94 protein-coding genes, 1 tRNA gene and 2 pseudogenes are annotated in these 109,344 nt (G+C 65.0%); 51 read left to right on the top strand and 46 right to left on the bottom strand.

All coding sequences use genetic code 11. The features are described from left to right. Positions 1 to 312: 312 nt before the first annotated feature. The 6 genes from OOZ48_RS17405 (at position 313) to OOZ48_RS17380 (ending at position 8,616) form a co-directional block, all read left to right on the top strand. Positions 313 to 1,605: a hypothetical protein gene (locus OOZ48_RS17405; protein ID WP_269500090.1), complete on the top strand. Its 1,293-nt coding sequence runs from the start codon at positions 313 to 315 to the stop codon at positions 1,603 to 1,605. Beyond that, complete coding sequence (locus OOZ48_RS17400) at positions 1,605 to 2,870, top strand: oligosaccharide flippase family protein (protein ID WP_269500089.1); 1,266 nt, start codon at positions 1,605 to 1,607, stop codon at positions 2,868 to 2,870. Before OOZ48_RS17405 ends, OOZ48_RS17400 begins: the two co-directional genes overlap by 1 nt. Next, positions 2,867 to 3,970 (top strand): glycosyltransferase, encoded by a 1,104-nt coding sequence (locus tag OOZ48_RS17395; RefSeq protein WP_269500088.1) that lies wholly within the window; start codon positions 2,867 to 2,869, stop codon positions 3,968 to 3,970. Before OOZ48_RS17400 ends, OOZ48_RS17395 begins: the two co-directional genes overlap by 4 nt. Further along, positions 3,970 to 4,794, top strand: coding sequence for a glycosyltransferase family 2 protein (locus tag OOZ48_RS17390; protein WP_269500087.1), 825 nt, complete (start codon positions 3,970 to 3,972; stop codon positions 4,792 to 4,794). Before OOZ48_RS17395 ends, OOZ48_RS17390 begins: the two co-directional genes overlap by 1 nt. Further along, a complete protein-coding gene (locus OOZ48_RS17385; protein ID WP_269500086.1) occupies positions 4,791 to 5,915 on the top strand; it encodes a glycosyltransferase family 4 protein in 1,125 nt (374 codons plus the stop codon). Before OOZ48_RS17390 ends, OOZ48_RS17385 begins: the two co-directional genes overlap by 4 nt. A 106-nt stretch (positions 5,916 to 6,021) precedes the next feature. Continuing rightward, entirely contained in the window at positions 6,022 to 8,616 is a 2,595-nt protein-coding gene (locus OOZ48_RS17380; RefSeq protein WP_269500085.1) for an exopolysaccharide biosynthesis polyprenyl glycosylphosphotransferase, read from the top strand. A gap of 19 nt (positions 8,617 to 8,635) precedes the next feature. Here the strand turns inward: OOZ48_RS17380 and OOZ48_RS17375 are convergent, their stop codons facing one another. The 3 genes from OOZ48_RS17375 to OOZ48_RS17365 form a co-directional block, all read right to left on the bottom strand. Further along, complete coding sequence (locus OOZ48_RS17375; RefSeq protein WP_269500084.1) at positions 8,636 to 8,959, bottom strand: helix-turn-helix domain-containing protein; 324 nt, start codon at positions 8,957 to 8,959, stop codon at positions 8,636 to 8,638. Next, complete coding sequence (locus tag OOZ48_RS17370) at positions 8,910 to 9,320, bottom strand: type II toxin-antitoxin system RelE/ParE family toxin (protein WP_269500083.1); 411 nt, start codon at positions 9,318 to 9,320, stop codon at positions 8,910 to 8,912. Before OOZ48_RS17370 ends, OOZ48_RS17375 begins: the two co-directional genes overlap by 50 nt. A gap of 221 nt (positions 9,321 to 9,541) precedes the next feature. Next, positions 9,542 to 9,685: a hypothetical protein gene (locus OOZ48_RS17365; protein WP_269500082.1), complete on the bottom strand. Its 144-nt coding sequence runs from the start codon at positions 9,683 to 9,685 to the stop codon at positions 9,542 to 9,544. Between the two features lie 32 nt (positions 9,686 to 9,717). Between OOZ48_RS17365 and OOZ48_RS17360 the strand changes: the two genes are divergently transcribed. Continuing rightward, entirely contained in the window at positions 9,718 to 10,173 is a 456-nt protein-coding gene (locus tag OOZ48_RS17360; protein ID WP_269500081.1) for an Hsp20/alpha crystallin family protein, read from the top strand. Positions 10,174 to 10,370: 197 nt separating this feature from the next. Here the strand turns inward: OOZ48_RS17360 and OOZ48_RS17355 are convergent, their stop codons facing one another. The 3 genes from OOZ48_RS17355 to OOZ48_RS17345 all read right to left on the bottom strand — a co-directional run bounded on the left by OOZ48_RS17355 (position 10,371) and on the right by OOZ48_RS17345 (position 13,256). Further along, complete coding sequence (locus OOZ48_RS17355) at positions 10,371 to 10,628, bottom strand: helix-turn-helix transcriptional regulator (protein WP_269500080.1); 258 nt, start codon at positions 10,626 to 10,628, stop codon at positions 10,371 to 10,373. Positions 10,629 to 10,767: 139 nt separating this feature from the next. After that, complete coding sequence (araD, locus tag OOZ48_RS17350) at positions 10,768 to 12,495, bottom strand: L-arabinonate dehydratase (protein WP_269500079.1); 1,728 nt, start codon at positions 12,493 to 12,495, stop codon at positions 10,768 to 10,770. Continuing rightward, the gene (locus tag OOZ48_RS17345; RefSeq protein ID WP_269500078.1) at positions 12,492 to 13,256 is read right to left on the bottom strand and encodes an HpcH/HpaI aldolase family protein; all 765 of its coding nucleotides are present in this window, start codon (positions 13,254 to 13,256) and stop codon (positions 12,492 to 12,494) included. The genes araD and OOZ48_RS17345 overlap by 4 nt, the downstream gene beginning before the upstream one ends. A gap of 271 nt (positions 13,257 to 13,527) precedes the next feature. Here OOZ48_RS17345 and OOZ48_RS17340 point away from each other — a divergent pair, with 271 nt between their 5' ends. Beyond that, positions 13,528 to 14,175 carry a GntR family transcriptional regulator gene (locus tag OOZ48_RS17340; protein WP_269500077.1) on the top strand — a complete coding sequence of 216 codons (648 nt, stop codon included), beginning with the start codon at positions 13,528 to 13,530 and terminating at the stop codon, positions 14,173 to 14,175. Between the two features lie 36 nt (positions 14,176 to 14,211). On the opposite strand, the gene OOZ48_RS17335 is transcribed toward OOZ48_RS17340, so the two are convergent. The 3 genes from OOZ48_RS17335 to OOZ48_RS17325 are packed head-to-tail and all read right to left on the bottom strand — an operon-like array spanning position 14,212 to position 16,809. Further along, a complete protein-coding gene (locus OOZ48_RS17335; RefSeq protein ID WP_269500076.1) occupies positions 14,212 to 14,901 on the bottom strand; it encodes an SDR family NAD(P)-dependent oxidoreductase in 690 nt (229 codons plus the stop codon). A gap of 23 nt (positions 14,902 to 14,924) precedes the next feature. Further along, positions 14,925 to 15,911 carry a transketolase family protein gene (locus tag OOZ48_RS17330; protein ID WP_269500075.1) on the bottom strand — a complete coding sequence of 329 codons (987 nt, stop codon included), beginning with the start codon at positions 15,909 to 15,911 and terminating at the stop codon, positions 14,925 to 14,927. A gap of 1 nt (position 15,912) precedes the next feature. Then, positions 15,913 to 16,809, bottom strand: coding sequence for a transketolase (locus OOZ48_RS17325; RefSeq protein WP_269500074.1), 897 nt, complete (start codon positions 16,807 to 16,809; stop codon positions 15,913 to 15,915). 235 nt (positions 16,810 to 17,044) lie between these two features. On the opposite strand from OOZ48_RS17325, the gene OOZ48_RS17320 reads away from it, so the two are divergent. The 12 genes and pseudogenes from OOZ48_RS17320 (at position 17,045) to OOZ48_RS17270 (ending at position 27,637) form a co-directional block, all read left to right on the top strand. Beyond that, a complete protein-coding gene (locus OOZ48_RS17320; RefSeq protein WP_269500073.1) occupies positions 17,045 to 18,118 on the top strand; it encodes a glycerol dehydrogenase in 1,074 nt (357 codons plus the stop codon). Further along, on the top strand, positions 18,115 to 19,098 hold the full coding sequence (locus tag OOZ48_RS17315) for a MaoC/PaaZ C-terminal domain-containing protein (protein ID WP_269500072.1): 984 nt from the start codon (positions 18,115 to 18,117) through the stop codon (positions 19,096 to 19,098). Before OOZ48_RS17320 ends, OOZ48_RS17315 begins: the two co-directional genes overlap by 4 nt. Continuing rightward, entirely contained in the window at positions 19,095 to 19,886 is a 792-nt protein-coding gene (locus tag OOZ48_RS17310) for an ATP-binding cassette domain-containing protein (RefSeq protein ID WP_269500071.1), read from the top strand. Before OOZ48_RS17315 ends, OOZ48_RS17310 begins: the two co-directional genes overlap by 4 nt. A 50-nt stretch (positions 19,887 to 19,936) precedes the next feature. Continuing rightward, a complete protein-coding gene (locus OOZ48_RS17305; protein WP_269500070.1) occupies positions 19,937 to 20,917 on the top strand; it encodes an ABC transporter permease in 981 nt (326 codons plus the stop codon). Between the two features lie 56 nt (positions 20,918 to 20,973). Next, positions 20,974 to 21,072, top strand: a pseudogene (locus OOZ48_RS18600) (ubiquinol-cytochrome c reductase iron-sulfur subunit N-terminal domain-containing protein); the annotation flags it as partial. A 48-nt stretch (positions 21,073 to 21,120) separates the two neighbouring features. Beyond that, positions 21,121 to 21,984 carry a substrate-binding domain-containing protein gene (locus OOZ48_RS17300; RefSeq protein WP_269500069.1) on the top strand — a complete coding sequence of 288 codons (864 nt, stop codon included), beginning with the start codon at positions 21,121 to 21,123 and terminating at the stop codon, positions 21,982 to 21,984. 88 nt (positions 21,985 to 22,072) lie between these two features. Next, positions 22,073 to 22,999, top strand: a complete 927-nt coding sequence (locus tag OOZ48_RS17295) for a CoA transferase subunit A (RefSeq protein WP_269500068.1) — start codon at positions 22,073 to 22,075, stop codon at positions 22,997 to 22,999. Continuing rightward, positions 22,996 to 23,829 carry a hypothetical protein gene (locus OOZ48_RS17290; RefSeq protein WP_269500067.1) on the top strand — a complete coding sequence of 278 codons (834 nt, stop codon included), beginning with the start codon at positions 22,996 to 22,998 and terminating at the stop codon, positions 23,827 to 23,829. Before OOZ48_RS17295 ends, OOZ48_RS17290 begins: the two co-directional genes overlap by 4 nt. An 8-nt stretch (positions 23,830 to 23,837) precedes the next feature. Continuing rightward, the gene (locus OOZ48_RS17285) at positions 23,838 to 24,674 is read left to right on the top strand and encodes a shikimate dehydrogenase family protein (RefSeq protein ID WP_269500066.1); all 837 of its coding nucleotides are present in this window, start codon (positions 23,838 to 23,840) and stop codon (positions 24,672 to 24,674) included. 11 nt (positions 24,675 to 24,685) lie between these two features. Further along, on the top strand, positions 24,686 to 25,879 hold the full coding sequence (locus OOZ48_RS17280; RefSeq protein WP_269500065.1) for a CaiB/BaiF CoA transferase family protein: 1,194 nt from the start codon (positions 24,686 to 24,688) through the stop codon (positions 25,877 to 25,879). A gap of 51 nt (positions 25,880 to 25,930) precedes the next feature. Beyond that, entirely contained in the window at positions 25,931 to 26,698 is a 768-nt protein-coding gene (locus tag OOZ48_RS17275) for an SDR family NAD(P)-dependent oxidoreductase (protein WP_269500064.1), read from the top strand. Positions 26,699 to 26,863: 165 nt separating this feature from the next. Continuing rightward, complete coding sequence (locus OOZ48_RS17270; protein WP_269500063.1) at positions 26,864 to 27,637, top strand: hypothetical protein; 774 nt, start codon at positions 26,864 to 26,866, stop codon at positions 27,635 to 27,637. 306 nt (positions 27,638 to 27,943) lie between these two features. Here OOZ48_RS17270 and OOZ48_RS17265 read toward each other — a convergent pair whose 3' ends face one another. Beyond that, the gene (locus OOZ48_RS17265) at positions 27,944 to 28,618 is read right to left on the bottom strand and encodes a GntR family transcriptional regulator (protein WP_269500062.1); all 675 of its coding nucleotides are present in this window, start codon (positions 28,616 to 28,618) and stop codon (positions 27,944 to 27,946) included. 227 nt (positions 28,619 to 28,845) lie between these two features. Between OOZ48_RS17265 and OOZ48_RS17260 the strand changes: the two genes are divergently transcribed. From OOZ48_RS17260 to OOZ48_RS17235, 6 genes are read left to right on the top strand one after another with little or no spacing between them, the layout of a single operon-like run. Next, positions 28,846 to 30,069, top strand: coding sequence for an ABC transporter substrate-binding protein (locus OOZ48_RS17260; protein ID WP_269500061.1), 1,224 nt, complete (start codon positions 28,846 to 28,848; stop codon positions 30,067 to 30,069). A gap of 56 nt (positions 30,070 to 30,125) precedes the next feature. Then, positions 30,126 to 31,028, top strand: a complete 903-nt coding sequence (locus OOZ48_RS17255) for a branched-chain amino acid ABC transporter permease (RefSeq protein WP_269500060.1) — start codon at positions 30,126 to 30,128, stop codon at positions 31,026 to 31,028. Then, the gene (locus tag OOZ48_RS17250) at positions 31,025 to 31,993 is read left to right on the top strand and encodes a branched-chain amino acid ABC transporter permease (protein ID WP_269500059.1); all 969 of its coding nucleotides are present in this window, start codon (positions 31,025 to 31,027) and stop codon (positions 31,991 to 31,993) included. The genes OOZ48_RS17255 and OOZ48_RS17250 overlap by 4 nt, the downstream gene beginning before the upstream one ends. Next, complete coding sequence (locus tag OOZ48_RS17245; protein WP_269500058.1) at positions 31,990 to 32,760, top strand: ABC transporter ATP-binding protein; 771 nt, start codon at positions 31,990 to 31,992, stop codon at positions 32,758 to 32,760. Before OOZ48_RS17250 ends, OOZ48_RS17245 begins: the two co-directional genes overlap by 4 nt. Beyond that, entirely contained in the window at positions 32,753 to 33,472 is a 720-nt protein-coding gene (locus OOZ48_RS17240) for an ABC transporter ATP-binding protein (protein ID WP_269500057.1), read from the top strand. The genes OOZ48_RS17245 and OOZ48_RS17240 overlap by 8 nt, the downstream gene beginning before the upstream one ends. Positions 33,473 to 33,498: 26 nt before the next feature. Continuing rightward, positions 33,499 to 34,224: an SDR family NAD(P)-dependent oxidoreductase gene (locus OOZ48_RS17235; protein ID WP_269500056.1), complete on the top strand. Its 726-nt coding sequence runs from the start codon at positions 33,499 to 33,501 to the stop codon at positions 34,222 to 34,224. Between the two features lie 54 nt (positions 34,225 to 34,278). On the opposite strand, the gene OOZ48_RS17230 is transcribed toward OOZ48_RS17235, so the two are convergent. From OOZ48_RS17230 to OOZ48_RS17210, 5 genes are all read right to left on the bottom strand, one after another. Continuing rightward, on the bottom strand, positions 34,279 to 35,628 hold the full coding sequence (locus OOZ48_RS17230) for a M48 family metalloprotease (RefSeq protein WP_269500055.1): 1,350 nt from the start codon (positions 35,626 to 35,628) through the stop codon (positions 34,279 to 34,281). Further along, positions 35,625 to 35,999, bottom strand: a complete 375-nt coding sequence (locus tag OOZ48_RS17225) for a hypothetical protein (RefSeq protein ID WP_269500054.1) — start codon at positions 35,997 to 35,999, stop codon at positions 35,625 to 35,627. Before OOZ48_RS17225 ends, OOZ48_RS17230 begins: the two co-directional genes overlap by 4 nt. A 17-nt stretch (positions 36,000 to 36,016) precedes the next feature. Then, positions 36,017 to 37,429: a CHASE2 domain-containing protein gene (locus tag OOZ48_RS17220; protein WP_269500053.1), complete on the bottom strand. Its 1,413-nt coding sequence runs from the start codon at positions 37,427 to 37,429 to the stop codon at positions 36,017 to 36,019. Positions 37,430 to 37,585: 156 nt separating this feature from the next. Beyond that, positions 37,586 to 38,677, bottom strand: a complete 1,092-nt coding sequence (locus OOZ48_RS17215) for a DegT/DnrJ/EryC1/StrS family aminotransferase (RefSeq protein ID WP_269500052.1) — start codon at positions 38,675 to 38,677, stop codon at positions 37,586 to 37,588. Continuing rightward, complete coding sequence (locus OOZ48_RS17210; RefSeq protein WP_269500051.1) at positions 38,674 to 39,744, bottom strand: LacI family DNA-binding transcriptional regulator; 1,071 nt, start codon at positions 39,742 to 39,744, stop codon at positions 38,674 to 38,676. Before OOZ48_RS17210 ends, OOZ48_RS17215 begins: the two co-directional genes overlap by 4 nt. Before the next feature lie 265 nt (positions 39,745 to 40,009). Between OOZ48_RS17210 and OOZ48_RS17205 the strand changes: the two genes are divergently transcribed. The 8 genes from OOZ48_RS17205 (at position 40,010) to OOZ48_RS17170 (ending at position 47,134) form a co-directional block, all read left to right on the top strand. Next, positions 40,010 to 40,837 (top strand): ABC transporter substrate-binding protein, encoded by an 828-nt coding sequence (locus OOZ48_RS17205; protein ID WP_269500050.1) that lies wholly within the window; start codon positions 40,010 to 40,012, stop codon positions 40,835 to 40,837. Positions 40,838 to 40,899: 62 nt separating this feature from the next. Beyond that, positions 40,900 to 41,562, top strand: coding sequence for an amino acid ABC transporter permease (locus OOZ48_RS17200; protein WP_269500049.1), 663 nt, complete (start codon positions 40,900 to 40,902; stop codon positions 41,560 to 41,562). A 4-nt stretch (positions 41,563 to 41,566) separates the two neighbouring features. Continuing rightward, a complete protein-coding gene (locus tag OOZ48_RS17195) occupies positions 41,567 to 42,220 on the top strand; it encodes an amino acid ABC transporter permease (protein WP_269500048.1) in 654 nt (217 codons plus the stop codon). A 2-nt stretch (positions 42,221 to 42,222) separates the two neighbouring features. Then, the gene (locus OOZ48_RS17190) at positions 42,223 to 42,948 is read left to right on the top strand and encodes an amino acid ABC transporter ATP-binding protein (RefSeq protein WP_269500047.1); all 726 of its coding nucleotides are present in this window, start codon (positions 42,223 to 42,225) and stop codon (positions 42,946 to 42,948) included. Positions 42,949 to 43,011: 63 nt separating this feature from the next. Next, on the top strand, positions 43,012 to 44,013 hold the full coding sequence (locus tag OOZ48_RS17185; RefSeq protein ID WP_269500046.1) for a 4-hydroxyproline epimerase: 1,002 nt from the start codon (positions 43,012 to 43,014) through the stop codon (positions 44,011 to 44,013). A 13-nt stretch (positions 44,014 to 44,026) separates the two neighbouring features. Further along, positions 44,027 to 45,301, top strand: coding sequence for an NAD(P)/FAD-dependent oxidoreductase (locus OOZ48_RS17180; RefSeq protein WP_269500045.1), 1,275 nt, complete (start codon positions 44,027 to 44,029; stop codon positions 45,299 to 45,301). A 10-nt stretch (positions 45,302 to 45,311) separates the two neighbouring features. After that, positions 45,312 to 46,349: a proline racemase family protein gene (locus tag OOZ48_RS17175; protein WP_269500044.1), complete on the top strand. Its 1,038-nt coding sequence runs from the start codon at positions 45,312 to 45,314 to the stop codon at positions 46,347 to 46,349. Between the two features lie 26 nt (positions 46,350 to 46,375). Further along, entirely contained in the window at positions 46,376 to 47,134 is a 759-nt protein-coding gene (locus tag OOZ48_RS17170) for an SDR family NAD(P)-dependent oxidoreductase (RefSeq protein WP_269500043.1), read from the top strand. A gap of 67 nt (positions 47,135 to 47,201) precedes the next feature. Here OOZ48_RS17170 and OOZ48_RS17165 read toward each other — a convergent pair whose 3' ends face one another. The 6 genes from OOZ48_RS17165 to OOZ48_RS17140 form a co-directional block, all read right to left on the bottom strand. Further along, positions 47,202 to 47,981, bottom strand: coding sequence for a 3-ketoacyl-ACP reductase (locus OOZ48_RS17165; RefSeq protein WP_269500042.1), 780 nt, complete (start codon positions 47,979 to 47,981; stop codon positions 47,202 to 47,204). Positions 47,982 to 48,084: 103 nt separating this feature from the next. Further along, the gene (locus OOZ48_RS17160; protein ID WP_269500041.1) at positions 48,085 to 49,245 is read right to left on the bottom strand and encodes an acyl-CoA dehydrogenase family protein; all 1,161 of its coding nucleotides are present in this window, start codon (positions 49,243 to 49,245) and stop codon (positions 48,085 to 48,087) included. Between the two features lie 85 nt (positions 49,246 to 49,330). Then, positions 49,331 to 50,320, bottom strand: coding sequence for a TRAP transporter substrate-binding protein (locus tag OOZ48_RS17155; protein WP_269500040.1), 990 nt, complete (start codon positions 50,318 to 50,320; stop codon positions 49,331 to 49,333). A gap of 17 nt (positions 50,321 to 50,337) precedes the next feature. Further along, positions 50,338 to 51,609: a TRAP transporter large permease gene (locus OOZ48_RS17150; protein WP_442867608.1), complete on the bottom strand. Its 1,272-nt coding sequence runs from the start codon at positions 51,607 to 51,609 to the stop codon at positions 50,338 to 50,340. Further along, the gene (locus OOZ48_RS17145; RefSeq protein WP_269500038.1) at positions 51,609 to 52,208 is read right to left on the bottom strand and encodes a TRAP transporter small permease; all 600 of its coding nucleotides are present in this window, start codon (positions 52,206 to 52,208) and stop codon (positions 51,609 to 51,611) included. Before OOZ48_RS17145 ends, OOZ48_RS17150 begins: the two co-directional genes overlap by 1 nt. Positions 52,209 to 52,222: 14 nt before the next feature. Continuing rightward, complete coding sequence (locus OOZ48_RS17140) at positions 52,223 to 53,461, bottom strand: CaiB/BaiF CoA transferase family protein (RefSeq protein WP_269500037.1); 1,239 nt, start codon at positions 53,459 to 53,461, stop codon at positions 52,223 to 52,225. Positions 53,462 to 53,763: 302 nt separating this feature from the next. Here OOZ48_RS17140 and OOZ48_RS17135 point away from each other — a divergent pair, with 302 nt between their 5' ends. Then, the gene (locus OOZ48_RS17135; RefSeq protein ID WP_269500036.1) at positions 53,764 to 54,852 is read left to right on the top strand and encodes a LacI family DNA-binding transcriptional regulator; all 1,089 of its coding nucleotides are present in this window, start codon (positions 53,764 to 53,766) and stop codon (positions 54,850 to 54,852) included. On the opposite strand, the gene OOZ48_RS17130 is transcribed toward OOZ48_RS17135, so the two are convergent. Further along, positions 54,853 to 55,659, bottom strand: coding sequence for an enoyl-CoA hydratase-related protein (locus OOZ48_RS17130; RefSeq protein ID WP_269500035.1), 807 nt, complete (start codon positions 55,657 to 55,659; stop codon positions 54,853 to 54,855). A 1-nt stretch (position 55,660) separates the two neighbouring features. Then, on the bottom strand, positions 55,661 to 56,623 hold the full coding sequence (locus tag OOZ48_RS17125) for a dihydrodipicolinate synthase family protein (RefSeq protein ID WP_269500034.1): 963 nt from the start codon (positions 56,621 to 56,623) through the stop codon (positions 55,661 to 55,663). A gap of 299 nt (positions 56,624 to 56,922) precedes the next feature. On the opposite strand from OOZ48_RS17125, the gene OOZ48_RS17120 reads away from it, so the two are divergent. The 3 genes from OOZ48_RS17120 to OOZ48_RS17110 all read left to right on the top strand — a co-directional run bounded on the left by OOZ48_RS17120 (position 56,923) and on the right by OOZ48_RS17110 (position 58,413). Beyond that, positions 56,923 to 57,375, top strand: a complete 453-nt coding sequence (locus tag OOZ48_RS17120) for a MaoC family dehydratase (protein ID WP_269500033.1) — start codon at positions 56,923 to 56,925, stop codon at positions 57,373 to 57,375. Between the two features lie 91 nt (positions 57,376 to 57,466). Continuing rightward, positions 57,467 to 57,913 carry a two pore domain potassium channel family protein gene (locus OOZ48_RS17115; protein WP_269500032.1) on the top strand — a complete coding sequence of 149 codons (447 nt, stop codon included), beginning with the start codon at positions 57,467 to 57,469 and terminating at the stop codon, positions 57,911 to 57,913. Then, the gene (locus tag OOZ48_RS17110) at positions 57,910 to 58,413 is read left to right on the top strand and encodes a cupin domain-containing protein (RefSeq protein ID WP_269500031.1); all 504 of its coding nucleotides are present in this window, start codon (positions 57,910 to 57,912) and stop codon (positions 58,411 to 58,413) included. Before OOZ48_RS17115 ends, OOZ48_RS17110 begins: the two co-directional genes overlap by 4 nt. 30 nt (positions 58,414 to 58,443) lie before the next feature. Here OOZ48_RS17110 and OOZ48_RS17105 read toward each other — a convergent pair whose 3' ends face one another. Genes OOZ48_RS17105 through OOZ48_RS17090 form a run of 4 tightly spaced genes read right to left on the bottom strand, consistent with a single transcriptional unit; the run spans position 58,444 to position 63,035 of the window. Further along, positions 58,444 to 59,247, bottom strand: a complete 804-nt coding sequence (locus OOZ48_RS17105; protein ID WP_269500030.1) for an EcsC family protein — start codon at positions 59,245 to 59,247, stop codon at positions 58,444 to 58,446. Positions 59,248 to 59,304: 57 nt separating this feature from the next. After that, entirely contained in the window at positions 59,305 to 60,633 is a 1,329-nt protein-coding gene (locus OOZ48_RS17100; RefSeq protein ID WP_269500029.1) for a D-serine ammonia-lyase, read from the bottom strand. A 23-nt stretch (positions 60,634 to 60,656) separates the two neighbouring features. Next, a complete protein-coding gene (locus tag OOZ48_RS17095) occupies positions 60,657 to 62,138 on the bottom strand; it encodes an aldehyde dehydrogenase (protein ID WP_269500028.1) in 1,482 nt (493 codons plus the stop codon). A 27-nt stretch (positions 62,139 to 62,165) separates the two neighbouring features. Beyond that, positions 62,166 to 63,035, bottom strand: coding sequence for a dihydrodipicolinate synthase family protein (locus tag OOZ48_RS17090; protein WP_269500027.1), 870 nt, complete (start codon positions 63,033 to 63,035; stop codon positions 62,166 to 62,168). A 225-nt stretch (positions 63,036 to 63,260) separates the two neighbouring features. Here OOZ48_RS17090 and OOZ48_RS17085 point away from each other — a divergent pair, with 225 nt between their 5' ends. From OOZ48_RS17085 to OOZ48_RS17075, 3 genes and pseudogenes are all read left to right on the top strand, one after another. Next, positions 63,261 to 63,680 carry a TRAP transporter small permease gene (locus tag OOZ48_RS17085; protein WP_269500026.1) on the top strand — a complete coding sequence of 140 codons (420 nt, stop codon included), beginning with the start codon at positions 63,261 to 63,263 and terminating at the stop codon, positions 63,678 to 63,680. Positions 63,681 to 63,741: 61 nt separating this feature from the next. Continuing rightward, a pseudogene (locus OOZ48_RS18500) lies at positions 63,742 to 64,002 on the top strand (TRAP transporter large permease subunit); the annotation flags it as partial. A 58-nt stretch (positions 64,003 to 64,060) separates the two neighbouring features. Beyond that, positions 64,061 to 64,870 carry a TRAP transporter substrate-binding protein gene (locus OOZ48_RS17075; protein ID WP_269500025.1) on the top strand — a complete coding sequence of 270 codons (810 nt, stop codon included), beginning with the start codon at positions 64,061 to 64,063 and terminating at the stop codon, positions 64,868 to 64,870. A 72-nt stretch (positions 64,871 to 64,942) separates the two neighbouring features. On the opposite strand, the gene OOZ48_RS17070 is transcribed toward OOZ48_RS17075, so the two are convergent. From OOZ48_RS17070 to OOZ48_RS17060, 3 genes are all read right to left on the bottom strand, one after another. Then, positions 64,943 to 65,626: a GntR family transcriptional regulator gene (locus tag OOZ48_RS17070; RefSeq protein WP_269500024.1), complete on the bottom strand. Its 684-nt coding sequence runs from the start codon at positions 65,624 to 65,626 to the stop codon at positions 64,943 to 64,945. Between the two features lie 106 nt (positions 65,627 to 65,732). Further along, positions 65,733 to 66,932 carry a CynX/NimT family MFS transporter gene (locus OOZ48_RS17065; protein WP_269500023.1) on the bottom strand — a complete coding sequence of 400 codons (1,200 nt, stop codon included), beginning with the start codon at positions 66,930 to 66,932 and terminating at the stop codon, positions 65,733 to 65,735. After that, a complete protein-coding gene (locus OOZ48_RS17060; RefSeq protein WP_269500022.1) occupies positions 66,925 to 67,740 on the bottom strand; it encodes an IclR family transcriptional regulator in 816 nt (271 codons plus the stop codon). Before OOZ48_RS17060 ends, OOZ48_RS17065 begins: the two co-directional genes overlap by 8 nt. Before the next feature lie 149 nt (positions 67,741 to 67,889). On the opposite strand from OOZ48_RS17060, the gene OOZ48_RS17055 reads away from it, so the two are divergent. The 6 genes from OOZ48_RS17055 (at position 67,890) to OOZ48_RS17030 (ending at position 77,998) form a co-directional block, all read left to right on the top strand. Further along, positions 67,890 to 70,244 carry a cytochrome P450/oxidoreductase gene (locus OOZ48_RS17055; RefSeq protein ID WP_269500021.1) on the top strand — a complete coding sequence of 785 codons (2,355 nt, stop codon included), beginning with the start codon at positions 67,890 to 67,892 and terminating at the stop codon, positions 70,242 to 70,244. A gap of 83 nt (positions 70,245 to 70,327) precedes the next feature. Then, the gene (locus OOZ48_RS17050) at positions 70,328 to 71,473 is read left to right on the top strand and encodes an ABC transporter substrate-binding protein (protein WP_269500020.1); all 1,146 of its coding nucleotides are present in this window, start codon (positions 70,328 to 70,330) and stop codon (positions 71,471 to 71,473) included. Positions 71,474 to 71,591: 118 nt separating this feature from the next. After that, a complete protein-coding gene (locus OOZ48_RS17045) occupies positions 71,592 to 72,368 on the top strand; it encodes a hypothetical protein (RefSeq protein ID WP_269500019.1) in 777 nt (258 codons plus the stop codon). 31 nt (positions 72,369 to 72,399) lie between these two features. Next, on the top strand, positions 72,400 to 73,470 hold the full coding sequence (hemE, locus tag OOZ48_RS17040; protein ID WP_442867606.1) for a uroporphyrinogen decarboxylase: 1,071 nt from the start codon (positions 72,400 to 72,402) through the stop codon (positions 73,468 to 73,470). 326 nt (positions 73,471 to 73,796) lie between these two features. Continuing rightward, positions 73,797 to 75,932: a primosomal protein N' gene (locus OOZ48_RS17035; protein ID WP_442867607.1), complete on the top strand. Its 2,136-nt coding sequence runs from the start codon at positions 73,797 to 73,799 to the stop codon at positions 75,930 to 75,932. Then, positions 75,932 to 77,998: a UvrD-helicase domain-containing protein gene (locus OOZ48_RS17030; protein ID WP_269500017.1), complete on the top strand. Its 2,067-nt coding sequence runs from the start codon at positions 75,932 to 75,934 to the stop codon at positions 77,996 to 77,998. The genes OOZ48_RS17035 and OOZ48_RS17030 overlap by 1 nt, the downstream gene beginning before the upstream one ends. Positions 77,999 to 78,083: 85 nt before the next feature. On the opposite strand, the gene OOZ48_RS17025 is transcribed toward OOZ48_RS17030, so the two are convergent. The 6 genes from OOZ48_RS17025 to OOZ48_RS17000 form a co-directional block, all read right to left on the bottom strand. Further along, entirely contained in the window at positions 78,084 to 78,311 is a 228-nt protein-coding gene (locus tag OOZ48_RS17025; protein ID WP_269500016.1) for a hypothetical protein, read from the bottom strand. A 154-nt stretch (positions 78,312 to 78,465) separates the two neighbouring features. Beyond that, positions 78,466 to 79,110: a maleylacetoacetate isomerase gene (maiA, locus tag OOZ48_RS17020; RefSeq protein ID WP_269500091.1), complete on the bottom strand. Its 645-nt coding sequence runs from the start codon at positions 79,108 to 79,110 to the stop codon at positions 78,466 to 78,468. An 8-nt stretch (positions 79,111 to 79,118) separates the two neighbouring features. Then, complete coding sequence (locus OOZ48_RS17015; protein WP_269500015.1) at positions 79,119 to 80,138, bottom strand: fumarylacetoacetate hydrolase family protein; 1,020 nt, start codon at positions 80,136 to 80,138, stop codon at positions 79,119 to 79,121. Between the two features lie 79 nt (positions 80,139 to 80,217). Then, positions 80,218 to 81,198 carry a TRAP transporter substrate-binding protein gene (locus OOZ48_RS17010; protein WP_269500014.1) on the bottom strand — a complete coding sequence of 327 codons (981 nt, stop codon included), beginning with the start codon at positions 81,196 to 81,198 and terminating at the stop codon, positions 80,218 to 80,220. 34 nt (positions 81,199 to 81,232) lie between these two features. Then, the gene (locus tag OOZ48_RS17005) at positions 81,233 to 82,510 is read right to left on the bottom strand and encodes a TRAP transporter large permease (protein WP_269500013.1); all 1,278 of its coding nucleotides are present in this window, start codon (positions 82,508 to 82,510) and stop codon (positions 81,233 to 81,235) included. Further along, positions 82,507 to 83,052 carry a TRAP transporter small permease gene (locus OOZ48_RS17000; RefSeq protein WP_269500012.1) on the bottom strand — a complete coding sequence of 182 codons (546 nt, stop codon included), beginning with the start codon at positions 83,050 to 83,052 and terminating at the stop codon, positions 82,507 to 82,509. The genes OOZ48_RS17005 and OOZ48_RS17000 overlap by 4 nt, the downstream gene beginning before the upstream one ends. Before the next feature lie 152 nt (positions 83,053 to 83,204). Between OOZ48_RS17000 and OOZ48_RS16995 the strand changes: the two genes are divergently transcribed. Both OOZ48_RS16995 and OOZ48_RS16990 read left to right on the top strand, forming a co-directional pair. Continuing rightward, positions 83,205 to 84,122: a LysR family transcriptional regulator gene (locus OOZ48_RS16995; protein WP_269500011.1), complete on the top strand. Its 918-nt coding sequence runs from the start codon at positions 83,205 to 83,207 to the stop codon at positions 84,120 to 84,122. Positions 84,123 to 84,162: 40 nt separating this feature from the next. Beyond that, complete coding sequence (locus tag OOZ48_RS16990; RefSeq protein WP_269500010.1) at positions 84,163 to 85,398, top strand: CaiB/BaiF CoA transferase family protein; 1,236 nt, start codon at positions 84,163 to 84,165, stop codon at positions 85,396 to 85,398. 1 nt (position 85,399) lies between these two features. On the opposite strand, the gene OOZ48_RS16985 is transcribed toward OOZ48_RS16990, so the two are convergent. Then, the gene (locus OOZ48_RS16985; RefSeq protein WP_269500009.1) at positions 85,400 to 86,320 is read right to left on the bottom strand and encodes a c-type cytochrome; all 921 of its coding nucleotides are present in this window, start codon (positions 86,318 to 86,320) and stop codon (positions 85,400 to 85,402) included. 178 nt (positions 86,321 to 86,498) lie between these two features. On the opposite strand from OOZ48_RS16985, the gene OOZ48_RS16980 reads away from it, so the two are divergent. Next, positions 86,499 to 86,573: transfer RNA gene (locus OOZ48_RS16980), tRNA-Arg, on the top strand. Between the two features lie 37 nt (positions 86,574 to 86,610). Here OOZ48_RS16980 and OOZ48_RS16975 read toward each other — a convergent pair. The 9 genes from OOZ48_RS16975 to OOZ48_RS16935 all read right to left on the bottom strand — a co-directional run bounded on the left by OOZ48_RS16975 (position 86,611) and on the right by OOZ48_RS16935 (position 94,349). Next, complete coding sequence (locus tag OOZ48_RS16975; RefSeq protein ID WP_269500008.1) at positions 86,611 to 87,066, bottom strand: oxidoreductase; 456 nt, start codon at positions 87,064 to 87,066, stop codon at positions 86,611 to 86,613. A 70-nt stretch (positions 87,067 to 87,136) separates the two neighbouring features. Continuing rightward, positions 87,137 to 87,688 carry a nuclear transport factor 2 family protein gene (locus OOZ48_RS16970; protein WP_269500007.1) on the bottom strand — a complete coding sequence of 184 codons (552 nt, stop codon included), beginning with the start codon at positions 87,686 to 87,688 and terminating at the stop codon, positions 87,137 to 87,139. 62 nt (positions 87,689 to 87,750) lie between these two features. Continuing rightward, positions 87,751 to 89,172: an FAD-dependent oxidoreductase gene (locus OOZ48_RS16965; protein WP_269500006.1), complete on the bottom strand. Its 1,422-nt coding sequence runs from the start codon at positions 89,170 to 89,172 to the stop codon at positions 87,751 to 87,753. Then, positions 89,169 to 89,957 carry an SDR family NAD(P)-dependent oxidoreductase gene (locus OOZ48_RS16960; RefSeq protein ID WP_269500005.1) on the bottom strand — a complete coding sequence of 263 codons (789 nt, stop codon included), beginning with the start codon at positions 89,955 to 89,957 and terminating at the stop codon, positions 89,169 to 89,171. The genes OOZ48_RS16965 and OOZ48_RS16960 overlap by 4 nt, the downstream gene beginning before the upstream one ends. Further along, complete coding sequence (locus OOZ48_RS16955) at positions 89,950 to 90,771, bottom strand: SDR family NAD(P)-dependent oxidoreductase (RefSeq protein ID WP_269500004.1); 822 nt, start codon at positions 90,769 to 90,771, stop codon at positions 89,950 to 89,952. The genes OOZ48_RS16960 and OOZ48_RS16955 overlap by 8 nt, the downstream gene beginning before the upstream one ends. A 74-nt stretch (positions 90,772 to 90,845) precedes the next feature. Further along, on the bottom strand, positions 90,846 to 91,259 hold the full coding sequence (locus OOZ48_RS16950) for a nuclear transport factor 2 family protein (RefSeq protein ID WP_269500003.1): 414 nt from the start codon (positions 91,257 to 91,259) through the stop codon (positions 90,846 to 90,848). A gap of 60 nt (positions 91,260 to 91,319) precedes the next feature. Continuing rightward, entirely contained in the window at positions 91,320 to 92,435 is a 1,116-nt protein-coding gene (locus tag OOZ48_RS16945) for a C4-dicarboxylate TRAP transporter substrate-binding protein (RefSeq protein WP_269500002.1), read from the bottom strand. A 71-nt stretch (positions 92,436 to 92,506) separates the two neighbouring features. Next, entirely contained in the window at positions 92,507 to 93,808 is a 1,302-nt protein-coding gene (locus OOZ48_RS16940) for a TRAP transporter large permease (protein ID WP_269500001.1), read from the bottom strand. A gap of 10 nt (positions 93,809 to 93,818) precedes the next feature. Then, positions 93,819 to 94,349 carry a TRAP transporter small permease gene (locus OOZ48_RS16935; RefSeq protein ID WP_269500000.1) on the bottom strand — a complete coding sequence of 177 codons (531 nt, stop codon included), beginning with the start codon at positions 94,347 to 94,349 and terminating at the stop codon, positions 93,819 to 93,821. A gap of 411 nt (positions 94,350 to 94,760) precedes the next feature. Between OOZ48_RS16935 and OOZ48_RS16930 the strand changes: the two genes are divergently transcribed. Then, positions 94,761 to 109,344: Ig-like domain-containing protein (locus OOZ48_RS16930; RefSeq protein WP_269499999.1), on the top strand; the 14,584-nt coding region annotated here is incomplete at its 3' end.

Below are 109,344 nucleotides of genomic sequence, written 5' to 3'. Positions count from 1 at the left end.
CCCAGTTGACGGATTGTGGCTTTGACCCGACGGCCAAGCTTCAGGTACAGCCTCACGGCGCGCAATCGGTCTTCGTACGAATACATGAACCACTCCTAGAGTAGTCCAAGATTTTGTCCGCACCCCCAACCTGGGCGATGGTGGTGGCCTTTTGGCCACTGACAATGGTCAAGTGGCAGGCCACGTACGGTGGCATATACCTAAATTAATAGATGCTAACGATTGGTACAGGCCGGAACTGTTAACCTGACGACGGCCGATCGGCGCAGCCCCGCAGGGGGCGGCCGCGACGGCCGGCAAGGGTTGATTGACATGCAAGTGACGATGAATGACAGGGCGCCCGCCGCATTGCTGGTGGTCTCCCTGGTCCTGATGGCGTCCGGCAGCCTCCGGGACCTCCTCTCTCCCTGGGGGTACTGGTCGGCCTGGGCCGTGTGGGCCGGGGCGGCGCTGGCGGTGTCTTTTCGGGATGCCGCCGGGGTGCAGCCCTGGGCCTCCGGGCGTCCCCCGGCCTGGGCCATGGGCTCGTACGCCCTGCTGTGCCTGGGCATGGTGGTGTCCGCCGCCGTCAATCGCGATGGGACCACGGCCTACCAGGCGCTCAAGGTCGCAGTGATCGCCGGCATGTTCGTGGCCATGTGGCGGCTGGCGCTGCGCGTGGGCTGGCGCGACCTCGTCCGGGCGGCGGCCTGGACGATCGGCGTGGTGCTGGTCAGTCTGGCCATGTCCAAAGTCTGGAATCCCGCCGGACAGGTCCTGGTCAGCGGGCCGCGCCAAGGGACCTTTCTTGCGGTCTACGGCGTGTTGTGGAAAGTGGGCGCCTTTTTCCTGCCGATATTCCTCGCCGACTTGCTGGTGCGTCCGGCGGCCAAGGCTTGGGTGCTGGATGGCCTGATGATCGCGGCTTGTGTGTTCCTGGTATTGATCGACGGCAGTCGGACGGGGCTGTTGCTGCTGGGCGCGATTGCCATCGGCTTTCTGGCCTGTGTGACCCTGCGCGGCGACTGGGGCCGCCTGTGGCGGCGGCTGCGCTGGCTGTGGCTGGTGCCGGTCCTGCTGGTGGCCCTGCAACTGCTGAACATGGGGGTGCGCGCGGGCATGGCCCCCGCCGCGGCCGAGGTGTCCATGGACTGGCGCGCCGAGGCGGCGGAAATCCGGCGCGCCGTGCAAGAGGCGGTGGCTCGCACGCTCGACACCCGCATCGGGCAAGGGGATTCCGCGCGCACCCAGCTTTTGCGCGAGGGCGTGCCGCATGCGATCGAGTGCCAGCCGCTGGGCTGCGGGTTTGGTACGACGGGCGCGGATGTCCTTGGGGCGGGCTCGCTGATGGCGGTCCATAATGCCTATATCGCGGCACTGGGGGATTTTGGCGTCCTGGGCCTGGCGGGCCTGCTGGGCTTTCTGGCCGCATCCGGGCTGCCGGCCTGGCGTGTATTGCGGCATGGCAAGGGCCCGCCCGAGGATTATTTTGTCCTCGCGACCGCTGGCGCGGCGCTCGCCTACGGCATGTCGCTGATGCTCAATACGTTCACCACCGAGATGTCCGAGTGGGGCTACCTCATTCTCATGCTGGCGTTCGCCTGGACGCCGCCGAGGGCGGCCTGATGGCGGAAACCACGACCGGCGTCAGGGTGGCCCGCAATGCGGGCGCCCTGTATGGCGTCCAGCTCGTGTCCTTTCTGGTACCGGTGTTCGAGATCCCCATCCTGGCCCGGGCGCTGGGGGCCGAGTCCTACGGCCAGATTCTGTTCTGCCAGGCCCTGGCGCTGACGGCGTCGCTGCTGGTGGAATACGGCTTCAACATCAATGCGGCGCAGCAGGCGGCGCTGGCCCGCGGGCGGCTGCCCGACCTGAATCGCCTGTTTTCCCAGGTGCTGCTGGCCAAGGTCCTGCTGGCGGCGCCGCTGGTGGGGTTCATGCTGGTTGCCTGGGGCGTGGGCCTGTTTGACCAGTATCTGGATGCAGCCCTGCTGGCGTTCGTGCTGGCCTATTTCCTGGCCTTCGGCTTCAGCCCCATGTGGTATTTCCAGGGACGCGAGCGCATGGCCGGGCCTGCGCTGCTGGACGTGGGCCTGCGCGTGTGCGGCCTTGGGCTGCTGGCCCTCATGGTGCGCACGCCCGGTGATTTCATTCTGGCCTTGCCGATCCTGGCCATCCCCCCCTTGCTCAATACGGGTCTGACGACCTGGTGGTGCCGGCGCGAGGTCGGCCCCGTCGGCTGGGACCTGGGCGGCGCATGCCGCCAGATCCGCGAGGGCTTTCATTTCTTTGTCTATCGCAGCGCCAGCAATCTGGCGATGTCGGCGATCCCGGTCTTCCTGGGACTGACCTCGGGCAAGCGCGCGGTGGGCGAGTTTGCGCCGCCGGAAAAGCTGATCAAGGGCATGGCCAGCCTGGCCATGCCGTTTCTGTCGGCGGTGTTTCCAGTGTTCTCCAGGCACCTGTCGGCGGGCGGGGGGGCGGCGGCATTTCGCGCGCCGGTCCGCGTCCTGGCCGCGATCGGCGTCCTGGCCGTGGTGGGGGCGGGCGTCGGCGCCTGGCTGGGCCCCTGGGTGCTGGATCTGCTGTTGGGACAGGGTTTCGCAGGATCTCTGGCGATCTATTATGTGCTGCTGGCCGTCGCGCCGCTGCGCATCCTCAATCAGAGCATCGCCATGGTGCTGCTGATCCCGGCCGGTCGGGCCAAGGCCGCCAGCTATGCGATCTCGGTGTTTTCGGCGCTGGCCGTGGCCTGCGGCACGGCGTTGTCCCTGCCGTATGGCGGCCTGGGCATGGCCGCCGGGCTGGTGGCGGCCGAGGCGGCCCTGCTGGCGGTCCTGATCGGCATGGCGCTGCGTCTGCTGCGCCAGGGTGAGGGGCACGGAGCATGAGCGCGCCGCTGAGCATCCTGCTGATCGCGACCGGTCTGGAACTGGGCGGCGCGGAGCGCCAGGTGGTGGACTTGGCCGATCGCCTGGCGGCGCGCGGCCACCGGGTCGGCCTCGCCTACCTGGTGGGCGAGGCCGAGTTGCGGCCGGGTGCCGATGTCGAATTGCATGCCCTGGATTTCAGCAAGACGCCGGTCGGGATGCTGCGGGGCTGCTTGCGTCTGCGGCGGCTGTTGCGGCAATGGCGGCCCGACGTGGTGCATAGTCATATGGTCCACGCGAACCTGATCGCCCGGGCCGTCCGCTTGATCGCCCCCATGCGCCGCCTGGTGTGCACGGCGCACAGCACCGTCGAGGGCGGTCGGGCCGTCGCGCTGGCCTATCGGCTGACCGACCGGCTGGCGGATGTGTCGACCCACGTCAGCCGCGAGGCGGTCGAGGCCTACGAGCGCGCCGGGGCGGTGCCGCGGGGCCGGATGCGCGCGGTGCTGAATGGCATCGACCTGCGGCTGTTTTCGGACGCGCGGGAGTGTCGGGCGCAGGCCCGCCGGCGCCTGCTCCCCGGCTCGGACGTCCGCCTGTTGTTGTCCGTGGGGCGCCTGGCCGATGAAAAAAACCACGCGGGCCTGTTGCGCGCGTTCGCGCACGTGGCGGGCCGATATCCGGACGTCCAGCTGTGGCTGGCCGGGGACGGCCCCCGGCGCAAGGACCTGTTGCGGCAACGCGAGGCCCTGGGCCTGGAGGACCGGGTGGTGTTCCTGGGCGCCCGGCATGACGTGCCCGAGCTGATGCGTGCCGCGGATGTGTTCGTGCTGCCCTCCCGCTACGAGGGCTTCGGGCTGGTCGTGGCCGAGGCCATGGCCTCGGGGACCCCGGTGGTGGCGACCGATGCGGGCGGGGTGGCCGAGGTGCTGAACGGCGCCGGCATCCTGGTGCCGGTCGGCGACGATGACGCCCTGGCGCAAGGTCTGGTCGAGGCCTTGTCGATGGATGCCGGTCGGGTGGCGGCGATGACCGCGGCGGCGCGGCGGCAGGTCGAGGATCGCCTGGACATCGAGCGCAGTGTCGACACCTGGCTGGATATCTATCGGGAGGACGACTGATGGAACAACCGATGCTGACCATCCTGACGCCGACCTTTGATCGCCGACATACCTTGCCCAGGCTCTACGACAGCCTGTGCGCGCAGGCGCGGCATGATTTCGAGTGGCTGGTCGTCGACGACGGCAGCACGGACGATACGGCGCAGTGGGTGCGTGCCTGCAGGCCGCGGACTGGCTTTCAGGTTCGTGTCCTGCGGCAGGACAACAGCGGCAAGCACGTGGCCCTCAATACCGGGGTCCGGGCGGCGCGCGGCGAGTGGGTTTTCATCGTCGACAGCGACGATTGGCTGACGCCGGACGCCGTGGAATGCGTGGCGGCCGCGTTGGCCCAGGCTGCGGATAGGCCGCAGCAGGTGGCCGGCGTGTGTTTCCGCAAGGCGGGACCGGACGGCGGCCTGCGCGGCCGGCCGTACGCAGGGCCGGTACCCTTCATCGGTACACCCAGCCAGGTGGGGCGCATGGTGCAGGGCGACCTGGCCTATGTGTTCCGGCGCGACCTCATGGCGGCCCTGCCGTTTCCGGTCATCCCGGGCGAGAAATTCGTGCCTGAACTCTACATCTGGAACCGGATCGCGGATCGAGGCGGGATCCAATTCCATCTGGACCGGGCCGTCTACCATGGCGAGTATCTGGCGGACGGCTACACGCGGAATTTCCGGGCGCAATTGCGGCGCAGCCCCGGTGGGTTCCTGTTGTTCTATGCCGAGCAGATCGGCCGCGAGCCCCATTGGACAGGCCGGATCAAGGCCGCGGTCCGCAGCCTGCAGTGCCTGGCCTATTGCGTGGCCAAGGCCCGGGCGCACCGGCGGGATCCCCGCGCATGAGGCGCATCGCCATCGTGTCGCATCATGCGGTGTCCCTGCTGAACTTCAGGGGGCACCTGATCGGCGAGCTGTGCGCCAACGGTGTACAGGTGCATTGCCTGGCGCCGGACTACGATGCAGGGACGCGCGCCGGGGTGCGCGCCCTGGGGGCGGTCCCCGTCGACTACCGCCTGCAGCGCACCGGCATGAATCCCCTGCGCGACCTGGTGGACGTGGCGCGGCTGGTGCGCATCCTGCGGCGCTTGGCGCCGGACGTCTCGTTCGCGTTTTCCACCAAGCCCATGGTCTACGGGACGTTGGCCGCCTGGGTGGCCCGGGTGCCGCGGCGGGTGGCCCTGGTCGAAGGGGCGGGCTACGTATTCACGGCCACCGGCGATCGTCCCGGCTGGCGCCGCCGTCTCCTGCGGCGCGGGGTCGAGGCACTGTATCGCCGCGCACTGGGCCGGGCCCATCGGCTTGTCTTTCTGAATCCTGATGACCGGCGCGAGTTCATCGAGCGCGGCCTGGCGGCGCCTGCGCGGTCCGTGCTGCTGGGGGGCATCGGTGTCGATCTGCAGGCCTGGCAGCCGGCGCCGCCGGTGACCGAGCCGATGTGCTTTCTGCTGGTCGCCCGCCTGTTGCGCGAGAAAGGCATCGTGGAATACGCGCTGGCGGCACGGCGCCTCAGGGCCGATTATCCGCAAGCACGCTTCGTCCTGCTGGGCGGCCTGGACAGCAATCCGGGCGGCCTGGACCGGGGACAGATTCAAGCCTGGGTGGATGAGGGCTTGTTGGAATGGCCGGGGCACGTGCCGGTGCGGCCCTGGATGGCACAGGCCAGTGTGTTCGTCCTGCCCTCCTACCGCGAGGGTGTGCCGCTGAGCACCCAGGAGGCCATGGCCATGGGCCGGCCGGTGATCACCACCGACGTGCCGGGCTGCCGCGAAACCGTCCGCGACGGCGTCAATGGTGATCTCGTGCCGCCGCGGGACGTGGACGCCCTGGCCGATGCGATGCGCCGTTTCCTGGATCATCCCGACCGGGTGGCCGCGATGGGCGCCGCCAGCCGGCGGATTGCCGAGGATTGTTTCGATGTGAAAGAAATCGACAGGAAATTGATCGGCTGGCTGCTCGATTGGTAGGGGAAATCGGCAGGTTGCGAGGCAATCTGAATCGTTCTAAACCAATCATTACATCCCTTGTTCGGCGACTCACTAGGATGTGGGTGGTCGCAAGCTTGGTGTATGAATGGTTGATCGAGAAACTTTCGCCGCGTGGGTCCTGGCGTGCGGCCTGCTGCTGGCCGCTCTCGGGAGCCTGCGCGATGTCGTGACGCCCCTGGGCTATTGGGTCCTGTGGGCGGCCTGGGCGCTGGCGGCGATCGGCGTCACGCAGCGCTCGGCCGCGCCGGTGGCCGAACGGCCGCTGTTGCCAGCATCGGTCCGGGCGTCGTATGCGGCATTGATCCTGGGCATGCTGCTCTCGGCCTGGGCCAATCACAGTGCCGTCACGCTCTACCAGGCCGTCAAGATCGGCGTCATCGGCTTGTGTTGCTGGGTTGCATGGCGGTTGGCGGCCGCCGTCGGCTGGCGTTTGCGGATTTTGGCGCTGCAGGGCGTCGTGGCCATCGTGGTGCTGGTGTTCCTCGCCTCCAAAGCCGGGCCGGCCGGCTATTACCTCGACCTGGGATCGGCCGGCCGCGAGGGCAGCTTCCTGGCTTGGCCAGGCGTGATCTGGAAAGCGGGGGCGTTCTTCATGCCGTTGTGCCTGGCCGCCACGGTGACGCATCCCGGCCGCTGGATCGCCAATGGCCTGGCGGTGGCGGGCTGCGTATTCCTGGTGGTGGTCGACGGCTCGCGCACAGGGCTGCTGGTGGTGGGCCTGACGGTCCTGGCTTTTGGGGTGTTGCTGGTCTGGCGCCGCGAGTGGCGCCTGTTGTCGGCGGCGCGGCGCGCGCTGATCCTGTGCGTGCCGGCGCTGTTCGGCTTGCTGGTGCTCAGCACCGCCATCGGCTATCTGAGTCACGGGTCCGCGGCGGGCCTGGCGGGCGCGTCGTCGACGGCCGGCGGCACCGCAGAGGCCCTGGTCGAGGCGGCGGTCGATCCTGTTGCCTCGACCAGGCTGGGCCAGGGCGACCCCCAGCGGGTGCGATTGCTGCGCAATGGAATCGCGCAATCGGTGGACTGCCTGCCGCTGGGCTGCGGCTTTGGCTCGACCGCCATGGACCCGGGCTACGGCATTGCCATGCATGTCCATAATGCCTTCCTGGGCGCCCTGGCGGATTTCGGCGTGCTCGGCCTGGCCGGCATGCTGGGTTTCATCGTCGCGGCGGCCCTGCCGTTGCGGGGGGTGCTGCGCGATACGGGGCATCGCGACGCCGGCGAGGTTTATGCCATTGCCGCGTCCGCGGGCGCAGCCCTCGCCTATATGGGCAGCTTGATGCTGCACACCTTTTCGACGGAGATGTCGGAATGGGGCTACCTGATATTGGCGCTGGCCTTTGCCTGGCTGCCCTCGGCGCGGATCGGGCGGACCGCCGGAGCCGGCGCGCACGAGCATCCGGAAACGCTCGGTTGCTACGAGCGGCGCCATTCCCGCTGGTACGAAGTCGTGTTGCTGGGTTGGCCGTTTCAGCTCGTCGCCGGCCTGTTGATGATCGCGGTCCTCCCGGCAATGCTGGGCTGGGGAGCGACGTTCTGGCGCCATATGGACCCGGTCCGCATCAACACCTTGATCGCCGTCGGCCTGTCGTTCGTGGTCATCGTCCTGACCCTGCGCCGTTTGGCGCGCTTTTCGGGCGGCGCCATCATCGCCCACATCGCGCCCGTCGTCACTGCGGTGTTCCTCGTCGCCTTTGCGGCCCTGTTCTTCAGCCGCAGCCCCTACTCCAGGCCGATCCTGCTATTGGCCTATGCCCTGGCCCTCGCCTGGTGCTATGCGGGCTATTTCATCGGCCGGCGATATCGGCGCCTGAAGCTGGCCGTCGTGCCGCTGGGCGAGGCCTGCGCCGTAGTCTCGCAATCCAATCTGGAAGTCCGCCGGCTGGCGGTGCCCGATCTGGAGGGTGTCCGCTACGATGCGGTCGTCGCGGACCTCGATTCCAAAGACCTGGGGCCGGAATGGGAGCGCTTCCTGGCCCAGTGCATCCTGTCCCACATCCCCGTATTCCACGTGCGCCAGATGATGGAAACCTTGACGGGCCGGGTCGAGATCGACCATCTGTCCGAGAACGACGTCGGATCCTTGCTGCCTTCCCCCCTGTATTCCGTATGCAAGCGGGTCATCGACATTGCCGGCGTCCTGGTCGTCGCGCCCATCGCCCTGCCGTTGATGCTGGTCACCGCCATCGCGGTCCGCCTGGACAGCCCCGGTCCGGCCCTGTTCGTCCAGAGCCGGGTAGGCTTGGGAGGCCAGGATTTCCGCATCTATAAGTTCCGCAGCATGCGGACCGACGCCGAGTGCGACGGCGCCCAATTGGCCGCCACGGACGACGACCGCATTACCCGCGTCGGCGCCTTCATCCGCCAGACGCGTCTCGATGAATTGCCGCAGCTATGGAACGTCCTCAAGGGGGACATGAGCCTGATCGGCCCGCGCCCCGAGCAGCGCGCCTTCGTGGACCGGTTCGACCGCGAGATTCCGTTCTACATCTACAGGCACGTCGTGCGTCCCGGCATCACCGGCTGGGCCCAGGTCATGCAGGGATACGCCGGCGACACCGACGAAACCAGCATCAAGATCCAGCACGACTTCTATTACATCAAGCATTTCTCGCTGTGGCTGGACATCCTGGTCGTGTTCAAGACCGTGCGGATCATCCTGACGGGGTGGGGGGCGCGATGAGCGATAATGGCCCCTTGCCTCAAGTCAGCACATCGAGACCATGTTTCTGAACGACTTGTAGCAGGCGCGCAGCGATGCCGCTGGGCTGTTTCGCACCGCTTTCCCACTTTTGCACGGTGGAGGTGCTCGTATTCAGGTACCTGGCAAAGACGGGCTGACTGACTTTGGCGTCCGTGCGAATTTTCACGATGGCCTGGGCATCGAAGTGAGGCGCCGCCGTAAGGCACATCTCGTCGAACTCTCGCATAGTCTGCTTGTTCATCGCGCCTGATCGGTGCAGGCTTGAGGCCGCCCTATGAATTGCCTCGAATGCATCGCTCTTGAATTGAGGTTGCGTCGCCATGATTGCCAATCTCCAGAACTTCCTTTGTCGCGAGTAGATCATCAAGCTGCCTTTCATTCATTGCAGCATACTGGGTAGCCAACAGCTTGAAGGCGGCCTCCTCGGCTCGAGTGATATTTTCGCGGTCGTTCTTTGCGTACAGATAAATGAAGAACCACCAATCCGCGGCCTTCTCGATAACGATGCTGCGATGCATGTTCTTGTTGAGCCGCTTCTTCCATACGCCATCACCCAGGCTGATCCCCTTTCCCTGTGTCAGATCAGAGCCAGATCGGAGCAACTCCACATCCTCAATCCGAGACTTGGCAGCTAGTTTGGTGAATGCTTTGGTTTTGAAGAAACGGGGGCATTGCTTGCTCATTGCATCCACCCACCTTGTTAAATTATAGCACTGGGTGCTAGGTTTTCTATTTTCGTGTGTTGCTCAGTGACAGCAGCAAGGGTCTGCACGCGAGAAATGTCAGGGCCAGACGCAGCGGGGATCGAGGACTGTCGATGGGAAAGCGCGGCTGTGCTGCCACTGTAGACAGGTTCCCCTGATGTTTGCGCAGTGAGTGAATGGTTTTGTCGAATGTGGATTCATCACGCCCCGATGACGCGCACTATTTGACCGCAGTCAAGCTTCCTGCGGATCAGGGCGCCGTAAGCCTTGATTTTCCATCCGGGTAAACCCATATTGATCAACACGGCCGGTAGGGTCAACAAAGCCTGATTGCCGGCTTCCATCTTGCATTCTTATTGGATTCAGGAGGTTCGATATGGCAAGCAATCTCACACGATTCAACCCGTTCGGCGATCTGGCCGGTTTCGAAGGCCTGCGCGGCTTCGATGACCTGTTCGGCAGGTTTCCGCTGGGCGCCGCCCTGTCCTCGCGCGGCGGCGACGAGCCGCGCATCAACGTCGACGTGACCGAAACCGACCAGGCTTACGCGGTCAAGGCCGAGGTGCCCGGCGCCCGCAAGGAGGACATCAAGGTCTCGATCGAGGGCAACGTCGTGTCCTTGCGCGTGGAAAAGAGCAGCGAAAACGTGGAAAAGGAAGGCGAAACCGTGCTGCGCCGCGAGCGCTATCACGGCGTGCAGATGCGCCGCTTCAGCCTTGGCCACGAAATCGATGCCGCCCGCGCCAGCGCGCGCTGCGCCGATGGCGTGCTGGAGCTATCCCTGCCCAAGAAAACCGGCGAGCGGGGGGCGAGGATGCTGGATATCCAGTAAGGGCCGTCCGTCAGCCGGCTGGGGCCGCCCTTTGGGGCGGCCCTTTCTTTATCTGGAGCCAGCCATGGGTTTGGCGGCTTGCTGATTTCAGTTCAGACACAACGTTGTCCAATGCGGCTGGAAGGGCGTGCAGGATTTCCTGCGCCAGTTTCATTGGATTCGTAGATGACCGTCCCGGAAAACGCGCGGTCTGGGGGTCATCGAGGCGCCCCGCGTTTGCGGCGGATGACGACTTCGAGGCCCAGCAGATCCACCATGTCCAAGACCTTTTGCAGTTGTACGGTGGGCTTTCCGCGCTCCAGGTCGACGATGAACCGGTTGCCGGTGCCGGACAGGCCCGCCAGATCGCTTTGCCGCAGGGATTGCGCTTGCCGGGCCGCGCGAACCACGGCGCCCAGATCCTCGGCCGAGCGGATGGGGGTGAGGTCGGTTGGATGCGATGTGTTTGTCGTCATGCCAGGGTGGCCGCTGGGCGCTAAGTTACCGGTCGGTAATATATGGATGGCGGGCACGAGCGACGGCAAATTTGCTGGACATCTAGCAAGGAACGCCCGTCAGCCGCGAGGGGGGGCCTCTCGAGGGCGGCCCGCCGCGCTAGAAAATATCAGGCTCTCCGACAGGCGCCCCGAACTCGGTGCGCAGAAAGTCGAAATCGCATCCTTCGTTGGCCTGTTGGATGTGCCGGCTGAACATCCATCCATAGCCTCTTTCAAAACGGGGCGCCGGCGGTGTCCATGCCGCGCGTCGCCGTGCCAATTCCGCATCGTCCAGCTCGATCTGGATCGAGCGCTGGTCGACGTCGATCGAAATCCAGTCGCCGTCCCGTATCAGCGCCAAGGGGCCGCCGATATAGGATTCCGGCGCGACATGCAGCACGCAGGCACCATAGCTGGTGCCGCTCATGCGCGCGTCTGAAATGCGCAGCATGTCGCGCACGCCCGCTTTCAACAATTTCCGGGGGATGGGGATCATTCCCCATTCGGGCATGCCGGGCCCGCCTAGGGGGCCTGCGTTGCGCAGGATCAGCACATGGTCGGGCGTCACGTCCAGGTCCGGATCGTCGATGCGCGCTTTCATGTCGGGGTAGCTGTCGAAGACGATGGCCGGCCCTCGGTGTTTCAGCAGGCGTTTGTCGGCCGCGGCCGGCTTGATGACGCAGCCGTCCGGGGCCAGGTTGCCCTTGAGGACCGCCAGCGAGCCTTCGCGGTAGATGGGGTTGTCCAGGCGGCGGATGACGTCCTCGTCGAATATCCGGGCCGACTCCAGGTTTTCGCCCAGCGTCTTGCCGGTCACGGTCAGCGTGTCCAGGGATAGAAAGGGCTTGAGCTCCGCCAACAGGGCGCGCATGCCGCCGGCGTAGTAGAAATCCTCCATCAGGTATCGGTCGCCGCTGGGCCGGATGTTTGCCAGGACCGGTATCCGGCGGCTGGCGCTTTCGAAGTCCTCCAGGCCGATTGCGCAGCCGGCCCGGCGTGCCTGTGCGATCAGGTGGATGATGGCGTTCGTGGAACAGCCCATGGCCATTGCCGCGACGATGGCGTTCTGGAACGCGGGCGCCGTCTGGATCCGGGATAGTCGCAGATCCTCGTGGACCATGTCCACGATCCGTCGGCCGGCCGCCGCGCACATGCGCGGATGATGGGCATCCGGCGCGGGGATGGACGAGGCCCCCGGCAAGGTCACGCCCAGCGCATCGGCGATGCCGGTCATCGTGCTGGCGGTGCCCATCGTCATGCAGGTGCCGTGGCTGCGCGCAATGCCCCCTTCGATCCCCAGCCACTGCTCGTGGCTGATGCGGCCGGCGCGCCGTTCGTCCCAGAATCGCCAGGTGTCCGACCCCGACCCCAGGACGTGGCCTTCCCAGTTGCCGCGCAGCATGGGGCCGGCGGGGATATAGAGGCTGGGCAAGTCGACGCTGGTGGCGCCCATCAGCAGGGCGGGGGTGGTCTTGTCGCAGCCGCCCATCAGCACCACGCCGTCTATCGGGTGGCAGCGGATGAGCTCCTCGGTATCCATGGCCAGCAGGTTGCGGTACAGCATGGTGCTGGGCTTGACGTATGTTTCGGCCAGGGACAGCGCGGGCAGTTCCACCGGAAAGCCGCCGGCCTGGAAGACCCCGCGCTTGACATCCTGCACACGCTCGCGAAAGTGCGCATGACAGGGCTGGATGTCGGACCAGGTGGAGATGATGCCGATGATGGGCTTGCCTGCCCAGTCTTCGGGGCTGTAGCCCATCTGCATGAATCTGGAGCGGTGGCCGAAGCTGCGTAGATCGTCGACGGCGAACCAGCGGGCGCTGCGCAAAGGCTGGGGACGTTTCATAGCGGCAGGGCCTTGAAATGGGCGGCAAGCGCGTCGCTGGCTTTGATCAATAACGATTGATCCGAGCCCACGGCGACCATCGTCATGCCTGCGGCCAGGTATCCTTCGGCGTCTTGCCTCGACATGGCGAGTATCCCCGCCGCCTTGCCGTGTCGCTTCGCGGCGTCCAGCACCCGGGTGATTGCCGCCTGCACCGCCGGGCTGTGGGGCTGGCCCATGTGACCCAGATTGGCGGATAGGTCCGCCGGTCCGATGAACAGGGCGTCCACCCCGTCGACCTGCGCGATCAGGTCGGCATTGTCGACCCCTTCCGCCGATTCGATCTGCACCGCGATGCATATGCCGCGGCCGGCGTTGCGGTGGTAGTCGGGCACCCGGCCATACCGGTTGGCCCGCGTCGCCATCGAGATGCTGCGGATGCCTTCGGGGGGATACCGGGTCGCGCTGACGACGGTGGCGGCGGTTTGTGCATCGCGCACGTCGGGTATCATCAACGACCTCGCGCCGATATCCAGGTATTGCTGGAGGCGTACCGGGTCGCTCGAGGGCATGCGCACCATGGCTTCGGTCGGGTAGGGTGCCGCCGCCTGCAGCAGAGAGAGCACCGATCGCAGGTCGTTGGGCGCGTGCTCGACATCGATCAATAACCAATCAAAACCCGAACCCGCAATGATTTCCGCGCTAATGGGATTGGCCAGCGAACACCATAATCCTATTTGTCGATTGCCGCCTGCCAGTTCCTGCTTGAATAAGTTTTCCATGGTTTTGTCTCCGGGTTTTGTATATATGTGTTCTTATATTAAAGTGCTTATCGGGAACTCCCCCGGAAAATGTATATGAGGGGGTTCCGTGTATCTGGGGCGGGTTCGAAAATGGATGTATTGTTATTCTTGTTGCCGGTTGACGGACCTTCCCGTATGCTATGTGGTGCGTAAGAAACCATCGTATTGAAGTTCCAACTTTGTAGCTTTTTTCATCATGATATCGACAAAGCAAGCTTCCTCGAATCCGGGCCGGGTAATCAAGACCAGTATGTCCGAGCAGATTTACGATCATTTGCGCACCAGTCTGATGGACGGTGAGTTTCGTCCGGGCGAGCGACTGACGATAGCTGCATTATCCGAGCGATACGGCACCTCGATTACCCCGGTCCGCGAGGCGATTTCCAGGCTCGCCAGCGAACAGGCGCTGCAAATCAAGGCGGCGACCTCGGTCATCGTGCCCGACCCGTCCGCGCGCAACCTGCGCGAGATCGTGGCCATACGCAGGGAACTCGAAGGCATGGCCGCGCAGCGGTTCGCGGAAACCGGAACGCCTGAAATGCTGGCGCGCCTGGAGGAAGCCAATGCGGAGTTCATCCACGCCGCGGCGACCGACCCGCGCGAGGCGGCTCGAAAGAATCGTGATTTTCATTTCCTGATCCTCAGATTTGCCGATATGCCTTATGTCGAGGCAATATGTGAAAACATGTGGGCGGTCATGGGGCCGTTCCTGCGTACCTTTCACGAGGAAATTCCTGTCAGGCGTTTATCGGCGGATAATCATCTCCATTTTAAATTTCTCGCGAGCGTCAAGGCCGGCGACCCGATTGGCGCCAAGCAAGCCATGCAGGCGGATATTTCCTGGAGCGACGAACTCATTACTCGCGTCGAGGAACGTCGCAACCGATCCGGCAAATAAATCAAACAAAAAACTGCTGGCTTGCCTGGCGCCGGATCACGCCACTGAATATCCGCCGTCCGCAACGAGGACGGAGCCATTCACATAACTCGCCTGGTCCGATGTCAAAAAGAAAATCACATTGGCGATTTCCTCGGGGCGGGCCCAGCGGCCCAGCGGGATGCGCGCGATAATGCCCGGGCCGCGTTGCGGGTCGTTTTTGGCGCCCGCGCCCAGGCGCGTGTCCACCCAGCCGGGTGCAACCGCGTTCGCCCGGATCCCGAGCGGTCCCCAAGCGGTTGCCATCGAGCGCGTGAGGGCAATCAGCCCGGCTTTCGAGGCGCCGTAGGCCGGTGCATTGCTGGCGCCGAAGAAGCTCCACATCGAGGCGATATTGACGATCGAGCCCTGCGCCTGTCGCAGCGGCTCGATCGCGGCCGTGGCCATGGCCATGGCTGCCGTCAGGTTGACGTTCAGGACTTGGTTGAAGTCCGTCGGCTGCCACTCCCGCGCCTGGCGGATGATGCCGGCGCAGTTGACCACGGCATCGATCCGGTCGGCGCGCCCGACCAGGGCCGAGAGCTGGGCGGGGTCGGTGACGTCGGTTTCATGGAATTCCAGCCCGTCCACCCCGTCCTCGCAGTCCATTCCGGCGGCGATTACGCGATAGCCGGCTTCGAGGTAGCGCCGCGCGGTCGCCAGTCCGATGCCCGTCCCGCCACCCGTCACAATGGTTGTTTTTTTCATGTTGAATCCTGGTGAGGGGGCTGTTATTGGTTCATGAAGTCTTCGGCGACCGAGGCGATGCCGGGGCCGTCGAGCTTGTAGTGCGCATACAGCGAGGTGGGCGGCGCGATCAGGCTGTACTCGTCATAGATGCCATGGCGCTTCAGGCGGATGCCCCGGCCCTCGTCGGCGATGACCTCGGCGACGGCGGCGCCCAGGCCGCCCAGGACGTTGTGCTCTTCCACGGTCATCAGCTTGCCGCTCTTTGAGGCGTCGGCCGCCGCGAGGATGGCGTCGCGGTCCAGCGGCTTGATGGAGGCCATGTTGATCACGCCGACGGAGCGCCCCTTTTTGCCCAGGGCCTCCGCGGCCTCGAGCGCCGCGTGGACGGTGATGCCGCACGCGATGATCGTCAGGTCCTCGCCGAGTCCGTGGATGCGGGCCTTGCCGAATTCAAAGTGCGTGCCGTCGGCGTACACGACGGGATCCCGGCCGCGGCCGATGCGGATGTAGAGGGGCCGGTCGCGTGTGGCCGATGCGCGGATGACGGCCTCGAGTTCGGCCCCGTCGCAAGGCGACACCAGGTCCAGGTCGGCGATGGAGCGCAGGGTGCCGATGTCTTCGGTGGCATGGTGCGACGTGCCGTAGAACCCCAGCGAGATGCCGGTGTGGTGGCCCACCATGCGCACGGGCTGTGCGCAATAGGCGATGTCCATGCGGATCTGTTCGCAGGCCAGCAGCGCCAGGAACGAGGAAAAGGTGGCGATGAACGGCGTGACACCGGTGGTGGCGATGCCGGCGGCCACCGACACCATGTTTTGCTCGGAGATGCCGAACGAGATGTAGCGGTCGGGATAGGCGTCGGCGAAGCGGTTCAGCCCGTTCGAGTATTTCAGGTCGGCCGAGCCCGCCATGACGTCGTGGCCGTCCTTGACCAGTGCGATCAGGCCGTTCGAGAGGTGATCAAGTCCCGGGTTCTTTGCGTTGAGCGCGCGGTATTGCCAGGAATTGTCGGATGTCGGTCCCATCATGTCAGATCACCTTCGAGTTGATTTCTTGGATGGCGGCTTGTTCGTCGGGCGTGTCCAGCCAGCCCAGGTGCCAGCCGGGTTCGGTCTCCATATAGGAGACGCCCTTGCCCTTGACCGTGCGCGCGATCACGCATACCGGTGCCTCGCGCGCGTCGTCGGCGCGCAGCCGACGCAGCAATGCGGTGACGGCAGCCACGTCGTGGCCGTCCACCGTGTGGACCTCCCATCCGAAGGAGCGCCACTTGTCGGTGAGGGGCTCGATCCCCATCACGTCGTCGACCCGGCCGTCAAGCTGGTAGCCGTTGCGGTCGACGATGGCGATCAGCTTGCCCAGGCGGTACTGCGCGGCGAACAAGGCCGCCTCCCAGACCTGGCCTTCCTGCATTTCGCCGTCGCCCATCATGCAGAACACGCGATAGTCCTTGCCGGTCCAGCGTTGCGCCAGCGTGATTCCGGCCGCGTTCGACAGCGCATGACCGATGGAACCCGATGAAAAATCGACGCCGGGCACCTTGCGCATGTCGGGGTGGTCGCCCAGGGGGCTGCCCAGACGTGTGTAGTCGTCCAGCCAGGCTTTGGGAAAGAAGCCCAGGTCGGCATAGATGGGAAACAGGCCGACGGCGGCGTGGCCTTTGCCGATGGTGAACCGGTCGCGTTCAGCCCAGCCGGGGTTGCCGCGCTGCAGCGTCATGACGTCGTAGTACAGCGCCGCGAATATTTCGGCGGCCGAGAAAACCGAGCTGTAGTGTCCCGTCTTGGCGATGCCGATGAGGCGGATCGCCTCGAGCCGTATCGCCCGCGCGCGTTCCTGCAGGCGGACCACTGTGTCTTGGTCGGGCGTGTAGCGGTCTACCGCGGGCGCCGGCGTGCGGGTTGCGCTGGCTGGTGCTTCGTCCATGAATGTCTCCGTGATGTGTCTAGCGGGCTCGTCCTGGAAAGGGACGGCATGCGCGTTTATATGATGATCCAAAATCCACTTCATATCAAGCATGATGCATCATGCGTGATGCTTGACACATGTTGAAGGGATCCCCTATCATGCGGAAAAACGCCGGCAGAGTCCTCGGCTACTACCGGAAATAAAACAATGCCCTTTGTTTTTCATTGGGTTAAGAGCACAGGAGACACACCGAATGATCGTGTTCGGATCACCGTCACGGTATATCCAGGGGGCAGGCGTCCTGTCCCGCTTGGGCCAGGAGGTCGCGACGTACGGGGACGCGGCGGCGCTGGTCGTCGACCCGATCGTGCTCGAGCGCTACGGCGCCCAGATGGCGGACAGTTGCGCGCAGGCCGGCGTGCGGCTGGCCGCCTTCCCTTTTGCCGGGGAATGCACGGATGCCGAGGTCCAGCGGCTGGCAGGGCAGGTGGGCCACCCCCGCATGATCATTGCGGCTGGCGGCGGCAAGTGCCTGGATATCGGCAAGGCCCTTTCCCATCGGCTTGGCCTGCCCATGATTTCGATACCGACCGCGGCCTCCACCGACGCGCCCGTCAGCCATAACTATGTGATGTACGACAGCAGCCACAAGCTGCTCGAGGTCCGTCACCTGCCGCGCAATCCGGCCCAGGTCATTGTCGACACGCAGGTCATCGCCGAGGCGCCTCGCCATCTGTTCGTGGCCGGGGTCGGCGATGCGATCGGCAAGATCTACGAGGTCGAGGCCTGCGTCAATGCCAGGGGCCGCAATATTTTTTCGGCCAATCCGGCGCTGTCGGCGCTGGCCCTGGCGCGCGCATGCCACGCCATACTGCTGGACAATGCGGACCAGGCGCTGGCCGCGGTCGATCAGCATCGACCCGACGATGCGTTCGAAGCCGTAGTCGAGGCCACGATCCTCATGAGCGGTCTGGCTTTCGAAAGCGGCGGCTTATCCATTTCGCACTCGATGACGCGAGGCCTGTCCAGTGTCCCGCAGTACGCGCGCACGCTGCATGGATTGCAGGTCGCCTACGCCAACCTGGTCCAGCTGCGGCTGGAGCATCGTCCGGACGCCGAGATCCAGGCCCTCATCGATTTCTATGGCCGCTGCGGGTTGCCCCGCAATCTGGTGGAACTCGGCGGGCAGCCCGGGCCCGGCGACATCCGGGCGATCGCCGCCGGCACGATGACATCACCCCATATCAACCACTTTCCGCATGGCTTGAGCATCGAGGATATTTCCGATGCGATGCACTGGCTGGAGTCCACGAGGTTAGCCGCATGAAAAAACATCTTTTCGAGAACATAGAAAAAGGCGAGCAATTCGGGCCGGTCCCGCTCAAGCTCGACGCGCACCTGGTTCGCGGCTTTTCGTTTGCCGTCGAGGATTTCAGCGCACGCTATTTCCATAGCGCGGCCGAGCCGGGTCCTTTCGTGGCCCCTGCCTTGCTGGCGAAAAAGCTCCTGCATATCTTCATGGAGAAATACGATCCGCAGGGGGTCAGCGCCGTTCACCTGAAAGACGATATCGAGTTCGTCGCACCGCCTCGCTTTGGCGACGAGGTCGTCCTGTCGGCCACGTACTCCGACACCTTCGTGCGCAAGGGCCGCACGTGCGTCGTGCTGGACGGCGAGGCCAGGGATTCCAGCGGTGCCCTGCTGGTGCGTCACCGGTCCATTGAGATCGTGCCGACTCAGCAGCAATACCCGGACCGTCCCCAGGCCGATCCTGTCGGCTTGTCCCAGCGCAGGGTGGCCACGGATTGGCCACAGGATCCCGTGGTCGCGGAGGGCGCCGAGGCGGCCCGGCCCGGCATGGTGCTGCCGCCGCGCAGCCGCACCATCCAACAGGACCAGATGTCCATGTTCGTCGGCGCCAACGAGGGCTGGCGCAACCTCCACACCGACATCGATATCGCGCGTGCGGCGGGATTCGAACGCACGATCATGTCGGGCATGATCCAGGCCTGCTGGTTCGCCCACCTGGTGACCGATTTTCTGGGCGACGCCTACCTGCGGGGCGGCCGGCTCGGCATCACGTTCCTGCGCAATGTCGAATCGGGCGACACCATTCAGCTGCGCGCTGTCGTTCGCGCCATCCAGACGGACGGCACGTTCGAAATCGAGTTCTGGTCGCAGAACGACAAGGGCGACGTCACAGCGGTCGGCTGGGCCGTCGGCAAGGCGGGCGCCGACAGCCGGACGTCGGGTTCGCCGGCCGATGCCTCGCATGTTCAATCCATTGCCACCGGAGACCAGTCATGAATCAAGCGGTCGATGCAGCACCCATCCTGTCGGTGCGCGAGATCTCCAAGAGCTACGGCGGACTGCATGCCGTCAGGCAGGCGTCCATTGATATCTTTGCCGGCGAGGTGGTCGCGCTGGTCGGCGACAACGGCGCCGGGAAATCCAGCTTCATCAAGATGCTGTCGGGTGTCATGCAGCCGGATGCGGGTTCGATCCTGGTGGGCGGGCGCGAGATGCAATTCCATTCACCCGCCGATGCCCGCTCGGCCGGCATCGAGACGCTGCACCAGAGCCTCGGCCTGGTCGATGTCTTCGATGTCCGTGAAAACCTCTTTCTGGGGCGCGAGCTCACGACGACCAAGTGGGGCGTCTTGCCCGTCATCGACACCCGCGCGATGCGCCGGCGCACCGAGGAGCTTCTCGCGCGCATCGACCTGAAGCTGCCCTCGATCGATGCCAAGGTGCGGTCCATGTCGGGCGGACAGCGCCAGTCGGTGGCGATCGCCCGCCTCTTGCTGGAGGAGGACGTGCGCCTGCTCATCATGGACGAGCCCATGGCGGCCCTGGGCGTCAATGAAGGCCAGAAGGTGCTGCAGCTGATCGACAGCCTGCGGACCAAGGGCCTGTCCACCCTGATCATCAGCCACAATCTCGAGCACGTGTTCACGGTCGCCGACCGTATCGCCGTCATGAAAAGCGGCCGCCTGATCGATGTCGTGAATACGCGCGAGGTCCAGCACGACGACATCGTCAGCATGATCATGACCGGCCGGCCGCTGCTCGCCAAGACCGCCGCCCCCGCCTGACAACAATGATTGCGGCCGCGGGAACCGGGCCGCGCAAAAAGAGACCAGCCATGACTGAATCCAGCCTGACCCCTGTTCGCGAACACAATACCTTGCGGGCAGCCACTTCCTTCCTGTTGCGCAACAGCCATATCGTGGCGTTGATCGTACTGCTTGCCGTGGCGTCCCTGGCGTCCCCCTACTTTCTCGGTACGCGCAACATCATGAACGTGCTGCGCGGCGCCGCGCCGATGCTGATTGTCTCGGCCGGCATGACGATCGTCATCATCAGCCGGGGCATCGACCTGTCGGTGGGCTCGATCCTGGGCTTTTCGGCCATGCTGATCGGTGTGCTGATGCCGTACGGCGCCGGCATTGCCATTGTCGCCGCGCTGATCGGCGGCACCATCCTGGGCCTGATCAACGGCCTGCTCATCACCAAGCTGCGCCTGCAGCCCTTCATCGCGACCCTGGCCATGCTGATCGCGGCGCGCGGCTTCGTGTATATCGCGACCGACGGGGCCAATATCGTGATGCGGGACTCGCCGGCCTGGTTCAAGGCCATCGGCTCGGGTTATCTGTGGACGGTCCCCATTCCCGTGCTCATCGCCTTTTTCGTCTGGCTGTACGCGGCCTACCTGCTGAGCTGGAGCCGCCTGGGCCGCCACATCTATGCCATCGGCGCCAATGAGGAGGCCGCCCGCCTCTATGGGATTCCCTGCGACCTGGTCAAGATCAAGGTCTATGCGCTGGCGGCGCTGTTCTCGGCGATTGCCGGGATCATCATGGCCTCGCGCCTGAATGTCGCCGAGCCCAACGTCGGGCAGTTGATGGAACTCGATGCGATCTCGGCCACATTGATCGGCGGGACCTCCCTGGATGGCGGCATTGGCGGCGTGCTCGGCACCGTGTTCGGCGTCCTGATCCTGGCCGTGCTCAGCAATATCTTGAATCTGCTGAACATATCACCCTTCGTTCAGATGGTGCTCCAGGGAGTCATCATCGTCATTGCAGTCGTCATGAGCGAGATGCGCTATCGCGCCAAGTCGTAACCACATGGACATCCCTTCCTTCGGGTGTCCGGATAATCAACCAAAGGAGAAACACCATGCAGCGTAGCAATACGAAGTTTCCGAGCCGGCGCGATTTTTTGCGGACTGCGGCGGCCTTGGGTGTGGGGGCTGTCGGAGCCCCGTTCGTGAGTACCGCCGCCTGGGCTCAAGACAGCCTCAAAGGAAAGCGGGTCGGATACTCCATGAGCTTTTCCACCATCGAGTGGCTGGTGGCCCAAAGGCGCGGCGTGACCGAGGCGGCAGCCCGATACGGCTTCGATCTCTCGGTGTCCGACGCGGCGGACAAACCGACGAAGCAGGTGCTGGATCTGGAGGATTTCGTCACCAAGCAGATGGACCTGATCATCATTTCCACCTATTACGCCGATGCGATCGCCCCTGCCGTCAAGGAGATCAACGAAGCCGGCATCCCCGTCGTGGTGCTGTCTTCGTCGTTGTCGGGCGATGCCGACTGGACGTGCCGGTTGGCGGCGGACAACCTCGCCACGGCCCGTTCCGCCGGTGAATACTACGTCAAGCACCTTCCCAAGGGTGCGAATGTGGTCCACATCGAAGGCAAGCCAGGGTCGATGGTGAATCAGGAGCGCACCAAGGGATGGCTGGAAGTCGTCAAAGGGTCGGGATTGAACCTGGTCGGCCATGCGGTCGCCAATTACGAGCGTTCGCAGGCGCTGCAGGCCATGGAGGATTTCCTGCAGGGCAACCCCAAGATCGATGCCGCATACTGCAACAACGACGACATGGCGCTGGGTGTGGCGCAGGCGGCCCGCGAGCGCGGCCGGCTCGAGGGGATGATGATCACGGGCTATGACGGTATTCAGCCCGAAGTCATGCGCGCCATTCATCAGGGCGACATCCACGGTACATGGCAGTATCCGCCGATGGGCGTGGAAGGTGTGGAGGCGGCGGCAGCCATTCTGTCGGGCAAGAAGGTGCCCAAGGAGGTTCTGTTCCCGTCCCCCATGATCAACAAGGAAAACGTGCTGGATTACTGGAATCCCGATACCAACGAGATGAATCCCCTCAAGTCGCTGCTGAAGATCTGACGCGAGGCCATGACTGGCCGGCCCGGCCCTGGCGGACAGCCGGCCGGGCCGGCGACTGCGGACCCACCAAGCCAACAGGAGGCTTACATTGTCTAACTCGATTGCCACCGCAGAGGTGGAACGGCGCTCGAAAGTCGTGTCCTTGCAGCAGGCGGCCGGCCTGGTGGCCAACGGCATGCGCATCGGCCTGGGCGGCTTTGCCATCTATCAGCGGCCGATGGCCTTTGTGCGCGAGCTGATTCGCCAACGGCGCAAGGATCTGACGGTCGTCGGCGTGACCAACAGCATAGAGGCCGACATGCTGATCGCCGCGGGGACTTGCAGCCGCCTCGAGACCAGCTACATGGGCTTCGAGAAATTCGGTCTGGCGCCGGCCTTTCGCCGGGCCTGCGAAAAGCACGGCTTCGATGCGGTGGATTACCCCGAACTGCTGGCCTGGGACCGGTTTCGCGCCGATCAGGAAGGCCTGCAGTTCTGGCCCGCCTCGGGGCTGGGCGGCACCAGCCTGGTCGAGCTCAATCCGGACATCAAGGCGTTCGACTGCCCCCTGACCGGCAAGCCCCTGCACGCCTTGCCGGCGACGCGTCTGGATATCGCGGTGATTCATGCGGCGGCGGCGGACAAATACGGGAACGTGATTGTGCCGGGCTTTCATAATTTGCCGCAAAGCTTCGATGTCACCTTGTCGCGCAGCTGCCGCAAGCTTGTCGTCACGGCGGAGCGCATCGTCAGCGACAACTTCCTGCAGCGTCACGCCCGCCTGGTCCAGATTCCGGCCGCGCGCGTGCATGCCGTGGTCGAGGTGCCCTTTGGCGCGCATCCGACGTCGATGCTGGGCCGCTACCTCGATGACGATACGCATTGGGCCCAGTACATCGGCGCCGCGAAAACAGAGGAAGGGGTCGCCGAATACCTGAAAGCGAACGTGTTCGACCTGGCGTCGCACGATGATTACCTGGACCGTATCGGCGGCGCCAGGCTTGCAAGCCTACTTCAAGTGGATCTCCAGCAATGAATACTCCCGCTACATTGAATGAGCTGCTCGTCGTTACGCTGGCGCGTGAATTCCGCAACGACGAGGTCGGTTTCACCGGGCTCGCCACCGGCGCCGCCGCCGCCCTGTTCGCCACCGCCATTCCGCTGGCGGCGATGCAGCTGGCCCGCCGTACGCATGCCCCGGACCTGACCGTCCTGCTGGCAGGGTGGATCTACAACCCCGACCTGGCGCGCCTGGACGAGCTGCCCGATGCGGAATTCGCCGAAAAGCTGCGCGACCTGCCATGCGAGTCGCAAAGCCTGGACTACCCCGGATCCTGGCCGCATCGCAACGGCGCCATTTCGTTCGGATTCGGCTCGGGCGTACAGGTCGATGCGTGTGGAAACATCAACAGCGTCCTGGTCGGCGATCCGGCGCGGCCGAAGGTCAGGCTGGTGGGCTCCATCCTGCTGCCCGAGCATTTTTCCCAGTTCGGGCGTGAATACATCATGATGCCGCGTCACGACCAGCGCACGTTTGTCGAGCAGGTCGATTATGTCGCCGGCGTGGGCTATCCCGGCGGCCTCGAGGGCCGGGCGCGTCTCGGGCTGGAATCGGGCGGGCCGGAACTGGTCGTCACGCCCAAGTGCATTTTTGATTTCGACAAGGTGGCGGGCCGGATGAAGGTCCGGTCCATCCATCCCGGCGTCACGGCCGACGAGCTGCGGGCAGCCACCGGCTTTGACCTGGGCGACCTGTCGGGCGTGCCCCAGACCGCGCCGCCGACCGAGCGGGAGCTGGAGATCATCCGCCGGGAAATCGATCCGCGCTCGGCACTGCTGGGATACGACATGGCGTCGGCGCAATAGGAGCAGTCATGGACATCAGCGGCCACACACGGGTGGTGTGCATCATCGCCGACCCCATCGGTCACGTAAAGACGCCCGAGCACATGAACGGCTTCTTTCGCGACCACGGTATCGACGCGGTCGTGGTCCCGGCGCACGTTGCGCCGCAGGATCTGGCGGCCGTCCTGCAGGGCCTGCGGCGCATCCACAGCCTTGCCGGCCTGATCGTCACGGTGCCACACAAGATCGATATCCTGGCGCTGTGCGATCACCATGAGGAATCCGCGCGTATCGCCGGCGCTACCAATGTGGTACGGCGTACGCCTGAAGGTTTGTGGGTGGCGGCGAATTTCGATGGCATGGGTTTTGTGCAGTCGCTCGTCGACCGCGTCGGTCCCATCCAGGGCAAGTCCGTCTATATGGCGGGCGCGGGTGGTGTCGCGCGGGCGATTGCATTCAGCCTGGCCGATGCCGGCATATCCCGGCTCGCCATCCACAATCGCAGCGAGGCCAAGGCCGCCGAGCTGGCCCGCGCGGTGCAACGCCAGTATCCGGGTGTCGCGGCCGGCACGACGGGCACCCATCCGACAGACTTCGACATCGCGTTGAATGCGACGACGGTTGGATTGAAGCCCGGGGATGCCGAGCCGTTCTTCATCGATGGGCTCCGGTCCGATTGTCTGGTGGCTGATGTGATCATGCAGCCGCTGATGACGCCGCTGCTTGCGGCGGCGCGCAAGCGCGGCTTGCGGATCTGCATGGGCGACGGGATGCTGAAGCATCAGTTGCGGGCATTCGCGGAATTTCTTGGGTTCACCGTTACGGACGGCGCTTTGGCCGGTGCCGCAGATGGCGTCATCAGATAAATAGGGAAAAGATGAAATCCAATGCAGCCTTGAAAGGCATCAAAGTCGTCGACCTCAGCCGCTTCATTGCGGGGCCTTATTGCGGCGTGATGCTGGGGGACCTGGGGGCGGACGTGATCAAGGTCGAGCGTGTCGGCAGGGGGGACGATACCCGCAGCTTTGTTCCACGGCATGGTGACGAAAGCCTCTATACCATCGCCATGAACCGCAACAAACGCAGTGTCGAGCTCAATCTGCGCAGCCCGCAGGGGCAGGCCACACTGCGTGAGCTCATTGCAGGGGCCGATGTGGTGATTGAGAATTTCGTCCCGGGCACACTCGAAAAAATGGGCTGCGGATGGGATGACATGAGTGCCGTCAATTCGCGTCTCATCATGGCGAGGATCTCCGGCTTCGGGCAGACCGGGCCGTACGCCAAGCGGCCGTGCTTCGACGTGATTGCGCAGGCCATGTCCGGCCTGATGGACATGACGGGCGCGGTCGACGGGCCGCCCACGGCCGCCGGCGTGTTCGTCGTGGATTACAGTACCGCGCTGTATGCGACGATCGGCATCCTGGCTGCTCTGCAGGATCGCCATCGGACGGGCAAGGGGCAACTGGTTGAATGTGCCTTGTTGAACTCCGCCGTGTCGATGCTGCTGACCGCCATCCCGGATTACTTGCTGAATGGCACCGAGGTGACGCGCGCGGGTACGCGCGACCGATTCAACGCGCCCGGGGATGTCTTTCCGACTGCCGACGGCGACTGGATCATTCTGATCACGGTGGGCGACGATAAGTTCCAGCGTCTGGCCGAACTCATGGAGGCCCCCGAACTGGCCACGGATCCGCGGTTTGCGACGAACTTGGGGCGCCTCGAGAATCGCGACGAAATCGAATCCATCGTCAATGCCTGGACTCGGCGTCACAAGACCGCCGACCTGCTGCAGCGCATCGAGTCTGTAGGGATCCCATGCGCCAAAGTGGCCCGGATCTCGGATATCGCCAACAACCCCCACTTGCGCGACACCGGCCATATCATCGAGCTGGATCAACCGAGCGGCCCCGTGCCGATCCAGGGGTTCCCCTACCGCCTGCATGGCTCACCGCTGGCCGTGCATCGCCGGGCCCCCCTGTGTGGCGAGCACACGCAGGAGGTGCTGTCCGAATGGCTGGGCATGCCGGCCGAAAAGATCGACCAGCTCAAGGACGCTGGTGTGGCGTGATCGTGATGAACGTCTCGTGAATGAGTGTGAAAGAACCGGAGCCGTGGAGCCATGTCTGAATTTGCCGTCTATCCAAGCTTGAACAATCGTGTCGTGATCATTACGGGCGGGGCATCGGGCATCGGTGCCTCGATGGTGGCCGGCTTTTGCGAACAGAAGGCCCGTGTTCACTTCCTGGATATCGATGACGCCGCCTCGCAGGCCTTGGTCGAGGACGTGCGCGGCCGCGGCTGGCCGGCGCCGCAGGCTCACCACTGCGACATCCGCGACATCGATCGCCTGAGGGAGATCGTCGAGGCCATCGGCGGGGCCGAGGCCGGCATCGACGTGCTGGTCAATAACGCGGCCAACGACCAACGCCACAAGTTCGAGGATGTCACGCTGGAGTATTGGGACGAACGCATGGCGCTCAATTTGCGTCATCAGTTCTTTGCGGCCCAGGCGGTGTTGCCCGCCATGCGGCAAAAAGGGGGCGGCGCCATCATCAATATGGGCTCGTCCAGCTGGCGCCTGGGCGTGGACGCCATGCCGTGCTATACGACGGCCAAGGCGGGTATTGAAGGCTTGACCCGCAGCCTGGCGCGTTATCTGGGTCCCGACCGGATCCGTGTCAATTGCGTGGTGCCCGGCTGGATCATGACCGAGCGCCAGAAGACACTGTGGCTCACCCCCGAGGCGGATGCTGAACTCATGAGGCGGCAGTGCATCAAGGAACACGTGCAGCCGGACGACATCGCCCGGATCGTGCTGTGGCTCAGTGCCGCGGACAGCGTCCATTGCACGAACCAGAGCTTTGTCGTGGACGGGGGCCGCCTCTAGCTGGATCCATCGACGGGCTGGAGGGCCGCACAACAATTCATGGGCCGCTCTTTTTGAGGGGCGGCCCTTTCGCGTTTTGGGCGGTTCGGGTGGAGGGTGCCGTGAGGGAGATTTTTATCGCGCGAGCATGCTGACGCGGTGAAGTCTAGTCCTTACAATACAAGCATGGACGCGCTAGACACACTTCGTTTTGCTGTCAGCGACCGCATCAATGATGTCGAGGTCGGGCCCAGTCATGTCCCTCTGTCGTTGCTAGGTGATTTCCAAAAGGATGTTAGCGAGTTCTTGAGGGGCTCGTCCCGGGATGTCGATCCCTCTGAGCTGCGGGTTTCGATAGAGGAAGGTTCGTTAGCGTTGGTGGTGTCGGGATTGTTCGCGGCGACGAGTCTATGGGCCGACATGGGCAGGCTGCAGGCGCAGGATGCGCTAGGGCATATCGAACCCAAACGTGCCGCGGTGATTGAGCGTTGGCAGGTGACCGCGCGCCGGAATCCGCAGCGGACCTATCGCGTGGCTGATGCGTCTGCGCGTGTAAACATATTGATCAATGGTTCGACGGATTTCCGCAGAACCGAGGATGTTTGGGTGGCTGTTGAAAAATACGTGTATGGTCGGGTTGTTGACTTGGGTGGAAAACTCAAGGCCAACGTGCATCTGGAATTGGATGACGGCACCCTACTGACGATTGCCGCGACGCAGAGCCTCTTGGCCCAAGAAGAACAAAATCGCCTGTACAGGCCCGCCTTGCTGCATATTACGGCAGAGGAGAATCTGCTGACGGGCGCTCTCCGCAACCCCAACCTACTGGGATTCGAAACACATCAACCCACCTATGATGCGAATGAGTTCCAGTTGATGGTGCAGCGTGGTACCGCGGCTTGGTCCGGCGTGTCCGATGCGGTTGCCTGGTTGGAGGAACTGCGGGGCGGCAACACATGACAGCATCTGTGCTGCTTGACACGAGTTTCTTGATTTCTCTGGTGGACGGACAGCGTCCAAATCATCGTGTGCGTACCGCCAGGCGATGTACGGTAAGGGCTGTTTTGCTGGCAGATGGCTTTGATGCTTGTGCTTTCAATGAGGATGGCCAGACGGGGCTGCCGCTGGAAGGCGATTAAAGCAGACGTTGCAACAAAGCCATAGTGGGCCCTCGAGGCAACACGGATCATCATGGCCGCCGAACAACGGGACACCCTTTGGACCACATCCCTTGGAAAATCTCGGACTCTCCGACAGGCGCCCCTTCTATGCCGGCTTCTTGCTCAGCCGCTCGTAGTTGTCCCGCAACAACAACCCGGCGTAGTACACATGTTCGCGCATGAGCTGCTCGGCGCGGGCGCCGTCGCGTTCGATGACGGCCGCCACGATCCGGTGGTGGTCGTTGTGGGACCGGAGGATGACGCCGTGGTCGTCCCACAGCATGATCCGGTCCGAGGCGAAGGGCATGGTCTGGGATTGAGCGGCAAAGCGCGTGACCCAGGAGTTCTCGGCCGCCTTCAGCAGGGTGTCGTGCAACACGATGTTCATCTGCTGGTAGGGCTGGTGGTCCTCGGGCAGCAGTTCGCCCTTGGCCAGGATGGCGTCGCCCTCGGCCAGGCAGGCCTTCAGTCTGCTGATGGCCAGGTTGGACAGGCCCGCCTGGGCCGCGCGCCGGCAGGCCAGGCCCTCGAGCACGGCGCGCACCTCGTAGGCGCCGATGATGTCCTCGTACTGATAGACCCGGACGGTGTATCCACGCTTGGGCTGGTGCTCGAGCAGGCCCTCGTTGCCCAGGTTCGCCAGGGCGGCGCGGATGGGCGTGCGCGAGACGCCGAGCTTTCCGGCCAGCGGGATTTCCTCGAGGCGTTCGCCGGGCGCCAGGATGCCCTGGAGAACCCAGTTCCGAAGCGTTTCGGTGACGTGATCGGCTAAGGTATTCATCAGAATATTGTATACATAAAAAAGCTGAACTAATAGAGTCGTCGCTTCGCATTCGGGGCTAGGGCAAACACGGATAACCTGGGAAGAAGCGCGTATGCATAATTAATATATATCAAGAATTTCTTGAAGCAGGGCATTGGGTTTGTCCCTTGAAACCCCTCGGACTGTTCCTTATGTATACATGAAAGGCGTGCCGAGTGCTTGTTCAACCACCACGAGGAGTCGAGATGAAATTCAACGCAATCCGGCGGGCGGCGATGTGCATGGCGATCGCAGGCCTGGGGTTGGCTCCGGCCGCGCAGGCGGCGGATCCCGGCATCACCGATACGGCCATCCGCATCGGTCTGTTCTCGCCCCTGTCGGGCAGCGGCATGGCCTACGGCTTCGACGTGGTCAACGCGGCCAAGATGTACTACGACAAAGTCAATAAGGAAGGCGGCATCCACGGCCGCAAGATCGAACTGGTCGTCGAGGACACGCGCTGCAACGCCAACGACCTGGTGGCGGCGGTCAAGAAGCTGGTCGAACAGGATCATGTGTTCCTGCTGAACGGCGGCTCGTGCTCGGCCGCCGTGGTCGCGGCACGCGAATACGTCGAGCGCGCCAAGGTGCCTTTCTTCATGCTGAACGCCTCGGGCGACGGCGCGCTGTATCCGCCGTCCAAGTACATCTACGGCGCCTTCTCGATCTCGCAGTATGCGGTGGGCGGCTCTGTGGTCGAGTTTGCCGTGGATCATTTCAAGGCCAAAAAGATCGGCTACATCAACCACGACGACGCCTACGGCGGCTGGAACCAGACCGCCGCCGAGTTCCAGGCCAAGCGGCACGACGGCGTCTCGCTGAGCGTGCAGTCGATCAATCCGTCGATCAACGACGTGACCGCGCCCATGCTGAAGGTGCGTGCCGCCGATCCGGACGTGCTGCTGCTGACGACGTATGCGCGCCCGGCCGCGCTGATCATCAAGAAAGCGCACGAGCTGGGCTGGAACAAGCCCATCGTCCTGACGGTCACCGGCACGGCGGACCTCACCCAGCTGGTCGAGAACGTGGGCGGCGCGGCCGCGCTCCAGAACTTCTACATCCAGGACGTGGTCCTGGGCCTGCCTTCGGATCCCAAGATGCAGTGGGTCTATGACATGTACAAGGAGTACTACCCCGATCTGGCGGCCAAGCCCGGCCATCCGCAAAGCTACATGCCCTACGGCCTGCCGCCCGCGATGACGGTGGTCAAGGCGCTCGAGGACGCAGGGCCCGAGCCCACCCGCGAGAAAGTGCTGGCCGCGCTGCAGAACTTCAAGCTCGAAACGGGTGTGATGGCCAGCCCGGTCGAGTTCACGCCGACCGACCATGCCGCGCAGAAATCGGCCATCTACATGAAGTTCGACGGCCAGAACAGGGAACTGATCCCCGGCACTTTCAAGAGCGCCTGGACCTATACGCCCAAGCAATGATGCGCCGGTCGCCCGCCGCTCCGCGCGTAGGGGCGGCGGCGCCCGTGGAGTAAACGATGAGTGTTGCGGATATCTGGCTGTTCCTGCAGCAAGGCGTGCTGTCCGGTCTGGTGACCGGCAGCGTGTACGCCTTGCTGGCGGTGGCGGTCGTGATTGTGTTCAAGACGACGGACGTCCCCAATTTCGCGCAGGGCGAGATCTTCATGGTCGGCGGCTATGTGGCGCTGTTCATGATCCTCGTGCTGGATTGGCACTATGCGCTGGTGATCCCGGTCACGCTGATCGCCGTCGCAGCGATCTGCGCACTGTTCCAGCGGGTGGTGATGGAACGGGTGATCGCCTCCAAGGGCGTGGGGGTGCAGCTCGTGATCGCCACGCTGGGCCTGGCCTATGTGCTCAAGGGGGCGGTGCGCCAGACCGGTCTGGGGGATGCGCCGCGTTCGCTGCCCGCGCTGATCGCGCCTGACACCGTGATCATCGGCGACGCGGTGCTGACGCGGCTGGACCTGATGATTCTGTCGACCGCCCTGGTGGTGATGCTGGGCCTGTATGTGCTGTTCAACCACACGCGCACCGGCAAGGCCATGCGGGCGGTGGGCATGAACCCCAAGGCCTCGCAGATCGTCGGCGTCAGCCTGGTGCGCATCCGTATGCTGGTGTGGGCGCTGGCGGGCTTGATATCGGCGGTCGCGGCCATCCTGATCACGCCCAAGATCCTGATCACGCCGGATATCGGCCACATCGCCATCCTGGCGTTCGCCGCCGCGATCGTGGGCGGCATCACCAGCATTCCGGGGGCGATCGTCGGCGGCTTCATCATCGGCGTCGCGGAAAACCTGGTCGGGCTGTTTGTCTCGACCAACGCCATCGTGGTGGCGCCGTTCCTGGCCATCCTGATTGTGCTGGTGGTGCGCCCGCAAGGCATCCTCGGCGGCAAAGCGCAGGTCAAGAAAGTATGAAAATGGATTTCGACAAATGGGCGCTGGCCGCGGCCGCCGTGGTGCTGGCGGTGCTGCCCTTCATCGCCAGCGGCTACATCCTGTACATCGTCAACCTGCTGATGATCTACATCGTGCTGGCGCTGGGCCTGCACATCGTGATCGGCGAGACCGGGCAGTTCGCCCTGTCGCATGCCGCGTTCTACGGAATCGGCATCTATGTGGCCGGCATCATCAACAATGCCTGGCATCCGAACCTGGTGATCTCGGTGCTGGTCGCGGGCGTGGTGGCCGCCGGCCTGGGCTATCTGCTGGGCGCGCTGGCGATCCGCATGCGCGACATCTACCTGGCCCTGTCCACCTTCGCCTTCGGCGAGGCCATGCAGTGGGTGTTCCTGAACTGGAACGAGGTGACCAATGGCTCGAACGGCTACCAGATGTCGCCGGCCTGGTTCTTCGGTTTCGAACTGACCTCGGACCTGCGCGCCTATCCGTTCACGGTGCTGGGCGCCGCCCTGATGCTGTGGGTGACGGTGTGGCTGTCGCGCTCGCAGCTGGGCGCGGCCTTTCGCGCGGTGCGCGAGAGCGACGTCGCCGCGCAGGCCATGGGCGTGAACGCCAATGTCATCAAGCGCGTCGCCTTCATGTGTTCGGCCGCCTATGCGGGGATGGCGGGCGGGCTGTACACGACCTTCGCCTCGTTCATCCACCCCGAGAGCCTGGGTTTCTGGACCACGATCCTGATCCTCATCATGATCGTCGTGGGCGGCATCGGATCGGTGCGCGGCGCGGTGATCGGGGCGGTGATCTTCGGCCTGATCTCCGAGCTGCTGCGCCAGGTGCTGTCGTTCCAGGAAATCATCTATGGCCTGATCCTGATCGGCTTCATGATGTTCGCGCCGCGCGGCTTGTTCAGCGGCCGCAGGCGTGCCCGCAAGGCGGCGGCCGCAACGGGCGCCGGGTCCTCCGGAGAGACGCAGGCATGAACGATCAGACCCAGGCCCTCTTGTCCATCGACGGGCTGACCGTGCGCTTTGGCGGCCTGACCGCCGTGGACGACTTGTCCTTCCAGGTGCTTCCCGGGCGGATACACGCCTTGATCGGGCCCAACGGCGCGGGCAAGTCCACCACCTTCAACTGCATCTCGCGCTATTACGATCCCACCGGCGGCGCCATCTCGTTCGCGGGTGCGGACGTCACGCGGCACCGCGCCGCGGACATGGCGGCGCTGGGGGTCGCACGCACTTTCCAGAACCTGGAACTCTTCAACGACCTGACGGTCGAGGAAAACGTGCTGCTGGGCACGTACTCCTACGGCGCGCGCGGCCTGGCCCGGCTGTTGCGCCGGCCGGTCGCGGCCAACCGCGAATTCGCCCACCATCTGCTGGAACGCGTCGGCCTGATCGATTTCCTGGACGCCAGGGCGGGCGGGCTGGACTTCGGCCGCCAAAAGATGCTCGAGCTGGCGCGCGCGCTGGCGATCAAGCCGCGCCTGCTGCTGCTGGACGAGCCGGCGGCGGGCCTGCGCAACCGCGAGATCGACAAGCTCGACGGCATCCTGACCGACCTGGCCTCGCGCGAGGGCGTGACCGTGCTGCTGGTCGAGCACGTGATGCAGCTCGTCATGTCGATCTCGGACCGCATTACCGTGATGTCCTTCGGACACAAGATCGCCGAGGGCCCGCCGGCGGAGATCCGCAGCGATGCGCGCGTGATCGAGGCCTACCTGGGCAAGGGGAACCTTGATGAGTGAACCGTTCCTGTCGGTCCAGGCGATTTCCGCCTCGTACGGCAATATTTCAGCGCTGCACGAGGTCTCGCTGGAGGTGCCCAAGGGCGGCATCGTGGCTTTGCTGGGCGCCAATGGCGCGGGCAAGTCCACCACCCTGAACGTGATCTCGGGCCTGGTGCGTGCATCGCATGGCGCGGTGCGCTTTGACGGCGAGCCCATCCATCGGCTGCCGGCCGACGACATCGTGCGGCGCGGTATCATCCAGGTGCCCGAGGGCCGCGAGATCTTTCGCGAGATGAGCGTGCGCGAAAACCTCGAGATGGGTGCCTACACGCGCAAGGACCGCGCCGCTGTGGCGGCCGACCTGGATGCGATGTGCGACATTTTTCCGCGCCTGCGCGAACGCATCGGTCAGAAGGCCGCCACCCTGTCGGGCGGCGAGCAGCAGATGCTGGCGACCGCGCGGGCGATGATGGCGCGCCCCCGCATGATTTTGATGGACGAGCCCTCGATGGGCCTCGCGCCGCTGGTGGTCGAACAGATCTTCGAGACGGTCAGGACGCTGAATCGCGAGCAGGGCATCACGATCCTGTTGGTCGAACAGAACGCCCAGTTGGCCCTGTCGGTCTCCAGCCACGCCTACATCCTCGAGAACGGCGAGCTGGTGCTGCAGGGCCCCTCGGCGGACCTGAAGAACGACGAGGCGGTGCGGCGCGCGTATTTAGGCGCGTGAGCGCTTTTATTGAAGCAAGGAACGATATGACAGCAGTAGCATTGGTGACCGGCGCCGCCGGCGGCATGGGGCGGGCCATCGTCCGGCGCTTGGCGCAGGATGGGTTTTCCGTGGTGGCGGTCGATCTGGGCGAGGCGCCCTTGCGCGCCTTGGCCGACGAACTCGCGGGCGAAGGGCTGGAGATCCAGCCGCGCGTGGTGGACCTGACCAGCGAGGCGCAGCTGGTCGAGCTGGTCGACGGCCTGCCGCCGCTTGCGGCACTGGTCAATAGCGCGGGCCTGTTCGACGAGCGCAAGTATTTCGATCTCGGCCAGGATGATTTCCGGCGGATGTACGAGCTGAACCTGATCGCCGCGGCCACCCTCACGCAACGCGCGGCGGCGCGCATGGCGCCCGGGTCCAAGGTGGTGAACATCGCCTCGCGCGCCTACCTGGGCGCGCGCCACCATGCGCACTACGTCGCGTCCAAGGCCGCGCTGGTGGGCTACACCCGCGCCAGCGCGATGGAGCTTGCCGAAAAAGGCATCCTGGTCAACGCCATCGCCCCCGGCCTGATCGACACCCCCATGCTGCGCGCGCTGACGCCCGAGCGCATGGCGGCGCAGCTGGCCCTGCAGCCCACCGGCCGAGCCGGCACGCCCGAGGAAATCGCGCACGCGGTGTCCTTCCTGGCCGGGCCGCAAATGGGTTTCATCACCGGGCAGGTGCTGTTCGTCGACGGCGGCAAGTCCCTGGGCGGGTCGGGGGCCTGAGCCCCGCGCAACAACGTGCATCAGGGCGGCACGTGTGCGCCGACCCGCATGGCCTCACCAGGGCGCCTTGCCGCCCGATTGGGCCTTCTGTTCGAAGGCCGCGCACAGGTTGTAGGTGCCGACGTCCCCGACCACCGAGATCGTGCAGCGCGCCAGCGCAAAGAGATTGAGCTCGAAGATCTTGTGCCGTTTGGCCAGGTACATCTCCATGGGCAGCAGCGCCTGGGTGGGGCCGACTTCGGTGTGGGCCTCGTTGATGGCCTGGCGGATGGCGGCGACGTCGCCCATGTCGTTCAGGTAGCGGTAGTATTCCGAGAACGTCCAGATGGTGCGGTTCGGGCTGTCGAAGCTTTGCCGCAGATAGCCGTCCGCCTTGGCCCGGTTGCCCAGGATGCGATGCGCCATCGCCAGTCGATTGGTGACGGCGACGTTGCCCCGCAGGCTGGGCGGGATGGGCTTGCGCTCCAGCGAGGCCAGCGCGCGGCTCAGTTTGCCGCGATTGTTCGACACCAGGGTGTTCATGTCGAACAGGTAGGTGACCGGCGCGAAACGCGGCGGCGCCTTCCCCTGGGCCAGGCGCCGCTGCGCCGGCTCCAGATCCTTGGCGGCCAGCTGGATGGCCTTGAGGCGCGTGTCGCGATCCTGGTAGATGCTGGTGTTCGCCCCGGTCAGCTGCTTGCTGCAGGCCTTCAGGTTCTGGTCGTTGAGCTGCTTGATCAGCGTCGAGCAGCCGGTGTCGGGCTGCGGCGGCGGCAGCGCCTTGGATCCGTATTCCGCCAGTTTGCGCACCCCCATCTTGAGGCCGTCGATCGAGTAGCCGGCCTTGGCCAGGGTGCGCAGGGCGAACACGTCGGCCTCGCTTTCCTGGGCGACGTTCCAGCGGCTGTAGATCAGGCCCTTCGAGATGTCGTTGATGGTGTCGTCGAGCATGGCGGTATAGCCGCCTTCGCCCAGCGCCCAGCCCGCGGCCTTGACGGCGAAGACCGAGGAATCCTGGAACATGCCCTTGAAGGTGTCCCACGAATAGACGTGCCCCAGTTCATGGGCGATGATCGCCGCCAGTTCGTCCTCCGAGCCGGCCTGGGCGATCACGCCCGACGAGACCACGATCGTTTTCGGAGAAATCGTGTAGGCCTCGTAGCCGCTGAACGAGTCGACCAGGACCACGCAATCGCAGGGCTCGCCGTGCGCCGCCTCCAGCCGCCGGCGGATGCCCTGGATGTATTCGCTCAGCGCCTGATCCTGGACCAGGGTGCGGTCCATCTGGTGCAGATACTGGGTGTCGATGATGTTGACGGGGCGATCGTAGCCCGCGACCTCCTTGCCCGCGCCGGTGCCGGCAATGCCGGCGCAGCCGGCCAGGAGCGCGCAACAGATCATTGCAATCAGGGCTTTCCACCTCATTTCCGGCACGCCTCCCCGGCACCCTTGACGCTGGCCTGGCGGCTGTCCGACTTCAGGGACACCGGCACGGTGCTGCAGGCGTCGACCACCAGCGCCTGTTCGCGGTCCAGGGTGACGTCGCCGCGGTCGACCTCGTAGGTCTTGCCGTGGTGCTTGAATTGCAGCCGGTTGCGCGGCGCGCGTTGGGCGCGGACGGGCGGCTTCAGGCCCTCGAGGTCGGAGGCCCACAGGTATTCCCCGTCGGGCAGCCGCTGCAGTTCGACCAGATCGGGGTTGTTGATCTGCGTGATGCGGACGGTTTCCGCGGCGGCGATGCCGCCGAGCAGGGCGATCGATGCGCCGAAAAGCGCCTGTGCGATGCGTGCGCGCATAGTGGCTCCTTCAGGAACTATGGGTCGGGTCGGTCGGTGGGCTCGTCCTTGCTGAATAGCAGCAGCGAGACCAGGCCGATCATGAACAGCCATCCCTCCAGGGCGATGTCCAGGACGGAATAGCAGAACAAATAGATGAGCGTGATGAGGACGATCATCAGCAGCACCCATCCGGCGCGGCTGCCCAGGGCGCGCAGCCGGCGTCCGGCGATGTCGCGGAACGTGGGCTCGGGCGGCGCGGCCGGCCCCGCGGATGCCGGTGCCGTGCGGCGGCGCGCCCGATGGCGGCGGAGGCACACGAACAGGGCGATCAGCACCCACAGGACGCTGGATACGCCGCGGATGTTTTGTTCGCGCAGGAAGTCGCTGTCCATGCGGTTCAGGTTCTCGACCGCCATGGCGTGCAGGTAGACACCGGCCACTTTTTCATAGAGCGGGGTGTCGTGATAGTCGTTCAGGCTGGGCATCACCGCGCCCACCAGCACGACGTAAGGCGCGCCCTTGGGCAGGTGCGGCGGGCGCAGGCCGCCGGCCGGCATGGCGAACAGATCCTGCAGCCGGACCTGATGAAAGGGCATGCAGTGCGGGTCGGCGGCGCCGGGCGGATCGCCGGCGCCCGCATAGCGCAGCACCGTCTTGATGACGTATCCCGGCAGGTGGGTCCAGCGGTCGCTGCAGGCGGGATCGTCGCGCATTACCCACTGCAGGGACATGGCGCCGCCGTCCTCTAACCAATCACAGTCCTTGCCTTGCGCCGGGCACAGGTGCCGGTACAGCGCCAGCGCCGCGCTGGGGCCGGTGGCAGGCAAAGGGGAGGCGTCGTCATCCGGGCGCAGCGGCGCCCACAGCGGGTAATAATCCCCATGATCCTGCCACGCGGCGGTCGCCAGCATCGATCCCCGTCCGCCCAGCAGATCGAAGGACTCGGCCGACAGGGGCATTTGCACGCCGCCGCCGGCGAGGTAGACAGCCGGGCGGCGCTCGCCCGATCCCGGAGGATCCGAGATGCGCGCCAGGACGCGGCCCAGGGCGGCCATGTCGCCGCTGGCGGCCCGTGGGCGCTCGAAGAAAATATCGTAAAAGACCGCGACGGGCGCGTCGTCGGGATCGCCGGCCGATACCAGTCGCGACAGGATGCGCGCATGGTCCCGGTAGCTCAGCGGCCAGTCGTCGGCCTCCAGGTAGGCGGCGTCGGCCTCATGCAGGGCCTTGATGCTGGGGTAGTCGATGCTGACGACGGTGATCGGCGCCGGGTCGACCGGCGACACATACGCGCGCGAGCGGCTGATGTCCGTGGCCAGCGCCTTTTCGCTGGCGGTGGACAGGCCGAAGGGATCGGCCCAGATGACCCACAGGCCCAGGAACACCAGTCCGATGAACTGCAAGAGCGCTTCGATGCGGCGGTATGGCCGGGAATCGGTCCTGGGCATGGATGGTAGCAGGCCCGGAAAGGCTGCGGCGACGACATGAACCGCTAGATCATAACAAAAAGAATGTTCTGGACAATTTATGAAATATGTCCGGTGTACGGCCCCCCGGATGGCCGCCTTGCGCGGCGGCCGAGAGGGCGGGATGGGACGGGCGGCTTAGGATCCGACGGCCGACACAAGGGCCTGGGTGATGACCCGCGCCTGCTCCTCGCCCAGGTACGGATGCATGGGCAGGCTGAGGACCTCGCGCGCGGCGGCGTCGCCCGCGGGCAGTCGGGCGTCCGGGTCGGCCACGGCGGGCTGCTGGTTCAGGGGGATCGGATAGTGTACGGCGGTCGGCACCCCGGCTGCCTTCAGCGCCGCCTGCACGGCATCGCGATTCGGCACCCGCACCGTGTATTGCGCCCAGGCGCTGACGTTGTGGGGCTCGACGTAGGGTGTGGCGATGCCGGCTGCGCCCAGCAGGCGGTCATAGCGCCCGGCCACCTCCTGGCGCAGCGCCAGTTCCTCGGCGAGGATGTCCAGTTTCGGCAGCAGGATCGCGGCCTGCAGGGTGTCCAGGCGGCTGTTCATGCCCACCCGGATGTGGTGATAGCGGCGGTCCTGGCCGTGGCGCGCGATCTGCCGGATGACGGTGGCCAGCGCGTCGTCGTTGGTGAACAGCGCACCGCCGTCGCCATAGCAGCCCAGCGGCTTGCTGGGAAAGAAGCTGGTACAGGAAATGGTGCTGAGGTTGCCGGAATGGCGGCCCTTGTAGGTGGCGCCGAAGCTCTGTGCGGCGTCCTCGATGACCGGGATGCCATGGGCCTGCGCGATGGCGTTGATGGCGTCCATGTCGGCGCACTGGCCGTACAGGGACACCGGGATGATCGCGCGGGTGCGCGGCGTGATGGCGGCCTCGAGCTTGGCGGGATCCAGGTTGCAGGTGCGCGGGTCGATGTCGACGTAGACCGGGCGGGCGCCCAGCACCGCGCCGGTTTCCACGGTGGCGATGTAGGTGAAACCCGGGGTGATGACCTCGTCGCCCGCGCCGATGCCCAGCGCCATCTGGGCGATCTGCAGCGCGTCGGTGCCGTTGGCGCAGCTGATGCAGTGCCGCGCGCCGATGGCGGCCGCGAGGCGTTCCTCGAGCTCGGCGACCTCGGGGCCCAGGATGTATTGTCCGTGGGCCAGGACGCGGGCAATGTTGGCGTCGATCTGTTGCTTGATGCGGGCCTGCTGGGCCTTGAGGTCGATGAAGTCGATCATGTCGGTCGAGTTTCGGAAAAAGACCTATTGTAGGGCGGCGGGCCGCAGGATTCACGGATGACGAGGGGGATCTCGAGGTCGATGTGGCGCACGGGCGTGTCGCCGTTCATCGCCAGCAGGATCGAATGCGCGGCCTGCTGGCCCATCTGGAGTCCGGGCACGGCGATGGTGGTGAGTTCGGGCGAGGTGAGGGCCGACACCCCTTGGCTGTCGAAGCCGGTGATCGAGAGATCGCGCGGGACGTCGAGGCCCATTTTCTGGGCGGTGTGGATGGCCGCGATGCCATACATGTCGCTGGTGCAGACCAGGGCGGTCACCTCGGGGTGCTCGGTATGCAGGGCGCGCGTCACGCCGGCGGCAAAATCGGTGGACGTATGGTCGGGCGCCTCGAAAATCCGCAGGGGGCTGTCGATCCGGAGCGATGCCATGGCGTCGATGAAGGCCTGCCGCCTGGCCCGCTGCCGGTCGTTGGTCTGGGTGCGGCCGCAAATCATGGCGAATTCCCGATGGCCCAGGCCATGGAGATACGCCACCATGCGTTGCACCGCGTCGTAATTGTCGACGCCCACCGTCAGGAAGGGATTGTCCGGCAGCTTGGAATAGGTGCAGACGACCGGGATGCGCGTGCGCTCCAGATAGGCGACCAGCCTGCGGTCCTCGATCTGGCCGACGATCATGAGGGCCTCCGCCCCGTGCTCCACGAGCCGGCGCACCGGGTCGTGGATGTTCGTATTGTCAAAGCCGACGGTCACCAGCACGGTCAGATAGCCCTCGCGGCTGAGTTCCGTCTGGAACCCATTGAGCATCTGCGCATAGATCCCGTGATTCATCGATGGAAACACGGCGCCCACGATACGCGTGCGCTGCAGGCGCAAGGCCTTGGCCGAAGGGTTGGGGCTGTAGCCGAGATGTTCGGCGGTGGCGAATACGCGCTCGCGCAGTTCGGGGCGTACGGTCTGGGGCAGATTGAAGCTGCGCGAGACCGTGGCCACCGACACGCCGGCGGCCTGCGCAACATCCTTGACGCTGGCGCGCTTGACGGGTGATCCGGGGGTGGGGGCTGGCATGGCGAGGAGTGTACGTCTAGGAAGGATGGCCGTCGATAGGGATTACCCGAGATGTAAACGATACTCAAATCAACAGTATTAAATGTGAAAGGTTTTTTCGTATGGAGAGGCTGTGTGTTTTTACCATATTGTTTTCATTGGAGTAATTTTATTAGGGTTAACATCTATTTTTCAGTAATCGATTACATTTTACAGTGTCCACACCTCAGGCAAACAGACCTGAAGGGCTGCTTCGGCAGGACTGGACAATCAGGAGACTCAGACGATGAAGACGAAACGTTGGGGCGCGTTGGCCCTCGCAGGGGCGCTGGTCGGCCTCGCCATGACGGCGGGTGTCGCGCAGGCCGACACGCTGGACAAGATCATTTCCGAGAAAAAGATGCGCTGCGGGGTGCAGCTGGATTTCCCCCCGCTGGGCTTTCGCGACATGAACAATCAGCCCGAGGGCTATGACGTCGCCTACTGCAAGGACATCGCCAAGGCGCTGGGCGCCGAGCTCGAAATCGTCGAGACGCCCTCGCCGGAACGCATTCCCGCGCTGGTGTCGGGCCGCATCGACGTCCTGGTGGCCGGCACGACCATCACCCCGCAGCGCGCGCTGTCGGTGGCGTTCACCCAGCCCTACATCGTCCATACGGTCATGGTGTTGACCCGCGAGGACGCGGGCATCAGCAATTTCAACGACCTGAAGGGCCGCACAGTGGGTGGCGTGACGGGCACGACGCCGGCGCTGGCCCTGGAAAAGTTCGTTAAGGACTGGAACGACCCCAAGGCCAAGTTCCTGACCTACGGCAACGAGGCTGAAAGCTTCATGGCGCTGAACCAGGGCAAGATCGACGCCCTGCTGCTGGCCAGCGGCACCGCCGGCGCGCTGATCAAGAGCGGCCAGTTCCCGTCGTTCACGATGGCGGGCGAGGCACCGGTCGAACTCGACCTGGGCGGCATCGCGGTGCGCAAGTCCGACACCGAGTTCCTGCGCTGGCTGAAGGTCTTTGTCTGGAACCAGGGCATCACCGGCCGCTACAAGGAACTCTACAACACGTACTTCGCCCCCGGCGACGCGCCTGCTCTGGGCGTTCCGGGCATCTACTAAGAAGTCCTGAGGACAGGCGACGGCCCTTGGTGGGCCCGTCGTCGATACGGACGGGGTGGTGAATGTTCGATTATGACTTCTACTGGTCGATGGTGTGGGCCAAGTTCCCGATGCTGCTCGACGGGGCTTTCCTGACCATCCAGATCACCGTCCTGTCCGTCGTCCTGGGCCTGCTGGCCGCCATCCCGCTGGCGCTGTGGCGGCGCAACGGCAAGGGCACGCTGGCGCTGTTCGCCGGTGCCTGGATCGAGTCGGCGCGCAATACGCCCGCCCTGTTTCAGATCTACATGGCGTATTTCGGGCTGGGCGCCGTCGGCCTGCACTTGTCCAGCTATACCGCCTTGCTGATCGCCATCGTCTTCAACAATGCCGGATACCTGGCCGAGGTCCTGCGCGGCGGCCTCGAGGGCGTCGCGCCGCAGCAGGCGCCTGCTGCGCGGTCCCTGGGAATGAATGCGTTCCAGAGCTTCACCTACGTGATATTCCCGCAATTGTTCCGGATCATTTTCTTTCCGTTCGTCAATCAGGTGAATTGGGCGCTGCTGAATACCTCGCTGGGCATGATGATCGGCCTGCGGGAACTCACGGGCGCCACCCAGATGGCGCAGGCGGAATCTTTCCGGACCTTCGAATTCTTCCTGGTGGCCGCGGGCATGTACTACGTGATTGCCAAGATCATCAGCCTGGGCGCATTGACGGCCGCCTGGCGCATTTTCAGGGATTGAGGCCATGCAGTTCTCGCTGACGCCGTACGCCGGCCTGCAATGGTCCGACCTGTGGTTCATCCTCGAGGGCGGGCTGAGCACCATCCTGCTGTCCGTGGTGTCGGGGGCCGCCGGCACCATCCTCGGCTGCGCGCTGGGCTGGCTGCGCGAGCGCAGCCCGGTGTTCAGCTGGCTCATGGCCTTTCCGGTGGACGTCATCCGCAGCGTGCCGCTGATCATCCAGTTCATCCTGGTCAACAGCCTCTTTTCGGCGCTTGGCGTGCCGCTGGATCCGCTGGAGGTGGGCCTGCTGACCCTCAGCCTCTATATGGGCATGCAGACCTCCGAGCTGGTGCGCGCCGGCATCCGCGCGGTGCCCGTGCAACTGCAAAAGGCCGGCCGCTCGCTGGGCATGACGGGCTGGCAGGTCGAGCGCTGCATCACCGTGCCGCTGGTCCTGCGCACCATGCTGCCCGCCTGGATCGGGACCTTGATCGGCCTGACCAAGGACACCGCCCTGGTCAGCGTGGTGGGCTACATCGAGCTGCTGCGCGCCGCACAGATCGTCATCACCCGGTCCAACGAGGCCCTGTTGATCCTGCTGGGCGTGGGGCTCTTCTACTTTGTCATCTGCTACCCCATTTCAAAATACGGGCGATGGCTCGAACAGAGAATATAGGCATGATCGAGATCAGGAATCTGCACAAGAGCTACGGCGCGCAACCGGTCATTCGCGGCATCGACCTCACCATCACCAAGGGCGAGGTCCTGTGCCTGATCGGCGCCAGCGGCTCGGGCAAGTCCACCTTGCTGCAATGCATTAACGGCCTGGAGCCCATCGACAGCGGCCAGATCCTGGTCGACGGGATCGAGGTGCATGCGCGCGGCACGAACATCAATCAGCTGCGCCAGAAACTCGGGCTGGTCTTCCAGCAGTACAACGCCTTCCCCCATTTGACGGCCCTGGAAAACGTCGCCCTGGCGCCGCGTATCGTCAAGGGCATGAGCCGCGCGCAGGCACGCGAACTGGCGCGCGAGCACCTGGCCTACGTCGGTCTGGGCGACAAGGTCGACGCCAAGCCCGCGCGCCTGTCGGGCGGCCAGCAGCAGCGCCTGGCCATTGCACGCGCCCTGGCCATGGCGCCGGACTACATGCTGTTCGACGAGGTCACGTCCGCGCTGGACCCCGAATTGGTCGGCGAGGTGCTCGACACGATCCGCAAGCTCAAGGCGCGGGGCTTGACGCTGATCATGGTGACGCACGATATTGGCTTTGCGCGCGAAAGCGCCGATCGCGTCGCCTTTTTCGACCAGGGGCACATCTGCGAGATCGGCGCCGCGCGCCAGGTGATCTGCGAGCCGCGCGAAGAACGCACGCGCCAGTTCCTGCAGCGCGTCCTGTCCTGACCGGCGGGCCGGGCGTCCGGTCCCGCCATTCGGCCTACGGGCCTTCCCATCGATGGATCGACTATGACAAAGCGTACGTTTCATTGCATTGACAGCCACACTTGCGGCAATCCGGTGCGCATGGTGATTTCGGGGGCGCCGCAGCTGCGCGGCGACACCATGCTGGCGCGCCGCGACGATTTTCTGCGCAACCATGACTGGATCCGGCGCGCGCTCATGTTCGAGCCGCGGGGACACGATGCCATGTCCGGCACGATCCTGTATCCGCCGACGCGCCCCGATTGCGATGTGGGCGTCCTGTTCATCGAGGTCAGCGGCTGCCTGCCCATGTGCGGGCACGGCACCATCGGCACCGTCACCAGCATCATCGAGGAAGGTCTGATCGAGCCTCGCGAATCGGGCGTCCTCAGGCTGGACACGCCCGCGGGCCTGGTGCGGGCGGAGTATTTCATGAAGGACGGCCACGTCGACCGGGTGCGCCTGACGAACGTCCCGGCCTTCGTGCACGCGGTCGGCCTCGAAGTCGAACTCGAGGGCATGGGCATCGTGCGCTTCGATGTGTCCTACGGCGGGAACTTCTATGCCATCGTCGAGCCCCAGGACAACTACGCCGGCCTGGAATCCTTGACCGCCGCCGACATCCTGCACTACAGCCCCAAGCTGCGCGCGCTGGCCAACGAACGCTATTCGGTCGTGCATCCGGTGCATGAGGAAATCCGGGGCATTTCGCACGTCATGTGGATCGGCAAGCCCACCCAGCCGGAGGCCGACAGCCGCAATGCGGTGTTCTTCGGCGAACGCGGGATCGACCGGTCGCCGTGCGGCACGGGGACCTCGTCGCGTGTGGCCCAGTTGGTGGCGCGCGGCGACCTGGCGATGGGACAGCCCTTCGTCAACGAGAGCATCATCGGCACCTGCTTCACGGGTACCGCGCAGGAGCGCGCGGACGTGCTCGGCCGCCCCGCCATCATCCCGACCGTCGAAGGCTGGGCCCGGGTGACGGGGACCAATCTGATCACCGTGGACACGCGCGACCCGCTTGCCCATGGCTTTCAGTTGGCCTGAGGAGGCTCTTTTCATGGTTTCCGAGGTTTCAACATCGGCGCGCGGTCATGTGCTGATCGTCGGCGCGGGCGTGGTCGGCCTGGCCAGCGCCCGCGATGCGCTGGCCCGCGGCTGGCAAGTCACGCTCCTGGATCCGGACTTCGAGAGCGCCCGGGCGTCCAGCTTCAATGCGGGCGGTATCGGGATCAGCGAGGTCCTGCCGCTGGCCGTGTCGCCATTCAGCCTCAAGGCCATCGGCTGGCTGCTGGATCCGCTGGGCCCGTTGGCGGTCCGCTGGACCGCGCTGCCGCGCATGCTGCCCTGGGCCCTGGCCCTGGCCCGGATGCAGGACCGGGACCGTTATCTGGCCGCGGCACGCGCGCTGGCGGCGCTCATGAGCACCGTCTATGACGATCTAGTGCCCATGCTGCAGGACCTGGGTCTTGCCGGCCACTTGCATCGCGATGGCGCCCTGACCGTGTTCGAAACCGAAAAAGGCTTTCGGGACGAACAGCCGGAATGGGCGCTGCGCCGCGAACTGGGTGTCGCCTGGCGCGAGGTGCCGGCCGACGAGCTGGCCGCGATGGAACCGGGCCTGGCCCGCGTCTTTCATCGGGCGATCATGGCGGACGACTGGGGTACGGTCGAGGATCCCAGATCCATCGTCCAGGCCCTGGGCCGACAGGTGCGCGAGCGCGGCGCGCGGTTCATCCAAGGGCGGGCGGCTGGCCTGTTCATCGATCCCCAGGGCCGGCCCGGCGCCCGGGACGCGGACGGCCGGCGATGGACGGCCGATCGCCTGGTCGTGGCGGCGGGCGCCTGGTCGGACCGTCTGGCCGCCAGCCTCGGCGATCGGGTCCTCCTGACCGCCGAACGCGGCTATACCGTGACCCTGCCGCAATCCCGCGCCTTGTTGAACCGGGAGGTCATTTTTGCCGAACGCAAGTTCGTCGCCTCGCCGCTGGGGCCGGGCTTGCGGGTCGGTGGCACGGCGGAGTTCGCCGCCGCGGACGCGCCGGCGAATCCGGCGCGCCATCGGGCGCTGCTGCGCCTGGCCCAAAAGTTCTTTCCGTCCGCACAGGTGGACGATCCCGTCCTGTGGATGGGGGCGCGGCCCACCACGCCCGATTCGCTGCCGGTGATCGGTGCCTCGCTGCGCAACCCGCGCGTCCTGTACGCGTTCGGGCATGGCCACGTGGGCCTGACCCTGGGCGCGACCACGGCGCGGCACGTCGGCCGCCTGCTGGATGACGAGGCAGGCGCAGCCGGCGACCTGGCCGCTTTTTCGCTACAACGTTTCTCGACCTGAGGGGAGTCACATGCGTTTCAATAGAATGATCAACGTGGTGGGTGTCCACACTGCCGGAGAGCGCAACGACGTCATCGTGGGAGGCGTCCTGGACGTGCCCGGCAAGACCTTGTTCGAAAAGATGACCTACCTGCAGGACCAGGGCGACGACCTGCGCCGCACGCTGCTCTACGAGCCGCGCGGCACCGTGGCCCAGTGCATCAACCTGGTGCTGCCCGCCTGCCATCCCGAGGCGGACGTGGGTTTTGTGATCATGGAATCCGAATACTACGTCCCCATGTCGGGCAGCAACACCATCTGCACGGTGACGGCGCTGCTGGAAACCGGCATGATACCCATGCAGGAACCCGTCACCCGCCTGACGCTGGAGGCGCCCGGCGGGCTGGTCGCCGTCGAGGCGCAATGCGCCAATGGCAAGTGCACCAGCGTGCGTTTTTCCAATGTGCCGTGCTTCGTGTTCGCCCTGGATCGCAAGATCGAGGTACCCGGCATCGGGGAATTGGTCGTCGACGTGGCCTACGGCGGGATGATTTACGTGATCGTGGATGCCCAGGCCCTGGGCTACAAGATCCAGCGCAGCGAGGCGGCCGAATTGGTGGAGGTCGGCGAGCGCATCAAGGCTGCGGCCGCCGAACAAATCCCGGCCGTGCACCCCGAGGAGCCCGGCATCCACACCATCAACCAGACCTTGTTCGCCGGTCCGGTAGAGCACACCGAGCGGGGCAAGACGGCGCGCAACGCGGTGATCGTATCGCCGGGGCGGATCGACCGTTCGCCCTGCGGCACCGGCACCAGCGCGCGGCTGGCCGTCATGCACGCCAAGGGACAGATCGCTGTGGGCGAGCCTTTCATCCACCATTCCATCCTCGGCACCGAGTATGTCGGCCAGATCACCGAGACCCTGTCCGTGGGGCCCTACCAGGGGGTGCGGCCGACCATCGCGGGTCAGGCCTGGATCACGGGCTTTCACCAGTACGTGGTCGATCCCTCGGATCCGTTCCCGACCGGCTATACGCTCAGCGACGTCTGGAAGAAAGACCTGGGCTGACTCATCTTCCCTATCGGAGACACGCTATGAAATCAGTTTCCTGCCGGCGCGCCGCGATCATCACCGGCTCGGGCTCCGGCATCGGCGCGGCCATCGCGCGCCGCCTTTGCGCGCCCGGCATGGGCTTTGTCATCCATGCGCTCGCGAACCGCGAGGGCTGCGAGGCCATGGCGCGCGAGCTCGAGGACGCCGGCGCGGCGACGCGCATCGTCCTGGGCGATCTGGCCGATCCGGCGACGGCCGGCGCCCTCGTCGATGCGGCGGTCGAGGCCTACGGGCGACTGGACGTGCTGGTGGCCAATGCGGGATATCCGGTCCGTGAGCCCATCGGCGAGCTCACCCGCGCACAATTCGACGGCGTCCACGACGTGGTCACCGGCGGGTTCTTCGAGCTCGCCACCCGGGCGCTGCCGCTCCTGGCCCGCTCGGAGGCGGGGCGTGTGATTACGATCAGCACGCACAATGTGCATGTCTTCCGCTCGGATTACGCGTTCTTTCCCGCCTCGGCAGCGGCCAAGGCGGGGCTCGAGGCCCTCACCCGGGCGCTGGCCCTGCAGGTCGCCCCGCAAGGGGTGACGGCCAACTGCGTCGTGCCCGGCCTGATCGCGAAGTTCCATGGCGAGCAGTTCATCTCGGCCGAGGAATGGGAGGACTTTGCGCGCAAGATCCCCATGGGCCGGATCGGCAAGCCCGAGGAAGTCGCGGCCATGGTGGCGTTCCTCGCCTCGGCCGAGGCCAGCTACGTCACCGGGCAGGTCATCCACGTGAACGGCGGCTTTATCTAGTCTAGGGGCGCCTGGATCATCCAGGCGGGGCGTGCGGGCCGTGGCGCCCGAACGCCCCGCCCGCCCGTCACAGCCGCGGAATCAGCAAGCCGCCGTCGATGTCGACGGCGATGCCTGTTGCGAAGGGCAGCAGCCCCAGCACCAAGGTCGCCACTGCGCGCCCGACCTCCTCGGGCTCACCCCAACGGCGCACGGGGGACAGCCCCTCGTCGATCCTGTCGCCGTAGTGCTGCCGGACCTCCGCCGTCATGTCGGTGCGGATGAGGCCGGGGCGGATCTCGAACACCGAGATGCCGGCTTGGGCCAGACGCACCGCGAACAGCTTGACGGCCATCGACAGGCCGCTCTTCGAGACGCAGTATTCCCCTTTTTCGACAGAGACCAGCTCCGCATTGGACGAGGTCAGCGTCACGATGCAGCGGCTGTCGGTCCGTCCGTCGGCCAGCATGCGGCGCGATACGTTCTGTGTGAGAAAGAAATTGCCCCGCAGGTTGATGCCGACGATCTCGTCGAAGCGCTCGGGCGTCACGTCCAGCAGGTCGCCGCGCTGGCGGACCTGGATGCCGGCGTTGTTGACCAGGGCATCCAGCCGGCCGTATGCCCGGTAGGCCCGCTCGGCGATGGCGTCGTGCGTCGACAAGTCGGCGATATCGGCGTGTATGAATTCCGCCCGCGCGCCCAGGGCGGCGACACCGTCCAGGACCTCCCGCACGCCCGCGTCGTCGACCGCGTCGTTGAGCACCAGGTCGTATCCCTGGCGGGCCAGTTCGAATGCGGTGGCGCGCCCGATGCCGCGGCGCGCGCCGGTGATGATCGCGACCCGCCGGTCCTCGCGTGCTGGGTTCATGGCCGCCTCCTGGATTCGGGCGGGGGTACAGCCGGTGCGTGGCAGAACATGTGTTCTTCCTTTGTGTTGCCTGTTGATAGGTAAAGCAAATCTTTGCGCGGTGCTAGGCGGGCGTTGCGGCGCCCGCCATCAGCTTGCGTGCGATGATGATTCTTTGAATCTGATTCGTGCCTTCATAGATCTGGGTGATCCGCGCGTCGCGAAACAGCCGCTCGATCGGAAAGCCGCGAATGTAGCCGCTGCCGCCGAACACCTGCAGGGCGTTGGACACATGCAGGTTGGCCGCATCCGTGGCGAAGCACTTGGCGATCGAGCAGTATTGGGAGGCGTCCTCGCGATGGTCGAGGCGGCGCGCGGCATCCTGCACCAGCAGCCTGGACGCGTGCAGGTCCTTGGCCATGTCGGCCAGCATGAACTGGATGGCCTGGAAGTCCGCGATCGGCCGTCCGAACTGCCTGCGGGCCAGCGCCTGCTCCAGCGCGGCGTCGAGGGCCGCCTGGTGGATGCCGACGGCCAGCGACGCCATGCCGACCCGGCCCTTGTCCAGGGCGCCCAGCATCGTGCGCAGCCCTTTACCGGCCGTCCCCAGCAGGGCGTGCGCGGGCAGCTCGATGCCGTCGAAGTACAGGGCGCCGACCTGCGAGGCCCGCTGTCCCATTTTGTCCTCCGCGGGGCCGCGGCTGAATCCCTTGCGATCGGCATCCACGATGAACACGCCCGTGGCCTTGGGGTCATCCGGGGTGTCGATGCGGGCCAGCACCAGCGCGAAATCGCACACCGGCGCATTCTGGATCCATAGCTTGGAGCCGTTCAGCACCCAGCCCGTCCCGGTGCGCCTTGCGGTCGTGCTGATGCCGGCGAGGTCCGATCCCGCCTGCGGCTCGGTCAGCGCAAAGGCGCACAGGCGCTCGCCGCTCAGCAGAGGGGCCAGATAGTTCGTCCGTTGTTCGGGGGTGCCGTGCTGCGCCAGCAGGGAGGACACCAATTCCATCAGGCTGAAGTAATCGCCCACGGCCGCATAGCCGCCGGCCAGGGCCTCCATGACCATGGCGTACGTCCGGCAGTCGGCGCCGACCCCGCCATATTCCTGCGGCACGGTGACCCCGAACAGGCCCAGCCCGCACATCTCGCGATAGAGGTCGCGGGGAAAGCTCGCACTGCGGTCCAGTTCCGCCGCCAGTGGCTGGATTTTCTCGCGCGCGAACCGGGTCGCGGCCTCTTGCAGCAGTTGGCGGTCCGCTGCGGATACTGATTCATTGCTCATGGTCTGTTCGTCATTCACATTCATGTTCGATCTGGGATCGGCGCCTGCGTGCGAAGTCCCTCACCGCAGGCAGGCGCCTCGCTGCTTACTTGGCGGCCTGGATTTCGTCGTAGAGCTTCTGGCCGTCGGGGATCGACTTGAAGAGCTCGGTCTTCACGTCCACGACCGCCTTCTTGATGTCGGCGCGGTCGCTATCGATGATGGTCATGCCCGACTGCTTGAGCTCGGCCATCGCCTGGTCGTAGGTCTGCTTGTAGAAACCGGCGGCGTGGGTCATCGTTTCGGCCGAGGCGTCCTGCAGCAGCTTCTGGGTCTCGGGCGGCAGGGCGTCCCATTTCTTCTTCGAGTACACCAGCAGCGCGGGCAGGTACTGGGTCTTGGTCAGGTTGAAGTAGTCCGCCACCTCGGTGAACTTGTCCAGCGTGACGCTTTCGGGCGAGAAATCGCCGCCGTCCACCACACCCTGCTGCATGGCCAGGTAGACCTCGTTGTAGGCCATGGGCGTGGGCTGCGAGCCCAGCATTTCGTAGGTCTTGACGTAGCCCGGCGCCTGCATGACGCGCAGTTTCAGGCCTTCGAAGTCTTTCGCGTTCTTGATCGGCTTGGTGGACGCGATGTCGCGTTCGATCGCATAGAGAAAATCCAGGCCGACCAGGCCGTACTTGGGCAGCATGTCGAGGTATTTGCGCCCGACGGGGCCCGCCAGCACCTTGTTGGCCTGTTCGATGTCGTCGAACAGGTAGGGCGTGTCGAAGATCATGTATTCCTTGATGGTCGGGCCCAGCACGGCCTGGGCGGTGATGACCATGTCCAGGGACCCCAGGCGGGCCGCCTGGATCATCTTGACTTCCCCGCCCAGCTGCGACTGCGGGAACACGTTGACCTTGATGTCGCCGTTGGATTTCTGGGCGACGATCTCGGCGAACTTGTGCGAGGTCAGGTCGTAGGGGCTGTTGACCGGCTGGGTATGGCCCAGCTGCAGCTCCAGGGTGGCGGCCTGGGCCCCAAGGGCAAGGCCGGCCATGGCCGCCGCGAGGGCGAGCTTGATCGAAGTTGACGGTGTCTTCTTGGACATGTTGAATCCTCCTTGGTTTACTGGATCAGGATGAGGCTGAGCGAGGGCAGGTACGAGATGATCAGAACGTCGACGATCAGCACGCCCAGGAATATCAGCAAGGGGCGCATGAGGCGCTCCATGCTGACCCGCGCAACCTGGCAGACAATGAAGAGATTGATCCCCACCGGCGGCGTGACCATGCCGACGGCGAGGTTGACGATCATGATGACGCCGAAGTGCATCGGATCGATGCCGTACATGACGGCCACCGGTGCGAGAATAGGACCCAGGATCATGATCGAGGCCAGGGTCTCCATGAACATCCCGACGACGAACAGCAGGATGTTGATGAGCAGCAGAAAGACGATCGGATCGTCCGAGAACGCGGCGATTGCCGCGCCGACCTTCTGGGGTACCTGATTGATGGTCAGGATGTAGGCAAAGATCGAGGCGAAGGCCACCAGCAGCAGCACCACCGACGAGATCAGGGCGGACCGGCCGAAGATCTCGAGCAGCTCGCGCCAGCGAAGCTCCTTGTAGACGTAGATGCCCACGATCACGCCGTACACCACCGCGATGACCGAGGCCTCGGTGGGCGTGAACCAGCCGGTATAGATGCCGCCGAGGATCAGCACCGGCATGATGATGGCGAAAACGGAGTCGCGCACGGCGGGTCCCAGTTCGAGGATCCATGTGCGCAGGCCGATGCCATTGCCCCGGTCGTAGCCCATCCGCCGCGAGATGATGTACACGGTGAGGATCAGCGATAGGCCGATGAGGATGCCCGGGAGGATGCCGGCGATGAACAGGTCCCCGATCGAGACGTTCATCGAGGTGGCATAGATGATCATCGGGATCGAGGGCGGGATGATGACGCCCAGTTCGCCAGACGAGGCCGTGATCGCGGCGGCAAAGCGGCGCGGATAGCCTTTTTTCTCCATCTCGGGGATCACCATGGAGCCGATCGCCGCCGCGGTGGCCGACGACGAGCCCGACATGGTCGCAAAGAACATCGAGGTCAGGACGACCACGGCGCCCAGGCCGCCGGTGATCCAGCCGACGATCGCCTGCGCGAGGTTCACCAGGCGGCGTGCGATGCCGCCCTTTTGCATGAGGTTGCCGGCCAGGATGAAGAACGGCACCGCCAGCAGGCTGAACGAATCCAGGGATTCGAAGGCGCTGGAGGCCAGCATCATCGCCGGTTCGCCCCGATGCAGCAGGGCCAGCAGGGAAGAAAAGCCCAGCGCAACGGCAATGGGCATGCTCAATGCCATGAACAGGATCAGGCTGCACGCAAGGACGAGTATCATTTCAGTGAGCCCTGTGGCTGGGTTTCAGTGGCATATTGGTTGACGAGATCATCGATCTCGGTCTCGGCGCTGGCGGCGTGGCGGATGTCCTTGCCACGCGAGCGGGCCTCGAGGATCAGGGCGATGGTGTTGAGCGCCATCAGCAGGCCGCCGACCATCATGGCGGCAAAGACCATGGACATCGGGATGTCCATGACCGGCGACATCTCGATCTGGCCGAATTCCATCCAGCGCCAGCCGATCACCATCAGGGCCACATAAAAGCCGATGGACAGGGCGTGGACGATGTATTTTGCCGACTGGCCGATCCGCGCCGGCAGGTGCGTGACCAGGATGTCGATGCCGATCAATTGCCCGGTGCGTGCGCCGACGCCGCCCGCGATGAACACGGACCAGATCAGCAGGTAGCGGGCGAGTTCGTCCGTCCACGGCGCCGCGATGTGCAGCGCCAGGTGGGAAAAAACGAACCGGATCAGGATCCCGAAGAATATCGAGACCACCATGATGGCGAAGGCCAGGCCGCACAGCTTGATCAGCAGGCCGTTGAGCCCGTCCATGAAGCGGACGAACCGCGGGGGTGGGTTTTTGTCGTCCATGACCGTGCCCGCCGTCATGCAGTCGCAGCCGGGCGCTGGACGGCCCGCCAGTGTTTCTTCCCGTGCGCCGGGGCGTCGGCCGTGCGGACGACGCCCTGCGCGGCCAGTTGCCGGATCTGGTCGGCGGTGCAGCCGATTTCCTCGAGGATCTGGGCGCTGTGCTCGCCGGGCGTCAGCGCCAGCGTGTGCAGCGCCGGCGCCTTGCCGTCGTAGCGTATCGGGTGGTTGACCAGCGTTGCCGGACTGCCGTCGATTTCGATCATGCGGAATACCTCGTTGTGCAATGCCTGGGGATCCCGCAGCAGGTCGTTGTAGTCCTGGACGGGGGCGTACCAGAGCGAGAGCGCGTCGAACGCCTCGCTGATCTGGGCGATGGTGCGGCGCGCGACCTGGGCGGCGACCTCGCGGGCGTAGTCGTCGCGGTCCTCGAAGCGGTTCAGGTGCGCCATGTCCATCAGGGCGTCGCTCTCGAGCGCCTGGGCGAGCTTGACCGGGTCGATGTTGGAGATCGCCACGAAGCCGTCGAGCGCCTCGTAGACGCCGTAGGGCGACTGGTGGAACCACGTGGCCAGATGCTCGTCGCGCTGCAGTTTGGCGGCGGTGAAATTGCCGCTGAGAAAGCCCGTCAGGGCTTCGGCCTGAAGGTCGATGCCGGCGTTGAACAGACTGCCTTCAACCCGGGTGCCCTCGCCGGTGGTCAGGCGCTTGGCGTAGGCGCCCAGGATGCCCATGGCCAGCAGCGCGGCGCCGTGCTGGTCGACCGCCGCGCAGCCCACGGCGGTCGGCCGGGACGGGTGGCCGGTGACCGCCATGAGGCCTGTGCGGGCCTGCAGCAGCAGGTCCTGGCCGGGCTTTTCGGCCATCGGGCCGGTACCGCCAAAACCGGTGGCCGAGGCGTAGATGAGGCCGGGCTTGCGCGCCTTCAGCGCCTCGTAGCCCAGGCCCAGGCGATCCATGACGCCGGGCCTGAAGTTCTCGACCAGCACGTCGATGCGCTCGAGCAGCTTGAAGAACAATTCGCGGCCCTCGGGCGCCTTCAGGTTCAGGGCCAGGCTGCGCTTGTTCTTGTTGGCGCACAGGTAGAACGCGCTGACGTCGCCGACATACACGTCCGCGCCCGACCAGGCCCGTTCGAATGCGCCGCCGACCGGCTCCAGCTTGATGACGTCGGCGCCCATGTCGGCCAGGTATTGGACGGCGCCGGGCCCCTGCAGGTAGTGGCAAAGGCTCAGGATTTTCATCTGGCTCAGCATCGGTCTCCATTCCTCGTGGTATCTGCACCCGCGCCCGCAGCAAAGGCCGCTGGCCCGGAAATTGATGAAATCGTTTTCATTTTTTAGAGTAAACTGGTCCTTCATATCGTGTCAACATAGGGGAAATCCCTTGGTGAGACACAATTGTTCCAAAGAGGGAGTAAATTGAAAACGTTCGCATCAAATCGGCGATCGGCGGGCGGCAAGCCGACTTGCGACAGCCGTTTTCGACCCGCGGCTGCCTCCATGTATCATTTCGAGTGTGTGTGGATATGCCGGGCGCCCGGGAACAAGCTCTATCGATGAATACCAAAAAAACTGTCAAAGGCAATCGCAAGGTGCTGCTGAAGGACGTCGCGGCAGGCGCCCAGGTGTCCATCACGACCGCCTCGCGCGCCTTGTCCCAGCCGGACAAGGTCCAGCCCGAGACCCTGGCCCGGATCAAGGCCGCCGCCCTCAAGCTCGGCTACATGCCCAACGGCGCCGCCCGCGCCCTGCGTTCGCGGCGCACCCGCCTGATCGGCACCGTGCTGCCCACCCTGGAATACGCGATCTATATCCGCAAGGTCGAGGCGCTGCAGCGCATCCTCAGCATGAACGGCTATTCCTTGCTGGTCACGGCATCGGGCTATTCGCTGCAAGAGGAATTCCAGCAGGCCCGCACCCTGGTGGAGCGCGGCGTCGAGGGCCTGGTGCTGGTCGGCGGGGTCCATCACCCCGGCCTGATCACGATGCTCGAGGAAAACGAGATTCCCGTGATCACCACGTACACGTACCATGCCGAGGGCCGCTATCCCTGCGTGGGATTCGACAATGTGGGGGTCGCCAGCAAGGCGGTCGGCCATTTCATGGACCTGGGCCATACGCGCATTGCGATGGTGGCCGGTATCACGCGCGACAATGACCGCGCCGGTGGCCGCGTCGAGGGTTTCAAGGCGGCGCTGGCGGCCGCCGGCCTCGAACTGCCGCCGGGATACCTGATCGAAAAGCCCTACAACGTCGCCGCGGGCCGCGAGGCGCTGCGCAGCCTGATCGCGCTGGATCGTCCGCCCACCGCGGTGTTTTGCGCCTCGGACGTGCTGGCGTTCGGCGTGCTGGTGGAATGCACGGCAAAGGGCATCGACGTGCCCGGGCAGATGTCGGTGATCGGCTTCGATAATCTGGAGCTGTGCGCGCATTTTCCGCCGGGCATCACCACCATCGAGGTGCCGGCCACCGAGATGGGCGAGGGCGCCGCGCACTACCTCATCGGGCGCCTGTCGGGGCAGTCCGTCAGCGAACACGTCGAGCTGCAGGCCGACCTGATCCTGCGCTCGACCACGGCGCCGCCGCCACGCGCCCAGGCGGCGCGCAAGGCACGCGCGGCCTCTGCCGGGGCGCGCGCGCGTTGACTAGCGTCCTTGATAGCGCGGGCGGCGTTTTTCCAGGAAGGCCCGCATGCCTTCGGCGCGATCCTCAGTGCCGAAGACGTCCACGACCCGTGCGCGCTCGAAGAGCAGGCCGTCGGACAGCGGCTGCTCGAACGCCGCCTTGACGGCGCGCTTGGCCAGCTGGACCGACAGCGGCGGGTGCTCGGCGATCTGGGCGCCGATCTGGATCGCGCGGGCGACGGTGTCGGCCGGGTCCGTGACCTCGGACACCAGCCCGGCCTCGAGCGCGCGCTGCGCGTCGATCGGCTGTCCCGTGAGGATCATCTGCATGGCCAGGGATTTGCCCACCGCCCGGGGCAAGCGCTGCGTGCCGCCGTCGCCCGGGATCACGCCGATCCCGATTTCAGCCTGGCAGAAGCGGGCGCTGGTCCCGGCGATGATGATGTCGCACAGCATGGCCAGCTCGCAACCGCCCCCCAGCGCATGGCCGTTGACTGCGGCGATGAGGGGCTTGGGGTAGTCCTGCAGGAAGGCCCAGCGGGCCAGGCGTTCCTCGCCCAGGTACCAGTCGACGCCTTGATGGACCATGCCGGAAATGTCGGCGCCCGCCGAAAACACGCGGTCGGACCCGGTCAGCACCACGCAGGCGACCGTGTCGTCCTGCTGGGCGCCGGCCAGGTGGTCCGACAGCTGGATCAGCAGTTCCGTGCTGAGGGAATTGGCCTTGGCGGGACGGTTCAGCGTCAGGACCAGGATGCCGGGTGCCGGACGGTCGCTGAGGACCAGGGCGCCGCCGTCCGTGGCGTCCGGGCATGCTTGCCCGCCCATCTCAGGCGTCCGCATTGCGGTAGACGGTCTCGGGCGTCAGGCCGGCCTGATCGAGCCAATGGGCCAGCCGCTGCGGGTCGTCGATGGCCTTCAGGGGCGGACGCACGTGGGCTGCGGGCAGGCGGCCCAGCGACACCAGGGCGGCCTTCATGCGCGCCTGCCAGTCGATATAGGGCTGGTCGTAGAAGGCCTGCACCGCGGCATACACCCGGGCGCCGACCGCCTCGCAGCGGGCCTTGTCGCCGTCCTGGTAGGCCTGGAACAGGGCGGACTGCAGGTCGGCGATGACGCTGCCGGCGCCCGAGATGATACCGCGCGCGCCCATCGCCAGCGAGCCCATCAGCCAGGACGAGTGGGTCGTCAGCACCGACACCGGCCGCGGCAGGGCGTGCAGCGTGCGGATGTTTTTTTCGTGCAGCGCGGGCTCGGAGCACAGATCCTTGATCGCCACCAGCGTCGGCACCGCCTCGCAGACGCTGACCAGGGTCTTGAGGGACAGTTGCAGTCCGGTCCATTTCGGGAACTGGAACAGGACGATGGGCAGGTCGGTGGCCTCGCCCAGGGCGCGGTAGTAGTCGACGAACAGCTCGGGGCGGTCCTCGCCCCGGAACATCAGCACGTTGGGCGGAAACGCCAGCAGGCACGAGGCGCCGCCGTCGCGCGCCATGCGGGCCAGGCGCTGCGCCTGCTGCGTGCTTTCGGTATAGACGCCGCAGATCACCCGCGTGCGGTCGCCCACCGCATCCATGGTGAGGTCGAGGGCGCGCTGCTGTTCCTCGAAGGACAGGGCGTGGACCTCGGCCGCATGGCCGTTGATCGTCAGGGCGGTCACGCCGGGGACGCCCGCGAGGTCGGCCAGGTGCCGCTTGTAGGCGCCCTCGTCGATCGATAGATCGTCCTTGAACGGCATGAGGACGGCCGGTATCACCCCGGCTGGAACGTACGGCGAACCTGTGGGACTCATCTTGTGCTCCTCGGAAGTATCAAAGTTCGATGATATCGATTTCATGAAATCTGGTCAATATACAGAAGCCATCCGGGCCGATGGGATACCGGGCTTTCCTCATAGGTAAAACCTTATTATGGCCATGGAGTTGCAGATTACGCCGACAGGTTTGTATCCAAGTGCTTGTATGTTTTGGATGATATCGTTTTCATTTTTGTATAGAATCCAGGAACAGGCCCCTCGTGGCCGGGCGCCGTGCGCCCGGGGCGGACGGTGGGCGGCACGCCTGGCGGACCAGGCACAACAAGGAGGCAGCAATGCAGCAAGCAGCAGGGCAGGATTTTTATCTCAAGGTCGGCGACAAGGTCACGTTTTCGAAGACGATCGGCGAAAGCGACGTCTACATGTTCGCGGGGATCACCGGCGACCTGGCGCCCGTCCATACCAACCAGCAGTACATGCGCGACTCGTATTACGGCGAACGCATCGCGCACGGCGTGCTGATCATGGGATTCATGTCGACGACCTCCAGCCTGATCGTGGCCGGCATCCAGCAGCCCAGCGATTCCGAAGTGCCGGTTTCGCTGGGCTACGATCGCGTGCGCTTTCTGAAGGCGGCGCTGATCGGCGACACCGTGACCGTGAACTACGAGGTCGTGGGGATCGATCCCGAGCGCCGGCGCAGCACCGCGTCGGTCACGGCGGTCAACCAGCGCGGCGAGCAGATCGCCATCGCCACGCACATCCTGAAATGGGTGCCGAAGGACTGATGCCAGGCGTGGGGGCGCCGCGACGGCGCCCCGCGGCCCGGCGCTTCTGGTATGGTGTCGCCATCATGCACACGGCTGTGGGTGAAAGGCGATGTACGAATCCAAACATCATGATTTGCTGCCCCTGCGGGATTTCGTGCGCCGGGTGTTGTCCCACGTCGTCTATGCCCTGGCGCTGATCCTCGGCACCTTGTGCCTGGGGGTGCTGGGCAACATGTGGTTCGAGGACATCACCTGGCATGACGCCGTCCTGAATGCCGCCCTCATCGTGGCGGGCATCGGGCCGTTCATCCTGCCGGCGACGGTGGGCGGCAAGATCTTCTTTTCGGTCTTCGGCATTTTCGTCGGCCTGGTGTTCATGGCCACCCTGGGCGTGGTCCTGGCGCCGGTGGCGCACCGCCTGCTCCATAAATTCCACCTCGACGGCGGGGATGAGGACGGACACAGGGCAGCCCCTGCGGGCTGGCCTGTGCCTGACGAATCCGAGCGGCGTGCAGGCCGCGAGGTGGACGGCGCGCCGCCCAAGGGGGCACCATGAGCACCCCGGGCGCCTGGCGCGGCCTGATCGAGGGCCTGGGGCTGCGGCCCCATCCCGAGGGCGGCTACTACCGCGAGACTTTCCGCTCGGATCTGCAGGTGCCGTTCGGGGGCGGTCCGCGCGCGGCCGCGACCTCGATCTATTACCTGCTGGCCGATGGCGCCTGCTCGGCCTGGCATCGGATCGACGCGGACGAGACCTGGTATTTCCATGCGGGCGGTCCGCTGGACCTGCATGTCCTGGCAGCCGACGGCGGGCTGGCCACCCATCGCCTGGGCGATCCGCTGGCGCATCCCGGCGCCGTGTACCAGGCCACTGTGCCGGCCGGCCGCTGGTTCGCCGCCGAACTGGCGCCCTCCGCGGACCACGCCCTGGTGGGCTGCGCGGTCGCGCCGGGGTTCGATTTCGGCGGTTTCCAGCTGGCGCGCCTGGACGACATCCAGCCGGCGCTCGGCCGGCACGGGGACTGGATCCTGCGCCTGCTGAAGGGCGTGGATTAGCGTGCAGGCACGGATCGGCCGGACGGGATGCTAGGGCCGGTCGTCGTAGGCGCGCCGGACGGTTTCGGGGTCATAGGTGCGCTCGAGCCGCCGGATGATGAAGTGCCCGTGCGCCATGTCCTGGAAATGATCGATGAAGGCCAGGTTGATGGCGGCACCGCCGATGGCGCCGATGGCGGGCACGGCCTGCGCGGCCGCCTTGCTGGTCACGTCCGCGCCGAAGCGCTTGGCGATGCGCGTGATGAGCTGGACCATGACGGGCGCGCCCTCGGCGGCGACGTGGTGCGCGGCAAGGAACTGGGTGGCGTCGGTGACGGATTTGGCCAGCGCCGCACGCACGGCGAAATAGCCGCTTTCGGCGCCGTCGTCGGACCCCGAGCGGCCGCCCAGCGCAAAGACCTCGAGGCAGGCCACGCGGGTGCCGGCGTGGCTGATGGATTCGCCCTCGGCGCGGGCGATGTCGGCGATGGATCGCAGCATCACGGTGGTCGAGACCGGTAATTCCACCGCCAGCGCCGCCAGGCCAAAGAATCCCCCTACGCCGCCGCTGGCGGCGGCCCCGAATTTATGCCACAGCCGCGATGAGGTCTCGCCGGGCCGGTCCTGCATCGTGAACAGCGCGGCATCGGCCGCGCGCGTCAGGGCGGCGCGGGCGATGCTGTCGATGCGGGCATTCCAGTCCTTGGGCAGGGCGCGCAGGCCGCGCTCGATGGGCGCGCCCAGCAGATTGGTCATGCGCGCCGCCAGGCCGGGGTGCTCCAGCAAATGCCGGGCCAGCCGCAGATCCGCGAGATCTGCGGTGGACAGCGATGTCGTCAGTGTGGCGGAACCCATGCGTTCCAGCATACGGCGCACGCGGCCCCCGGTCAACGCGGAGGCTGTGACCGTCTGTCAGGCCGCGGCCAGCGCCTGACCGCGTGCCCGGAACTGTGCGCGGATGTCCTCGGGCACCAGCGAGCCGCCGGTGCTCCAGATCACGTGGGTGGCCTGCTCGGCCAGCGGCGTCAGGTTGTGGCGTTGCAGATAGCGGCGCCCACGCGCCGAGCCCAGCAGCCAGCGCGGCCCGCGCAGGCCTGCCGCGGCCGAGGGCTCGATGGCGATGTCGTCGGCCTGTTCCAGGGCGTAGGCGTCCCGGAACAGCGTGTCGTCCTCGACCGTGAACACGCCGGCCAGCAGGCGGGCCATGAGGGGCGCGACCAGGGGCGAAGCCTCGCCCACCGCGAGGCCGTCGGCCTCGGTGCGGTTGTCCAGGCCCACGGCATGCACGGACACCGGGGTGTGGGTGCCGGCGGCCAGCTGCACCAGCATGCAGGGCGAGGCCGTGGGTTCGGCGAAAAAACAATGAACGTGCGGGCCCAGCAGGCGCTTGAGGCCGTAGGCGATGCCGCCCGGCGCGCCGCCCACCCCGCAGGGCAGGTAGACAAAGAGCGGATGACCCGCATCCACGGGCCGGCCCGCGGCCTGCAACTGGTCCACGAGCTCGCGCGCCGCGGTGGTGTATCCCAGGAACAAATCCTCGGAGCGCTCGTCATCGACGAAATGGGCCAGCGGATCCGCCAGGGCGGCGTCGCGGCCCGCGGCGACGGCGGCCGCGTAGTCTCCGGCGTGCTCGACCACCGTGATGCCGCGGCCGCGCAGCCGGTCTTTCTTCCAGGCCTTGGCGTCCGCCGACATGTGAACGACAGCCTGGAATCCCAGGCCGATGCCGATCAGGCCGATGGCCAGGCCCAGGTTGCCGGTGCTGCCGACCGAGACGCTGTGCCGGCCCAGCCAGGCGCGCGCCTCGGGCTGCGCCAGCAATACCCGGTCGTCCCGCGCATTCAGCAGGCCGGCCTCCAGGGCGAGGCGCTCGGCCAGGGCCAGGGCCTCGTGAAAACCGCCGCGCGCCTTGACCGAGCCGGCAACCGGCAGGGCGTCGTCGCGCTTGAGGAACCAGGTGCCGTCGGCCAGCGCGCCGGGTTCGCCGGCCGGCGACAGCCGCCGCTGCAGGCCGGGGATCGGCGTCAGCGGCGAGGACAGCCGGCCGCCGGCGTCGCGCAGCTCGGGGAACACCCGGGCCAGCAAGCCGGCGCAACGGTCGAAGCGCGCATGCGCCTCGGCGGGATCGAGCGGCAGGTCGCGGCCGTCGTCGGCGGGGTCGTGCCCCGCAGGCAGCCACAGCAGCGCTTGCTTGCGCCGCAGGGCGTCCAGTTCTTCGTGACTCAGGCCTTGGATGTCCATGCCGCGCTCCCCCGTACCGTCCATCAGGCGTTCATGTACCAGATCACCTTGGTCTGGGTGTACTGGTCGAACGCTTCCAGGCCCTTGTCGCGGCCGCCGAAGCCCGAGAGCTTGTAGCCGCCGAAGGGTGCGGTGATGTCGCCCTCGGAGAAGCCGTTGACCGACACCGTGCCCGCGCGGATGCGTCGCGACACGCGTTGTGCGCGGCGCACGTCCAGCGTGTAGAGCGATGCGGCCAGGCCGTACTGGGTGTCGTTGGCCAGCGCCACGGCCTCGTCCTCGGTCTCGAAGGTGGTGATGGCGAGGATGGGGCCGAAGACCTCCTCCTGGAACAGGCGCATGCCCGGCGTGACGTTCTCGAAGATCGTCGGCTCGACGTACCATCCGCTGCCCAGTTCGGCATGGATGCGGCCGCCGTGCGCGAGGTTTGCACCCGCGGCGGGGGCGTCCTCGAGGAATTGGCGCACCTTGTCGAAATGTGCTTCTTCGACCATGGGGCCGATCTGGGTGGCCGGGTCCGTGGGCAGGCCGACCTTCCATTTCGCCAGCCCGCGCTTCAGGCGCTCGAGGACGGCGTCCTTGATGCTGGCCTGCACGATCAGGCGTCCGCCGCAGCTGCAGTTCTCGCCCATGTTCCAGTAGGCGGCGGCCAGCATCTGGTCGACGGCGGCGTCCAGGTCCGCATCCTCGAACACCACTTGCGGGCTCTTGCCGCCGCATTCCAGCACGATTTCCTTCAGGTTGCTCTCGGCGGAGTACTTGAGGAAATAGCGGCCGACCTCGGTGGACCCGGTGAAGGACACCATGTCCACATCCATGTGGCGGCCCAGGGGCTCACCGGTATCCTCGCCCGTGCCGGTAACCAGCGTCAGCGCGCCTTCCGGCACGCCGGCTTGGTGGGCGAGCTGCGTCAGGCGGTAGGCGCTGAGCGAGGTCAGCTCCGCGGGCTTGACGACGACCGAGTTGCCGGCGGCCAGCGCGGGGGCGACCTTCCAGGCGAACATCAGCGCGGGGAAGTTCCACGGCAGCACGGCGCCGACCACGCCGATGGGTTCCTTGATGATCAGACCCAGCGTGTCGTTGCCGGTGGGCGAGATCCGGCCAAAGCACTTGTCGATCGCCTCGGCGTACCAGGCGAAGGTTTCCAGCGTTGCCGGCATGTCGGTGTTCAGGCACTCGGTGATCGGCTTGCCGGCATCCACGCAGTCCAGCGCGGCGATCTCCTCAGTGTGTTCCTGGATCAGCGCCACCCAGTCGAGCAGGATGCGCTTGCGCTCGGCGGGTGCCATGCCCGACCATTCGCCCGACTCGAAGCTGGCGCGCGCGGCGGCGACCGCCGCGTCGACGTCGGCGGCCGTTCCCGCGACCATGGAGCCGATCTCGGTGTTGTCGATGGGGCTGACGACCGGCATGCGGGCGGCGGCGGCCTGGAATCCAGGGATGATGGGACCGGCGAACAGCTTGCCGGCCCGGGCCTGGTCGTAGACGCGTTCAATGGCGGACATGGGACCTCCTGTGAGATGCGCGCTGGGTCAGCGCAGGGGTTGCAGGGCGACTTCCAGATCGCGCAGTTCGTCGGCCGACAGCGGCTGGACCGGCTGGCGGCAGGCGCCCACCTTGTTGACGAGGATGTTCGTCGCGGCCTTCACAGCGGGATTGTAGGGGTGGTTCCAGAAGAACAGGTTGGCCGGCAGCATGCGCTTCCACAGCTCGGCGGCCTTGCTGGCCTGACCGGCCTGGACCAGGTCATACAGTTCCACGGCCTGGCGCGGCATCGCGTTGACGGCGCCCCAGAAGCAGCCCTGCGCACCGGCCACCAGGGCGTGGAAGGCGAAGGGATCGGCGCCGTTGAACACCGGCAGTCCGGCGGCCACGAGTTCCTGCAGGCGCACGAAGCTGCCGCTGGTGTCCTTCAGGTACTGGACGTTGTCGATCTGCTGCAGCCGCTTGAAGAAATCCGGCGTGATGTCGAAGCCCGAATGCACGGGGATGTTGTAGGCCATGATCGGCGTCTTGACGGCCTGGGCCACCTTTTCGTAGTGGCTGTAGACACCGTCGGGGGTGGGGCCTTCGAAATAGGGCGGCAGCACCAGCAGGGCGTCGGCGCCCAGGCCTTCGGCGTGGCGCGAGGCCTCGATGGCGTCTTCGGTGCGGATGGCCGAGGTCTGGACGATGAGCTTGGTGCGGCCGTTGATGTGGCGCGCCGCCGTCTCGGCGATCTGGCGCTTTTCCTCGGTGGACAGGAAGGGGAATTCGCCGGTGCCGCCGCACACGGCGATGATGTGGACGCCGGCGTCGACCAGGGTGTCCAGGTGGGTCTTGAAGCGGTCGTAGTCGACCTTCGAGCCGTCGTCGCTCATGGGGGTGCAAGCCGCTGCACAAATGCCTTTCAGTTGACTCATTGCTGTCTCGCTAGATTGGGATAGTGAAAAAAAAGGAGCCATTTCCAGCCGGAAACGGTTGATGCAGAACGGGTAAACCCCTAGTCTGAAAATTATTGGATACAGGATCCAATGAACTCATAATACTGAAAATTGAATATCCGGTCAACGAAATCCGCCAGCGATCTGACCGATGAATTCCGGCGGGCCTTGCCGTCCGCCACCAACCATCCGAGGCAATCACTCATGCTCGATGAAAGCAATTCCGCTGCGGCGATCGCACACGGGGTGAGGCCCGCAGCGCGCCCCGCAAACCTCCTCATGGCCGCGGTGGACACGATGAACGTGGTCCTGCGCTGGGCCGTCGACCTGATCGCCATGGACACCCTGACCACCGCCCTGTCCCCCAGGAATGGCTGGAAGGTCAAGCTCTTCGCGTACCTGGTCACGATCGGCTTTTTCGTGTTCCTGATCGTTGTCGGCATGCGCTGGCTGGAATTCGGCTTCATGGAATCGTCCACCGTCATGGACGTGCCCATGAGCCTCGTCTACCTGTCCATGCCGGTGGGCGGGGTGCTGGCCGTGATCAATATCGTGGTGCGGGCCATCGAAGGGCACCGCAACGTGCGCCTGCTCGGGCACGACGTGGATACCGCCGCGCAATGAGTGCCGACACGCAAAACCCGGGCTATTACACGGAGACCGAACAGTGCTGACTTTTTCCTCCATGATCTTCCTGCTGGTCACGGCGGTGCCCATTTTTGCCGTCATGGGTCTGTCCTCGCTGGTGCTGCTGCACCAGCAGGGGATCGACACCATCGCCGTTCCGCAAAACGTCTTCGAGGCGCTGGACTCCTTCGCGCTGCTGGCCGTGCCGTTCTACGTGCTGGCCGGCACCATGGTGCCGGCCATGCAGGACAAGGGTTACCCAAAGCCGACGGGGGCCGCCCTGGTGGCCGTCGGCGGCGAACTCGGCGCGATCATTCCGCCCTCGCTGCCCATGGTGATCTATGGGCTGGTCGCCAACGTGTCCATCGGCAGCCTGTTTGAAGATCAATATCTTTCCCGCCGGTCAGCTGGGCGGCGAGGTCAAGATGATCCAGGCGGTGCGCACCGGCACCCAGGACCTGGTCATCACCGGCGGCGGACCCGTCGAGAACACCGCCAAGGAATTCTCGGTGTATTCCTTCCCCTACCTGTTCAAGGATCTGGACCAGGCCAACAGCGTGATGCAAGGTCCCGTGGGCCAGGAAATGCTGGACCTGCTCAGCAAGCATCGCCTGCTGGGGCTGGGCTTCATTTCCCCCATCGAGCGCAATATCTTCACCAACGGCAAGCGCATCACCAACGCCGACGACATGAAGGGCCTGAAGATCCGCGTGATCCAGGGCCAGGGCTTCGTCAAGACCTATGAGGCGCTGGGCGCCCAGCCCACGCCCATGGCCTACGCAGAGCTCTACACCGCGCTGCAGAACGGTGCGGTGGATGCGGCCGAAAACTCCCCGGACGTGTTCGTCCAGGACAAGTTCATCGAGGTGTCCAAGACCTACACCATGGCCCGGGTGATGTACATGCCCGCGCTGATGCTGATGTCGCCGTCGCGCTTCGAGCGTCTCAGCCCCGAACAGCAGCAGGTCATCCGCGAGGCCGCCGCCGCCGCCATCGCGTCCGCCGACAGCCATTACAAAAAGGGCTATGCCGACAGCATGAAGATCATCAAGGATCGCGGCGTCGAGATCATCGAACCCGATATCGAGTCCTTCCGCCAGATCGGCGCCTCGGTGCATGCCGGCCTGCTCGAAAGCCTGCCTGACACCAAGCCCTGGTACGAGAAAATCGTCGCCCAGACCAAGTAATCATGAATGTCCCGGCCGCACAGCGGCCGGATCAGTGGGGCGCGGCGCCGTCTGGCGGCCGCGCCTCTGCGTTTATCGCTTGTGCGCCACCAGGATGCCGCACAATTGTTCTTTGGTCTGGCTGATGTGTTCGGCCAGCAATGCGGTTGCCTCCTGGGTCTTGCCGTCGCGCGACAGGTCGAGTATTCGGTGGTGATCGGTCGACCCGTCGGAGACGGCGTCGGTCATGGCCATCTGCAGCCGTATGTAGCGGTCCACCTGCACATTGATCCGATGGATGAAGGACAGCGTGACGGATCGGTCCGACAATTCGTACAGGCTCAGGTGGAACTTGGCGTTCAGTGCGCCCCAGTGCCCCAGGTTGCCGGCCTCGTAGGACTCGTCCAGCTCTTGCAGGATGGCCTCCGACTTGGCCAGGGACTGGGGGGTCATTCTAGGGATGGCGCGCGCCAGCAGGTCGGGCTCCAGCAACAAGCGCAGATCGAAGATCTCGTCGATTTCCGCCAGCGACAGGTCGGAGATGAGGGCGCCCCGGTTTGCCTGTGTGACGACCAGGCCTTCCGAGTTCAGTTGCTGCAGGGCCTCGCGCACCGGCATCCTCGAGACGCCGTATTCGTTGGCGATCTGTTCCTGACGCAGCATCGTCCCGCCTTCGAATTCGCCGTTGATGATCCGCTTGCGCAAATCCTCCGCCAGTGTCGAGGCGAGGCTTTGCCGCTTCAAAATCCGCTTGACCTTCGTGACTGCCTGATCCACGGGCGCCGTCCTTATTGAGAGCTGTTGGATTATTGTAGCCCGGATCCAAAAGCCTTTTGCGATGAAATTCCCATATCGGGGCGCGGCGCTTGCCCCCCGGTGGCATTCAGGCCTTCGCATCCAGGACGTAGCGCGCGCGCCCGGCCCCCATCCCCATCAGCCAGACCAGCGCACAGATGGCCAGCAGGAAAATCGCGGTCGAGTCCCAGCCGTGGCTGTGCTCGTAGAGCACGCCGACCAGGAACGGCCCGGCGGCGGCGATGGTGTAGCCGACGCCCTGCGCCATGCCCGACAGGGCGGTCGCCTGCAGCGGCGTCCGGGTGCGCAGCACCACCAGCGACAGGCCGAGGCTGAAGGTGCCGCCCATGCCCAGGCCGGCCAGCAGGATCCAGAGCCAGGCCGAGGCGGGCGGCGCGTAGATCATGCCTGTCAGGCCGACCGCGAACAGGACGACGGACAGGGTGGCCGGCAGGCGCTGGTTGCGTCCGCGCGCCGCCATCCAGGGCACGGCGAAGGTCGACAGCAATTGCACCATCAGGGCGGCCGACAGCGCGGCCCCCGCCTCGACAGGATGCATGCCGCGATCGATCAGGATGGCGGGCATCCAGCCGATCGCGCTGTGGCCGAGGCTGGATTGCAAGCCCATGAACAGGGTCACCTGCCAGGCCAGTGGATCGCGCCACAGTGCGCGGGTGAAGCCCGCGTCGGCTCCGCCGGCCGGCGCCGTCAGTGGCGTGGCGGGCGCCCGGTGCCAGCAGAATGCACCCAGCAGCGCGGGCAGCAGCCAGAATGCCAGGCTCCAGCGCCAGTCGCTGTAGGGCAGGCGGGCGATGGGCGCCGACAGGCCGGCGCCCAGGCCCGCGCCCAGGCAAAAGATCATGGTGTAGAGACTCATGATGGGGCCGATGCGCTGGGGGAAGGCCTGCTTGGCGATCGCCGGCACCAGCACCATCATGATGCTGATGCCGGCGCTGGCGATCAGGATCCCCGCGAACAGGCCGAAAGACCCCATGACGCCGCGCAGGCCGATGCCGGCGGCCAGGATCAGCAGCCCCGCGGCGACCAGACGCTGTGCCGACATGAAGCGCAACAGCGACGGCACCGCCACGCTGAAGATCCCGAAACTGAAGGTGGGCACGGCGATGAGCAGGCCGGCAACCGAGGGCGACAGGGACAGCGCGGCGCGCAGGTCGTCCAGCACCGCGGGCATGCTGGTGACCATCGGCCGCATGTTCAGGCCCGCCAGCAGGATGGCGAGCACCAGCACCCACTGGCGGCGGCCGGATGCCGGCCGGCCCTCAGCCACCGGCCCGTCCCAGCGCGGCGCTGATCGCCTTGGCCTCGGCCAGCATCATGCGGGCCACCGCGCTGTCGGCCGATGCCTCGAATCCGCCGGTGGCGCCCAGCACGGTGAGCACCGCGCAGACGTGGCCCGAAAAATCATGCAGGGGCACCGCGATCGCGCTGATGCCCTGCAGGTTGGTGTCCTTGACGACCGCCATGCCCGCGGCGCGAACCTCGCGCTGGATGTGGCCGATGGGATCGCGGGCCGCCAGCATGGCGCGCTGGGCGGCGGAGGCCGCGCGCAGTTCGCCCTGTGCCAGCAGGTGGACGCGGGAATCGTCCAGGAAACTGAGGCACACACGGCCGGTGGCCGACCACAGCAGCGGCAGGACGGAGCCCACGCGCACGTTCAGCGTGACCGGCAGGCCGGGCTCCTCGAAGCGCACGATGGTCGGCCCCTTGTTGCCCATGACGGCGATGAAGCAGGTCATCTCCAGCGTTTCGCGCAGCCGCAACAGCGCGGGTTCGGCGACGCGGATCGGGTCGGCCAGACGCATGGCGGCCAGGCCGATGTGGATGCAGGCGGCGCCCAGGTAGTACTGGGACGAGGCCGGATCCTGGGACACCAGGCCCTCGTCCATCAGGCTGATCAGGTAGCGGTGGACCTTGGCGGGGTTTTCCGAGACGTGGCGCGCAAGCGCCGTCAGGCTGGCGCGGCCGCCCAGTTGCGCGAGGCCCTTGAGGACGATCATGCCGGTGGCGATGGCCTGCACGCGCTGGCGCCTCGGCCGGGGCGCGGGGGGGGCGTTCTGGGCCTTGTGGATGGTCATGATCGGAGGGTGTCGGCGGTCATTGGCGTGGTGACAGTATATAGCGTGGGCAGGCGCGGCTGAAGGGAAAACCCTGTGTTGAATTTACGCAAAGCGATATAGAATTACGCTAATAATTTTGATGTAAATCAATTTTGGAATCTGTCGCCATGGCCCGCAACGCACACGACCCAGGGATCGCGGCCTGCCCGGTGAGTCACGCCGGGGAACATCCGGCGGCGTCCGGGTGCCCCGTCGGCGAACATGCCGCCGCTTTCGACCCTTTCACCGATGCCTACATGGAAAACCCGTCCGAGTTCGTGCGCTGGGCGCGCGAACAGGCGCCGGTGTTCTACAGCCCCAAGCTCGACTACTGGGTGGTGACCCGCCACCAGGCGATCAAGGACATCTTTCGCGATCCATTCACTTTCAGCCCGTCCAACACGCTGGAGTCGCTCGCGCCGCCGTCGGCCGAGGCCGATGCCATCCTGAAGTCCTACGACTACGCCATGAACCGCACGCTGGTGAACGAGGACGAGCCCGTGCACATGGCGCGCCGCCGTGTGCTCATGGCGCCCTTCACGCCCGAGCACCTGCGCGAGCACGAGCCCATGGTGCGGCGGCTGGTCACCGAGGCGATCGACGGCTTCGTCGATGCGGGCGAGGTCGACCTGTTCAAGCGCCTGCTGTGGGCCGTGCCGTTTTCGGTGGCCCTGCACTTTCTCGGCATCGACGATGCCGAGGACCGCGAAAAGATGCACGAATTCTGTATTGCGCACACCAAGAACGCCTTTGGCCGGCCCACGCCGCAGGAACGGGTCGAGGTGGCGCATGCGGTGGGCAAATTCTGGCGGCTATCGGGCGAGATCCTGGAAAAGATGAAGCGCACGCCCGACGGTCCGGGCTGGATGCGCTATTCCATTCGCCAGCAGAAAGACCACCCGGACGTGGTCACCGATTCCTATCTGCATTCCATGATGATGGCCATCATCGTGGCGGCGCACGAGTCCACTTCCTTTGCCTGTGCCAATGCCATTCGCATGCTGCTCGAGCATCGCCAGGTCTGGGACGATCTGTGCGAGGATCCCACGCTGATCTCGCCGGCGGTCGAGGAATGCCTGCGCCACAACGGGCCGATCGGATCGTGGCGGCGGCGCGCCCTGCGCGACGTCGAGATCGAGGGGGTCAGGATCCCGGCCGGCGCGCGGCTGCTGCTGGTGGTCTCGTCGGCCAACCACGACGGCCGGCGCTTCAGCGATCCTGACTTCTTCGACATCCGCCGCGACAACGCCATCGAGCACCTGTCCTTCGGCTTTGGCGCCCACCAGTGCCTGGGCAAGAACATCGGCCGCATGGAAATGCAGATCATCATCGGCGAGCTCACGCGGCGCCTGCCGCACATGGAACTGCTGCCCCAGACGTACCACTATGTGCACAACCTGGCGTTTCGCGGACCGCAGAACCTGCGGGTGCGCTGGGATCCGGCGCGCAACCCCGAGCGGCGCGACCCGGCCGTGCGCGTCCGCCACCACGAGATCCGCCTGGGCGGGCCGCTGGCCAGCGCCATCGTGCGCAAACTGCAAGTGGCGGCGGCCGACGTCGTGGCGCCCGATATCGTGCGCCTGCGGCTGGCCTCGCCGGACGGCGGGGTCCTGCCGCGCTGGGAGCCCGGCGCGCACATCGACGTCGAATGCGGCGATACAGGGCTGTCGCGCCAATATTCACTGTGCGGCGACCCCGAGGATCGCCATCATTGGGACATCGCCGTCCTGCACGACCCGGCCAGCCGCGGCGGTTCACAGTGGATACACCGCTACGCACGGCCCGGTGCCATCCTGCGCGTGCGCGGTCCGCGCAACCATTTCCACATGGACGATGCGGCCGACGGGCCGCTGCTGCTGATCGCCGGCGGCATCGGCATCACGCCCATCATGGCCATGGCCGCGCGGGCGCGCCGGCGCGGCAGCGACTATGCGCTGCACTACAGCTGTGCCAGCCGCGGGCGTGCCGCGTTTCTCGAGGCGCTGCAGGCCCTGCATGGCGAGCGCCTGCACCTGCATCTCAGCGACGAGGGCAGCCGCAACGATTTCGAGGCCCTGCTGGGGCAAACGCCGCCCTCGGCGCGCATCTATGCTTGCGGCCCGACACGGATGCTCGATGCGCTGCAAACCGCGGTCGAGGCGGCCGGCCGTCCCGCCGAGGCCCTGCGTTTCGAGCATTTCAGCAATACCTCGCCGCGGCTGGATCCGGCTCGCGAGCGCGCCTTCCAGGTGCGCTTGCGCCACTCGGATCTCACCCTCGAGGTGCCCGCCGACAAGACGCTGCTGGAGGTGCTGCATGCCAACAACATCGACGTGCAAAGCGATTGCGAGGAAGGGCTGTGCGGGACCTGCGAGGTCGGCGTGGCCGCCGGGCGGATCGATCATCGCGACAGCGTGCTGGATCCGGCCGCGCGCAAGGCGGGCGATCGCATGATGGCCTGCTGCTCGCGCTGCATCGACGGTGACCTGGAGCTCGAACTCTAGCGTCGTATCGCGCAGGCCGGCCCGGCTTTGGCGTGTAGTTTGATTCCATCCCTATGCAGTCCAACGAAAAACAGGAGACACCCATGAAATTCCTCGTTCGCGGCAGCCTGGCCGCTTTTGCGCTCACCGCCTTCGGGCTCGCGGCCCAGGCCGCCGAGCCGCCCATCAAGATCGGCGCCATCCTGTCGGTCACCGGGCCCGGCGCCTTCCTCGGCGATCCCGAGCTCAAGACCCTCAAGCTCTACGTCGACGAGATCAACAAGAAGGGCGGCGTCCTGAACCGCAAGCTGGAACTCGTGGAATACGACGACGGCAGCGATTCCAACAAGGCCAACGGGTTCGCCAAGCGCCTGATCTACGACGACGAGGTGGACGCCTTCCTGGTCGGCACGACGGGCTCGACCATGGCGGCGATCCCGCTGGCGGAAAAGGCCGAGGTGCCGCTGATGTCCCTGGGCGGGGCGATCGCCATCACCGAGCCGGTCAAGAAATGGGTCTTCAAGACCCCGCATACGGATCGCATGGCGGCGGAAAAAGTCTTCGAGGACATGAAAAAGCGCGGCTTCACCAAGATCGCGCTGCTGAGCGAGGCCAGCGGGTTCGGGCAGTCGGGCAAGAAAGAGGCCGAGGCCACCGCGGGCGACTACGGCATCACGATCATCGAGAACGAAACCTACGGCGCCAAGGACACCGACATGAGTCCGCAATTGACCAAGATCCGCGCCAATCCGGAGGTCCAGGCGGTGTTCATTTTCGGCTTCGGCCAAGGCCCGGCGCTGGCGACGCGCAATTATCGGCAATTGGGCATCAAGGTCCCGCTGTACCAGTCGCATGGCGTGGCCTCGGACCAGTTCATCAAGCTTGCCCGCGAGGCCGCCAACGGCGTGCGCCTGCCCTCGCCGGCCTTGATCGTGGCCGATCAGCTCTCGGGCAACGACCAGCAAAAGCCCGTGGTGGACGCCTATGTCAAGGCCTATTCCGCCCGCTGGAACGAGAACGTTTCCACCTTCGGCTCCTACGCCTATGACGGCCTGATGATCATGGTCGAGGCGCTGGAGCGCGCCGGCACGACCGACAAGTACAAGTTCCGCGACGCCATCGAGGCCACGCAAGGCTATGTCGGCACGACCGGCATCTTCAACATGTCGCCCACGGACCATACGGGCCTGGATCTGCGCGCCTTCAAGATGCTCGAGATCGAAGGCGGCAAGTGGAAGCTGATCGAATAAGGCCGCTGGCCGGCGCGCCGGGCGGGCGGCCCGCGTCCCGGCACCTCGCTTTTTGCGAATAGGCGGGCGCCGCCCCGCGGCCTATCCTGCATCCTCCATCGAAGACAAGGAGGCGGCGATGCGGGAACGCTTGGATTGCGCGGTACTGGCCGCGGGGCAGAATGATTGGGTGGATACCTTGGTGGGGGCGCATGCCGGGGGACGGCTGCACCTGCACGCGCCGCCGGGCGCGCGCGGCGGCGGTGTCGCCGCGATGCTGGCCGATCCGGCCCTGTCCCTGGGGCGGTACGACGCCTGCCTGGTGTACATGGACGGCCCGGGCCTGGCGGCCTGGCGCGTGGCGCTGGCCGGTGCGCGCCGGCCCGATGCGCACCTGATCGCCTATGCGGTCGACCTGCGGGCGCGGGCCATCCACGACTTGTACGGGCTGGGCATGGCCGATTTCGTCCGGCCGCCATTTTGCGCCGAGGCCCTCAGGGCGAGGATCGAGCGCCTGCTGGATGGCGCCGCGCCGCCCGCGCCGCCCGCGCCGATACTGGCCGAGGACGATCCGTGCTATGGTCTGGCCTCGCTTCGGCCGACGGCCGACGAGGACGCGCTGTGTGCGACCATCCTCCGGCGCTCCGGTGCCGAGCTCGAGGCGTACGCCGTGGCGGCTGCCTCGCGCCACGCCTCCTCGCGCGAATCGTTTCGCGAGGCCAAGGGGCGCATCATCGAACGTTTCGAGCGCGCCTACATCCATGCGGCATTGGGCCGCCATCGCGGCAACATCGCGATGGCGGCGCGCGCCGCGCAAAAGCATCGGCGGGCCTTCTGGGCGCTGATGCGCAAGCACGACATCGACCCTGCGCCCTATCGGGCGGAGGCTTCCCCGGGGGCCGCGCCGGACGGTTAAAATTGCCGGCATTTCTATGAGGATTGCGCCTGTGCCCGAGCTCAAAAACGACGTCTTCCTGCGTGCGCTGCGGCGCGAACCCGTACCCTACACCCCAATCTGGATGATGCGCCAGGCGGGCCGCTACCTGCCCGAGTACAACCAGACCCGGGCGCAGGCCGGGTCGTTCATGGACCTTGCGCAGAACCCGGACTATGCCTGCGAGGTGACCCTGCAGCCCTTGCGGCGCTTTCCGCTGGACGCCGCCATCCTGTTCTCCGACATCCTGACGGTGCCCGACGCCATGGGCCTGGGGCTCAGCTTCCAGGCGGGCGAGGGGCCGCGGTTCGCCCATCCGGTGCGCAGCGAGGCCGACGTCGGCGCCCTGCGGGTACCCGACATGGAAAAATTGCGCTATGTCTTTGACGCAGTATCCCTGATCCGCCGCGAGCTCGACGGCCAGGTCCCGCTGATCGGCTTTTCGGGCAGCCCCTGGACGCTGGCCTGCTACATGGTCGAGGGCTCCGGCAGCGACGACTACCGCCAGATCAAGACCATGCTCTACCAGCGCCCCGATCTGCTCCACCGCATCCTCGACATCAATGCGCGCGCGGTCCAGGATTATCTCAACGCCCAGATCCGCGCCGGTGCGCAGGCGGTCATGGTGTTCGACAGCTGGGGCGGGGTATTGGCCGATGGCTTGTTCCAGCGTTTCTCCTTGACGTATACCCGCCGGGTGCTCGACGGCCTGCTGCGAGAATACGAGGGCCGGCATGTGCCGTCCATCGTATTCACCAAGGGCGGCGGCCCGTGGATCGAGGACATCGCGGCCTGTGGCTGCGATGCCGTGGGGCTGGACTGGACGGTCAACCTGGCGGCCGCGCGCCGCCGTGTGGGCGACCGGGTGGCCTTGCAGGGCAACCTGGATCCGATGGCGCTGTTTGGCGGTGACCAGGCGATCCGCGAGGAGGCGCGCCGCGTGCTGCGCGATTTCGGGCCCGTGGGACGCGGCGGCCATGTCTTCAATCTGGGCCACGGCATTTCCCGGTTCACGCCGCCCGAGGCGGCCGCCAGCCTGGTCGACGAGGTCCACGCCGCCAGCCGCGAGTATCATGGGGGATGATGGCGGCTGCGGGGCCTGATGTTTATACACAAGTTCGCGCAAGCTAGGGTTTCCACTAGAAATCTTAGCTTTATCTGAAGCATGTGCCGTAATCCATTGATTTATAACTGACTTGTGTCTGCAATATTGCGGCGCAATAGGGGGGTCGCCCTGTTGGGCCCCATTTCCGGTCATCACCGGACCAATTCTCCACAAAGTTATCCACAGGTGCTGCAGATTCTGCTAATCCCTCGTCGTGACAAGGCTTTTTCTCTCCGGCCGGGTGCCAGGGGCCGGGCGGCATGACGATGGCGGCGGGTGGACAGGGCCTCGGGCAGGCCAGGGCAGTGGCCGGTGAAACGCCCGCCGACGCCGCCACGCCGGCCGGCGTGGGCGGGCAATGTATCTACTTGGCGGTGGCGCTCGACGTCCCCTTGCCGGGTTTGTTCGATTATTCGCATGATGTGCCCGTCCCGCCCGGCACCCGCGTGCTGGTGAGCTTCGGGTCGCGCCGGATGGTGGGCATGGTCTGGGCGCGGCGCGAGGCGCCGGCCATCGACGCCGATCGCGTCAAGCCGATCGAGGCCGTGCTGGACGACCTGCCGCCCATGCCCGATGACTGGATGCGCCTGGCGGATTTCGCGGCCGGCTATTATCACCGGCCGCTGGGCGAGGTCCTATTGCCCATACTGCCGGCCAGTCTGCGCAAACCCTCGGCCTATCTCGGGCCGCGCGCCGCGGGCGGTCCGGTGCGGCGCGCCGACCGGCGGCCGGGCCGGGCCGCCCACGGCGGCCTTGCCCACCCTGGATCCGCGGTGGCCGTCGAAGGCGATGCGGCCGTGGACGCCGTTCCCGTCGTCCCGGAATTGACTGACGAGCAATCCGCCGCCTGGCAGGCACTGCGCACGATGACCGCGGCCGATGCTGCACCGGGCGTCGCGCTGTTGCACGGCGTGACCGGCAGCGGCAAGACCGAACTCTACCTGCGCCTGGCGGCCGATGTGCTGGCGACCGGACGCCAGGTGCTGCTGCTGGTGCCCGAGATCAATCTGACGCCGCAGCTCGAGCAGATCGTCCATGGACGCCTGGGCCAGGCGGCGGTCATGCACAGCAAGCTGTCCGAGGGCGAGCGCCTGCGCGCCTGGCTGCGCGCCGCGCGCGGCCAGGCGGCGATCCTGCTGGGGACGCGTCTGGCACTGTTCGTGCCGTTGCCGCGGCTGGGCCTGATCATTGTCGACGAGGAGCACGACACCTCGTACAAGCAGCAGGAAGGCCTGCGGTATTCGGCCCGCGACCTGGCGGTGTGGCGCGGGCACGACCTGGGGGTGCCGGTCGTGCTGGGTTCGGCCACGCCCGCGCTCGAGACCTGGCGCCGCGCCCGGCGCGGCGACTATCGCCACGTGATCCTGTCCCAGCGCGCCTTGGCGCAGCCGTTGCCCGAGGTGCGCCTCATCGACACGCGCCGCGCCCAGCTCGAGCAAGGATTCACGCCGCAGCTCCTGGACGGGCTGGCCGCGTGCCTGGAACGGGGCGAGCAAAGCCTGGTCTTCCTCAATCGTCGCGGGTATGCGCCCGTCCTGCGCTGCGCCTCCTGCGGCTGGGTCAGCCAATGCCCGCGCTGCACCGCCTACACCGTGCTGCACCGCCACCCGGGTGGGCGTCACACCCTGCAATGCCATCATTGCGGCGATTGCACCGCGCCGCCGCGTGCCTGCCCGGACTGCGGCGACCAGGACATCCGGCCCATGGGGCGTGGCACGCAGCGCATCGAGGAATTTCTCGGCGAACGCTTCCCCGGGGCGCGCATCCTGCGCATCGACGCGGATGCTACGCGGCGCAAAGGCAGTGCCGAGGCCCTGTTCTCCAAGGTGCATGCCGGCGAGGCCGACATCCTGGTCGGCACCCAGATGGTGTCCAAAGGACACGACTATGCCCGCCTGGGCCTCGTCGGGGTGCTGGATGCCGACACCATGCTGTTCGCCCAGGATTTCCGGGCGCCCGAGCGCCTGTTCGCCCAACTGATGCAGGTCGCGGGCCGCGCCGGCCGCCGCGTCGGCGGCGCCCAGGTGCTGGTCCAGACCGACTATCCAGAACAACCCGTCTACCAGGCGCTGCGGGCGCATGATTATGCGCGTTTCGCCGAGGCCGCCCTGGCCGAGCGCGAGGAACTTGGCCTGCCGCCGTTCTCCCACCAGGCGTTGCTGACGGCGCAGGCCCGCCATCTGCGCGAGGCCCTGGCCTTCCTTGCCGAGGCGCGCAGCCTGGCGCAGGCTCTGCCCGAGGGGGCGGCGCTGCGGATCTACGACGCGGTGCCGCTGCGCGTGGTGCGCGTGGCCAACATCGAGCGGGCGCAACTGCTGGTCGAGGCGGACGGGCGCGGCGCCCTGCACCGGCTGCTGCGGCCGTGGCTGGCCGAGGTGCATGCCCTGGCGCAAGGCCGGCCCGTACGCTGGGGGATCGAGATCGATCCCCAGGAAATCTGATGGCCGTCCCCGCGCCTCGGGGCGCGACGATCGCCCAGGACCTCAACAGCCGCCAGCGCGAGGCCGTGCTGTACCTGGACGGCCCCTGCCTGGTGCTGGCTGGCGCGGGCAGCGGCAAGACCCGGGTCATCACCCAAAAGATGGCCTACCTGCTGCGCGAATGCGGCTACCAGGCCCGCAACGTGGTGGCGCTGACCTTCACCAACAAGGCCGCCCGCGAAATGAGCGAACGGGTGCGCGGGCTGGTCGACGCCCGCCTGCTGCGCGGCCTGACCGTGGGCACGTTCCACTCGCTGGGCCTGCGCTTTCTGCGCGAGGAGGCCGCCGCCGCGGGATTGAAGCGCGGATTCTCGATCCTCGACGCCAATGACGCGCTGGCCATCGTGCAGGAATTGCTGGCCACCACCGACAAGGCCCGCCTGCGCGCCGTGCAGCAGACCATTTCACTCTGGAAGAACGCGATGTTGACGCCCGATGCCGCGGCGGCGGCGGCGCGCGATGCGGGCGAGGCCGAGGCGGCCAGAATCTATCGCAGCTACGAGGCCACGCTGCGCGCCTACCAGTCGGTGGATTTCGATGACCTGATCCGCCTGCCCGCCTTGTTGCTGGCGGCCGACGAACATCTGCGCGCGCGCTGGCAGGCGCGGGTGCATTACCTCCTGGTGGATGAATACCAGGACACGAATGCCTGCCAGTACCAGCTGGTGCGCCACCTGTGCGGCGACCGGGCCATGTTCACCGCGGTGGGTGACGACGACCAGGCGATCTACGCCTGGCGCGGCGCGACGGTGGAAAACCTGATGCGCCTGGCCGAGGATTATCCGCGCCTGAAGGTCGTCAAGCTCGAGCAGAACTATCGCTCGGTGCAACGCATCCTGCAGGCGGCCAATCGGGTGATCGGGCACAATCCAAAGGTCTTTGAAAAGACCTTGTGGTCCGAGCTGGGCGCGGGCGAGCCGATCCGCGTGACGCCGATGGACTCCGACCTGGCCGAGGCCGAATCCATCGCGATGCGGCTGTCGGCCGCGCGCTTCGAGCGCCAGGCGCAATGGAAGGATTTCGCGGTGCTGTATCGCAGCAACCACCAGGCCCGCGTGATGGAACAAGCCCTGCGCAACCTGCGCATCCCCTACACCATGTCGGGCGGCCAGAGCTTCTTCGACAAGGCCGAGGTGCGCGACGTCCTCGCGTATCTGCGCCTGATCGCGAACGACAGCGACGATCCCGCCTTCATCCGGGCCATGACGACCCCGCGCCGCGGTGTCGGGCAGGCCACCTTGCAGGCCCTGGGCGCGAGCGCGGCGCGGCGCGAGGTCTCGCTGTTCGAGGCCGGCATCGAGGCCGACGAGACCGAGCTGCCGGTGGGCCGCCAGCGCGAGGCGGTGCACGGTTTCGTGCGCATGATCCAGGGCTTCCAGGCGCGCGCCGTCGGGCGCGGCGAGGAGGGCGCCGGCCAAGTCCTGGATGATCTGCTGGCGGCCATCGACTACGAGCGCCACCTGTACGACCTGCTGGACGAGCGCCAGGCCCAGGCCCGCTGGGCCCATGTGCTCGAACTGGCCGAATGGCTGAAGCGCAAGGCCGGCGAAGAAGACATGACCCTGCTCGAGCTCGTGCAGCACGTCGCCCTGGTGACCATGCTGGAACGCGCCGACGACGAGGAGCCCGATGCCGTGAAGCTCTCGACCCTGCATGCCTCCAAGGGGCTGGAATACCCCCACGTCTATCTCATCGGCGTCGAGGAAGGGCTGCTGCCGCATCGCGGCTCGGCCGAGGACGACGACGGCAGCGAGGCGGCCGCGGCCGCGCTGGCCGGACGCATCCAGGAGGAACGCCGCCTCATGTACGTGGGCATTACCCGTGCGCGCCGCAGCCTGCACGTCAGCTGGTGCCGCAAACGGCGCCGCGGCCGCGAGGACCTGTTGCGCGAGCCTTCCCGCTTCATCCAGGAGATGGGTCTCGATGCCGAGGCGCTCCCGGGCGCGGTGCCGGTGGCCGATCCCGAGCAGACGCTGGGGCGGCTGAAGGCGCTGCTGGCCGGCCACAGCCGCTCATCGGACGCATGAAAAAAAAGGGGCGGAACCGATTGTGTCGGTTCCGCCCCTGGGGCGCATGGCGCGCCCACTGTCGTGGGCGCGCTGCCTCAGCCGATTACCATTGCGTGCGCGAGTAGCGCGCGTCGCGGGCGCGGGCCTCGGCCTGCGCGTTGATGACCTCGCCGATGACACGGGCCGCGCGCTTGGCGCCGCGCTTGGCACCGCGGGCGATGCTCTTGGCCATGTCCTTGATCGACAGGGATTCCGATGTGTCCATGACGGCCTGGCTGTAGGCGCGTTCCAGGGCATCGGAAAAGAGGGCGGGGGTATTGCCGTAGTTCATGTGGTGCTCCTGGTATAGAGGGTGTTGCTGGGGTAGACCTCATTATAGGGTAAACCCTAGGTAAAAGCTAGGGTTTACCCTGATCACCAGGAAAGGCACTGAATTGTGGCGAAAAGGCGTCACCGTCGCCGGCCGGGCAGGCGACGGTGATGGATCATTCCGCGTCGGGTTGGCGAGAGGGGTGTGCGGCCTGGAAAGCCGCAAGCGTGTCGCATTGCGCCACGATGCGCTCGATCGTCGGGAAGGGGGTGAGGTCGATGTCGTAGCGCCGGGCATTGAACACCTGGGGCACCAGGCAGCAGTCCGCCAGTCCCGGCTGGTCGCCGTGGCAGTACAGGCCCGTATCCGGCGAACGCGCAAGCTGTTGCTCCACGGACTGGAAACCGGTGAGTATCCAGTGGTGATACCAGGCGTCGCGCTGCGCCTGGTCGGCCTTCAGTTCGCGGGACAGGTAGCGCAGCACCCGCAGGTTGTTCACCGGGTGAATGTCGCAGGCGATCTGCAGCGCCAGGGCGCGCACCCGCGCCCGTCCGATCGGCGATTGCGGCAGCAGGCTGGCCGGCCCATGAGTCTCGTCCAGATACTCGATGATCGCTAGGGACTGGGTGAGGATCCGGCCGTCGTCGGACAGCGCCGGCACCAGGCCTTCCGGATTGATCTCCAGATACCGGGCCGAGAGCTGTTCCCCGCCGTCGCGCAGCAGGTGCACCGGCAGGATCGTGTGGTCCAGACCCTTGAGGCCCAGTGCGATGCGGACCCGGTAGGCCGCCGAGCTGCGGAAATACGAATAGAGCTCCAGCATGGGATTCAGGCTCCGGTGCGACGCTGCACGACCTGGTCGATCGTGCCGAAGATATCCTGGCCGGCCTCGTCCTCCATCCGGATGCGGACCCGGTCGCCGAACCGCATGAACGGCGTCGAGGGCTTGCCTTCCTCGATGGTTTCGTACATCCGGACCTCGGCAATGCAGCAATAGCCGACGCCGCCGTTGCGGATGCTGGACCCGTGCAGGCCGCCTTGCTTGTTGGACACCGTGCCCGAACCGATGATGGAGCCGGCCGCGAGGCGGCGGGTGCGTGCGGCGTGGGCGACCAGTTGGGGCAGGCTGAACGTCATGTCCCGGCCCGCGTTGGGACGGCCGAAGGGTTCGTCGTTCAGCTCGACCAGCAGCGGCAGGTGCACCTTGCCGTCCTTCCAGTGCGTGCCCAGTTCGTCGGGCGTGACCGCGACGGGCGAGAATGCGCTGGCCGGCTTGGATTGAAAGAATCCGAAGCCCTTGGCGAGCTCACCCGGAATCAGGCCGCGCAGCGAGACGTCATTGACCAGCATGACCAGGCGGATGGCCTGCGCCGCATCGGCCGGGCTGGCGCCCATGGGAACGTCGCCGGTGATCACGGCCACCTCGGCCTCCATGTCGATGCCCCAGTCCTCGGTATCGGCGATGATGGGATCGCGCGGTCCGATGAAGGCATCCGAGCCGCCCTGGTACATCAGGGGATCGCTGAAGAACGATTCGGGCACGGTGCTGTTGCGCGCCTTGCGCACCAGCTCGACGTGATTCAGGTAGGCCGAACCGTCGGCCCACTGGTAGGCGCGCGGCAGCGGCGAATGGCAGGCGGCCGGGTCGAAAGGCGTGGCCCCCTGCGCGTCGTCCGCGTTGAGCCAGTCGTAGACTTCGCGCAGGCCGGGGGCGCAGGCCTCCCAGTCGTCCAGCGCAGCCTGCAGGGTGGGAGCGATATCAGGGACGGGAATGCACAGGCTGAGGTCGCGGCTGACCACGACCAGGTGGCCGTCACGCGTCTGATCCTTGAGGGTGGCGAGTTTCATGGGTACTCCAGGCACCCTGTGGCGGGTGCGCCGCAGGGTGGTGTTCGGGGCGCCGCCAGGCACGGCGCCGGGGTTGACGTTACTTGAGTTCTGCCTGGACTTGGTCGAACAGATCCTGTCCGACGCTGGGGATGAACATCTGCCAGACGGGCTGGACGCGTTCGCGCATGCGATCGTGCTCGGCGTCGCTGACTTCGTTGATCTCCATGCCGTGGTCGGCCATGACTTTCTTGGCCGATTCGCCCTGGCTGCGGGCGACTTCGCGCTGGTAGGCGCGCGCCTCGACGGCGGAATCCTTCAGGATCTTTTGCTGCTCGGGGGTGAGCTTGTCCCAGAAAGCCTTGGACGCCAGCGGGATGAAGGCGCCGTAGCTGTGGCGCGTGATCGACAGGTACTTCTGGACCTCGTAGAGCTTGAGGGCGGCGATCACCGCATTGGGCGTGCCCTGGCCGTCAATGGTGCGGGTCTCGAGCGCGGTGTAGAGTTCGGGCACCGCCAGCGGCACCGGATTGGCGCCCAGCGCCTTGATGGTTTCCTGCGTGATCTTGGCCTGGATCGAGCGGAACTTCAGGCCCTCGAAATCCTCGGCCTTGGCGATGGGGTGCTTGCTGTTGGTGGCGTTGAAAAAGCCGTTTTCCCAGTACGCCAGGCCCACCAGCCCGTGCGCGGGCAGGGTTTCCAGGAGCTTGTCGCCCACCGGGCCGTCGAGGACCTTTTCGGCCTGTGCGGAATTTTTGAAGAGGAACGGGAAATCGAGGATCTCGTAGGCCTTGACCATGCCGGTCAGGGTGGTGGTCTGCGGCACCGTGAATTCGATGGTGCCGCCTTGCAGGGCCGAGGTCACCTGCACGTCGTTGCCCAGCGCGCCGCTGTAGTAGGGCTTGATGTCGATCTCGCCGTTGCTCTTGGCCTTGACCAGTTCGACGAACTTGGCCACGCCCTGGCCCTGGTGGGATTTCTCGGGCAGGGTGACGGCGAACTTGGCGGTGACGGCGGCCATCGCGGTGCCCGACAAGGACGCGGCCAGCAGGCCGGTCAGCAGTGCGATACGGATTTTCATTGTGTTGCCTCCTGGGGGTGGTTGGGGGGAAAGGTTAGCGCCACCACTCGGCCGGTACGGTGACCAGAGCGGGGAACAGGATCATCAAGATCATGACCGAGAGCAAGGCGAAAAGGAACGGCAGAATGCCGCGCGTGGCCTGGGACATGGTGACCTTGCCGACGGAACTGACCACGTTGAGCACGACGCCCACCGGCGGCGTGATCATGCCGATCGAGCAGTTCATGATGAAGATCACGCCGAAATAGATCGGGTCGATGTCGGCGGCCTTGATGATCGGCATGAACACCGGGGTGAAGATCAGCACGATGGGGATGAGGTCCAGCACCATGCCGGCAAAGAACACCACCACCATCATTGCCGCCAGCAGCACCGTCGGATGGTCGGACAGGGATTGCAGCCAGCCGCCGACCTGGCCGGAGATGTCCGTGATGGTGATCATGTACGAGGCCACCATGGCCAGCGCCGCCAGCAGCAATACCACGGAGGTGGTGCGCGCAGTGGCCAGCAGGCAGTGGTAGATGGTGCGCCAGTCCAGTTCGCGGTAGACCACGGCGCCGACGAACAAGGCATAGGCCGCGGCCACGACCGCCGCCTCGGTGGGCGTGAAGATCCCGAAGCGCAGGCCGCCGATGATGATGACCGGCAGCATCAGGGCCCAGCCGCCGCGGCCCAGCAGGACCAGACGGCGGGCCCAAGGCATGCGCGGTGTCAGGGCCGAGTTCTGGCGGCGGGCCACGATCCACCAGGCGATGATCAGGGATGCGCCCATCAGGATGCCCGGCACGATGCCTGCGAGGAACAGGCGGGTGATCGACAGGTTGGCGACGACCCCGAAGATCAGGAAGGCGATCGAGGGCGGGATGACCGGTGCGATGATGCCGCCGGCCGCCATCAGGCCGCAGGCGCGCTCCGGGTTGTAGCCGGCCTGCCGCATCATGGGCACCAGGATGGCCGCCAGCGCGGCGGTGTCGGCCACCGCCGAGCCGGACAGGCTGGCCAGCAGGATGGCCGCAAAGATCGCCACGTAGCCCAGACCGCCGCGCAAATGCCCGACGAATGCGCTGGCCATCTCGACGATGCGCTTGGACAGGCCGCCGGCATTCATGAACTCGCCGGCGAGGATGAAGAACGGCACTGCCATCAGCACGAAGTTGTCCGCGCCGGCGATGGCGTTCTGGACGACGATCTGGCTGTCGAATTGGCCGATGAGCAGCATCAGCGCCACCCCGGCAAACATCAGCGCGAAGGCGATGGGCAGGCCCAGGGCGATCAGGCCCAGCAGCGTCCCGATGAACAGGGCGGCGCTCATCGGCGGGGCCCCCCGGTGTGGATCTGGGCGGCTTGTTCCTCGATGCGGTCGGCCAGGTCCTCGGTGAGGTGGTCGTCATGGCCGGCGAGGGCGCGGCGGACGTTGTTGCAGACCGGAAAGAGCAGGGCGATGCCGAAGACCAGCGCAACACCGTAGAGCCAGGCGTATGAAATGCCCAGCACCGGGTAGCTGTTGCCCAGGTTGATGAGGGTCTGCTTCCAGCCGCCCACGATGAAGATCACACTGCCGGTGAGCATGAGCAGGCCGGTGAACACGACCAGCGCGCGCCGCGTCTTTGGGCTCACCCTGCGCTGCAGGGTGTCGAAACCGATGTGGCTGCGCTGGGCCGAGGCGAGGACGGCGCCCATGAAGATCAGCCACACGAACAGCAGCCGGGACAGCTCCTCGGAGACCGCGATGCCGGAATTGAAGGCATAGCGCAGGACGACGTTGCCGAACACCAGGATGCCCATGATGGTCAGGCAGGCGACGATCAGGATTTCGAAACCGCGCATGATCAGGTGCGCCGCGCGCTCAAGCATGGTGGTTTCCCTTTGAATGGAATGCGGGCATGGGGGGATCCTCCCGGGGCTTTCGATGAGCCGTTTCGGTATCCCCGTATTAAAGGTAAATTCCAGCTATCATACAAACGGTATTTTCATATGCATTTATCTGTAAATCTTATGGATTCGCAATGGACGTGACTTTGAGGCAATTGCGCGCCTTCGCCGCGCTGGCGCGCACCGGCAGTTTCACGCGGGCGGCGGAGTCCATGCACGTGACGCAGTCGGCGCTCAGCGGCCTGATCAAAGAGCTCGAGGCCGGGCTGGGCGTCCGCCTCGTCGACCGGAACACGCGCCGCATCCAGCTCTCCGAGATCGGGCGCGAGTTCCATCCGGTCGTCACCAAGATCCTGCAGGACCTGGACAGCGCCCTCGAGGGGATCGACAGTCTCAAGCGCCTGCACAGCGGGATCGTGCGGATCGCCGCGCCGCAACTGATGGCCAGCACGCTCATGCCGGCCCTGATCGCCCGATTCCGCGAGACCTACCCGGACGTGCGCGTCCATCTGGTGGATTGCGCGGTCGAGAACGTCATCACGCGCATCCTGCGCGGCGAAGTCGACATCGGCGTCGGCCCGCAGCGCGACGAGTTGGCGGACCTGGGCGCCGAGCCGCTGTTCGATCTGCCTTTCATGATCGTCTTTCCCCCGGGCCACCCCCTGGAATCGATCGAGCGCATCACCTGGGCCGATGCGATGCGCCACCCGATCATCGCCTTGCAGGGCCAGTTCACCGATCGCCTGATGCTGGACCTGCATGGGGCGATCTCCACGCCGTCCATCCGCCCCAGCCACGAGGTCGCGTTCATGAGCACGGCCCTGAGCATGGTCAGCGCGGGGCTCGGGATCACGCCGTGCCTGCCGTACGCGCGCCCGCTGGTCGACCTGTACGGCATGCGGATGCGTCCGCTGCACGACCCCGAGGTGCGGCGCCGGTTCTTCGTCTACACGCGCCGCCATGCGAGCCTCTCGCCGGCGGCCGAGGTCTTTGCGCAATTCCTGCCGGCGTTCACCGGCGAGATCGAATGGGGGCTCGCGGACGCGCGCTAGGGTGAACAGGCCGTAAACTGGCGCGAACTCAGGAGCCTCCATGACCGAAACGCCTCGTCCTCCCGCCCTGTCCGGTATCCGCGTCCTGGATCTGACGCGCGTGCTGGCGGGTCCTTGGTGCACCCAGAACCTCGCCGATCTGGGCGCCGAAGTCATCAAGATCGAACGCCCCCTCTCCGGCGACGACACGCGCGGCTGGGGGCCGCCCTACGTCAAGGACGCTTACGGCCGGGACACCACCGAGGCGGCCTATTACGCGGCCGCCAACCGCAACAAGTATTCCGTGGCGGTCGACATTGCCAGCGCGCGGGGGGCGGATGTGGTGCGCCGCCTGGCGTGCCAGTGCGACGTGCTGGTCGAGAATTTCAAGGTCGGTGGGCTGCGCAAGTACGGCCTGGACTACGACAGCATCCGCGCGCTCAATCCGGCGCTGGTGTATTGCTCGATCACGGGCTTTGGCCAGACCGGACCCTATGCCAATCGTCCGGGCTATGACTTCATGATCCAGGGGCTGGGCGGCCTGATGAGCGTCACCGGCGAGCGCGATGAACTGCCCGGCGGCGGACCGCAGAAGGCCGGCGTCGCCGTGGCCGACCTGATGACGGGCATGTATTCCACCGTGGCGATCCTGGCCGCCCTGCTCGAACGCGGCCGCAGCGGCGAGGGCCAGCACATCGACATGGCGCTGCTGGACTGCCAGGTCGCCATGCTGGCCAACCAGAACATGAACTACCTGACGACGGGCCAGGCGCCGCGCCGCGCCGGCAATGCCCACCAGAATCTCGTTCCCTACCAGGTCTTTGCGGCACAGGACGGGCACCTGATCGTGGCGGTGGGCAACGATACCCAGTTCCGGGCGTATTGCCGGGTGATCGGCCAGCCCGCCTTGGCCGCCGACCGGCGCTTTGCCCGCAACGAGGGGCGCGTCGTGCACCGCGAGATCCTGATTCCCATCCTGGTCGAGGCCATGAAGCGGCGATCACGCGATGAATGGCTTCTGGCGCTCGAGCAGGCCGGCGTGCCCGCCGGCCCCATCAATACGCTGGAGCAGGTCTATCAGAACCCCCAGGTCAAGGCGCGCGGCCTGCTGCAGATGGTGCCGCATCCGGTGGCCGGGCACATGCCCACGGTGTCCAGTCCGATGCGGCTGAGCGCCTCGCCGCTGGCGGCGCATCGCGGCCCGCCCTTGCTGGGCGAGCACACCGCCATGATCCTGCGCGATCGCTTGGGGATGAGCGAGGACGAGATCGCCGATTTCGTTGCCGCGAACGCCTGAATTACTGGGCGGCGTCGACCATGTATTCGATGGCGGCCTTGAGTTCCTCGTCGGTGGCCTGCGAGCCGCCGCGCGGCGGCATGGCGCCCACGCCCTTGATGGCGTTCTTGAGCATTTCGTCCATGCCGGTCTTGATGAACGGGGCCCAGGCATCCTTGTCGCCGAACTTGGGCGCGCCGGCCACCCCGGAGGCATGGCAGGCGAAGCAATAGGTCTTGTAGATTTTTTCACCGAGCGGATTGGCGCTGGCGGCCTCGGCCGGCGCGGCAGCCTGTTGCGGGGCGGCGTCTTGTGCGGCTGCGGGCGCAGCCTGCTCGCTTGCCGCGGGCTGCTCGGCCGCGGCGGCGGGCGCCGCAGCCGCCTGGGCGGGCGCGGCCTCGGCCTTGGCCTCACCGTCGCCGGCAGCCGGTTCCTTGGGCTCGTCGAACGAAGCGCCTGAGTGGTTGACCATGTAGACGACGGCGCGCTCGACCTCGAAATCGTCCAGCGAGGCATTGCCGCCCTTGGGCGGCATGGCGCCGATCCCATGGATGGCGTTCTTGACCAGGCTCTCGTAGCCTTGCTTGATGAAGGGCGCCCAGGCGGCCTCGTCGCCGAACTTGGGCGCGCCTGCCACCCCTGCAGTGTGGCAGGCGCTACAGGTGGATTCGAAGACTTGTTGGCCGGTCTTGAAGACCTTGGGCGCGTCGGCGTCGACGAGCTTGAAGCCGGCGACCGGCTGGATGCGTTTGGCGATGGCTTCGGGCGTTTGGCCGTCGGAGCCCGCGCCGGTCTTGATGCTGGCCCCGACCAGGTTCACCAGCATCATGATGACCACGATAGGGATCAGAAAGGCCAGGATGACGGTGATCAGCAGTTGACGCGGGGTCTTGATGATGCTTTCGTGTCCGTGCGATTCGGCGGCGTTTTCTTCGTGGCTCATGGTTGAATCCTGGGTGTTTTATTCGAATGCTGCAGGGCCGTGCCAAACGCATCGGCGCGATGCTCCAGGCATCAAACAACGATTATAGCGGGACGCGTGTCCTCACGCATGGCCCCCGGGGTCCAGCGCCGGCCTGGCTCGGCGCGCGCCTTCCAAACACTGTACAATAGCGGGCCTTGCGCCTGTGGTTCAATGGATAGAATAGGGGCCTCCGAAGCCTCTGATCCAGGTTCGATTCCTGGCGGGCGCGCCACTGCTGCGTTTCAATGATCGGATGACGCCTGTCGCCGTCACGAGGACTGCGGGTGCGCCAGGGGAAACCCCGGCCAGATACCGGGCCCGGCGCGCCAGTGCGATCGCGGGTAGTCTGCTTTGCCGTCCAGGGCATGCTGCGCATGCAATCCCCAACGGGGATCATCCAGGACCGCGCGCCCGATCCCGGTAAAATCCGCCTGTCCCGATGCCACGATGTGTTCGGCCTGCCCAGGCGTCACGATCAGTCCCGCCGCCAGTGTCGTGATCTGCGCATCCTTGCGCACGCGCTCGGCCAGGCTGACCTGGTAGCCGGGCACCATCGGCGGCAGTTTCTGGGCGTGCGTATTGCCGCCGCTGGACACGCTGATGTAGTCGACGCCCAGGTCCTTCAACGTCCGGGCCACCGCCACCGTCTCGTCGATCACGATCCCGCCTTCGATCCAGTCGGTGCCGTTCAGCCTGAATCCCAATGCCTTGTCGGCGGGCCACACCTGCCGGACCGCGCGGCGATCGTCGTCGCCAGGCGCCGAAGGTAAGGATCGGAATTAGCCAGACAGGACACTAGCCCAGCAGATCATAGAGCGGATCGTCCTTGCCGCGCGTCGCCAGCTGCATGCTGGCTGAAAAAGGCGCGTCGCCCGGCGATTCCTCGAGCAGCAGGGACTCGTAGGCCACGACGCGTTTGGCGATCCGCCAGACGCCGTCGCGTTTTTCCAGCCGGTCCAGATATCGGCAGCGGACCTGCGTCTGCTGGCCGCTGCCGCCCACGGTCAGGCCCACGTCCGAGGTGGACGCCGCGCCGCCGCTCTTGAGCTTCTGGTAGGTCACGCAATACGTTTCCACGAGGGCCACCGTGTCGCTCACCCAATCGATGATGCAGTTGCCCAGCAGGTGCATGGATTGCGCGACCCCTTCATGGCGCCGCGTCATCCATTGGATCAGGCCGTCCACGTCGCCGTTGTACGGGCCGTGATAGTCCATGGCGTCCGTATGGTAGGTCGAGCGCACCAGGTCGAAGTCGCGCCTGTCCACCCCGCGGCAATACTGCTGCAGGACGTTCTTGATCTCGTGTTCGGCAGCCATCCGCTGCAGGAACTTCTCTTGGTCGTTCATGAGGAATCCTTTGTGAAAAAAGAACGGGCGTCATGACCGGCGCGGCCACGACGCCCGGATGATCAGCGGGCTGCCGCGGTATCCATGGCCGCCGACAGGCCGGCAATGCGGCCCATCGTCAGGGCATTGGCGATCGAGTTGCCGCCGCCGACGTAGCGGTTGCCCAGCACGCCGCCGCCGGCTTCGCCGGCCGCGTACAGGCCCTTGATCACCGCGCCGTGGGCATTGCGCACGCGTGCCTCGGTATCGATGGCGAGGCCCGTGTGGGTGCACACCAGTTCGGCGGGGCAGGTCCGGGCGGCATAGAAAGGCGCCTGGGCGATGGGATCGAGGGGCCGGTCGTCGCCCTTGTTGTGCATGGTGGCCTGCCGCAGGAAGTCCGGGTCGGTTCCATTGGGCAGCTGTTCGTTCCAGCGCTCGACGGCCGCCTTCAGGCGGTCGGCCGGCACGTGCATCTTGGCGGCGAGCTCGTCCAGGGTCTGCGCGCTCAGCATGGCGCCGCTTTCGGCATCCTCCGCGACGCGGTCCTTGTTCCAGTGCATATAGCCTTCCGGCAGCGAGGTACGGGCCTTTTCATCGAACACGTTCCACACCAGGCCGCCGTTGTCCCGCACGATGCCCGGGGATACCGCGTACGGGATATCCTCGTTCATGAAGCGGTCGCCCGACTGGTTGATGTAGATCCTGGAGCGCGGCGGAAAGCCCGACTGCCAATGGTGCAGCCGCTGGATATAGGAGGTGACCATCAGCAGGCCCTGTCCATGGCCGGTCAGCGCGGCCTGGGCCGAGTCGGCAAAGCGGATGTGGTCGCCCCGGCTGCCGGGCGCCGCCACGATGAACAGGTCCTCGCCGGCCTCCAGCGTTTCAGGGTAATACAGCCGGCGCAGGTGGCTGTTGTGGGACAGCCCGCCGCTGGCCACGACCACGGCGCTGGCTTCGATCAGCTCGCCGCCGATCTTGATGCCGCGCACCTGCCCGTCCTCGACGACCAGGTCCTCGACCCGATTGTCCAGGAACAGATCGATGCCTTTTTCCAGCCGCTGCTGGTTCAGGGCGCTGACCAGGCCATACCCCTGGTCCTTGGGGACGTGGCCGCGCCAGACGTCTTCGACACCCGCCTGCATCAGACCGGGGTCATGCGCATTGGTCGAGAACTTCGACGGGAAATCCACGCCCAGGCCGATCAGCCATTCCAGCGTCGGCCCCGAGGCCTCGCAGAACCGCTGGATCAAGCCAGGCTGCAGGCGCCATTGGTTCAGGTCCATATAGTGTTGGAAAAAACGCGCGGCCGAATCCTCGATGCCGAGGGCACGCTGCACGCTGGTGTCCGCGGCGGTGAACAGGCCGGCCGACAGCTGCGTGGAGCCGCCGATTTCCTTTTCGGACTCCAGGATCGCCACGCTGGCGCCTTGCTCGGCGGCGGATATCGCCGCGGTCAGTCCGGCGCCGCCGGCGCCGATGACAATCACGTCCCAATTGCTCATAGGTCGCCTCCCTTGGATCGTTGGGCGGCTTCATGGCGGATCCGCCAATAGGTTCCGGCCGCGATCAGGCCGCCGTCGATCGTCAGCTCGCTGCCGTTCAGGTAGGACGATTCCGGAGACATGAGGAAGACCACGGCCGCACTGATTTCGGCGGGTGTTCCCGCCCGCCCGAAGGGGATCGATTCGAGGGAAGACGCGACGAAGGCATCCGCATTGGACACCATGGGCGTGTCGATCAGGCCCGGATGGATGGAGTTGGTCCGGATTCCCCAGGGGGCATATTCCCCGGCAGCGCTCTTCGTCAGGCCGCGGACTCCCCACTTGCTGGCCCCGTAGGCCGCGCCGTGGTAGCCGAGCTGGCCGGAGATGGACGAGATATTGATGATCGAGCCGCCGCCGCTGTCGCGCATGAGCGGCGCCATCGCGCGCATGCCGAAAAATACGCCGTTCAGATTGACGCCGATCACCTTGTGCCAGTTCGCATCATCGGTGTCGCTGATGCCGTGGCGGTATGACACGCCCGCATTGTTCACCAGCCCGGCCAGGCCGCCGAACTCGCTCTTGATGTGAGCCGCCAGGGCGTTCCAGGCTTCGGAATCCACCACATCCAGGCGGTGGCCGCTGGCGGAACCGCCCTGCGTCTGGATCGTGTGCACCGTCGGCGCCGTGTCCTTCACGTCCGCCACGCACACGTGCCAGCCCGCTTTGCCCAACGCCTCGGAATGCGATGCGCCCATGCCCTGGGCGCCGCCTGTGACCAGGACTACACCCTTGTGCTCAGCCATGGCGGGATCCCCCGTCCACGCCCAACGTCTGGCCGGATATGTAGGATGCCGAATCGGACACGAGGAAAAGCAGGGCGTTGAACACTTGTTCGGGCGTGCCGATGCGTCCCAGCGGGACCGTCGACAAGGCCTTGGCCATGGCTTCGGGGTTCTCTTTGACCCAGTTCGTCATTTCCGTGTCGATGAAGCCCGGCGCTACGCCGTTGACGCGGATGCCCTGGTCGCCCAGTTCGACGGCCAGCGATTGCGTCAGGCTGTGGACCGCCGCCTTGGAGGCCGAGTAGACCGGCCGGCCGCGCCGAACACGGAAGGCGGCCACCGAGGCCATGTTGATGATGACCCCGCCGCCCTGCATGGCGCCGGCGGCCGCCTGCGCACCGAAGATCACGCCGTCGACGTTGACGCCGAAGGTGCGCTCGACTTCCTCGGGGGTGACGCCGGCGATGGGCGCCTGGATGAAGACGCCCGCATTGTTGATCCAGATGTCGAGGCGTCCGAAACGCGCCTTGGCCTCGGCGGCGACCTTAAACAGCTCGTCGCGGCGCGACACATCGCAACGCATGGCGGTCAGTGATCCTGTGCCGTTCGAGGCCAGGCGTCCTTCCTGGCGAGCAGTGTCGAAAGACTTTTGCAAAACGTCCTGGTCGAGGTCCACGCCGATGACGTGGACGCCCTGGTTCGCCAGACCCAGCGCAAAACATGCGCCCATGCCGCGGGCTGCACCGGTGACCACGGCCACGCGGCCCGCGAGCTCTGGATACTGTGCGACGCCGGTACCGCTGCCCGGCTGTGTCGATTGATCTTCCACTTTCATACCTTTGAAAAAATATCCATGAATCCGCGCGGCTTCGCGAAGTCGGGGAGCCTGGCGGTGTCGAGCCTATCGGCTCAGTATTCGATCCGCCTGTGGCGGATTCGCCAGCCCTCGGCGGCCCTTTCCAGCTGGTCGATGTTCGTCACGACGCGCAAGATCCGGGTTTCTTTCCGCTCGAGATCGGTGCCGACGATCATGACGTACGCGCGTACCTGCGCGCAGGCCCCTTCGCACTCGACCACCCAGACGTTCTCGATGATGTGGCGATGGCGCTCGCCCGCGTCCTGTGCGGATTGGCTGAAGCGCCGTGAAATGTCCGCGAGCTGGCCGTGCCCGACGGCGGGCGCCCCATAGGTGGGGGAATGGAATTCGCCGTTGGGGGTGAAGCTGCGCGCCCAGCCTTCGTGTTGGCCTGTGTCGATGAGGTGGGCTTGCTGGGCGTAGAAATTCCGCAGCACGGCAATCTGGGTTTCATCCAGGCGGTTCATTGTTGGGTCCTCGATGACGGTTGGGCCCCGGGCCAGTCGGGCCCGGGGGCTGCGCACGGCTTATTGGGAAATCAGTTGGTCCAGGTCGACCTTGCCGTAGATTTCCTTCTCGAGAAGGGCGGCGACCGCGTCCGAGTCCTCGCGATCGACCGTGTTCAGCAGTTCGTGCCATTTGGCTTCGAGCGCCGTGTATTCGGCGATCAGGGCCGACGGATCGGCGATGCCGCGGTCCTTCATGGCCTTGGCGGGCAGCTCCTTGATGTAGCTCGACTGGAATGCGTGCAGCGTATCGACCAGGTCCTGATCCGGCTGGATGACCTTGATTTCCTTCTCGGCCATCGCCAGGGCCTCCTTGGCGCGGGCGGCATAGCCGATCTGCTGGTCGGCCTGGCCCTTGGCCATGTAGGTGATCATGGCCTTTTTGTTCTCGGGCGACAGGCTCGTCCAGAATTCCGGGTTCAGCACATAGATGGCGCCCGGCACCGCGCCCATGTCCAGGCGGGTAATGGAGGATGCGACTTCAATGAATTTGGAGTTGATCAGGTTGGGAATCTCGGCCATGGTGCAGTCGACCGAGCCGCGCGACAGTCCAGTGTAGACATCGCCGATGGGGACCGACACGGGCACGCCGCCGATGCTCGCCACCCAATCGGTCTGGGTGCCGCCCGCGGTGCGGATCTTCTTGCCCTTGGCGTCGGCCAGAGACTGGATGGACTTGGCGCACATGAAGTTATAGGTGGGCGTCGAATAGCCGCCGGCAAACAGGACCTTCTGCTTTTGCCATTCCTGGATCAGGTCCTTGTTGGTGAGGTTGATTTCCGTATAGGCGAAGGCGGCTGCCATCGGGTCCTTGACCAGGAAGCCCAGATCGACCAGCACGTTGTTCAGCGGCAGCTCGGCCGGCGTGTACCCGGGGTACACGATGCCCAGTTGGGCCGTGCCGTCGCGCAGCGCCTGGATGGTGGCTTTGGCGGGCACCAGCGTGCCGCCCGAATAGACTGTGAAGGAGATCTCGCCGTCGGTGGCTTTCTTGAGGGCTTCCGAGAACTTCTGGTAGGGCTCGGCATTCAGCGTGTGGATGGGCTGCAGCCAGTTCGTGGCGCGATACGTCGTGGCCAGGCTGGCGGACGAGAAGGCAAGCCCGGCGATTGCGAACATCAGGACTGATTTTTTCATGGGTTTCCACCTTTGATAAGTGTCGGATCGATTCTGGAGGCGATCTTTCCGGGGAGAATGGGAGCGGCCGCCTACCGCATCAACGACGGCAGCCAAAGCGTCAGGGCGGGGAACGCGATCATGCAGGCCACGACGAAAATGTCGCAGGCGATGAACCACATAACCCCCTTGAAAATCGTTCCCAACTTGACCGATTTTCCGAGGCTGGAGCGAATGACGTAGACATTCAGCCCCAGCGGCGGCGTGATGAGCCCGATTTCCAGCAGCTTCACGACCAGCACGCCGAACCAGATCATGTTGATGTCGTAGCCTGCCAGCAGCGGTGCCAGCACGGGCAGCGTCAGCAGCATGATCGAGATGCTTTCCATGAAGCAGCCCAGTATCAGGTACACGATGCAGATCAGGATGATGACTGTCGCAAAGCTGTAGCCGTCCAGCGAGCTCGTCACCCACACCGGCAGGGTCGACAGCGCGATGAAGCGCGAGAAGATCGCCGCGCCCACCACGATGATGAAGATCGCCGACGTGCTGACCGCCGTGTCGAACAGGGCCTTTTCCGCCACTTTCAGGCTGAACTGGCGTCGTGAGACCGCAATCGCGACCGCGAGGAACGCACCCACGGCGCCCGCCTCGGTGGCGGTGAAGATCCCTGTGAAGATCCCGCCCAGCACGCCGACGATGAGCAGCGGCAGCGGCCAGATGTCGCGGATCGCCTCCTTGCGGTCTTCCGCCGAGAACGTCTCCTGGACCCGGGGCGCGAGCGCGGGGTTGGTCTTGCAGCGGATCGTGATCATGGCGATGTACACGATTGCCGAGAGGATGCCCGGGATCACGGCGGCGACGAACAGGGCGCCGATGGACAGGTCCGTGATCAGGCCGTAGATGATGAGCAGCACGCTGGGCGGGATGAGCGAGCCCAGCGTGCCGGCCGAGGCGACCGAGGCGGTGGCCAGCGACGGGAGATAGCCGGCCTTCAGCATTTCCGGCACTGCGATGCGCGAGAACGCCGCCGCGGTGGCCACGCTCGAGCCGCTCGCCGAGGCGAAGAGCGCGCTGGCCAGCACGGTCGCCGAGGCCAGGCCGCCGGGCACGTGCCCCATGAAAATCCGCGCCGCGCGAAACAGGCCGCGCGTCAGTCCGGCGGCGGATGCGAAATACCCCATCAGCAGGAACATCGGGACGGCGGACAGGTTCCAGTCCCCCACCAGTTCGTAGGGCACCGCCTTGGCAATGCCGATCGCGGGCTGTAGCCCGATGATCGCGAGTATCCCGAGGAAACCGACCAGCCCCATCGCGATCCCGATGGGAAAGCGCGTGGCGATGAATACCAACAGCAGGACGATGCCGAGAATGCCGACAAGCAAGGGATCCATTCAGGGCTCCTCAGATTTGTTCTGGAAATTCGGACGTCTCGCCGGCGACTTGATGTTGCAGCGGGGGGCGTCCTGTCAGGATGCGGACCATCTGGAGCAGCGCAACCAGCGCCCCGAGGGCAAGGCCGATCGGCAGCAGGAATCGGCTGGGCCAGGTAATCACGTCCCAGGTGCCGGCATCGAATTCGCCGATCCCGTAGGCGTGCATGGCGGGCGCCCACAGGAACCAGGCCAGAAAACCGTAGCAGATCACGGTCGCAGCGGCGCCCGCGGCGGCCATGATCATGCGGATGGGTTTGGAGGCGATGCCGTAGATCAGCTCGACCACGATGGCTTCGCCGCACACCTCCACCCAGGCCAGCGGCAGGAACACGATCGCCACCATGTAGTAGCTGGACACGATCGTTTCACTGCCCGGAATCGGTTCATGCAGCAGGTACTTGCCCGCGACGTCGAGGGTGACCTGGACCATCATCAGGACCAGCGCCGCCGAGCAGACCAGCACCAGGGCATGGCTTGCTCTAATGATCAATTTATCCATTGCGTTTTCTCTCGGTCGAGTACATCTTGCGAGCAGCCCGGATTTCGCCTTGTGTATACATGAAGACTGGAAATCGGGGTTTTTGGACGGTTTTATGGCTAAAAACCTTAACGGATATCAATTGTGCATACATGAACCCGTTCTAGTCATTAGTGATAACCCTAGGTTTGTGGTGTTTTATTAGCTCTTCTCATAGGGCTTTCTTCTTAATGTATACATGAATCTAATGAGTGGGATGTCCGGAGGCGGGCCAAGCCTGTCCAAACCTGTCGGTGGCGACAATATGTTTCCGCATCCGGTTTTCCTAACATAGGGTCACTTTATTGCGCCCGCAAACCAGTGATCAGTGACAAGTCATTGATTCGACATGGATTGTTGGCCGGACAACACCACATCAAGAGTTCCAACGCAATGGCTATCCAAGTCGCAACGGTCACACTGGTCATCGGTCAAGCCTGGGTCAAGCAGCCCAACGGCGAACGATTGCCGCTCAAAGTCGGCATGACGGTTGCGCAAGGGGCGGAAATCATCACCGGCGACGGCAGTACGGTCCGGCTCGACCTGGCCGATAGCGATCCCATCTATATCGGCTCGGATCGCGAATTCCTGTTCGGCTCCGACGTGATCCAGAGCGATGTGCACGCCATCGACGCGGCGGTTCACGGCATCGACAGCACGACGACCGGCATCCTGGCACAGCTGTTGGGCACGGGCGAGGACCTCTTCACCGCCATTCAATCCCTGAACGTGCTCTCCGACGGCGATGAAGGCACCAGCGGCCGGACCGACGCGTATGCATCGGACCCGACCGAACGCAGCACCGACAACCTGATCCACCTCCTGAACGTGCTGGAAACCACCGGCACGATCGCCGACCGCTACGCGCGGATCGCCGAGCCCAGCCGCCCCTTGGTCGACGAATTCCCGCACACCGTCCCGAATGACGGCCGCCTGTCCACGGACCGGTTCGATCATCACGGTCCCGAAAATACGGCCGGCGGCAGCACCGGTACTGGTGCTGCCACCAGTGCCCATGCCGGCACCGGCAGTGCGTCGGGCAGCGTTCCCGAACCATCGACGCCCTCCGACAGCGCCGGCGTGGACCCCACTCCGCTCTATGTGGCCATCAAGATCGACTTGATCGAGCGGGTGGACCCCGCCGTCGGGCGGTCTGGTTTTTCGATTGCGGCGGCGCCTGAGCCCCGTTATGTCATCAGCGGCACGGTGGATTATGAGGCGGGCGCGCGGGTCGCGGTGACCGTCCAGGTCAACGGCCAGGATTACGAGGCCGCCTGGGATGGGAGCGGCCATTGGTCGATATTCGTGCCGGCGTCCGAGTTCGGCGACAGCGGTGCGGTCCAAGCCACGGCCATCGCGACCGACGCGGCCGGCAACGAGGTCAAGGCTTCCACGGCACGCGAGTATGCCCTCACCGCAGGTGTCCTGGGCGTCGAGGACACGCCGCGGGTGCTGGCCTGGGATGAGTTCAACATCAAGGGCGATTCGCCGGCAGCGGATCAAAGCATCCTCATCACCGGCCTGCCGGCCGACGGGGTGCTGCAGTTCAACACCGCGGCACCCGGCGAGGCGCCGGCATGGACCACCATCCAGCTCTCGGGCGGGCGCTACGAGGTTTCGCGCGCGGATATCGAGGCCGGGCGGCTACGCTTCATGCCCGACCACAACGAGTCGGGCTGGGATTCCTCGGCGGGCAGCGGCGTGGGCAACAACCAGGCTGATTATGCGCATGTCACATACCGGCCGACGGATGGCCGGTTCGAGGGCCCGGAAGCCACTCTGGTGGTGAACATCGCGCCGGTCGCCGATGCGCCGCAGATGCAATTCGAGGTGGTCTCGAGGAGTACCATCCAGGCTTCGCCCGAGGCCACCTACACCTTGGACGGCGGCGTCGTCATCACGACGAGCGATGGCGCATACACCGTCAGCGGCCTGAATGCCGGTCAACTGTTCCTGCCTCCCTTTCCCGCGAATACTGGCGGCAATATCAATCCGAACAATGCGACTCAGGGTCAGACCGACATCATCGCGCTGATCGGTCATTTCGATACGCTGGTTGCCGGCCGTGATGGCCAAGCCTGGCAGCCATTGCATGGGATCAACGGCGAGAACCGGGACTATATATTCCTCAGCAAACCCCATGATCGCTACGAATTGACGAATGCGACCTATAACCAGGGATTCCTCAACGGCACATTGACCGATCTGGATACCGGCCTGTCGATCAACCTGAACAACGTCAAGGGCCTGATCTACGGGGACGGGCATACCAGCAGCAACATCAGCATCGGCTATCAACTGGTCGGCCAGTCCTACGACGAAGTGGCGCTGGGCCTGCATGTGGGTCTGAGGGACACTGATGGCAGCGAAACCCTGTCCGGTGTGACGCTGACCGGGATCCCCGCGGGTGTAACCGTCGACGGGGCGCTGCGCTTGCCCGATGGCAATTGGTACATCGCCAATCCGGGCGGCCTGCCGTCCATGGACCTGACGCTGGTGCTGCAGGTGCCCGAAGGCACGGCGCCCTTTGCCGTCACCGCGCAGGCAAGCTCCACCGAATACGGCGCGGCGACCGCCGCGACCAGCAGCGCAACCCTCGAACCGGGCGGCGGCTCGGGCATCGATGTGTCCGTCGCGATGGCCCCGATCACCGGGGACGGCATCATCAACGCCGCTGAGGCCAACGCACCGACGATCGCGGTCAAGGGCACGATCACCTCCGAGGGCGGCGTGGCGACCACCGTGATCCTCACCGTCAATGGTCATGACTACACCGCGACGATAGACTCGCAATCCGGCACCTGGACCGCCGACATCGCCACCGCCGACCTGCTGGCCGACACGCTGGTCGTGATCCGTGCGACCTCTGCCGACGCGGCGGGCAACAGCACGACCGCGACGACCTCGCATCCCTATGGCATAGACCTCACCGCGCCGGAATTGACGGTCGCCGTGGATCCGGTCACCGCGGACAACGTCGTCAACGTGTCCGAGTCCGGCGGATCGTTGGCTGTCACCGGCAAGGTGTCCGGTGAGTTCAACGAGGGCGATGTCGTCACTTTGACGGTGAACGGCACCGAGTACAGCGGTACTGCTGCGGCGGATGGTACGTGGACGATAGCGGTTGCGGGTTCTGATCTTGCTGCGGCTACTTCTTTGCATGTGTCGGTTACGACAACCGACGCTGCGGGTAACAGCACAACGCAGGCCATCACACACGGCTACGGCGTAGACACGACGGCCCCTGAGCTGACTATTTCGGTGGATTCGATCACGTCGGATAACGTCATCAATGCTGCCGAGTCTGGTGCGGCGGTGAGCGTCGCTGGCCAAGTGAACGGTGAGTTCAACGACGGTGATACTGTCACGCTGACCGTGAACGGCACCGAGTACACCGGCACGGTAGCTGCGGATGGTACATGGACGATAGCGGTTGCAGGCTCTGATCTGGCTGCCGCCACCACCCTGGACGTGTCGATCACAACGACCGACGCTGCGGACAACAGCACCACGACCACAGCTTCCCATGCCTATGGTGTCGATACAGCCGCGCCTGAGCTGACGGTTTCTGTTGACTCCATCACCTCCGACAATGTGATCAACGTTGCTGAGTCGGGTGCAGAGGCGATTGTGGTGACTGGTTCGGTTTCAGCTGAGTCTGGTACTGAGACAACGATTACTGTCACCGTCAACGGTCAGCAGTACACGGCCACAGTAGATGTCGCCTCTGGGACTTGGATTGCTGATGTTGCGACCAACGATCTGCTGTCGGATAGTTCGGTGGAAGTCAGCGCGACGTCTACGGACGCCGCCGGCAACAGCACAACCACATCCACCACTCACGCCTACTCGATCGACACCACTGCACCTGAGCTGACGATCACGGTAGATTCGATCACTGTCGATAATGTCATCAACGCTGCCGAATCTGGCACCGCCGTGGATGTCACCGGCTCAGTGTCTGGTGAGTTCAACGAGGGTGACGCTGTCACGCTGACGGTGAACGGCACCGAGTACACCGGAGCTGTTGCTGCGGATGGCACGTGGGCGATCGCAGTCGCAGGGGCTGACTTGGCTGCGGCCACTTCGTTAGATGTGTCGGTCACAACGACCGATGCGGCTGGCAACAGCACAACGCAGGCTACCACGCACAGCTATGGCGTGGACACGACGGCGCCAGATCTGTCGGTGTCTGTTGATCCGATTACGTCCGATAACGTGATCAACGCTGCTGAGTCTGGTGCTGAGACGATTACGGTGACGGGCTCAGTTTCGGCTGAGGCTGGTGCCGAGACGACGATCACGGTTACCGTCAATGGTCAGCAGTACGAGGCTACGGTAGATGTCGCTTCTGGCACGTGGACCGTTGATGTCGCAACCGGTGAGCTGCTCGCAGATAGCTCCGTGGGTGTCAGCGTCACGTCTACGGACGCCGCGGGTAATAGCAGGACGACGACCGCTACGCATAGCTACTCGGTTGACACCGAAGCGCCTGAACTGGCGATCACGGTGGATTCGATCACCTCCGACAACGTCATCAACATCGCTGAGTCTGGTGCCGCCGTGGATGTCACAGGCTCGGTGTCTGGCGAGTTCAATGAGGGTGACACCGTCACGCTGACAGTGAACGGCACCGAGTACGCGGGCGCCGTTGCTGCGGACGGCTCGTGGACCATTGCGGTCGCCGGTTCCGACTTGGCGGCGTCCGACTCGCTAAGTGTGTCGGTGACGACCACCGATGCTGCTGGCAATAGTACGACCACAACCACCACTCACGTCTACTCGATTGACACCACTGCGCCTGAGCTGACGGTCGCAGTTGATCCGATCACCTTCGACAACGTCGTCAACGCCGCCGAATCTGGCGCTGCCGTGGATGTGACCGGCACGGTGTCTGGTGAGTTCAACGAGGGTGATGTCGTCAGTTTGGCGGTGAACGGCATTGAGCACACCGGCACTGTTGCTGCAGATGGCTCGTGGACGATTGCTGTGGCGGGTTCCGTTCTGGCTGCTGCCACGTCTTTGGATGTATCGGTTACGACTGCCGATGCGGCAGGCAACAGCACAACGATCACAGCTTCCCATGCCTATGGCGTAGACACCACTGCGCCCGAGCTGACGGTATCTGTCGATTCGATTACCTCCGACAACGTCATCAACGCTGCGGAATCTGGTGCTGAGACGATTGCAGTGACCGGTACGGTTGCTGCGGAAGCGGGCGCATCGACGGCGGTGATGATCACGGTCAATGGCCAGGAATACACGGCGGCTGTAGATGTTGCTGCTGGCTCTTGGACGGTTGATGTTGCGACTAGCGATCTGTTGGCAGATAGCTCCGTGGGTGTCAGTGCGACGTCTACCGATGCGGCTGGCAATGCTACGACTACAACGGCTACGCACAGTTATGGTGTAGATACCGCAGCGCCTGAGCTGACGATCTCGGTTGACTCGATCACCGCTGACAATGTCATCAACGCCGCTGAATCTGGCGCGCCAGTGGCCGTCACGGGCCAGGTGAGCGGTGAGTTCAGTGCGGGAGATACCGTCAAACTGGCGGTGAACAGCACCGAGTACAGCGGCACTGTTGCTGCGGATGGTACGTGGACGATTGCCGTTGCGGGTTCTGATCTAGCGGCGTCCGATGCACTGGCAGTATCGGTGACGACCACCGATGCCGCTGGCAATGCCACGACGACGACCACCACGCACGGCTACTTGGTTGACACTAAGGCGCCTGAACTGACGATCTCAGTTGATTCTATTACGTCCGACAATGTCATCAACGCTGCTGAGTCTGGTGCTGAGACGACTGCAGTGGCCGGAGCGATTACCGCCGAGGCAGGTACTGAAACAACGCTCACGGTGACGGTCAATGGTCAGCAGTACGCGGCCACAGTGGATGCTGCCGCAGGCACGTGGACTGTAGACGTTGCGACCAGCGACTTGCTGGCAGATAGCTCGGTGGCTGTGAGCGCGACGTCTACGGACACGGCAGGCAATGGCACGACGACCACAACCACGCATAGCTATGGCGTAGACACCACTGCGCCTGAACTGACGGTCTTTGTTAACTCGATCACGTCCGATAACGTCATCAATGCTTCCGAGTCTGGTGCTGAGACGATTGCGGTGACTGGTACGGTTGTTGCCGAAGCAGGTACTGAGACGACGATTACTGTGACAGTCAACGGCCAGCAGTACACGGCTACCGTGGACGCTGCGGCAGGTACTTGGACGGTTGATGTTGCTACTAGCGATCTGCTGGCCGATAGCGCGGTGGCTGTGAGTGCGACGTCTACTGACGCCGCTGGCAATGCTACGACGACGACCGCCACCCATGACTACTCGGTTGACACTGACGCGCCTGAGCTGACGGTCGCTGTAGACCCGATCACATCTGACAACGTCATTAACGCCGCTGAGTCTGGCGTGTCGGTGGATGTCACTGGCGCGGTGGCCGGCGAATTTAACGAGGGCGACACTGTCACTCTGACGGTGAACGGCACCGAGTACGTCGGCACTGCCGGTGAGGGTGGCGCGTGGACGATTGCTGTTGCTGGCTCTGATCTGGCTGCTGCCACCGCCGTGGACGTGTCGGTCACGACAACCGACGCGGCGGGCAATAGCACGACGCAGACCACCACGCACAGCTATGGTGTGGGCACGACAGCGCCAGAATTGGCGGTGTCTGTTGACTCTGTCACTGCTGACAACGTGATCAATGCAGCTGAATCTGGTGCTGAGATGATTGCGGTGACCGGTTCCGTTTCGGCTGAGGCTGGTACAGAGACGACGGTCACGGTGACGGTCAACGGTCAGCAGTACACGGCTACCGTAAATGTGGTTGCAGGTACTTGGACGGTTGACGTTGCGACTAGTGATTTACTGGCAGACAGTTCGGTGGATGTCAGTGCGGCCTCCACGGACGCTGCAGGCAACAGCACGACGACCACTACTTCCCATGCTTATGGCGTCGATACTACTGCCCCGGATCTGACGATCTCGGTGGATTCGATCACCTCCGATAACGTGATCAATGTCGCTGAGTCTGGTGCGCCTGTGAACGTCACCGGCCAAGTGAGCGGCGAATTCAACGAAGGTGACGCTGTCACGCTGACGGTGAGCGGCACTGAGTACACCGGCACGGTAGCTGCGGATGGTACGTGGATGATTGCGGTTGCAGGTGCTGACCTGGCAGCTACCGACTCGTTGACCGCCTCTGTGACGACAACGGATGCTGCGGGCAATAGCACGACGCAGACTACGACTCACAGCCATAGTGTGGATACGATCGCACCTGAACTGACGATGTTGGTTGACTCGATCACGTCCGACAATGTGATCAACGCGGCCGAATCTGGAGCAGAGACGATTGCGGTGACTGGAGCGGTTACCGCCGAGGCAGGTGCTGAGACAACGATCACGGTGACGGTCAACGGTCAGCAGTACGCGGCCACGGTGGATGTTGCCTCTGGCACGTGGACGGTTGATGTTGCGACTGGCGATCTGTTGGCAGATAGCTCGGTGGGAGTTAGTGCGACGTCCACGGACGCGGCCGGCAATGCCACGACGCGGACCACCACGCACAGCTACGATGTGGACACGACCGCACCGGAGCTGACAGTGTCTGTTGACCCGATTACGTCTGATAACGTGGTCAACGCTGCTGAATCTGGCACATCTGTGAATGTGACAGGCGCGGTTACCGGCGAATTCAGCGAGGGTGACGCTGTCACCTTGACGGTGAATGGTACTGATTACATCGGAGCTGTTGCTGCGGATGGCTCGTGGGCGATTGCGGTTGCAGGCACCGATCTGGCTGCTGCCACCTCTCTGGATGTGTCAGTGACGACGACCGATGCAGCAGGTAACAGCACGACGCAGGTCGCCACGCACAGCTATGGCGTGGACACGACTGCACCTGAGCTGACTGTATCTGTTGATTCGGTCACGTCGGATAACGTTATCAACGCCGCTGAATCTGGCGCTGAGACGATTGTGGTGGCGGGTGCGATTGCTGCCGAGGCGGGCGCATCGACGACGGTCACGGTGACAGTCAATGGCCAGGAATATACGGCCACCGTAGATGTGACTGCAGGTACTTGGACCGTTGATGTTGCGACCAGCGATCTGCTGGCGGACAGCGTGGTGGGAATCAGTGCGACGTCCACGGACGCGGCTGGCAACAGCACGACGCAGGTCACCACGCACAGCTACGGTGTGGACACGACCGCACCGGAGCTGACAGTGTCTGTTGACCCGATCACGTCCGACAACGTGATCAACGCTGCCGAATCCGGTGCTGAGACGATTGCGGTGACCGGTACTATTGCCGCTGAGGACGGTACGTCGACGACAGTGACAATCACCGTCAATGGTCAGCTGTACGCGGCCACGGTGGATGCTGCCGCAGGCACGTGGACGGTCGCCGTTGCGACCAGCGATCTGCTAGCAGACAGTTCGGTGGCTGTGAGTGCGACTTCTATTGACGCGGCTGGCAATGCCACAACGGCGACCGCGACCCATGGCTACTCGGTTGACGCCATCGCACCTGATTTGACGGTCTCGGTTGATCCGATTACGTCGGATAACGTGATCAACGCTGCCGAGTCCGGTGCGTCGGTAGATGTCACCGGCGCAGTGTCTGGTGAGTTCAACGAAGGCAATGCCGTCACTCTGACAGTTAACGGTGTTAATTACACTGGCGCGGTTGCTGCGGATGGCTCGTGGACCATTACGGTTGCGGGTTCCGACCTGGCTGCGGCCACTTCTGTGGATGTGTCGGTCGCGACAGCCGACGCTGCGGGCAATAGCACGACGACCACCACCACGCATGGCTATGGTGTGGACACGACTGCGCCTGATCTGACGGTGTCTGTTGACTCCATCACCGCCGACAACGTGATCAACGCTTCTGAATCTGGCGCTGAGACGATTGCGGTGACTGGTGTGGTTACCGCCGAGACGGGTGCTGAGACAACGATCACGGTGACGGTCAATGGTCAGCAGTACGCGGCCACGGTGGATGCTGCCTCCGGCACGTGGACGGTTGATGTTGCGACTGGTGATCTGTTGGCAGATAGCTCGGTGGGAGTCAGTGCAACATCTACGGACGCAGCTGGTAATGCAACGACGACCACCACCACACACGGCTACGCCATTGATACGACCGCACCTGAGCTGACGGTTTCAGTTGATTCGATCACGTCTGATAACGTGATCAACGCCGCTGAGTCTGGTGCTGAGACGATTGCAGTGGCCGGAGCGATTACCGCCGAGGCAGGTGCTGAGACGACGATCACGGTGACGATCAATGGCCAGCAGTACGCGGCCACGGTGGATGCGGCCGCAGGTACCTGGACGGTTGATGTTGAGGCCAGCGATTTGCTGGCGCACAGCTCGGTGGCTGTGAGTGCGACGTCCATGGATGCTGCAGGCAATAGCACAACGACCACAGCGTCCTATGCTTATGGCGTCGATACCACTGCACCAGATCTGGCGGTTTCGGTTGATTCGATCACTACCGACAACGTGATCAATGCGGTCGAATCCGGTACAGAGATGATTGCAGTGACGGGCGTGGTTGCTGCCGAAGCCGGCGCTGAGACAACGGTTACTGTCACGGTCAATGGTCAGCAGTACGCAGCTGCTGTGGATGCTGCCGCAGGCACCTGGACGGTTGATGTTGCGACCAGTGATCTGCTGGCAGATAACTCTGTGGCTGTCAGTGCGACGTCCACCGATGCGGCTGGTAACGCTACGACGACGGCTGCCACGCACAGCTACGGTGTGGACACGACTGCACCTGAACTCACGGTGTCGGTTGATTCGGTCACATCGGATAACGTGATTAACGCGGCTGAGTCTGGCGCTGCCGTGGATGTCACTGGCACGATATCTGGTGAGTTCAACGAAGGCGATGTCGTCACCCTGACGTTGAATGGTACTGATTACATCGGCGCTGTTGCTGCGGATGGTACGTGGGTGATCGCAGTTGCTGGCTCTGATCTGGCTGCTACCACCTCTCTGGATGTGTCGGTGACGACGACCGATGCAGCAGGTAACAGCACGACGCAGACCACGACTCACGGCTATGGCGTAGACACGACTGCACCTGAGCTGACTGTATCTGTTGATGCGATCACGTCGGATAACGTGATCAACGCCGCTGAGTCTGATGCAGAGACGATTGCGGTGACGGGCGTAGTTGTTGCTGAGGCGGGTGCATCGACTACGGTCACGGTGACGGTCAATGGTCAAGAATATACGGCCACGGTAGATGTGGCCGCGGGCACTTGGACGGTTGATGTCGCGACCGATGATCTGCTGGCGGATAGTTCGGTGGCGGTGAGTGCGACCTCTACTGACACAGCCGGCAATGCCACGACGACGACCGCCACGCACGGCTACTTGGTTGATGTCGAAGCGCCGGAACTGACGGTGTTGATTGATCCGATCACCTCCGACAATGTCATCAATGCTGCTGAGTCTGGTGCTGCTGTGGATGTCACTGGATCGGTATCTGGTGAGTTCAACGAAGGCGACGCTGTCACTCTGGCGGTGAACGGCACCGAGTACACTGGCACAGTAGCTGCTGATGGCACGTGGACGATAGCGGTTGCGGGTTCTGACCTGGCAGCTACTGACTCGTTGATCGTCTCGGTGACGACGATCGATGCTGCGGGCAATAGCACGACGACCACCACCACGCACAGCTATGGTGTGGACACGACAGCGCCAGAATTGGCGGTGTCTGTTGACTCTGTCACTGCTGACAACGTGATCAACGCGGCCGAATCTGGTGCAGAGACGATTGCGGTGACTGGAGCGGTTGCCGCCGAGGGAGGTGCTGAGACGACGATCACGGTGACGGTCAATGGTCAGCAGTACGCGGCCACGATGGATGCTGCCGCAGGAACTTGGACTGTTGATGTTGCGACCGCCGATCTGCTGGCAGATAGCTCCGTGGGAGTCAGTGCGACGTCCACGGACGCCGCAGGCAACAGCACGACCACATCCACCACTCACACCTACTCGATTGACACCACTGCACCTGAGCTGGCAGTTTCGGTTGATCCGATCACGTCTGACAATGTGATCAATGCCGCTGAGTCCGGCGGATCGGTGGATGTCACCGGTGCGGTGACGGGTGAGTTCAACGAAGGTGATGCCGTCACTCTGACGGTGAATGATACTGATTACATCGGCGCTGTTGCGGCGGATGGTACGTGGACGATAGCGGTTGCAGGCTCTGACCTGGCTGCGGCCGATTCTGTGGATGTGTCGGTTACTACAACGGATGCGGCTGGCAATAGCACGACGACCACCACCACGCATAGCTATGGTGTAGACACGACAGCGCCTGAGCTGACGGTTTCTGTGGATCCGATCACTGCCGACAACGTCATCAACACTGCTGAGTCTGGTGCAGAGGCGATTGCAGTGACCGGCACAGTTGCCGCCGAAGCCGGCGCTGAGACAACGGTTACTGTCACGGTCAATGGTCAGCAGTACGCAGCTACTGTGGATGCTGCGGCAGGCACTTGGACGGTTGATGTAGCGACCAGCGACCTGCTGGCCGATAGCGCGGTGGCTGTGAGTGCGACGTCTGCTGACGCCGCTGGCAATGCCACGACGACGACCGCGACCCATGACTACTCGGTTGACACTGATGCACCTGAACTGACGGTGTTGGTTGATCCGATCACGTCCGACAATGTGGTCAATGCCGCTGAGTCTGGCGCGTCAGTGGATGTCACTGGTGCGGTGGATGGTGAGTTCAACGCGGGCGATACCGTCACGTTGACGGTGAACAACACCGAGTACACCGGCACGATTGCTGCGGATGGTACATGGACGATAGCGGTTGCGGGCTCCGATCTGGCTGCTGCCACCGCTGTGGATGTATCGGTCACGACGACGGATGCAGCAGGCAACAGCACGACGCAGACCACGACTCACGGCTACGGCGTAGACACGACGGCACCTGACCTGACGGTCTCGGTTGATTCGGTCACCAATGACAACGTCATCAACGTTGCTGAGTCTGGCGCAGAGATGATCGCGGTGACGGGTTCAATTGCTGCCGAGGCCGGTGCTGAGACGACGATCACGGTGACGGTCAATGGCCAGCAGTACGCGGCCACGGTAGATGTGACTGCAGGTACTTGGACCGTTGATGTTGCGACCAGCGATCTTCTGGCAGACAGTTCGGTGGCTGTGAGTGCGACGTCTACTGACGCTGCTGGCAATGCCACAACGGCGACCGCGACCCATGGCTACTCGATTGACACCACTGCACCTGAGCTGGCAGTTTCGGTTGATTCGATCACGCCTGACAACGTGATCAACGCTGCCGAGTCCGGTGCGTCGGTAGATGTCACCGGCACTGTGACTGGTGAGTACAACGCAGGCGACGCTGTTACGCTGACGGTCAACGACATCGAGTACACCGGAGCTGTTGCTGCTGATGGCACGTGGGCGATAGCGGTTGCAGGCACCGATCTGGCTGCTGCCACGTCTTTGGATGTGTCGGTTACGACGGCCGACGCTGCGGGCAACAGCACGACAACCGCCATTTCCCATGCCTATGGTGTCGATATCATTGCCCCCGATCTGACTGTGTCGGTTGATCCGATCACGGCTGACAATGTGGTCAATGCCGCTGAATCTGGCACGTCGGTGGACGTCACCGGTGCAGTGACGGGTGAGTTCAACGAAGGTGACGCCGTTACCCTGACGGTGAATGGTACTGATTACACCGGCGCTGTTGCGGCGGATGGTACGTGGGTGATTGCTGTAGCTGGCTCTGGTCTAGCCGCATCCGATTCCCTGGGTGTGTCGGTTACTACAACGGATGCTGCGGGCAATAGCACGACGACCACCACCACGCACAGCTATGGTGTAGACACGACAGCGCCCGAACTGACGGTGTCCGTTGACTCGATCACGTCCGATAACGTCATCAATGCTTCCGAGTCTGGTGCAGAGACGATTGCGGTGACTGGTACGGTTGTTGCCGAAGCAGGTACTGAGACGGCGATTACTGTGACGGTCAACGGCCAGCAGTACACGGCTATCGTGGACGCTGCCGCAGGTACTTGGACGGTTGATGTTGCTACTAGCGATCTGCTGGCCGATAGCGCGGTGGCTATGAGTGCGACGTCTACTGACGCCGCTGGCAATGCTACGACGACGACCGCCGCCCATGACTACTCGGTTGACACTGACGCGCCTGAGCTGACGGTCGCTGTAGACCCGATCACATCTGACAACGTCATCAACACTGCTGAGTCTGGTGCAGAGGCGATTGCAGTGACCGGTACAGTTGCCGCCGAAGCCGGCGCTGAGACAACGGTTACTGTCACGGTCAATGGTCAGCAGTACGCAGCTACTGTGGATGCTGCCGCAGGCACTTGGACGGTTGATGTTGCGACCAGCGACCTGCTGGCCGATAGCGCGGTGGCTGTGAGTGCGACGTCTGCTGACGCCGCTGGCAATGCCACGACGACGACCGCGACCCATGACTACTCGGTTGACACTGATGCACCTGAACTGACGGTGTTGGTTGATCCGATCACGTCCGACAATGTGGTCAATGCCGCTGAGTCTGGCGCATCAGTGGATGTCACTGGTTCGGTGGATGGTGAGTTCAATGAGGGCGACACCATCACCCTGACGGTGAATGATACCGAGTACACCGGCGCCGTTGCTGCGGATGGCTCCTGGACGATAGCCGTTGCAGGTTCCGACCTGGCGGCCACAGACGCTCTGGACGTGTCGGTGACGACGACCGATGCGGCAGGCAACAGCACGACGCAGGCCACCACGCACAACTATGGCGTCGACACCGCTGCGCCTGAATTGACGGTGTCCGTTGATTCGGTCACGTCCGACAATGTCATCAACGCTGCTGAATCTGGTGCAGAGACGATTGCGGTGACTGGTACGGTTGTTGCCGAAGCAGGTACTGAGACGGCGATTACTGTGACAGTCAACGGCCAGCAGTACACGGCTATCGTGGACGCTGCCGCAGGTACTTGGACCGTTGATGTTGCGACCGCCGATCTGCTGGCAGATAGCTCCGTGGGAGTCAGTGCGACGTCCACGGACGCCGCAGGCAACAGCACGACCACATCCACCACTCACACCTACTCGATTGACACCACTGCACCTGAGCTGGCAGTTTCGGTTGATCCGATCACGTCTGACAATGTGATCAATGCCGCTGAGTCCGGCGGATCGGTGGATGTCACCGGCACTGTGATTGGTGAGTACAACGCAGGCGACGCTGTTACGCTGACGGTCAACGACATCGAGTACACCGGTGCGGTTGCTGCGGATGGTACGTGGACGATAGCCGTTGCAGGTTCCGACCTGACGGCCACAGACGCTCTGGACGTGTCGGTGACGACGACCGATGCGGCTGGCAATAGCACGACTGTGACCTCTAGCCACAGCTATGGCGTAGACACGATAGCGCCTGAGCTGACTGTGTCTGTTGATCCGGTCACGGCTGATAACGTCATTAACGCTGCGGAATCTGGTGCAGAGACGATTGCGGTGACGGGGGCGGTTGCCGCCGAGGTTGGTGCTGAGACGACGATCACGGTGACGATCAATGGCCAGCAGTACGCGGCTACGATAGATGCTGCTTCTGGCAAGTGGACCGTTGATGTTGCGACCGATGGTCTGCTGGCGGATAGTTCGGTGGATGTCAGTGCGACCTCTACGGACGCTGCCGGTAACAGCACGACGGCCACAGCTTCCCACGCCTATGGTGTCGATACCACCGCACCGGATCTGGCGATTTCGGTTGATCCGATCACCTCCGACAATGTCATCAATGCTGCTGAGTCTGGTGCTTCGGTGGATGTCACCGGTGCGGTGACGGGTGAGTTCAACGAAGGTGATGCCGTCACTCTGACGGTGAATGGTACTGATTACATCGGCGCCGTTGCTGCGGATGGTACGTGGA

The organism is Castellaniella sp. S9 (assembly GCF_027257175.1).
In the GTDB taxonomy this organism is placed as follows: Bacteria; Pseudomonadota; Gammaproteobacteria; order Burkholderiales; family Burkholderiaceae_B; genus Castellaniella.
This window is presented reverse-complemented; position numbering and strand designations above follow the sequence as displayed.

Excerpts from the sequence above, each read along its gene's own strand:
- OOZ48_RS17405 (WP_269500090.1), top strand. The coding sequence starts at position 313 with ATGCAAGTGACGATGAATGACAGGGCGCCCGCCGCATTGCTGGTGGTC.
- OOZ48_RS17400 (WP_269500089.1), top strand. The coding sequence starts at position 1,605 with ATGGCGGAAACCACGACCGGCGTCAGGGTGGCCCGCAATGCGGGCGCC.
- OOZ48_RS17395 (WP_269500088.1), top strand. The coding sequence starts at position 2,867 with ATGAGCGCGCCGCTGAGCATCCTGCTGATCGCGACCGGTCTGGAACTG.
- OOZ48_RS17390 (WP_269500087.1), top strand. The coding sequence starts at position 3,970 with ATGGAACAACCGATGCTGACCATCCTGACGCCGACCTTTGATCGCCGA.
- OOZ48_RS17385 (WP_269500086.1), top strand. The coding sequence starts at position 4,791 with ATGAGGCGCATCGCCATCGTGTCGCATCATGCGGTGTCCCTGCTGAAC.
- OOZ48_RS17380 (WP_269500085.1), top strand. The coding sequence starts at position 6,022 with ATGGTTGATCGAGAAACTTTCGCCGCGTGGGTCCTGGCGTGCGGCCTG.
- OOZ48_RS17375 (WP_269500084.1), bottom strand. The coding sequence starts at position 8,959 with ATGGCGACGCAACCTCAATTCAAGAGCGATGCATTCGAGGCAATTCAT.
- OOZ48_RS17370 (WP_269500083.1), bottom strand. The coding sequence starts at position 9,320 with ATGAGCAAGCAATGCCCCCGTTTCTTCAAAACCAAAGCATTCACCAAA.
- OOZ48_RS17365 (WP_269500082.1), bottom strand. The coding sequence starts at position 9,685 with ATGGAAGCCGGCAATCAGGCTTTGTTGACCCTACCGGCCGTGTTGATC.
- OOZ48_RS17360 (WP_269500081.1), top strand. The coding sequence starts at position 9,718 with ATGGCAAGCAATCTCACACGATTCAACCCGTTCGGCGATCTGGCCGGT.
- OOZ48_RS17355 (WP_269500080.1), bottom strand. The coding sequence starts at position 10,628 with ATGACGACAAACACATCGCATCCAACCGACCTCACCCCCATCCGCTCG.
- araD (WP_269500079.1), bottom strand. The coding sequence starts at position 12,495 with ATGAAACGTCCCCAGCCTTTGCGCAGCGCCCGCTGGTTCGCCGTCGAC.
- OOZ48_RS17345 (WP_269500078.1), bottom strand. The coding sequence starts at position 13,256 with ATGGAAAACTTATTCAAGCAGGAACTGGCAGGCGGCAATCGACAAATA.
- OOZ48_RS17340 (WP_269500077.1), top strand. The coding sequence starts at position 13,528 with ATGTCCGAGCAGATTTACGATCATTTGCGCACCAGTCTGATGGACGGT.
- OOZ48_RS17335 (WP_269500076.1), bottom strand. The coding sequence starts at position 14,901 with ATGAAAAAAACAACCATTGTGACGGGTGGCGGGACGGGCATCGGACTG.
- OOZ48_RS17330 (WP_269500075.1), bottom strand. The coding sequence starts at position 15,911 with ATGATGGGACCGACATCCGACAATTCCTGGCAATACCGCGCGCTCAAC.
- OOZ48_RS17325 (WP_269500074.1), bottom strand. The coding sequence starts at position 16,809 with ATGGACGAAGCACCAGCCAGCGCAACCCGCACGCCGGCGCCCGCGGTA.
- OOZ48_RS17320 (WP_269500073.1), top strand. The coding sequence starts at position 17,045 with ATGATCGTGTTCGGATCACCGTCACGGTATATCCAGGGGGCAGGCGTC.
- OOZ48_RS17315 (WP_269500072.1), top strand. The coding sequence starts at position 18,115 with ATGAAAAAACATCTTTTCGAGAACATAGAAAAAGGCGAGCAATTCGGG.
- OOZ48_RS17310 (WP_269500071.1), top strand. The coding sequence starts at position 19,095 with ATGAATCAAGCGGTCGATGCAGCACCCATCCTGTCGGTGCGCGAGATC.
- OOZ48_RS17305 (WP_269500070.1), top strand. The coding sequence starts at position 19,937 with ATGACTGAATCCAGCCTGACCCCTGTTCGCGAACACAATACCTTGCGG.
- OOZ48_RS17300 (WP_269500069.1), top strand. The coding sequence starts at position 21,121 with ATGAGCTTTTCCACCATCGAGTGGCTGGTGGCCCAAAGGCGCGGCGTG.
- OOZ48_RS17290 (WP_269500067.1), top strand. The coding sequence starts at position 22,996 with ATGAATACTCCCGCTACATTGAATGAGCTGCTCGTCGTTACGCTGGCG.
- OOZ48_RS17285 (WP_269500066.1), top strand. The coding sequence starts at position 23,838 with ATGGACATCAGCGGCCACACACGGGTGGTGTGCATCATCGCCGACCCC.
- OOZ48_RS17280 (WP_269500065.1), top strand. The coding sequence starts at position 24,686 with ATGAAATCCAATGCAGCCTTGAAAGGCATCAAAGTCGTCGACCTCAGC.
- OOZ48_RS17275 (WP_269500064.1), top strand. The coding sequence starts at position 25,931 with ATGTCTGAATTTGCCGTCTATCCAAGCTTGAACAATCGTGTCGTGATC.
- OOZ48_RS17270 (WP_269500063.1), top strand. The coding sequence starts at position 26,864 with ATGGACGCGCTAGACACACTTCGTTTTGCTGTCAGCGACCGCATCAAT.
- OOZ48_RS17265 (WP_269500062.1), bottom strand. The coding sequence starts at position 28,618 with ATGAATACCTTAGCCGATCACGTCACCGAAACGCTTCGGAACTGGGTT.
- OOZ48_RS17260 (WP_269500061.1), top strand. The coding sequence starts at position 28,846 with ATGAAATTCAACGCAATCCGGCGGGCGGCGATGTGCATGGCGATCGCA.
- OOZ48_RS17255 (WP_269500060.1), top strand. The coding sequence starts at position 30,126 with ATGAGTGTTGCGGATATCTGGCTGTTCCTGCAGCAAGGCGTGCTGTCC.
- OOZ48_RS17250 (WP_269500059.1), top strand. The coding sequence starts at position 31,025 with ATGAAAATGGATTTCGACAAATGGGCGCTGGCCGCGGCCGCCGTGGTG.
- OOZ48_RS17245 (WP_269500058.1), top strand. The coding sequence starts at position 31,990 with ATGAACGATCAGACCCAGGCCCTCTTGTCCATCGACGGGCTGACCGTG.
- OOZ48_RS17240 (WP_269500057.1), top strand. The coding sequence starts at position 32,753 with ATGAGTGAACCGTTCCTGTCGGTCCAGGCGATTTCCGCCTCGTACGGC.
- OOZ48_RS17235 (WP_269500056.1), top strand. The coding sequence starts at position 33,499 with ATGACAGCAGTAGCATTGGTGACCGGCGCCGCCGGCGGCATGGGGCGG.
- OOZ48_RS17230 (WP_269500055.1), bottom strand. The coding sequence starts at position 35,628 with ATGAGGTGGAAAGCCCTGATTGCAATGATCTGTTGCGCGCTCCTGGCC.
- OOZ48_RS17225 (WP_269500054.1), bottom strand. The coding sequence starts at position 35,999 with ATGCGCGCACGCATCGCACAGGCGCTTTTCGGCGCATCGATCGCCCTG.
- OOZ48_RS17220 (WP_269500053.1), bottom strand. The coding sequence starts at position 37,429 with ATGCCCAGGACCGATTCCCGGCCATACCGCCGCATCGAAGCGCTCTTG.
- OOZ48_RS17215 (WP_269500052.1), bottom strand. The coding sequence starts at position 38,677 with ATGATCGACTTCATCGACCTCAAGGCCCAGCAGGCCCGCATCAAGCAA.
- OOZ48_RS17210 (WP_269500051.1), bottom strand. The coding sequence starts at position 39,744 with ATGCCAGCCCCCACCCCCGGATCACCCGTCAAGCGCGCCAGCGTCAAG.
- OOZ48_RS17205 (WP_269500050.1), top strand. The coding sequence starts at position 40,010 with ATGAAGACGAAACGTTGGGGCGCGTTGGCCCTCGCAGGGGCGCTGGTC.
- OOZ48_RS17200 (WP_269500049.1), top strand. The coding sequence starts at position 40,900 with ATGTTCGATTATGACTTCTACTGGTCGATGGTGTGGGCCAAGTTCCCG.
- OOZ48_RS17195 (WP_269500048.1), top strand. The coding sequence starts at position 41,567 with ATGCAGTTCTCGCTGACGCCGTACGCCGGCCTGCAATGGTCCGACCTG.
- OOZ48_RS17190 (WP_269500047.1), top strand. The coding sequence starts at position 42,223 with ATGATCGAGATCAGGAATCTGCACAAGAGCTACGGCGCGCAACCGGTC.
- OOZ48_RS17185 (WP_269500046.1), top strand. The coding sequence starts at position 43,012 with ATGACAAAGCGTACGTTTCATTGCATTGACAGCCACACTTGCGGCAAT.
- OOZ48_RS17180 (WP_269500045.1), top strand. The coding sequence starts at position 44,027 with ATGGTTTCCGAGGTTTCAACATCGGCGCGCGGTCATGTGCTGATCGTC.
- OOZ48_RS17175 (WP_269500044.1), top strand. The coding sequence starts at position 45,312 with ATGCGTTTCAATAGAATGATCAACGTGGTGGGTGTCCACACTGCCGGA.
- OOZ48_RS17170 (WP_269500043.1), top strand. The coding sequence starts at position 46,376 with ATGAAATCAGTTTCCTGCCGGCGCGCCGCGATCATCACCGGCTCGGGC.
- OOZ48_RS17165 (WP_269500042.1), bottom strand. The coding sequence starts at position 47,981 with ATGAACCCAGCACGCGAGGACCGGCGGGTCGCGATCATCACCGGCGCG.
- OOZ48_RS17160 (WP_269500041.1), bottom strand. The coding sequence starts at position 49,245 with ATGAGCAATGAATCAGTATCCGCAGCGGACCGCCAACTGCTGCAAGAG.
- OOZ48_RS17155 (WP_269500040.1), bottom strand. The coding sequence starts at position 50,320 with ATGTCCAAGAAGACACCGTCAACTTCGATCAAGCTCGCCCTCGCGGCG.
- OOZ48_RS17145 (WP_269500038.1), bottom strand. The coding sequence starts at position 52,208 with ATGGACGACAAAAACCCACCCCCGCGGTTCGTCCGCTTCATGGACGGG.
- OOZ48_RS17140 (WP_269500037.1), bottom strand. The coding sequence starts at position 53,461 with ATGCTGAGCCAGATGAAAATCCTGAGCCTTTGCCACTACCTGCAGGGG.
- OOZ48_RS17135 (WP_269500036.1), top strand. The coding sequence starts at position 53,764 with ATGAATACCAAAAAAACTGTCAAAGGCAATCGCAAGGTGCTGCTGAAG.
- OOZ48_RS17130 (WP_269500035.1), bottom strand. The coding sequence starts at position 55,659 with ATGGGCGGGCAAGCATGCCCGGACGCCACGGACGGCGGCGCCCTGGTC.
- OOZ48_RS17125 (WP_269500034.1), bottom strand. The coding sequence starts at position 56,623 with ATGAGTCCCACAGGTTCGCCGTACGTTCCAGCCGGGGTGATACCGGCC.
- OOZ48_RS17120 (WP_269500033.1), top strand. The coding sequence starts at position 56,923 with ATGCAGCAAGCAGCAGGGCAGGATTTTTATCTCAAGGTCGGCGACAAG.
- OOZ48_RS17115 (WP_269500032.1), top strand. The coding sequence starts at position 57,467 with ATGTACGAATCCAAACATCATGATTTGCTGCCCCTGCGGGATTTCGTG.
- OOZ48_RS17110 (WP_269500031.1), top strand. The coding sequence starts at position 57,910 with ATGAGCACCCCGGGCGCCTGGCGCGGCCTGATCGAGGGCCTGGGGCTG.
- OOZ48_RS17105 (WP_269500030.1), bottom strand. The coding sequence starts at position 59,247 with ATGGGTTCCGCCACACTGACGACATCGCTGTCCACCGCAGATCTCGCG.
- OOZ48_RS17100 (WP_269500029.1), bottom strand. The coding sequence starts at position 60,633 with ATGGACATCCAAGGCCTGAGTCACGAAGAACTGGACGCCCTGCGGCGC.
- OOZ48_RS17095 (WP_269500028.1), bottom strand. The coding sequence starts at position 62,138 with ATGTCCGCCATTGAACGCGTCTACGACCAGGCCCGGGCCGGCAAGCTG.
- OOZ48_RS17090 (WP_269500027.1), bottom strand. The coding sequence starts at position 63,035 with ATGAGTCAACTGAAAGGCATTTGTGCAGCGGCTTGCACCCCCATGAGC.
- OOZ48_RS17085 (WP_269500026.1), top strand. The coding sequence starts at position 63,261 with ATGCTCGATGAAAGCAATTCCGCTGCGGCGATCGCACACGGGGTGAGG.
- OOZ48_RS17060 (WP_269500022.1), bottom strand. The coding sequence starts at position 67,740 with ATGACCATCCACAAGGCCCAGAACGCCCCCCCCGCGCCCCGGCCGAGG.
- OOZ48_RS17055 (WP_269500021.1), top strand. The coding sequence starts at position 67,890 with ATGGCCCGCAACGCACACGACCCAGGGATCGCGGCCTGCCCGGTGAGT.
- OOZ48_RS17050 (WP_269500020.1), top strand. The coding sequence starts at position 70,328 with ATGAAATTCCTCGTTCGCGGCAGCCTGGCCGCTTTTGCGCTCACCGCC.
- OOZ48_RS17045 (WP_269500019.1), top strand. The coding sequence starts at position 71,592 with ATGCGGGAACGCTTGGATTGCGCGGTACTGGCCGCGGGGCAGAATGAT.
- OOZ48_RS17030 (WP_269500017.1), top strand. The coding sequence starts at position 75,932 with ATGGCCGTCCCCGCGCCTCGGGGCGCGACGATCGCCCAGGACCTCAAC.
- OOZ48_RS17025 (WP_269500016.1), bottom strand. The coding sequence starts at position 78,311 with ATGAACTACGGCAATACCCCCGCCCTCTTTTCCGATGCCCTGGAACGC.
- OOZ48_RS17015 (WP_269500015.1), bottom strand. The coding sequence starts at position 80,138 with ATGAAACTCGCCACCCTCAAGGATCAGACGCGTGACGGCCACCTGGTC.
- OOZ48_RS17010 (WP_269500014.1), bottom strand. The coding sequence starts at position 81,198 with ATGAAAATCCGTATCGCACTGCTGACCGGCCTGCTGGCCGCGTCCTTG.
- OOZ48_RS17005 (WP_269500013.1), bottom strand. The coding sequence starts at position 82,510 with ATGAGCGCCGCCCTGTTCATCGGGACGCTGCTGGGCCTGATCGCCCTG.
- OOZ48_RS17000 (WP_269500012.1), bottom strand. The coding sequence starts at position 83,052 with ATGCTTGAGCGCGCGGCGCACCTGATCATGCGCGGTTTCGAAATCCTG.
- OOZ48_RS16995 (WP_269500011.1), top strand. The coding sequence starts at position 83,205 with ATGGACGTGACTTTGAGGCAATTGCGCGCCTTCGCCGCGCTGGCGCGC.
- OOZ48_RS16990 (WP_269500010.1), top strand. The coding sequence starts at position 84,163 with ATGACCGAAACGCCTCGTCCTCCCGCCCTGTCCGGTATCCGCGTCCTG.
- OOZ48_RS16985 (WP_269500009.1), bottom strand. The coding sequence starts at position 86,320 with ATGAGCCACGAAGAAAACGCCGCCGAATCGCACGGACACGAAAGCATC.
- OOZ48_RS16970 (WP_269500007.1), bottom strand. The coding sequence starts at position 87,688 with ATGAACGACCAAGAGAAGTTCCTGCAGCGGATGGCTGCCGAACACGAG.
- OOZ48_RS16965 (WP_269500006.1), bottom strand. The coding sequence starts at position 89,172 with ATGAGCAATTGGGACGTGATTGTCATCGGCGCCGGCGGCGCCGGACTG.
- OOZ48_RS16960 (WP_269500005.1), bottom strand. The coding sequence starts at position 89,957 with ATGGCTGAGCACAAGGGTGTAGTCCTGGTCACAGGCGGCGCCCAGGGC.
- OOZ48_RS16955 (WP_269500004.1), bottom strand. The coding sequence starts at position 90,771 with ATGAAAGTGGAAGATCAATCGACACAGCCGGGCAGCGGTACCGGCGTC.
- OOZ48_RS16950 (WP_269500003.1), bottom strand. The coding sequence starts at position 91,259 with ATGAACCGCCTGGATGAAACCCAGATTGCCGTGCTGCGGAATTTCTAC.
- OOZ48_RS16945 (WP_269500002.1), bottom strand. The coding sequence starts at position 92,435 with ATGAAAAAATCAGTCCTGATGTTCGCAATCGCCGGGCTTGCCTTCTCG.
- OOZ48_RS16940 (WP_269500001.1), bottom strand. The coding sequence starts at position 93,808 with ATGGATCCCTTGCTTGTCGGCATTCTCGGCATCGTCCTGCTGTTGGTA.
- OOZ48_RS16935 (WP_269500000.1), bottom strand. The coding sequence starts at position 94,349 with ATGGATAAATTGATCATTAGAGCAAGCCATGCCCTGGTGCTGGTCTGC.